This is a genomic window from Streptomyces sp. NPDC057616 (genome assembly GCF_042800575.1).
GTDB lineage: Bacteria > Actinomycetota > Actinomycetes > Streptomycetales > Streptomycetaceae > Streptomyces.
On the sequence record NZ_JBHVGU010000009.1, the window covers coordinates 1 to 109,177 of the forward strand.

A 109,177-nucleotide genomic window follows, 5' to 3' on the forward strand; every position below is an offset into this window, starting at 1 on the left:
ACCTGACTGGGCCGCACCTGAAGGCTCACCCCGTGCAGGGCACGGATGTTGCCGTAGGACTTGCCCGCGTTGCGCAGCTCGACGATCACGCCGTCGTTCTCCGGCTCGGTGTCCGCGATGATCGCGCCGTGGGTTTCGGTGTTCTTGTCACTCATCGGGTCACCTCCGGGTCATGGTGCGCTGGACCCACAGATTGATCAGGACGGCGCCCAGGAGCATGACGCCGAGGAAGGCCTTGAACCAGTCGGGGTTCCAGCCGGCGTAGACGATGCCCTGCTGGACCATGCCGAACATGAAGGCGCCGAAGACGGGGCCGATCGCGGTGCCGTAGCCGCCGGTCAGGAGGCAGCCGCCGATGACCGCGCCGGAGATGTAGATCAGCTCGATGCCGACGCCCTCGCCGGACTGCACGGTGTTGAAGGAGAACAGCTGGTGCATGCCGACGAACCAGGCGCCGAAGCCGACCAGCATGAACAGCGAGATCTTGGTGAAGGCCACCGGGACACCGACCGCGCGGGCGCTGTCCTTGTTGCCGCCGACCGCGAAGGTCCAGTTGCCGTACTTGGTGCGCGTGAGCACCCAGGTGGCGATGACCGCGAACAGCAGCCACCAGAACACGGTGATCTTCACCTGGACGCCGCCGATGTCGAACGACGACGCGAAGACCTTACGGGCCTGGTCGAAGCCGTCCATGTTGCTGATGTCGTCGGTGGCGACATTGCCGGTGACCAGCTTGGTCACCGCGAGGTTGACGCCCTGGAGGATCAGGAAGGTGCCCAGGGTGACCAGGAAGCTGGGCAGGCCGGTCTTGACGACCATCCAGCCGTTGAAGAAGCCGATCGCGAGGGAGACCGCGAGGGCGGCGATCACACCGACCCACACGTTCATGGTGAGTTGGTAGGCGAGCATGCTCGCGGTCAGCGCCGAGGTGATCACCCCGACACCGGCGGACAGGTCGAACTCGCCGCCGATCATCAGCAGCGCCACCGGGATGGTCACGATGCCGAGGGTGGAGGACTGGTACAGGATGTTCGCCATCGCGCTGGCTTCCCGTACCGGGGGCGCCGCGATCAGGAAGAAGACGTAGACCGCGATGGCGCCGAGGAAGACGCCCACCTCGGGGCGGGCCAACGTCCTGACGAGCAGGGATCGTTGGCCCGTGCGGCCGTCGGCCTGCTGGGGGCCGGAGGCCGGCGGTGTGGTCACCGCCGGCTCAGCGTGTTGGGTCATACTCGTCACCGGGTGCCCTTCGCGGCGAACTGGGAGACGGCCGCGACATTGGACTTGTCGACGAACGCGGGACCGGTGAGCACCGGCGCCTCACCGCCGCCCATGTAGTTGCCGTTGTTCTTGTAGAGCCACAGCGAGTCGATCGCGAGGTAGCCCTGCAGGTAGGGCTGCTGGTCCACCGCGAACTGGATGGTGCCCTTGCTGATGGCGCTGGTGAGGTCCTTGTTGAGGTCGAAGGTCGCGACCTTCGCCTTGCTGCCCGCGTCCGACACCGACTGCACGGCCGTCAACGCGAACGGCGCGCCGAGGGTGGCGACGTAGTCGATGGAGGAGTCCTGCTTGAGCTTGGCGGTGATCGTCGACTTCACGGACGGCATGTCGGTGCCGTTGACGTTGAGCACCTCGCTCTTGCCGGAGAAGGTCTTCTTCAGGCCGTCGCAGCGCTGTGTGAGGCCGACGTTGCCCTGCTCCTGGACGACACAGACGACGTGCTTGGCGCCGACCTCGTTGAGCTTCTTGCCGAACGCCTCGCCGGCGACGCTCTCGTCCTGGCCGAAGAACGACATCAGGCCGAGCTTCTTCCAGTCGCTGACGCCGGAGTTGAGGCCCACGACGGGTATGTTCGCCGACTTCGCCTTGGCGACGACGCCCTTGAGGGCGTCGGGCTTGGCGAGGGTGACGGCGATGCCGTCGACCTTCTGGTCGATCGCGTTCTGCACCAGGTTGGACTGGTTGCCCGCGTTCGGGTCGGCCGAGTAGATCAGCTTGATGTTGTCCTTGGCCGCAGCGGCCTCGGCGCCCTTGCGGACGATGTCCCAGAAGGTGTCGCCGGGCGACTGGTGCGTGACCAGCGCGACGGTCATCCGGGGCGTGGTGGCCTTGCCCGCCGAGGCGTTGCCCCCGCCCTCCTCGGACTTCTTGCCCCCGGAGCTGCTGGAGCAGCCGGCGAGGGTCAGGGCTGCAGCCGCGGCCACCGCGACGACGGGGACGAGTCTGCGGGAGCGGGAATGAGAAACGCGGTCCATCTTTCCTGGCACCTCACTGTGCGTTGCGGGGGAAAGGAGAAGGGGATCACGAAGATCCGAACCCGGGATCTTGGCATGCCCGGGACGTGTGCCGCAAACGCGGCGGTCGGCCTGGGACGGGATCAAACCGCTGGCCGCGCCCGCTGTCAATACTTTGTTAAGACATCATTTCACCGTCAGGTCCGAATGTAAGTACAAACTATTGACAGCGCCACCCTTCGCGGCCTACACCTGGGATGCCGCAGGCCCCTGCGGAACCCGCATCCCACTCCGGCTCGAGGAGCGTGGCGCATGACCCGGTCAGCAGCACAGCCCTTCGACCTGATCACGATGGGCCGTATCGGAGTAGATCTCTATCCCCTTCAGTCGGGCGTGCCGCTGGCCCAGGTCGACACCTTCGGCAAGTTCCTGGGCGGTTCGGCCGCGAACGTGGCGGTCGCCGCGGCCCGGCTCGGCCGGTCCACGGCGGTGATCACCCGCACCGGCGACGACCCTTTCGGCACCTACCTGCACCAGGCGCTGAAGGAGTTCGGCGTCGACGACCGCTGGGTCGCGCCCGTCGCCGCCCGTCCGACGCCGGTGGCCTTCTGCGAGATCTTCCCGCCGGACGACTTCCCTCTGTACTTCTACCGGCAGCCTAAGGCGCCTGACCTGGAGATACACACCGAGGAACTGGACTTCTTCGCCATTCGGGCGACCCGGGTGTTCTGGATCACCGGCACCGGCCTGAGCGAGGAGCCCAGCCGCTCGGCCACGTTCGCCGCCCTCAAGGCGCGCGGCCGGGCGGGCACCACGGTCTTCGACCTCGACTGGCGCCCCGTGTTCTGGCGGGATCCGCGCCAGGCCCGCCCGTACTACGAGGAGGCGCTGCGGCACGCCACGGTCGCCGTCGGCAACCTCGACGAGTGCGAGGTGGCCACCGGCTTCCGCGAGCCGCGGGCGTGCGCCGAGGCGCTGCTGGCGGCGGGCGTGGAGCTGGCGGTGGTCAAGCAGGGCCCCAAGGGGGTGCTCGCGATGCACCGCGACGGCACCGTCGCCGAGGTCCCGCCGGTGCCGGTGGAGGTGGCCAACGGCCTCGGCGCGGGCGACGCCTTCGGCGGCGCGCTCGTCCACGGGCTGCTGTCCGGGTGGCGGCCGGCCGACACCGTGCGGCACGCCAACGCGGCCGGCGCCCTGGTCGCCTCCCGGCTCGCCTGTTCCTCCGCCATGCCCACCGAGGCCGAGGTCGAAGACCTCCTCGCGCGGGCCGCCGCCCGAAACGGAGCCCCCTGTTGACCCTCAGCATCCCCGACCTCGTATCGGTCAGGGCCCGGCATCCCGAGGCCGTCGCCGAAGCGGCCGCCCGGCGTACCCGCCGCCCACTCATGGGCGGTTCCGGCCGGCTGATGATCGTGGCCGCCGACCATCCGGCGCGTGGCGCGCTCGGCGTCGGCGACCGCCGGCTCGCCATGGCCGGCCGCGCCGACCTGCTGGAGCGGCTGTGCCGCGCGCTCTCCCGGCCGGGCGTGGACGGGGTGCTGGCCACCGCCGACATCCTGGAGGACCTGCTCCTGCTCGGCGCGCTGGAGGACAAGGTCGTCATGGGCTCGCTGAACCGCGGCGGGCTGCAGGGCGCGCGCTTCGAGCTCGACGACCGCTTCACCGGCCACCGCCCGCGGGACATCGAGCGCATGCGCTTCGACGCGGGCAAGCTGCTGCTGCGCATCGACCACGCCGACCCGGGCTCGCTGACCACCCTGGAGTCGGCCGCCCGCGCGGTCGACGAGATGGCGGCCCGCCGCCTCCCCCTGTTCATCGAGCCGTTCATCTCCCGCCGGATCGCTGGGAAGGTCACCAACGACCTGTCCGCCGAGGCGGTCACCAGGTCCGTCGCCATCGCCTCGGGCCTGGGCGGCACCTCGGCCTGCACCTGGCTGAAGCTGCCCGTCACCGACGACCCGGACGACATGCGTGAGGTCCTGGAGACCTCCACCCTTCCGGCCGTACTGCTCGGCGGCGACGTGGGGGATTCGGCAACGGACCGGGCCGGCGCGTACGAGCGGTGGCGCAAGGCCCTCGCGCTGCCGACCGTGCAGGGCCTGGTCGTGGGCCGCTCGCTGCTCTACCCGGCCGAGGGCACTGTGGAGACCGCGGTGGACACGGCCGTCGGCCTGTTGTGACCTGGCGTTGTGACACGGAGGAACGCAATGACGTATCACCTTCCCGCAGGCAAGGCCCTCGGCGGCCCCTACGTCGTGGACGTCTCGCCCGAGAAGGCCGGCTGGGGGTACTCCAGCCTGCGCGTGCTGGAACTGCCGCCGGGCGGCACGCACGGCTTCGACACCGGCGACAGCGAGTGGATCGTGCTGCCGCTGAGCGGCGGCTGCACGGTCGCGGCCGCCGACGACTTCGGCCATGACACCTTCGAACTCATCGGCCGCGCCGACGTGTTCAGCGGCGTCACCGACTTCGCCTACGTGCCCAGGGACGCCCGTACGACGATCACGTCCGCCGAAGGCGGGCGGTTCGCGTTCACCGGGGCCCGCTGCACCCGGCGGCTGCCCGCCCGCTACGGCCCGGCCTCGTCCGTGCCGGTGGAGCTGCGCGGCACCGGCAACTCCTCCCGGCAGGTCAACAACTTCGGCGCGGCCGGCGTCTTCGAGTGCGACAAGCTCATCGCGGTCGAGGTCATCACCCCGGGCGGCAACTGGTCGTCCTTCCCGCCGCACAAGCACGACGAGCACCGGCCCGGCGAGGAGTCCGTCCTCGAAGAGGTCTACTACTTCGAGTTCGCCGGCCACGACGGCACCCCCGGCCTCGGCTACCAGCGCGTCTCCCCCTCGGGGCACGGCCGCAACACCGACGTCCTGGCCGAGGTGCGCGGCGGCGACGTCGTGCTGATCCCCGACGGCTGGCACGGCCCGTCGATGGCGGTGCCCGGCCACCACATGTACTACCTCAACGTCATGGCGGGCCCCGAGCCCGAGCGCGCCTGGCTGATCTGCGACCACCCGGACCACGCCTGGGTGCGCGGCACCTGGCCCGAGCAGCCCGTCGACCCCCGTCTCCCCCTCTACACGGCACCGGAGCAGTCCTGATGAGCACCCCCACCCGCCGCCTGACCGTCGCCCAGGCCCTGGTGCGGTTCCTGTCCGTCCAGTACACCGAGCGCGACGGCGTACGCCACCGGCTGATCGCCGGCACCTGGGGCATCTTCGGCCACGGCAACGTCGCCGGGATCGGTCAGGCCCTGCTGGAGGCCGGCGAGCAGGCGATGCCCTTCCACCAGGGCCGCAACGAGCAGGCCATGGTGCACGCGGCCGTCGGCCACGCCCGCCAGCTCGACCGGCTCTCCGCGCAGGCGGTCACCACCTCCATCGGCCCCGGCGCCACCAACCTGGTCACCGGCGCCGCCCTCGCCACCATCAACCGCATCCCGGTGCTGCTGCTGCCCGGCGACTACTTCGCCACCCGCGCGGCCGACCCGCTGCTGCAGCAGCTGGAGCACCCCACCGAGGCGGACGTCTCGGTCAACGACACGCTGCGGCCGGTCTCCCGCTACTTCGACCGCGTCACCCGTCCCGAGGCCCTGATCCCGACGGCCCTCAACGCCATGCGGGTCCTCGCCGACCCGGCCGAGACCGGCGCGGTCACCCTGGCCCTCCCCCAGGACGTGCAGGCCGAGGCGTACGACTGGCCGGAGGAGTTCTTCGCCGAGCGCGTGTGGCACGTACGGCGTCCCGCGCCCGACCCGGTCGAGCTGGCCGAGGCGCTGTGGGCGATCCGGGCCGCCGAGCGCCCGCTGATCGTCGCGGGCGGCGGCGTCCACCACAGCCAGGCCGAGGAGGCGCTGAAGGCCCTCGTGGACTCCACCGGCATCCCGGTCGCCTCCACCCAGGCGGGCAAGGGCGCGCTGCGCCACGACCACCCCGCCGACCTGGGCGGCATCGGGCACACCGGCACCGCGGTCAGCGACGACATCGCCCGCACCGCCGACCTCGTGATCGGCGTCGGTACCCGCTACACCGACTTCACCACCGCCTCCCACACCCTCTTCCAGAACCCGGACGTGCGGTTCGTCAACCTCAACATCGCCGCGTTCGACGCCCACAAGCTGGCGGCGCGCACCCTCGTGTGCGACGCACGGGCGGGTCTGCAGGCCCTGCTCGAAGGGCTGGCCGACCACCACGTGGGCGTCGAGTACGAGGCCGAGTACCGCGCGGGCAAGGCGCGTTGGGAGCAGGTCGTGGAGGCGGTCTACACCGCCGCCGACGACAGCGGCGTGCCGACCCAGACGCAGGTGCTCGGCGCGCTGGACGCGGTCGTCGGCGACGACGACGTGGTGATCAACGCGGCCGGCTCGCTCCCCGGCGACCTGCACAAGCTGTGGCGGGCGCGCGGCAGGCGCCAGTACCACCTGGAGTACGGCTACTCCTGCATGGGCTACGAGATCCCGGCCTCGATCGGTGTCCAGCAGGCGGCGCCCGGCACCCCGGTGTGGGCGCTGGTCGGCGACGGCACCTACCTGATGATGCCGACGGAGATCGTCACGGCCGTCCAGGAGGGCCTGCCGGTCAACCTCGTCCTCCTGCAGAACCACGGCTACGCCTCCATCGGCGGTCTGTCCGAGACGGTCGGCGGCGAGCGCTTCGGCACCGCCTACCGCTACCGCGCCGCCGACGGCACCTTCTCCGGCGCCCCGCTCCCCGTCGACCTCGCGGCCAACGCCGGCAGCCTCGGCATGGACGTCCTGCGCGCCAAGACGGTCCGCGAACTGCGTGAGGCGCTCGCCACCGCCCGCGCCTCCGACCGGCCCACCTGCGTCTACGTCGAGACCGACACCGCCGGCCCGGCCGCTCCCGGTGCCGAGGCCTGGTGGGACGTGCCGGTCGCCGAGACCGCATCCCGCGAGGCCGCCGTCCAGGCCCGAGAGGCGTACGACCGGCAGGTCGCCGACCGGCGCCGCCACCTCTGAACTCCCCGTATGTGAAAGGCACGTGCACCGTGAAGACCATCACCCACTGGATCGGCGGCAAGCCCGTCGAGTCCGCCTCCGGCCGCTACGGCGCCGTCTACGACCCGGCCACCGGCGCGCAGGAGAAGCAGGTCGCGTTCGCGAGCGTCGACGAGGTGGACGCCGCCGTCGCCGCCGCGAAGGCCGCGTTCGAGAGCTGGGGCGCCTCGTCACTCGCCCGGCGCACCGCGATCCTGTTCAAGTACCGCGAACTGCTGGACGCGCACCGCGACGAGATCGCCGCGCTGATCACCGCCGAGCACGGCAAGGTCCACTCCGACGCGCTCGGCGAGGTCGCGCGCGGCATGGAGATCGTCGAACTGGCCTGCGGGATCAGCGTGCAGCTGAAGGGCGAGCTGTCCACACAGGTCTCCACCCGCGTCGACGTGGCCTCGATCCGCCAGCCGCTGGGCGTGGTCGCGGGCATCACGCCGTTCAACTTCCCGGCCATGGTGCCGATGTGGATGTTCCCGATCGCCATCGCGTGCGGCAACACCTTCGTGCTCAAGCCGAGCGAGAAGGACCCCTCGGCCTCCTTCCGGCTGGCCGAACTGGCAGCCGAGGCGGGCCTGCCCGACGGCGTGCTGAACATCGTGCAGGGCGACAAGGTCGCCGTGGACCGCATCGTGGAGCACCCGGACATCGAGGCGGTCTCCTTCGTCGGCTCGACGCCGATCGCCAAGTACATCCAGCTCAAGGCGGTCGAGCACGGCAAGCGCGTGCAGGCGCTGGGCGGTGCCAAGAACCACATGCTGGTCCTGCCCGACGCCGACCTCGACTTCGCCGCCGACCAGGCGATCAACGCCGCGTACGGCTCGGCGGGCGAGCGCTGCATGGCGGTGTCGGTCGTCGTCGCGGTCGGCGACACCGGCGACGAGCTGGTCGCCAGGATCGCCGAGCGGGCGAAGAACCTGCGCATCGGCCCGGGTGACGACCCCTCCTCCGAGATGGGCCCGCTGATCACCCGCGAGCACCGGGACAAGGTCGCCTCGTACGTGTCCTCGGCGGCCGAGCAGGGCGCCGAGGTCGTCGTGGACGGCACGGGGTACACGGTCGAGGGCCACGAGGACGGCTTCTTCCTCGGCGTCTCGCTCCTGGACCGGGTGCCGCTGACGGCGGACGCCTACCGCGACGAGATCTTCGGCCCGGTGCTGGCCGTGGTGCGTGCCGAGTCGTACGACGAGGCCATCAAGCTGATCAACGACTCCCGCTGGGGCAACGGCACCGCGATCTTCACCCGGGACGGCGGCGCCGCCCGCCGCTTCCAGCTGGAGGTGAAGGCGGGCATGGTCGGCGTGAACGTGCCGATCCCGGTGCCGGTCGGCTACCACTCCTTCGGCGGCTGGAAGGACTCCCTCTTCGGCGATCTGCACGTCTACGGCAACGACGGCGTCGCGTTCTACACCCAGGGCAAGGTGATCACCACGCGCTGGCCGGACCCGGCCGACGCGGGCATCAACCTCGGGTTCCCGAGCCACTCCTGACGCAGCATCAATTCATCAGAGGGAGGGACGCCATGGCGAGGACCGGCGCCACCGCACGTGCCGCGACGGCCGCACTCGACTCGCTGGACTTCGCCCTGGACCGGGGCAGTCCGGTGCCGTTGTACTACCAGCTCGCGCAGCAGCTGGAGGCGGCGATCGAACACGGGGTCCTCGCCCCGGGAAACCTCCTGGGCAACGAGATCGACCTGTCGACCCGGCTCGGCCTGTCCCGGCCGACCGTCCGCCAGGCGATCCAGTCCCTGGTCGACAAGGGCCTGCTGGTGCGCCGCCGCGGCGTCGGCACGCAGGTGGTGCACAGCCAGGTCAAGCGCCCCCTCGAACTCAGCAGCCTCTACGACGACCTGGAGGCGGCGGGGCAGGGCCCGACCACGCAGGTCGTGCGCAACGAGTGCGTCGCCGCGTCCCCCGACGTGGCGGCCGCGCTCGGCATCGCGGAGGGCAGCGAGGTCATCGTCCTGGAACGGCTGCGCCTGACGCACGGCCAGCCGGTGGCCCTGCTGCACAACTACCTGCCCGCGGCCCTGCTCGACCTGGACACCGCCCGCCTCGAGGCGACGGGCCTGTATCGGATGATGCGCGGCGCCGGCATCACCCTGCACAGCGCCCGCCAGACCGTCGGCGCCCGCTCGGCCACCGCCGACGAGGCGGGCCGTCTCGACGAGAAGGAGGGCGCCGCCCTGCTCACCATGCAGCGCACGGCGTACGACGACACGGGCCGCCCGGTCGAGTACGGGACGCACATCTACCGGGCGTCGCGCTACGCGTTCGACTTCCAGCTGCTGGTCAGCCGGTGATGCGGCTGCCGGACATGCCGTTGCACGACCCGTTCGTGCTCGCCGACGCCGGGACGCGTACCTACCACCTGTACACCTCCAACGACCCCTCCGTGTCGGGCGTGGAGGGCACGGGCACGATGGTCTACCGCAGCCGGGACCTGTACGACTGGCTGGCCCCTGTCGTGGTCTTCCGGACGGCCGACCAGCCGGAGCTCTGGGCGAGCGACGGCGGCTGGGCCCCCGAGGTGCACCAACTGGGCGGCAGGTACTACCTGTTCACCACGCTGCACAACGAGGACAGGCCGCTGCCGGTGCCGGCGGCCGGCCGGTACGGCACGCCGTTCCCGCTGCGCAACCACATGCGCGGCACCATCACCGCCGTGTCCGGCTCACCGCTGGGCCCCTTCACCGTCGTCGACCCCTCGCGCCCCACCCCGCCCGCGCACCTGATGACGCTCGACGGCACGCTGTACGTCGACCTGTCCGGACAGCCCTGGCTGGTGTACGCGCACGAGTGGCTGCAGACGATCGACGGCACCATGGAGGCGGTCCGGCTCGCCCCGGACCTGACCGGGACGCTCGGCGACCCGGTCCTCCTCTTCAAGGCCTCGGACGCCGGCTGGCTCGGCGAGCAGATCCCGGCCGGCGTGCCGCACCAGCTCGCGCCGTACGTCACCGACGGCCCCCAGCTGCACCGGGCCCCGGACGGGGCGCTGCTGATGCTGTGGTCGACGTACGAGAAGAACGTCGCGGGTGCGGACGGCACGATCGGCGGCGGCTACGTGCAGACCTACGCCGTCTCCACGTCCGGTGATCTGCAAGGGCCTTGGGAGCAGCGGCGGCCGCTGGTCCGCGAGGACAGCGGGCACGGCATGCTGTTCCGCACGTTCGACGGCCGGCTGATGATGATCCTGCACCGCCCCTTCGAGCACGCGCGCGGAAAGCTGTACGAGATGCGGCTCGACGGGCACGAACTGCGGGTGCTGCGGCGGCGCGAGGACCTCGACGGCGGCGGTTGACGGGCGGCCTGCGGGGTCAGCCCGCCGTCGTCCAGGGCCGCAGCTTCTCCGGGTTGCGCACCGCCCAGATGCGGCTGATGCGGCCGCCCGCGAGACCGAACGCCATGACCACCGCGATCGTGCCGCCCTGCTGGGCCACCAGGCCGGGCTGCCCGTTCACCGTCCGCTCCTGGAACGTCAAGTCCGGTGCACGGTCGCGGAGTTCGACCAGGTAGCGGGCGATGGGGCCGCTGCCGTGCACCGGGTGCGGCTCGGCGCTGACCAGGCCGCCGCCGTCGCCGACCGCCGTGGCGTCGGGGTCGAGGACGCCGACGAGGGCGTCGATGTCCTTGGCCTCCCAGGCCTCCTTGAAGGCCCGGACGACCTCCGAGGACGCCGCGGCCGGGGCCGCGGACGGCTGCGCCTCGCTGATCCGGCGCCGGGCCGAGGTGGCCAGCTGGCGGCAGGCCGCGGGACTCCGGCCGACGATCTCGGCGACGTCGGCGAAGGGATAGCGGAAGACGTCGTGCAGGATGAACGCGACACGCTGGGCGGGGGTCATCGACTCGAGCACGACGAGGAAGGCCATGCTGAGCGACTCGCCGAGGGTGACCCGGTCGGCCGGGTCCGCGCCGGTGCCGCCCGACCATCCGGTGATCCACTCCGTACGGCCGGGCAGCGGCTCCGGGATCCACTCGCCGACGTAGCTCTCCCGCCGGACCCGGGCCGAGCGCAGCAGGTCGAGGCAGATGCGGCCGGCGACCTTGGTCAGCCAGGCGCCGGGCGACACGACGGCCTGCCGTTCCCGCTGGGTCATGGCGTACCAGCGGGCGTAGGTCTCCTGCACCACGTCCTCGGCGTCCGCCAGCGAGCCGAGCAGCCGGTAGGCGAGATTGATCAGCTGCCGGCGCTCGCTCATCACCGCGGTCAGGCTCGGGTCGGGCGGGCCTTCTCCTGGCCCGGACTGGCTGGTCATGGTGCGACGGCTCCCTCGGTCGGATCGGTCCTCACAGGTTCGACGACGCGGCGTCCCGGAGTGTGAGCCGCATTCTCCCGGTCACATTCCGGGGCGCTGTTCCGTCGTACCGGGCATGACGACCACGATTCCCGCCGGCACCGAGCTGACCGGCGACTACGTACTCGACACCACCCGCACGCGGCTCGCCTTCGTCGGCCGCTCCCTGCTGCTCGTGAAGGTGCGCGGCCACTTCGACGACTTCGAGGGCAGTGCGCACCTGGACGGCGACGACCCGTCGCGCTCCGGCGCGCGGCTCACGATCCGGGCACGCAGCATCCAGACCCACCACCAAAAGCGCGACGACCATCTGCGCAGCGGCGACTTCCTCGCGGCGGACGACCACCCGGTGATCACCTTCGCGTCGACGGGCGTGCAGCGCGTCTCCGATGCCGACTTCGCGGTCACCGGCGACCTGACCGTCCGCGACGTGACCAGGCCCGTCACCGTGCGGCTGCGGCTGACCGGCGCCGAGAGCGATCGGCCGGGCGGCTACCGCGTCGGCTTCACGGGCCGGGCGACGATCGACCGCACGGAGTGGGGGATCACCTGGGGCAGGGGCATGGTCGGCAGGAAGGTGACGCTGGAGTTCGAGGTCGCGGCGAGGCGGCCGTAGCCGGTCGCGGGCTCAGTGCAGGTCCGCGCCGGCGGGATGTCCGCCCAGCGGGCGGTCGGTGACCGGCCGTCCCTCGGCGACGCCGTCGGCCGTGGGGCCCTCGTCCTCGGGCCCTGCGTCCTCCGGTCCCTCGGCGAGGAAGCCCCCCGACTGGTGCTGCCACAGCTTGGCGTACGCGCCCTCGGCCGCGAGCAGCTCCTGGTGGCTGCCCTGTTCCACGATCCGGCCGCGGTCCAGGACCACGAGCCGGTCCATGGTGGCGACCGTGCTCAGCCGGTGTGCCACCACCAGCGCCGTACGTCCCTCCATGAGCCGCCACAGCGCCGCCTGCACGAGGATCTCGCTCTCCGAGTCGAGGGCGCTGGTCGCCTCGTCGAGCAGCAGGACAGGTGCGTCGCGCAGGATCGCCCGGGCCAGCGCGACCCGCTGGCGCTGGCCGCCGGAGAGCTTGATGCCGCGCTCGCCGACCATCGTGCCGAAGCCGTCCGGCAGGGCGTCGGCGAACTCCGTGACATGCGCCGCCTCGGCCGCGCGGCGGATCTCGGCGTCGGTGGCGTCGGGCCGGGCGAAGGCGATGTTGTCGCGCAGGGTGCGGTGGAACATCGCCGGGTCCTGCGGCACGTAGGCGATCATGCCGCGCAGGTCGGCCTGGCGCAGGGTGCTGATGTCCTGGCCGCCGACCAGGATCCGGCCGCCCTGCACGTCGGTCATCCGCAGCAGCAGCCGGGTCAGGGTGGTCTTGCCGCCGCCGGACCGGCCGACGAGGCCGATCTTCGTCCCGCTGGGCACGGCCAGCTCCAGGTCCCGGAAGAGCGGGTCCCCTCCCCCGTGGGCGAAGGTGACGCGCTCGAAGCGGACGTCGGCGGGCCCCGGCAGCAGCGGCTTGGGCTCGGCCGGGTCGACCACGGTCGGCCTGACCAGCAGCAGCTCGGTGAACTGCGCGGCCTCCGTCATCGAGCTCTCCAGGCGGCGGTAGATCTGGTTGAAGTCGAACATGATCTTCGTCGCGTTGGTGTAGTACGTGAAGGCGACGACGACGGCCTCCACGCCGTGTCCGTGCCCGCCTCCGCTGAGCGCGACCGCCAGCAGCAGGCCCAGCACGTTGGTCAGGACGGACATCGGTGCGACCAGCGTGTCGATGCGCAGGTTGCCGTAGTCCCACGACTTCAGCATGAGCCGGCGCGAGTGGGCGACGCGGCGCCGGTGCTCCGCGGCCTCCATGGGCTCGGCGGCGAACGCGCGCACCGTGTCCATGTTCATCAGGCTGTCGGCGACATGCCCAGACACCCGGGCGATGGCCTCCTCGCGCTGGTCGACGAGCGCCTGGCGGCGTCGGATGAGCGGCGCGACGCACACCGCCGTCAGCGCGATCATCGCCAACAGGCCTACGACGAGCAGGGGTTCGTACCGCCACAGCACCACCGACCCGAACGCCAGCGGCACGACGCTGCCCAGCACGTTGAAGGTCAGCGTGTCGGCGAAGTCCTCGAAGCGCGAGGCGAAGCTCAGCACGCGCTTGGTCAGCGCCCCGGCGAAGTTGTCGTGGAAGAACGCGGCGTCCTTGGCGAACAGCTCGTCCATCCCGATCACGTACAGATGCTCGACACCGAGGGCGTCCAGGCGGTTCAGGCAGTGCAGGCCGACGCGCCAGAGCACCTCCGCCAGCAGCAGGATGCCGGCGAAGCAGAGGACGTAGGGCAGGGCGGACCGGACGCCGCTGCCGCCGTCCGCGGCGATACGGCTGACGAGCTTGGCCACGACCAGCGGCGCGACGTAGTTGATGCCGATGTTGCCGACCGCCGGCAGGAGCATGGCGGGCACCGTCAGCAGCCGCAGCCGGGCCAACTCCCGTCCGTAGTAACGAAGCGCCAGGCGCACGGAGCCCCTGCGCGGTGGAACCTCAGGCGATTCAGGTAATCCCATCCCGATCCCGTCCGGTCGTGGCAATACGGGCGGACAAGCAAGGGAGTCTCCCGCGCCGGCGGGTGCGGAGTCCAAGCGTTTTCCCGTGCCGACGGTGAGCGCGGACGCGGCCCGTCGCTGCGATACTGACCACCGTGTCGTCCCTGGAAGGCACCCTCCTGCGGCAGGTCGCCGCCGATCCGCAGGGGCTGCCCGAGCAGCTGGCCCTGTTCGCCGTGCGGCACCTGGGCGAGACGGCCCGGCGCACGGTGGCCGCGCTGCCCGAGGGCGTGGCACCGCGAGAGGCGCGCGCGCAGGTGATCCGGCGCGGCCACCGGGCGGCCACGACCGAGGGGGCCTTCGTCGGCGGTCCGTTCCTGCTGCTCATCCCCGCCGCCTTCTGCGCCGCGCTGCTGCGCCAGTCCCGTATCGTCCTGGAGCTGGCCGCCCTGGACGGCCGCGATCCGACGGACCGGGAACGCGCCTGCGAACTCCTCGTGCTGCAGGGCGTCCACGAGGACGAGACCGCCGCGCGGGCGGCCCTGGACGCGTACCGCCCGCGCCCGGCCGGACGCCGGCCCCGTCCGGCCTCCCTGTGGGACCTGACCCTGCGCATGGCCCGCCTGCTGGGCCTGATCACCCCGAACGGTTCCGCCGCCCGGACCCGGTGGACGGTGCAGGCGGCCCGCTGGCTGCTGGTGGGCGTGGTCTTCCTGACGGGCCTGGTGGCCCCGCTGGTGTGGCTGCCGTACATGGCCGCCTCCTACGACCGCGCCACGACCCGCCTCACCGACCGCGCCGCGCGCTACTACTTCGCCGATGTCCCCGTCCCCACCCGCCGGCGCCTGGAGCCGGCCACGCTGGCGAGCGCGGGGCGCGCCCTGCTGTCGCTGCTCGTCCCGATCGCCATGGTCGTCGCCGTCCTCGCCACCGACCTGCGCATCGCCGGCAGCAACTGGCCGGTGCTCGGGATCGCGCTGACCGTGACGTCGCTGGTGGTGGGCGCCGTGTGGCTGTGGCGGCGGACGGTCCGGCGGCGCCGGGAGCGGCCCTAGCGGCCGGGAGGCGGACCGTCCCGCAGGTACGCGAAAGGCCGCTCTCTCGGTGAGAGAACGGCCTCCGACCTGCGCGAACGCTGGTCGGGACGACAGGATTTGAACCTGCGACCCCTTGACCCCCAGTCAAGTGCGCTACCAAGCTGCGCCACGTCCCGGTGCGCTTCGCGTGGTGAACCACGTGATCGCGCGGACAGTACTTTACCCCACGTCGGGGCCCGCTTCCGAAGCGGGCCGCGGGGGCGCGGGACAATCGGTGCCATGGACAGCAGCGCATCCTCAGCAGACGCGGGACGGCCGGTGGCCGCGCGCGACCGGGACGGTGAGGGGCGGGCGCGCAACGCGCGGCCCCGGGACGGTCTCGGGCGGCCGCTGCCGTACGGCGCGCAGGGGGTGGAGCGGCAGCCGGAGGGCGTCGTGCGGACCCCGGAACGGACCGTCGCCGAGGCGCAGGAGCTGCTGGACGCGGGGAAGCCCTTCCATGCGCACGAGGTGTTCGAGGACGCCTGGAAGTCGGGCCCTCAGGAGGAACGGACCCTGTGGCGGGGCCTGGCGCAGATCGCCGTGGGGCTGACGCATTCCGCCAGGGGGAACCTCACGGGCGGCGTCCGGCTGCTGCGGCGCGGCGCCGGGGCCGTCGACGAGTGGGCCGCCGCATCGGGGCGGCGGCGGCCGCACGGGATGGATCTGGCGGGGATCGCCGGCTGGGCGCGGGAGCTGGCCGCCGAGGTGGAGGCGGACGGCCGGACCGTGGACGCCGGGGCCCGGGCACCCCGGCTGCGCGGGCGGACCCCTTAGGTCAGCGCCGTCGGTGGCGTACGGCAGACTCGGGGTGTGCGAAAGATTCATGTCATCGGTATCGGCTCCGGCGACCCCGACCAGCTGACGTTGCAGGCGGTCAGGGCGCTGCGGAGCACGGACGTGTTCTTCCTGCTCGACAAGGGCGAGGTGAAGGACGACCTCACCCGGCTCCGCCGGGACATGCTCGACGCACACATACCGGACCCGGCGTCGTACCGCCTGGTCGAGGCGCGCGATCCGGAGCGGGATCGCACGGCCGGGGGCGCGGCCTACTCCCCCGCCGTCGGGGACTGGCGCAGCGCCCGTGCGGACATCTACCAGCGGCTGATCACCGAGGAGCTGGGCGAGGACGAGAGCGGCGCCTTCCTGGTGTGGGGGGATCCCGCCCTCTACGACAGCACGCTCGGGATCCTCGAGGAGGTGCGGGAGCGCGGCGGCGTCGACTTCGCCTACGACGTCGTGCCCGGCATCAGCAGCGTCTCGGCGCTGGTCGCGCGGCACCGTACGGGGCTCAACCGCGTGGCCCGGCCGGTGCAGATCACCACCGGGCGGCGGCTGTCCGAGGGCTTCCCGGAGGGGGTCGACGACGTCGTGGTGATGCTGGACGCGCACCAGTCGTTCCGGCGGTATGCGGGTGAGGACATCGACATCTACTGGGGTGCGTACATCGGCACCCCGGACGAGATCCTCGTCTCCGGGCCGATCGCCGAGGCCGGGCCGGAGATCGAGCGGGTGCGGGCCGAGGCGCGGGAGCGCAAGGGCTGGATCATGGACACGTATCTGCTGCGGCGGCACCCCGGGACGTGAGCGGGTGCGGGTCCGGCAACTCCCCTCTCCTCAAGGTGAGTTGATACCCAGCCGGTCCAGGACCCTCGCCACGTCCGGCACCGCGTCCGCGCCCTCCGGCAGCTGTGGCCGGCGCACCACGACGACCGGCAGGCCGAGGTGGCGTGCGGCCGTGAGCTTGGCGGCCGTCGCCGCTCCCCCGCTGTCCTTCGTGACCAGGACGTCGATCAGGTACTCGCGCAGCAGCGTGGTCTCGTCGGCGACCGTGAACGGACCGCGGGCGAGCAGGACTTCGGTGTGCTGGGGCATCGGCGGCTCGGGGGGCTCGACCGACCGTACGACGAAGTGCAGGTCCGTCAGGTGCGCGAAGGCGGCGAGGCCGAGGCGGCCGGTGGTCAGGAACGCGCGGGAGCCGAAGCGGGGCAGCAGGTCCGCCGCCGCGGGGAGCGACGGGACCATGTGCCAGTGGTCCTCGGGGCCGGGCAGCCAGCCCGGGCGGCGCAGCACGACCGCGGTCACACCGCTCGCCGCCGCGGCCCGGGCGGCGTTGAGCGTGATGCCCTCGGCGAAGGGGTGCGTGGCATCGACCAGGGCGTCCACGTGCTGCTCACGCAGCCAGTCGGCCAGGCCCTCCGCACCGCCGAAGCCTCCGACGCGCACGTCCCCGGCCAGCGCGCCGGGCCGGTTCACGCGCCCCGCAAGGGAGGTGGTGACCCGCACACCGGGACACGCCGCCAGCACGGCGGCCAGCTCACGGGCCTCGGTGGTGCCGCCGAGGATCAGCACGTGGGGGGACATGGGGAGAGCGTACGAGGCCGGGACGGGGAGGAACCCGCGAGGGCCCACCGGGGACCGCGCCGGCCGCCGTCCGACATCGGCCGCTCGGCCCCCGCCTCCGAACACTATGAACAGAACGATCAGAGCGTGGTTCCCGGCCCTTGCCCTCCCTAGCATCGCCGCCGACGGCGCGACGCGGCGCCGACGAGGACGAGGAGCAGCGTCTTGGAGACGACGAGAACGCGCGCACCGATCCGCGCGGCGAGCCGGCGCCGGCGTACCGGAGTGCTCGCCTGTCTGGCCGCCGTGGGGGCCGCGCTGTCCGGCGCGCCGGCCGCGCAGGCGGGTACGGCACCGCCGGCGGCCGTGGCGTGTCCGGCCGAACTCGGCGCGAAGGCCACCTGCTACACCGGCCAGGACGGCAACGGCGCGGCGTACGCGATCGCCGTCCCGAGGAACTGGAACGGCTCTCTGGTCGTGCACGCCCACGGCGGCCCCGACCTCGGCGCCGGCTCGGACCCGCAGCGCAGCGTCGACGACCTGGCCCGCTGGTCGGTGATGGTCGACCAGGGCTACGCGTGGGCCGGCTCCTCCTACCGCCGCGGCGGCTACGGCACACGGATGGCCGCGGAGGACACCGAGAACGTACGGCGGCTGTTCGTGGCGCAGTTCGGCACGCCGAAGCGGACGTACGTCCACGGACAGTCCTGGGGCGGGGACGTGGCCGCCAAGGTCGTGGAGACGTACGGACGCAGGAACGGCCCCTACGACGGGGCGCTGCTCACCAGCGGTGTGCTGGGCGGCGGGTCCCGGGGCTACGACTACCGGGTCGACCTGCGCGTCGTCTACCAGTACTACTGCCACAACCACCCCCGCCCGACGGAGCCGCAGTACCCGCTCTGGCAGGGGCTGCGCGCCGACTCGACGATGACGACGGCCGGGCTGCGCTCCCGGCTCCAGGAGTGCACCGGCTACGCCTCGCCCGCCGAGGAGCGCACCGCGCTGCAGCAGCGCAACCTCGACGACATCCTGGCCGTCACCCGCATCCCCGAGCGCACGCTGGAGTCGCATCTGCGGTTCGCGACCTTCACCTTCCGGGACATCGTGCGCGACCGCCTGGGCGGCCGCAACCCGTTCTCCGACAAGGGTGTGTGGTACTCCGGTTCGCACGACGACAAGGCCCTCAACGCCGGTGTCGAGCGGTTCTCCGCCCACCCGACCGCCGTACGCGACCTGTCCTACGACAGTGATCTCACCGGCAAGGTGTCGATCCCCGTGCTCACGCTGCACGCGATCGACGATCCGACGGCGTTCGTGGAGCACGAGGCGGCCTATCGGGCCACGCTGCAGGGCGCGCACCGGGACCAGTACCTCGTGCAGTCCTTCACCGACGAGCACGAGCACAGCGAGCTGAGCAACGCGGAGTACGCCAACTCGATCACCGCGCTCGACAGCTGGGTGCGCACCGGCCGGAAGCCGACGCCCCGCTCGCTCGCGGACTCGTGCGGCGCCTTCGACCGGACGTACGGGACGGGCTGCTTCTACGAGCCCGGCTTCCACCCCTCCGCGTACGCCACGCGCGTGCGGCCGCGGCCGGGCGGGCTGCGCTGGCCCGCGATGACGGCGGCCCAGGAGAAGGCGTGGAGCGGGATCGACGGGGTCGGCATCGCGCCCTGACCGACCGGACACGCCGAAGGGCGGCCCCCCCCTCACGGGAGGCCGCCCTTGCGCGGTTCGTCAGCCCTGGCGGGCCTTGAAGCGCGGGTCCTTCTTGTTGATCACGTAGACCACGCCGCGGCGGCGGACCACCTGGGCCCCGGGCTTGGACTTCAGTGAGCGCAGTGAGTTGCGCACCTTCATGGTTCTGCTCTCCTAGTGACGCGTCGCGGTGCGGCCGTAGCGGCGCTCGAAGCGCTCCACCCGGCCCGCGGTGTCCAGGACCCGCGACTTCCCGGTGTAGAAGGGGTGGCTCGCCGACGAGATCTCGACGTCGATGAGCGGGTAGGTGTTCCCGTCCTCCCACTCGATCGTCCTGGCCGAGTCGGCGGTCGAACGGGTCAGGAACGCGGTGTCCGCGGCGCGGTCGCGGAAGACCACGAGCCGGGAGTCGGGATGGATGCGGGGCTTCATGGGGTTACCTCCTCGGTGCCCTGTGCGTCGAGCTGCGCAGGTGGGTTCAGCGCTCCTCGCGGAACGCGACGTGCTCGCCGGCCACCGGGTCGTACTTGCGCAGAACCAGTCGGTCGGGGTGGTTGCGGCGGTTCTTGCGGGTCACGTAGGTGACGCCGGTTCCGGCCGTCGACTTCAACGTGACGACGGGGCGCGCCGTGCTGCGTGCCATGAGGTCCTCCCTTCGCCCACGCCCTGGATCCTTGATCCGAGCATGTCAATCACAGTGTCTGTAACGCACTCACCCCCCGCCGCATTCCCGCCCCCGCGACGCCCTCCCGCGGGGCTCAGCGCAGCAGGAGCTGGAGGCCACCGACGATCGTCGCCGCGATGACGAGCTGCTCGAAAAGGCGCTGGTTGATGCGATTCACGGCCCACTTGCCGAGGAGCGCGCCGGGGACGACGAAGACGGCGAGGGCGGCGTCGAGCAGCAGCGAGGAGCCGTCGATGAGGCCGAGTCCGGCACTGAAGGGGACCTTGGACACGTTCACGATGAGGAAGAAGAACGCCGACGTGCCCAGGAAGCCGAGCTTCCGGAATCCCGCCGACAGCAGGTACATCGACATCACGGGGCCGCCCGCGTTGGCGACCATCGTGGTGAAGCCGCCGAGGACGCCGTAGGAGCGGGCCTTGGCGCGGCCGGAGCGCGTGGCCACCGCGTCCGGCTCCTCCTCGGCCTCCGCGGTGCGGCGCCGCCAGATCGTCACGCCCGCCATCAGCAGCAGGATCGCGCCGATCGAGGTGCGGACGATCGCGTCGTCGGCCCACACCAGGAACAGCGTCCCGAAGACCACGCCCGCCGCGACGGCCGGGAACAGCCGCCACAGGGTCGGCCAGTGCGCGTGCCGGCGGTAGGTGAGGACGGCCAGGACGTCGCCGACGATCAGGATCGGCAGAAGCACGCCCGTGGAGGCGCGGGCGGGCAGGACCGCCGCGAAGATGGCGAGGCTGACCGTGTTGGCCCCGCTCACGGCGGTCTTGGAGAAGCCGACCAGGAGTGCGGCGAAGGCGAGGGCGGCGAACTCCCAGCCGGATATGTGCCAGAGCGTCATCGTGTCCATGCGGTGACCGATGGTATGTGCAGACATACGGTCCTGTAAGTGCCGTCTCGCCTGATGGCCCTTCCACGCCCGGCGGATCCGGATCATGCTGAGGGCCGCGCACCACAGCGGCATCACCGTTCGCCGACGCAGCTGGAGGAGAGAGATGGCCGACGCCCGCGAGCACGTCCTGACCGGCACCCGGGGCACGATCACCGTCCGCGAATGGCCGCGGGAACGGCCGCGGTACGTCGCCCTCGTCGCGCACGGGTACGGCGAGCACGTAGGCCGGTACGCGGAGTTGGCCGGGGTGCTGCACGAGCACGGCGCGGCCGTCCTCGGGCCCGACCACATGGGCCACGGCAGGTCGGCGGGCGAGCGGGTGGTGATCGAGGACTTCGAGGACGTGGTCACCGACGTCCACGCCGTGGCCGAGCTGGCCCGCGCCGCGTACCCGGGCGTGCCGCTCGTCCTGATCGGGCACTCCATGGGAGGCCTGATCGCCGCCCGCTACGCCCAGCGCCACGGCGACGAGCTCGCCGCCCTCGTGCTGTCCGGGCCGGTGATCGGCGCGTGGGAGCTGCCGGGGCGGCTGCTGGCGCTCGACGAGATCCCCGACACGCCCATCAGCCCGGCCGCGCTCTCCCGGGACCCCGCGGTCGGGGCTGCGTACGCCGCCGATCCGCTGGTCTGGCACGGCCCGATGAAGCGGCCGACGCTCCAGGCGTTCGAGCGGACGCTGGGCACCGTCGCGCGGGGCGGTGGCATCGGCCGGCTCCCGCTGCTGTGGGTGCACGGCGACGACGACCGGCTGGTCCCCCTCGCCGGCAGCCGCGTCGGCGTGGAGGGGCTGCGCGGCGACCATCTCACCGAGCGGGTCTACGCCGGAGCCCGGCACGAGGTCTTCCACGAGACCGACAAGGCGGAGGTCTTCGCGGACCTCGTCCGGTTCCTGGACGGCGTGCTCACCGGCTGAGACGCCGCCGAGGCCCGCGTGGAGCCCCCGCGCGGTGTTTGCACCCCCTGGACCTGGGCACTCGCGGCTCATGGAGTGGTTGCGCAGCGCGACCTGCGCGGGCGGCGGACCCGCGGGAGCGGGTGTGGGGGATCCGCGCGGAGGCACGCGCCGCACCGCTCCCCAGCGGCAGGCACTACGCCAGAAGGAGCAGCACCCTATGACTGTGGTGAAGAGCACGCTTCCGGAACCGGCCCGCAAGGTCGCCGGCGAGGCTCTGCAGGACACTCTCGTGGATCTTCTCGGGCTCTCACTGATCGGGAAGCAGGCGCACTGGAACATCGTGGGCCCGCGCTTCCGCTCGATCCACCTCCAGCTCGACGAGGTGGTGGACACGGCGCGCACCTACGCCGACACGGTGGCCGAGCGCGCCGCCGCGCTGGGCGTGCCGCCGGACGGGCGGCCCGAGACGGTCGCGACGGGCTACACGCTGCCCGGCCCCAAGGTGGGCTGGCTGCGCGACACGGAGGTCGTCCAGGTGGTCGTGGACGCGCTGGAGGCGGCGATCGGGCGGCTGCGCGAGCGCATCGCCGCGACCGACGAGCCGGACCCGGTCACCCAGGACCTGCTGATCTCCCTCACCGCCGAGCTGGAGAAGCAGCGGTGGATGTTCGACGCCGAGAACTGGCCGCGCGAGGACTGACCCAGGGCGCCCGCGGACCGGAGTACACACCGACGGAAAGAGGTGCTCGATGACCGACGCCCTCGAACTCGACGCGCTGTGGGAGGAGTTCCACCGCGTGGTGAACATGACCTCGCAGGAGCTGGCCGCCTGGCTGCGGGTGGCCGACGCCGGGGAGACCACCGAGCCGCTGCCCGACCGGGCGGGACCGCCGACCGGTCAGCACGTCCTCGCCATCCTGCAGAAGCGCCGCACCGATCTCACCGACGACGACCTCCACGTCATGTACGAGGTGGTCGACACGGTGACCGAGCAGGCCGACCTCGAGAACGAGCCCGATGCCGAGGACTCGGACCGCAGGCACCGGCTGATGACGATCGGCCACGACCCGCTGAAGCCGTGACCGACCGGACGAGCGTGGTGCGCGCGCTCGTCGGGGCGCACGGGCGGACGTACGCCGAAGAGGCCGGCATCCGGCTCAAGGACACGCCCCAGCCGCTGTACCAGGTGCTCGTCCTCGCTCTGCTGTTCAGCGCCCGCATCCGCGGCTCCATCGCCGTGGACTCGGCCCGTGAGCTGTACGGCGCGGGTCTGCGCGACCCGCGCCGTATGGCCGCGGCCGACTGGCAGGAGCGCGTGGACGCGCTGGGCCGCGGCGGCTACCGGCGCTACGACGAGCGCACCGCCACCCAACTCGGCGACGGCGCGGAGCTGGTGAGCGAGCGGTGGGGCGGCGACCTGCGCCGGATGCGCGCGGAGGCGGACGGCGACACCGGCGCCCTGCTGGCCCTGCTCCAGGAAGTGCCGGGCATCGGCCCGGCCGGCGCCGGCATCTTCGTACGCGAGGCCCAGCGGGTGTGGCCGGAGTTCGCGCCCTACCTGGACGCCAAGGCCCTCGACGGCGCGCAGCGGCTGGGCCTGCCGACGGACCCCGACCGGATCGTGCAGCTCGCGGGCGACACCGAACCGGCCGTGCTCGCGGCCGCGTTGGTGCGGGCCGCACTCGACAAGGACGTGGCGGAGGACAGCCTGCGGCGCGCCTCGTGAGCGTGGGCGGGCTCGGGTGTCAGGTATGACCGCCGTCCCGGAGGAACTCCGCCGGCGTGCTCAGGTCCCGCCCGCCGACGCCCTTCCGACGCCGCCTCGCCCTGCGTGCCGGGGCCCCTCGCGCCGGTCGCTTCGGCCTTCGCCCGCGTGCGGTTGTACGCCCTCACGGGTAAGCCCGCGCCGTGCCGCCATGGTGCCGCCATGGCCGCGCCCATCCGGCCCGTGCCGATCACCGGCACGCGGCCCGCCGTCGCCGGCCCCGGTGCCGCTCACCCCAGCAGCCACCCCCCGTCCACGCTCAACTCCACCGCGTTGACGGACCTGTTGCGCAGCAGGAAGTCCACGGCATCCACGACGTCCGCCATGGTGGCGAGGCGTCCGGTCGGGGTCCGCGCCCGCAGTCCGGCCAGCACCTCCTCCGGCTTGTCCCGCCAGTACGGGCTGTCGCCGACGACGCCCGGGTGGACGGCGTTGACGCGCACCGGGGCGAGTTCGACCGCGAGGGTGTTCACCAGGCCCCGTACGCCCGCGTTGACGGTCGCGACCGTCGTGGCGCCGGGGTAGGGGCGCTCCTTGGCCTGGCCGCCGAACAGGACGATCGCGCTGTCGTCGTGCATCTGGGGCCGCAGGCGGTGGACGACCTCGGTGTAGCCGACGAGCTTGAGGGTCACCAGCCGCAGGGCGGCGGTGATGTCGTACTCCGTGGCCCGGTTCTCGTCCCGGGAGATGCCCGCGAGGACGAGGTGGTCGACGCGTCCGACGTCCGAGAGCGCCCCGGCGAGCTCGCGCGGCCGGGACAGGTCCAGGGCGAGGCCGCGGGCGCCGATCTCCTTGGCGACGGCGTCGGCGCGGTCGGCGTCGCGGCCGGTGAGGACGACCTCGTCGCCCCGTTCCGCGCGCACGCGTGCCAGCTCGCGGCCGATGCCCGACGTGCCGCCGACGACCACCAGGCTGCTCATGACTCCAGTGCCTCCCTCAGGTACTCCCAGTCCCGGGTGAACCGGTACGAGTGACGCGACGGCGGCTGCGGCGCCTGCGTCTCCAGCCAGCGCAGCGGCCCCTGACCGGCGTTGGCGAAGCCGTGCACGCAACCGCCGCCCGCCCAGGCGCAGTCGCCGGGCCCGAGCCGGTACCGTTCGCCGTCGAAGACCGCGTCGGCCTCCCCTTCGAGGAAGTAGTACGTCTCCTCGAAGGGGTGGTCGTGCGTGCCCGCGACGCCGTCGGGCGCGTACTGGACCATGAACATCGTCGAGGCGACCGCGCCGAGGTCGCCGTCGACCATCATCTTGACCGTGATGCCGCTGTACACGAGCAGCGCGGTGCGCATGCTCGCGGAGACGGCCAGCAGGTCCTGGGACTGCTTGCCCGGGTCCATCTGGGCGGGTTCGAAGTGGCCGAAGGAGCGGGTGCGCGGGTCGCGGACGTCGGGACGCACGGGGTGGTGCCCGGGCAGGTCGCGCACCGCCTGGGTGTCGTGCCCGTAGCGGGCCCGTGGCACGGGCGCGAGCATGTCCGCCCAGCGCGCGGCGGTGTCGCCGGCGCCGCGCCAGGCGTGCGGGACGCCCGTCGGGAGGATGCCGTAGTCGCCCTGCTCGAGGAGGTGGGAGCCCTCCGGCACGTCGAGGATCACCGTGCCGTCGAGGACGTGGAAGCTCTCCTCGTACGAGTGCACGTGCGCCGGCACCCGGCCGTCCGGCAGCAGTTCGCACACGCCGAAGCCGGTGTGCACGCTGCCGTCGTCCTCCCCGACCAACTCCCTTCGTCGGTAGCCCAGTTGGTCGTAGGACGGCTCGGGCACCCGCGCGGCCCGTCGCACCAGATGCCGGGTCATGCCGTCGCCTTCGCCTCCTTCGCCGCCAGCAGGCGGTCGCGGGACTCCTCGACGAGCCGGCGGGCCCGCGCGACGTCGGCCAGCAGCTTGCCGTCGCGCTTGCAGATCTCGCCGTCGACGATGACCGTCTCGACGTTGGAGACGTCCGCGCACAGCGTGACCGCGGCGGCCGCGTCGTGCACCGGCGCCATGTTCAGCGCGGTGGCGTCGAGGGCGACGACGTCGGCGCGCTTGCCGGGGGTCAGGGAACCGGTGCGGTGCTCCAGTCCCGCGACATGCGCGCCGTTGACCGTCGCCGTCTCCAGCATCCGACGTGCCGTCAGCATCGTTGCGGGGACGGGCACATCGGCCTGCCAGCACTCGGCGTTGACCCGGGCCCGCTCGGCGCCGAAGGCCGCGCGGATCTGGGTGAACATGTCGCCGGGCACGGTGGTGACGACGTCGATGCTCAAGCTGGGCCGCAGACCGTGCTCGACGGCCTTCATCACGGGTGGCCAGCCGTGCCCCATCTGGGTCTCCACCTGCGGTGCGATCGAGACCGTACCGCCGCTGTCGGCGACCATCCGCCACTCGTCCTCACTGAGGTAGCAGCAGTGGATGTAGGTGGTGTCGGAGCCGAGGAGCCCCATCTCGTGCAGCTGCTTGACCATGCCGAAGCGGCCGGCGAGCCGTCCCATGGCCACGTGCACGGTGATGGGGATGCCCAGTTCGCGGGCGAGCGCCCACTCGGAGGTGACCACGTCGTTCAGGCAGAAGCCGGGGCCGCGGGTGGCCAGCGCCATGGTCAGCAGGCCGTCGTCGGAGCCGAAGTACTTGGCGCGGATCCGGCGTACGTCGTCCCCGGGGATCGCGATCTTGCTCTCGAACCAGTAGTCGGCGAGGGAGGTGTTGGCGCTGCCGTAGGCGTACTGGGCGCGGATGCCGCTGTCGCCGAGCGCCTGGATCGCCGCGTCCGGGTGGTCGGGGGTGTTGTTGATGTGGGACCAGTCGACGAGCGTGGTGATGCCGGCGTTGAGGCATTCCAGGGCGCCGGCGAGGTTGGCCGCGTAGACGTCCTCGGGCGTGTACAGCGGCGCGAAGGTGTCGAGGATGTCGACGAAGTAGTCGTCGAGGGTGGCGTCGGGGGCCACGCCGCGGATCGAGGCCTCCCAGGTGTGGCGGTGGGTGTCGACGAAGCCGGGCAGCACGATGCGCCCGGTCATGTCGAGGACCTCGGCGTCCGCGCTGATCTCCGGCTGCACCGCCACGATCCGGCCGTCCTCGATCAGGACGTCACCCTTCGGGAGGTCCCCGACGGAGGCGTCCATGGAGATCACGTGCCCGGCGCGAAGGAGTTTCCGATCGGTCATCGCGCTTCCTCCTCAAGGGTGTTCAGTACGCGGCGAGGCTCCGGACGGCCGCCACGACCTTGTCTACGGTGGGGATGACCCGCTCCTCGAGCGCGTCGGCGAACGGCAGCGGGACGCACTCCCCCGCCACCCGGCGCACGGGCGCGTCCAGCAGGGAGAACCCCTCGTCGGCGACGACCGAGACGAGGGTGGCGCCCCAGCCGCCCTGGTAGGGGTTCTCCTCGACGGTCACGAGCCGCGAGGTCCTGGCGAGGGAGGCGAGGACGGTGGCGGTGTCCAGCGGCACGAGGCTGCGCAGGTCCACGACCTCCGCGCCGATGCCCTCCTCGGCGAGCAGCGCCGCGGCCCCGAGCGCCACCGGCACCATGGAGGCGAGGGCCACCAGCGTCACGTCGGCGCCCTCGCGGACGACGGCCGCGCGGCCCAGCTCGACCACGTGGCCCGGGGGCGGCGGGGCGCCCTTGCTCGCCAGCAGCCCCTTGTGCTCGAAGAAGACGACGGGGTCGTCGCTGCGAACGGCCGCCGCCATCATGCCGATGACGTCGGCGGGCGTGGCCGGGGCGGCGATCTTCAGTCCCGGTACGGTCAGCGCCCAGTTCTCGGTGGCCTGCGAGTGCTGGGCACCGAAGCCGAGGCCGCCGCCGTTGGCGGTGCGCACGACGAGCGGCACGGTGACCTGACCACCCGTCATGTACCGCACCTTGGGGATCTCGTTGGCGAGGTAGTCCCAGCAGCAGGCGAGGAAGTCGGAGAACATGATCTCGGCGACCGGCCGCATCCCGGTCATCGCGGCGCCCATCGCCGCGCCCACGATGGCCTGTTCGGAGATGGGCGTGTCCCACACCCGCTCGGGGCCGAACTCCTTGAGCAGGCCGACGGTCGTCTTGAACACCCCGCCCGCCTCGCCGATGTCCTCCCCCAGGCACACGACGGTGGCGTCGCGCCGCATCTCCCGCGCGATGCCCTCGGCGACCGCCTCCCGGTAGGTGATGACGTCACGGTCCGTCGTCACGTCCGCCATGCCGCACCTCCGTCCGCCCACACGTCGGTCAGCGCCTCGTCCGGGTCGGGCGGCGGCGCGTTCTTCGCCGCCTCGACGGCCCGCTGTACGAGGTCGCGGGCGCGCCCGTCGGCCGCGGTGAGCGTCTCCTCGGGCACGCCCAGCTCGGCGAGCCGTCCGCGGGCGACGTCCAGCGGGTCGTGCTTGAGCCAGCGTTCGACCTCCTCGGCCGGGCGGTAGGTGGCCGGGTCGGCGCGGCTGTGCCCGAAGTGGCGGTAGGTCTCGGCCTCCAGCAGCGCGGGCCCGTCGCCCGCCCGGGCCCGCGCGGCCAGGCCGGCCACGGCCTCCCGTACGGCGACGACGTCGTTGCCGTCGACGACCTCGCCCGGGATGCCGTACGAGCCGGCGCGGTCCGCGGCGGGCCGGGCGACGGCCGTGACGTCGGCGATGGGCGTGTACTCCATGTACAGGTTGTTCTCGCAGACGAACAGCACGGGCAGCTTCCATACGGCGGCCAGGTTGAGCGCCTCGTGGAAGGCGCCGATGTTGGTCGCGCCGTCGCCGAAGAAGGCGACCGCGAGCTGCCCGGTGCCGCGCAGCCGGGCCGACCAGGCGGCGCCGACCGCCATCGGGAGGTGGGCGCCGACGATGGCGTAGGAGCCGAGCATGTTCGCCGACGCCTTGGTCAGGTGCATGGATCCGCCCTTGGCCCGGCACAACCCGGTGGCGCGGCTCATGAGTTCGGCGAGGCACTCCTCGGGGGTGGCGCCGCGGGCCATGGCGTGGTGGTGGCCGCGGTAGGTGGCGAAGACGTAGTCGTCGGGGCGCAGCGCGGCGCTCGCACCGACGGCGATCGCCTCGTGACCCGCGGCGAGATGGGTGGTGCCCTTGACCAGGCCGGACAGGAACAGGTCGTGCGCGGCCTTCTCCGTACGGCGGATGACGGCCATCTGCTCGTACAGGGCGAGGAGTTCGTCGCGGGCGACCATCAACCGCTCCCGTTCCGGCGGGTGTTGAGGTGGGACTGGGACTCGCGGCGGGTGTCGAGCTCGCCGCCGACGGTCCAGTACTTGCGGCCCGCGACCAGCAGTTCCTCGGCCGGGAACTTGGTGATGACCTCGCAGCCGTCGGCGGTGACGACCACTTCCTCCTCGATCCGGGCGGCGGACCAGCCGTCGGAGGCCGGCCAGTACGTCTCCAGGGCGAACACCATGCCCTCTTCGAGGACTTCGGGGTGGTCGAGGGAGACCAGGCGGCTGAAGATGGGCTTCTCCCAGATCGACAGGCCGACGCCGTGGCCGTACTGCAGGGCGAAGGCGGCGGTCTCGTCGGCGAAGCCGAACTCCTCGGCGCGCGGCCAGACCTGGACGATGTCGGCGGTGGTGGCGCCGGGGCGGACGAGGGCGATGGCCTCGTCCATGTACGCGCGGCAGCGGACGTAGGCGTCGCGCTGGGCGCGGGAGGCGCTGCCGACGGCGAACGTGCGGTAGTAGCAGGTGCGGTAGCCGAGATGACTGTGCAGGATGTCGAAGAAGGCGGGGTCGCCGGGGCGGATCAGGCGGTCGCTGTAGACGTGCGGATGGGGTGAACAGCGTTCGCCGGAGATGGCGTTGACGCCTTCGACGTACTCGCTGCCGAGGTCGTAGAGGACCTTGCTGACGAGGCCGACGCACTCGTTCTCGCGCACTCCGGGGCGCAGGTACCCGTACAGCTCCTCGTACGCCGCGTCGACCATCGCGCATGCCTGGGTGAGCAGGGAGATCTCGTCGCGGGTCTTGGTGCGGCGGGCCTCCAGGAAGACCTGCTGGCCGTCGACGACGTCGATGCCTTCGGCGCGCAGCGCGGTGAGAATCGGCATCTCGGCGACGTCGATGCCGAGGGGTTCGCCCGCGAGGCCGTGTTCGCGCAGCTCGGCGGCGATCTTGCGGGCCACGTCCTCGGCGATGCCGGCGTCCGGGTGGAAGGCTCCGCGCAGCGTGGAGATGCCCGCACGGGCGCCGGTGGGCGGGCCCTCCTTGCCGTCGCTGTAGTCCAGCCACGGGTTGTAGAGCTGGTGGTGGCGGGCGGCGGAGCCGAAGTCCCAGACGACGGGTTCGCCGCCGCGCACCAGCAGGGCGAAGCGGATCAGCTTGTCCATCGCCCAGGTGCCGATGTGCGTGGCGGTCATGTAGCGGATGTTGGCGAAGTCGAAGCTCAGCACGGCGCCGAGCGACGAGCCGTTCAGCTTCTCGTTCAGCCGGGACAGGCGCTCCTTGCGCAGCCGGTCCAGGTCGATGCGCTCTTCCCAGTCGACGGCGTTGGGGCCGTATGTGCGGATCGCCATGGCGACCACCCCCACTTCGGAGTGAACGACCATGTGGCACGGGTGTCAAGTGTCACTGAACACGAACCAGACGCCGACGGCCGGTTCCGCACCGTCGTTGCGGTAGCGGTGGGGGGTCGGCGACTCGAAGCACACCGCGTCGCCGGGGCGCAGGGTGTACTCCTCGAACCCGAGGGTGAGGACCAGCTCGCCCGAGGTGAGGCAGCCGTACTCGGTGCCCGCGTGCCGCATCAGGCCGCCGGAACCGGAGGAGGCGCCACCCGGCCGGTAGGTCACCTGGAGGAAGTCGACGTCCGTGCCGGGGACGTGTCCGAGCCGCTCCCACACCACTCCCGAGTCCAGCTCCAGCACCTCCCGCTCCCGCGGCGTGACGACCGGGCCGATGCGGCGGCCCGGGTCGGCGGCGAAGGCGGCGAGCGCGCGCAGGACGGGTGCCTGCGCCGCCACGGGGGACGCGGCGGCGACCGGGGAGACGGCGGCGGCCTCGCCGGCGTCGAAGAGCGACTCGACGGAGATCCCGAGGACCGTGGTGATGGCGTAGAGCGTGCTCACCGACGGCTGGCTCTTGCCGGTCTCGATCTGGGAGACCAGGCTCGCGGAGACGCCGACGTCCCGGGCGAGCGCGCGCAGGCTCACTCCCTTCGCCTGGCGCGCCTGGCGGATGCGCGCGCCGACCGGCGGCACGGCGGTGGGAGACACGGCGGCTCCTCTCCGGCCCCTCCGGCCTCTCCGGTCCTCGCAGGCCCTCTCCGGCGTCTCCGGTGCGGGATGTGCAGCACCATTGAACAGCCGGGACCGACCGGGACGCCAGAGCCGCAGGTGGGGCCCGTCGAGCGTCAGGCCTCGAGGCCGAGCACCCGCGCGATGGTGCGCAGCACGCCGTTGTCGTTGTTGGAGGGGGCCAGGTGGCGGGCCCGGGCGACGACGTCCGGGTGGGCGTTGGCCATGGCGAAGGACCACTCGGCGGCGTCCAGCATCTCCAGGTCGTTGAGGTAGTCGCCGAAGACCATGGTCTGCGCGGGCGTGATGCCGAGCTCGTCCTGGAGCCGGCGCAGCGCGGCGCCCTTGTTGGCGGTGCGGTTCATGACGTCGACCCAGTGCTCGCCGGAGACGACGACCTGGTGGGTGGCGGCGAAGGGCGCCAGCGCGGGGGCGGTGGTGTGCTCGGCGGAGCCGAAGTCGAAGAGGGCGATCTTGATGACGTCGTCGTCGACGGCGGTGGCGTCCTCGACGACGCGGTGCTCGACGTAGTACTTGCGCACCTCGGCCAGGAACGCCTCGTCGCCGCGCTCGACGTAGGCCGAGCGCTTGCCGCAGACGACGGCGCCCACGTCCACGCCGCCGGCCGCCAGCCGCCGCACCGCCTGCACCACACCGGCCGGGACGCCCGGCTCCAGCGGGTCCGAGCTCAGCTCCGCGCCGTCGCGCACCACGTAGGTGCCGTTCTCCGCGATGAACACCATGCCCGCGGCCACCTCGGCGAACTCCCGTGCCAGCGTGGCGTACTGGCGTCCGCTCGCCGGGCTGAACAGCACGCCGCGGCGGCGCAGCTCGGCCAGCGTCCCCCACAGCCCCGGCGGGATCCGCTTGGCGTCGTCCAGGAGCGTGCCGTCCATGTCGGTGACGATCAGGCGGATGCCGGCGCAGCCGACGGACGGGACGGTGGCAGACGGGTCGGTGTCGGTGAGGAGGGGCGAGGGGGCGGAGGACATGACCTGCTTCCGGATACGGGCGCGACGGGGCGCCGGACGGCCTACGGCGGTCCCGTCACCCTACGCGAACTGCGTGAACGGTCAGTTTCCGGAGCGGATCAGGCCCGTCAGGTAGCGCCACAGCGAGGAGCGCCGCCGGGCGGACGGCCCCGGCACGGCGGCCGTGCCGGATGCGTCCGCGCCCTCTCCTGCCTCCGCCGCCGCGTCTTCCGCCCACTCTCCCGCCGTGTCGACCGCGTCCCCCTCGGGTTGCGGCATGACCGGCAGGTCCGGCCCGGTCAGCTCGTAGCGCACCGGCAGCGAGCGCAGCCCCCGCATGAAGGGCGAGGAGCGCCAGGGCAGCTGGTCGACCGGCAGGGCGAGCTCGATGTGCCCGAACCGTTCGAACAGGCGGCTCACGCCCACCGCGGCGATGGTCGAGGCCAGCTCGCGGGCCGGGCACTGGCGGGGGCCCGCTCCCCAGGACAGGTGGGCCCGGCTGCTGATGCTGGAATCCGGCGCCATCCGGTCGGCGAAGAGGGGGTCGGCGTGCGCGGCGGCCGCGGAGACCCACACCGGGTCGCCGGCGCGGACGGTGTAGTTGCCGAGCCGGGTGTCCTCGGCGGCGAACCGCGGGACGAAGTTGACCAGCGGCGGCTTGCGCATGACCACGCGGTTCATGGTCTCGCGGACCATGCCGGCGGACAGGGCCGTGCGGACGCCGGCCGCGCTCTCCCCGGAGATCACCTCGACGACGGTGTTGGAGATGAGGATGCCGACGTGGTCGGAGACCATGCCGAGCAGCATGAACAGCTCCCTGGCCAGGGCGTCCACCGACAGGTCGGGGTGCGCGGCCACCAGGTGGGAGGGGAAGTCCTCGCCGGGCTGCCCGATCTTGCCGGCGGCCAGCTCGGAGAGCGTCACCAGCAGGCGCTCCAGGGCGGGCTCGGCGTCGGGTCCCGCGTCCAGCACGCGCCACATGTCCATCAGCGCGTCGTCGCCCTGCGAGCCGGGGAAGCCGAGCAGGTGGCTGGCGGCCATCAGGGGCAGCGGGCGGGAGAACTGCGCCGACAGGTCGGCCAGGCCGGTGCGGCCGCCCTGCCCGAGCAGGGTGATCAGCTCGTCGGCGTATCCGGTGACGGCTGCCTTGAGGCGTTTGGCCTGCGGGTTGCGCGGGTCCTGGAACGGCCGCAGCGCCATGTCCCAGGCACCGCGCAGGGTGCGGTAGGCCGGGCCGCCCTGGATCAGCACGTGGTTGACCTCGAGGGAGGGGCCGAGCGGCCAGTCGGCGGGCACCCGGCCCTCCGAGCGGGCCCGCCAGTTCTCCAGCCCCTTGGGCCAGGCGGCGTCGTTCTGGAGCACGTCGAAGGACTCGCGGTAGCCGAGCACGAGCCAGGCGGGCACGCCCAGCAGGTCGACCGGGGCGACGGGTCCGTGGTGCTTGCGCAGCCGCTCGTAGACGAGCTCGGGGCGGGTCTCGTAGTCCCGGGTCAGCAGGGGCTGCGGGGCGAGGTCCTCCAGGCGGGTCCCGTCCGGCTCCGCGGGCCCTTCGCCGTCCTCGACCAGGTGGAACTCCATGGCTGCGGCGCCCCCTTCGACCCTGCGCGTGGCGGCCCGCGGACGGCGGATGCGTGCGGACCCGGGACGGACCGTACCTCAGACGTCACACGTGTCACACGGCGGGGTACTGGCGGGTAGCAAGCGGCGCTCCCGGCGCCCCGCGCGCCCGCCGTGCGATGCCGCCCGGCGTCACTCCCGTTCGCCGCCGCCGGCCATCATCCGCTCCAGGCGGTCGAAGCGGTCGTGCAGGGCGTGCACGGTCTCCTCGCTCAACTCCCGTGCGTGCTGCCCGAGATGGTGGCGCCGCCGCTGTTCCCGCCCGACGAACCAGGTGGCGAGGGCGGCCGTCACCATGCCGTACGTGGTGATCCCGACGACCATCACGACCGTCGCGACGACGCGGCCGCCGAAGGTCACGGGGAAGTAGTCGCCGTAGCCGACCGTCGTCGCCGTCTCGACGGCCCACCACAGCGCCTGCGGATATGTCGTCAAGTTGGCGCGCGGGGCGCCCTGTTCGGCGACGACGACGGCCCACGCGCCGAGCAGCATCACCACGCCCAGGACGGCCGTCGCCGCGCCCGCAGCCTTCACGTGCAGCGAGCGGCCCTCGCGGCCGCGCAGCAACTCGACCGCCCTGGCGAGGAATCCGGGCAGCATGGCACTCCTTGGGTCACTCCGGCATGGCGCCAGTGTCACCGCGGGCGGACGCGCGGGCATGCCGGGGGCGGCGTTCGGGTTGCCGGGGGGCGAACTCCCCCGAACGGACCGGTGCACTGGTGGGCCGCCGCCGCCGATGGTGCGCTGAGGAGAGCCCCTGCTGTCGCGGTTTCTCTGGAGGCATCCGCCATGTCCCGACGTCCGTCCCTCCCCCATGGCCCGAAGGGCATGGCAGGTGCCCCCGCCGTCCGCGCGCTCGCCTCCGCGCTGGCCACGACCGCGCTGCTGGCCATCGCGGCCTGCTCCGGCGGCGGCGACGGCTCCGGCTCCGGGGCCTCCGACATCGCCGCCTCCCCCCTCGCCGAGGCGTCCAAGGCGTCCCAGGCGCCCTCGGCCCACGCGGCCACCGCCTCGGCCCCGCCCCGCCTGACCGCCGCCGGCGCGCAGGCCGCGCTGATCAACGAGGGCGACATCGAGGACGGCTGGAACCAGGTCAAGGACGCCACCGCCACCAAGTGGGGCGACACCCTCCTGATCGGCAAGGTCGACGTCGCCGGCTTCCTCACCGCCAAGGCCGACGCCGCCGACTGCCAGAAGCTCCTCGACTCCCTCTACGACGACGACCTGCTGGGCAAGCCGTCCGGCGCGTCCGCGCTGCGCGGCTTCGAGCAGGGTGACTCGCGCCTGCTCTACCAGGTCGCCGCCTACGACTCCGCCAAGCTGAGCTCGGCGCAGGCCTGGCTGAAGACGCTGCCGGTCAAGTGCGACCAGTTCACCGCGACGGACGACAAGGGCGGCAAGCGCACGGTCCAGGTCACCACGGGCACCGTGCCCGCCGTGGGCGACTCCCGGCAGGACCTGCGCGTGGTGGTGCAGGGCACCACGAACGGAGAGCCCGCCACCCTCACCCTGGACGTCGCCGTCGTCCGGGTCGGCGACGACGCGATCACCATCACGGCGGGCGGCCTCGACGGCGCCCAGCAGCAGTCCGCCGGGCAGGCGGCGACCAAGGGCACGCAGCGCCTGAAGGACGTGCTGTCGGGGAAGACGCCGGCTGCCGGTCCGGCCGGCTCCCGCTGACCGCACCGTTTCGGCCACGACGGCCGGTTCCGCACACCGATCAGCCGATTCCCCGGCGTTCACGGGACACCGTGATCATCGGGCGGCACAATGGCCACGACGGCCGCAGGCGTGCGAGAAGGAGCTGAGTCGTGACGGACAGCCACACCCCCTCGGGCGGGTCGCCGGTGCTCAACACCGGTGTGGCGCACAACGCGCGCGTGTGGAACTACTGGATCGGCGGCAAGGACAACTACGAGGTCGACCAGCAGGTCGGCGAACACGTCGCGGGGATGTTCCCCGTCATCCGCGACATCGCCCGCGCCGACCGCTGGTTCCTGGGCCGGGCGGTGCGCTTCCTCGCCGAGGAGCGCGGGGTGCGGCAGTTCCTGGACATCGGCACGGGCCTGCCCACCGGCGAGAACACCCACCAGATCGCCCAGCGCGTCACTCCCGGGGCACGGATCGTCTACGTCGACAACGACCCCATCGTGCTCACCCACGCCCGCGCCCTGCTCAACGGCACCGCCGAGGGCGTCACCGACTACATCGACGCGGACGTGCGCGACCCGGCCGCGATCCTGCAACAGGCCGCCGGGACGCTCGACTTCGGCGAGCCGGTCGCGGTGATGATGCTGGGCATCCTCAACTTCGTGATGGACACCGGCGAGGCCCGCGACATCGTCCGCCGGGTCATGGCCGAGATGCCCTCCGGCAGCTTCCTGGTCCTCACCCACCCGACCTTCGACGAGGACCTCGGCGGGGCGGGCCAGATCCCGGCGATGGCCTTCTGGAACGAGAACGCCACCCCGCCGATCACCGCGCGCAGCGGCGCCGACATCGCCGCCTTCTTCGAGGGACTGGAGCTGCTCGAACCGGGTCTGGTGTCGTGCTCGCGCTGGCGTGCCGAGCCCGAAACGCCCCCCGTGGTACCGCAGTTCGGCGCGGTGGCCGTGAAACCCTGACGACGTGCCGCACCCGAAGGACGTACCCGTGGAGGACGTATGACCACCCTTGCCGATCCCGTCCCCGGCGGGCGCCCCGGCGACGTGGAACGGGCCACCGCGCTCGGCGGCGAGCTGTCGGGCCGCGGCGTGCACGGCATCGTGCTCTCCTACGTCGACACCTCGGGCGTGGGCCGGATCAAGACGATCCCGACGGCCCGGCTCGCCTCCGCGGCGGCCTGGGGCGTCGGGATGTCGCCGGTGTTCGACACCTTCCTGGCGAACGACTCGATCGTCTCCACCGACGTCCTGGGCTCCCCGGACGGCGACCTGCGCCTCTATCCCGACCTCGACCAGCTGACCGTCCTGGCCGGGCAGCCCGGCTGGGCCTGGGCGCCCGTCGACCGCATCACCCAGGAGGGCGAGCCGCACCCCGGCTGCAGCCGCACGGCGCTGCGCCGGATCGTCTCGCAGGCCGCCGAGCGGCACGGCCTGACCTTCCGCGCCGCCGTCGAGGTGGAGTGGTCGATCGGCCAAGGGCCCGCGGAGGGCGGGGAGTTCGTGCCCGCCACCACCGGGCCCGCGTACAGCGCCACCCGGCAGATCGAGGCCGGCGACTACACCGCCGACCTGCTGGCCGCGTTCGCCGCGCAGGGTGTGGACGTCGAGCAGCTCCATCCCGAGTACGCGGCCGGGCAGTTCGAGATCTCGGTCGGTGCCCTGGACCCGGTGGCGGCGGCCGACCGCAGCGTGCTGGTGCGGCAGACGATCCGGGCCGTGGCCCGGCGCCACGGACTCGTGGTCTCCTTCTCCCCGGCCGTCTTCGCCGAGGGCGTCGGCAACGGCGGCCACGTCCACCTCTCCGCCTGGCGCGGCGGTCTCAACCTGCACTCGGGCGGCAAGGGCCGCTACGGCATGACGGCCGACGCCGAGTCCTTCGCGGCCGGTGTGCTCGGCCACCTCCCGGCCCTCACCGCCGTCACCGCGCCCAGCCCGGCGAGCCACCTGCGGCTCAAACCCTCCCAGTGGGCGGGGGTGTTCACCTGCTGGGGCCGGGAGACCCGCGAGGCCGCGGTACGTGTCGTCACGGGCACCGCGGGCCTGCGCGACCAGGCCGCCAACCTGGAGGTCAAGCCGGTCGACCTGGCCGCCAACCCCTACCTCGCCCTGACCTGCCTGATCGCGGCGGGACTGGACGGCCTGACCTCCTCCGCTCCCCTGCCCGAGGAGATCACCGGCGATCCGGCCCGCCTCGACACCGCGGACGCGGCGGCGCGCGGCGTCCGGCGCCTGCCCACCTCCCTGGCCGACGCCGTCGCGGAGTTCCGCAAGGACGAGCGGCTGCGGACCGCGCTCGGACCGGTCCTCGCGGACGCCGTGATCGCCGTACGGCAGGGGGAGATCGCCGCGGTCGACGGCCTGGACGACGAGCGGGTGGCGGCGGCGTACCGCTGGAAGTACTGACGTGGGCGCGGTCCGGGAGGCACTCGACGCGCTGCCGCTGGTGGACCACCACTGCCACGGCCTCGTCACCCGCGACCTGCCCCGGGGCGACTTCGAGGAACTGCTGACCGAGGGCAGCGCCTGGCCCGGGACCTCCACCTTCGACAGCCCCGTCGGCGTGGCGGTCCGCCGCCACTGCGCGCCGCTGCTGGACCTGCCCCGGCACGCGCCGCCCGACGAGTACCTCGCACGCCGCGCCGAGCTGGGCGCGGCCGAGGTGCACCGCCGCTTCCTCGCCGCCGCGCGGACGGACGTGTTCTGCGTGGACACGGGATACGCGCCGCACACGCTGACCACTCCGGCGGAGCTCGCCGCCACGGCCGGCGGGACGGCGTACGAGATCGTGCGGCTGGAGAACGTCGCCGAGGCGGTGGCCGCGCGCGGGGTCGAGGCCGGCGACTACGGCGACGCCTTCCGGCAGGCCGCGCACGAGGCCGTGGGCCGGCCGGGCGTGGTGGGCGTGAAGTCCGTGGCCGCCTACCGCACCGGCTTCGACCTCGATCCGGCCCGCCCGTCCCGGACCGAGGTGACGCAGGCGGCCCGGCGCTGGCTGGCGCGCGGTGGCCGGCTGGACGATCCCGTCCTCGTACGGCATGTGCTGTGGACCGCGGTCGACCTCGGCCTGCCGCTGCAACTGCACACCGGGTTCGGCGACAACGACATCCGCATGCACCGGGTCGACCCCACCCACCTCACCGACTGGCTGCATCTGACCGGCGGCGCGGTCCCGGTGCTGCTGCTGCACTGCTGGCCGTACCAGCGCCAAGCCGCCTATCTGACCGCGGTGTTCGAGCACGTGTACCTGGACGTCGGCCTCACCCTGCATCACGTGGGCCCGGCGCGTGCCCGGGCCGTGCTGGCGGAGGCGCTGGAGATCACGCCGTTCCACAAGCTGCTGTACAGCTCCGACGCCTATGGTGTGGCGGAGTTCTACCGTCTCGGCGCGCTCGCCTTCCGCCACGGTCTGGCCGCTCTGCTGCAGGACCGGGTGGACGCCGACGAGCTGAGCCTGCCCGACGCTCTGCGGATCGCCGAGTGGGCAGGCGCACACAACGCCTCTCGGGTCTACCGCTTTCCCGGCCCCTCCTGAAAGTATGATCAAGCAATGTCTGACATGACCGAAACCACGCCGGGCTGGCTGAGCGCCGACGACCTCGAATCGGCGCGTGCCCGTATGCCGATCCTGTACGTCGAGGCCGTGCCCGTGCGCGTGGACGACAGCGGCGAAGTCACCAGTGTCGGCGTGCTGCTGCGCATCGGGCCGGACGGCACGGTCAGCCGGACCCTGGTCTCCGGGCGGGTCCTGCACCACGAGCGGGTCCGTGACGCGCTGCTGCGCCACCTGGAGAAGGACCTCGGCCCGGTGGCGCTGCCCCGGGTCCCGGCGTCCCTGCAGCCCTTCACGGTCGCGGAGTACTTCCCGACGCAGGGCATCACGCCGTTCCACGACCCGCGCCAGCACGCGGTGTCCCTGGCCTACGTCGTCCCGGTCTCCGGCGACTGCCGGCCGCGTCAGGACGCCCTGGACCTGGTCTGGTTCAGCCCGCAGGAGGCCGTCTCGGAGGCGGTGCAGAGCGAGATGCCCGGCGGGCACGGGGTGCTGCTCAAGCAGGCGCTGGCCCACGTGGGCTGCTCGGTTTGAGCGTCGCGCTGAACGGCGTGACCGGGCGCTCCTGGCGTTCGCCGTCCACGATGATGTCTACGGCCTCGTTGAAGAAGGCGAGCAGGCCGCGGATCGGGCCCACGGCGGGCAGCGGTTCCGGGTAGCTCCAGACCAGGTTGGGCGGCACGTCGGCGTCGCCGCGCCAGGACCAGTACTCGGCGGTGCCCTTGTAGGGGCAGCCGGTGTGGTGCTCGGTGGGTGTGAACAGGTCGAGGCGGACGTCCTGGCGCGGGATGTAGTAGCGCGTCGGCAGCGCGGTCTCGAACAGGAGCACCGGGCGGCGGGTGTCCGCGACGAGCGTGCCGTCGATCTCGACCTGGACGTGCCGGCTGCTGGGCATGGAGTCGACGCGTTTGTGCGGGTCACGGGGGTGGATGAAGATCTCTTCCTCCTCCTCGTACCAGTGGTCGAGGCCCCGGCCGGGACGCCGGAACCACTCGAAGGCGATGTGGTCGGCCAGGTCGGCGGAGGGGAAGGTCCAGGCGGCGTTCGCCACCCGCTCGTCGCCCACCTCCAGGTCGTAGAAGATCTGTGAGCCGGTGTGGGTGCCGGTGTGCGGGTTCTTGGCGGGGCGCAGGAGGTCCTCGCGTACGTCGGCGCGGGGGAAGGCGTACTGGGGGACGGGCAGCTCGGGCTCCCAGACGAGGACGGGGTGGCGGCTGTCGACGACGGTGACATCGCCCTTGACGCCGCGCACCCAGCGCTCGCTGGGCTCCCAGTGCAGGCCTTCCGGGGTGGTGCGCAGGGATCGCTCGGTCGGGAGTGGGCTCATGCCTCCAGTCACGCACAGCGGGCGGAGACCTGCCAGGGGTGGTGTGCGCCATGATGGGCCCATGGACCTTGAGCCGTACCGGGGCGAGCTCGTGGCGTACTGCTATCGGATGCTGGGCTCGTTCCACGAGGCCGAGGATCTGGTGCAGGAGACGATGCTGCGGGCGTGGAAGGCCCGTGATCGCTACGACGCCTCGCGCGCGTCGGTGCGCACCTGGGTGTACCGGATCGCGACCAACGTGTGCCTGGCAGCGCTGGAGGGGCGGGCGCGGCGGCCGCTGCCGTCCGGGCTGGGCGCGCCGAGCGAGGACCCGGGCGCCCCGCTCACGCCGGCCCTCGACATCCCCTGGCTGCAGCCCTTCCCGGATGCGCGCTACGACGTCGAGGCGCGGGCCGATCTGCGGCTGGCGCTGGTGGCGGCGCTGCAGGTGCTGCCCGCCCGGCAGCGGGCGGTGCTGGTGCTGCGGGAGGTGCTGGAGTTCAGTGCCGCGGAGGTCGCCGAGCAGCTGGGGACGACGGTCGCGGCCGTCAACAGTTCGTTGCAGCGGGCCCGGGCGGCCGTCGCCGGTGTGGGCGGTCCCGGCGAGGTGGCCGAGCCGGACGACGCCGGGGCGCGGGAGGTCGTGCAACGGTACGCGCGTGCCTTCGAGGCGGCCGACGTGCCCGCGCTGGTGCGGCTGCTGACCGACGCGGCCGTGCTGGAGATGCCGCCGGTGCCGCTGTGGTACCGCGGGCGCCGCGACTACGGCCTGTTCATGGACCGCGTGTTCGCGATGCGCGGGACGGACTGGCGCAGCCTGCCGCTCACCGCGGGCGGGCAGCCGGCGCTGGCCGCGTACGCGGCCACGCCGGAGGGCGGGTACCGGGTGCACACGCTGCAGGTCTTCACCGTGGCCGGCGGGCTGATCGCGAGCAACGTGGTGTTCGCCGATCCGCGGGTGTTCGCGGCCTTCGGCCTGCCCGGAGAAATTTCCTCGAAGGAGTTCGAGAGCGGGCGATGAGTCCGGGCGGTGGCGCCGGTACATACCGGTGAGCACCGATCGAGACCTCCGAGAGGACATCGCCATGAGCGTCACCGTCATCGCCTTCACCACGCTGGACGGCATCGTCTCCGACCCGGACGGCCGGGGCGGCACACCCGGCGGCGGCTGGATGTTCCGGCACGGCCCCGAGGCGGTCGGCGGGGACAAGTTCCGGCTCGGGGCCGCCCTGGACGAGGGAGTCATGCTGCTGGGCCGCACCACCTGGGAGCAGTTCGCCCAGCTGTGGCCGGGCCGCGACGACGCGTTCGCCGCGCGCATGAACGCCGCGGCGAAGCTCGTCGCCACCCGCACCCGCACCGACGTCTCCGCCTGGGCGAACTCGCAGGTCATGGACGGTGGCCTGGTCGACGCGGTCAAGCGGGAGCGGCGCGAGGTGATCGTCGCGGGCAGCCTGAGCGTCGTCCACGCGCTGATGGCGGAGGACCTGGTCGACGAGTACCGCCTGATCACCTTCCCCACCGTCGTGGGCACCGGCGACCGCCTGTTCCCCGAGGCGGACGCACCCCTGCACCTGGAGTGCGTCTCGGCCGAACAGCTCGGCCAGGCGGTCTTCGCGTGCTACCGGAGGACCGCGCGGTGACCGCCCGGTTCCTGGTCCTCCACGAGACCCCGGCCGAGCCCGCGGCGTTCGACCGGCACTACCGCGAGGTCCACCTCCCGCTCGCCCGCCGGCTTCCCGGCCTGCGCCGGTACACGCTGAGCGAGCGGCCCGCCGACGTGCGCGGCGGCGAACCCTGCTATCTGGTCGCCGAGTTGGACTGGGACACGATGCGGGAGCTGCGTGCCGCGTTCGCCTCTCCGGAGGGCCGCGCCTGCGCGGAGGACTCGGTGCGTCTGCAGGCGCTCACAGCCGTGCGCAGCATGGTCTTCGACGTGGCCGAGCCCTGAACGTGGCCGTTCCGGGTGCCGGATCAGCGGGCCTCGTCCAGGCGGGCACGCTGGTCCGGGGTCAGGTCCAGGTCCGCCGCCGCCAGGTTCTCGTTCAGTTGGGCCACCGACGAGGCGCCGACCAGCGGGATGATGGGGAGTTCGCCGCCCAACTGCCAGGCCAGGACGACCTGGTTGGGTGTCGCTCCCGTCTCGCGGGCCACGTCGTGCAGGGCGGCGAGGCGGGGCGGGGTGCCCGGGTGGTCGAAGTCGGACGGGAGCCGGTCCGGGTGGGTGTAAGCGCCCTTGAGGAGGGGCGAGTAGGCGACCAGGGTGAGGCCGGGCTCGGCGCGCAGGTAGGTGAGGAGGTCGGGGCCGACGTGGCCGAGGCTGCCGTCGGGGAACATGTCGTCGGCCACGTCGGTCCGCGGGCGCAGGTAGCTGTGGGCGTACTGGAGGACCTCGTAGCCGGGCCGCCCGCCCGCGGCGGCGAGGGCGCGGGCCCGCTCCACCCGCCAGGCGGACTGGTTGCTCACGCCGAGCAGGCCCACCGTGCCCTCACCGACGAGTTCCGCGAAGCCCTCGACCGTCTCGCGCTGCGGGACCGTGGGGTCGTCGATGTGGGCGTAGAGCAGGTCCAGCTTGTCCACGCCGAGGCGTTGCCGGCTGCGCTCGGCGGACTCGCGGATCACCTTCGCGGACAGGCCCTCCGGATTGTCGATGTAGCTGGTTCCGGGGGCCAGCGGGCGGGCGCCGAGCTTGGTCGCGATGACGATCTCGTCGCCGATGCCGCGGCTGCGCCGCCAGCGGCCGAGGAGTTCCTCGCTCTGGCCGCCCTGGCCGCCGTCCTCCCAGAAGGCGTAGTTGTCGGAGGTGTCGATGAAGGTGCCGCCGGCCTCGACGTAGCGGTCGAGGACGGCGAAGGACGTCTCCTCGTCCGTGCGTGAGCCCATGAGCATGGCCCCGAGGGCGATCACGCTCACCTCACGGCGGTGGGCCGGGTCGCTTCCGATCGTGCGGTACTTCATGGGGGTCCTCCCGTCCGTGTCCGGGCTTCCGGGCACGGACGGGAGTCTTCAGCTTGGAGCGCTCTTGAAGTCAAGAGGGCGGTCCTATTTGGCGAAGGGGCCCTCCAGCGCCGCCCACTGCAGCAGCATGATGGTCTTGGCGTCGTTGATCTCGCCGGTGCGGATCATCTCCAGGGCGCGCCGGAAGGGCAGTTCGACGATCTCGATGTCTTCGCCCTCCTCGTCGAGCCCACCGCCCTCGTGGGTGCGGGTGGACGGCCCGTACGCGGCGGCGTAGAAGCTGACGCGTTCGGTGACCGAGCCGGGGCTCATGTAGACGTCGAAGACGTGCCGGACGTCGCCGATGGTGTGCCCGGTCTCCTCCACCACCTCGCGCCGGACGGCGAGTTCGGGGTGCTCGTCCTCGTCGTCGAGGAGCCCGCCGGGGGTCTCGATCAGCATGCCGTCGGGGTGCCCGTTGACGTACACGGGGAAGCGGAACTGCCGTGTGAGCAGGACCGTTTCGCGTGCGGTGTCGTACAGCAGCATGGTGGCGCCGTTGCCGCGGTCGTGCGTCTCGCGCTGCTGGCTGCTCCAGGTGCCGTCGGCGTTCCGGAAGTCGAAGGTGGTGGCGCGCTCGACGTACCAGTGGCTGGAGAGCAGCTTCACCTCCCGCACCCTCACGCGCGGGTTTCCGGTCAGGTCCAGGCCGGTCCGGTCCAGGCCGGTGCGGCCGCGGCGGTCGGGGGTGTCGATGCCGGCGGTCATCGGGCGCCGCCGTTCCGGCTCAGGCTCGTGCAGGAGTTGTTCATGGTCCGCTTCTACCATGTGCGCCGTTCAGGTCAGGGACAGGACGTGGGAGTGCCAGGGCGGCAGGTCGACGTAGAGGCCGGGCGTGAGCAGGCCGCCGCCGTCGCGGTCGTACGTCTGGCCCGTCAGCAGGTCGGTCAGCCGGCCGGCGCGGCCGGCCAGCTCGGGCCAGGGCAGCGGGACCTGCCCCTGGGCCTGGCCGGCGGAGTGGTTGACGATCACGACGTGGCGGGTGTCGGCGCCGGTCCAGCTCCAGGCGAGCAGGTTCCGGTGGCTGTCGTTGTCCGGCCATCCGGCGGTGTCCAGCAGCCGCCACTCGCCGTCGCGTACGGCGGCCGCGGCCGGAAGCAAACTGCCGTAGTACGAACGCAGTTGCTCGTCGGGCGGCTCCTGCGGGCCGCGGGAGAGGAACACCGGCAGACGCACGGTGCGGCCCTCGAACTGGCCCTCGTGCCAGAGCGTCGCGCCGGGCAGGGTGGCAATGGTGACGGCGGCGGCGAGCTCCCGGCCGCCCGGGAGGGTGGCGGCGGCGCGCGGTTCGTCGTGATTCTCCAGGAAGCGGACCAGGCCGCGCTGGTAGGCGAGGCCGGCCTGGAGGTGCGCGCGGACCGATCCGGCGTCCTCGTGCACGAGGCGGTCGTAGAGCCGCTTGTCGTAGCAGTGGTCGAAGCCCTGGTGCTGCAGGGCCCATTCGAGGTCCCAGTACGCCTCGGCGACGAAGAGGAGATCGGGGTGGCGGGCCCGTACCCGGTCGATGACGTACGGCCAGAAGTCCTCGGTCGGGTGGTCCCCGGCCCGGTCGCCCCAGGTCTTGGCGAACACGTCGTTCATCATCAGCATCGCCATGTCACAGCGCACACCGTCCGCCTGGTCGCCGATGGACACCAGCGTGTCCACCGTCGCGTCCCGCAACTCTCCGCTGAAGGCGTTCAGTTGGACGACGTCGGGCCAGGGGGCGAAGTACGGGTCGCGACCACGGGCGTAGATCTGCCCGGAGACCTCGATGAAGGCGCCGGGCGCGGCGGCCAGGTCGTCCGCAGTGCCGTGGATCAGGCAGCCGGGGCGCCCGGTGAGCCAGGGGTGGTCGGGGGCGACGTGGTTGGGGACGTAGTCGAGGATCAACCGCAGCCCGCGCGCGGCGAGTTGGGAGCGGGCCTCGGCCAGGGCTGCGCGGCCGCCGAGGGTGTCGTTGACGACGTAGTCGCGTACGCAGTACGGCGATCCGGCGATGTCCGCCTCGGTGAGGTCGGGCAACGCGTCGCGGAAGGAGGCCCGCAGGGACTCGTCGCGCAGGGCGATGGCGAGACCGGCCGGGCTGCGCCGCCAGACCCCCATCAGCCAGACGGTGTCGACGCCGGTCCGTGCCACCTCGTCCCAGGCCTCGGCGGGTACGTCGCCCAGGGTGACGCGACGACCGTACCGGCGGCTCAACTCTCCCAGCCACACCAGGGTGTTGATCTCGTGGATCACGGTCATGACAGAGGCTCCTCGTCACTCGCGCCCATGAACCGTTCGTCCGCGGGGCGCAGGGCCTCCCGGCCGCCGCGCTCCACGTCCTCGGCGCTGATCGTGTGGAACAGGATCGCGGTGGCCGCCACCAGTCCGGTCCAGCCGGTCTGGTGGGAGGCGCCGAGGCCCGCGCCGTTGTCGCCGTGGAAGTACTCGTAGAAGAGGATCAGGTCCTTCCAGTACGGGTCCTTGGCGAACTTGGGCAGGGCGCCGTGCACCGGGCGGTGGCCGTCCTCGCCGACCAGGAAGGTCGAGGTGAGCCGGTCGGAGATCTCCCGGGCGACCTCGTAGAGATTCAGCTGCCGGCCGGAGCCGGTCGGGCACTCCACGGTGAAGGCGGGGCCGTGGTAGCCGTGCAGGTTGAGCAGGGCGCGGATGAGGAGGAGGTTCATCGGGAACCACACCGGGCCGCGCCAGTTGGAGTTGCCGCCGAACATCCCGGAGTCGGACTCCGCGGGCAGGTAACCGACGCCGTACTCCTGCCCGTTCACCTCGAAGTGGTACGGGTGCTCCGCGTGGTACCGCGAGAGGGACCGGATGCCGTGCGGGCCGAGGAACTCCCCCTCGTCGAGCATCCGGGCCAGCACCCGGCGCAGCCGGTCCTCGCCGAACAGGGCGAACAGGAAACGGCCCCTGTGCTCGGGGTCCGCGGGGACGCGCTGCGCGACGACGGCCTCGACGGCCGGGTGCCGCCTGATGAACTCCTGCGCTCCCGCGACCAGTTGCGGGAAGTTCGTGGCCGCCGCGCTGCCGATCACGCTGGTCGCGGCGAGCGGCAGCAGGCCGACCAGGGAGCGCACCTTCAGCCGGGTGGCGCTGCCGTCGGGCCGGCGCAGGACGTCGTAGAAGAAGCCGTCCTCCTCGTCCCACAGGGTGGCGTTGTCCTTGCCGATGCGGTTCATGGCGACGGCGATCCAGGCGAAGTGCTCGAAGAGCATCTGCGCCTGCTCGACGTAGACCGGGTTGTCCACGGCGAGTTCGAGGGCGATGTCGAAGAGGTTCTGGCAGTACAGCGCCATCCACGCGGTGCCGTCGGCCTGGTCGAGGTGGCCGCCGGTGGGCAGGGGTGCGCTGCGGTCGAACACGCCGATGTTGTCGAGGCCGAGGAAGCCGCCCTGGAAGACGTTGTTGCCGTCGACGTCCTTGCGGTTGAGCCACCAGGTGAAGTTCTTCGTCAGCTTCTGGAAGGCGTTCTCCAGGAAGGCGCGGTCCGCGTGGCCGGTGCGGTGCTTCTCGAGTTCGTAGACGAACAGGACCGCCCAGGCGTGCACGGGCGGGTTGACATCGCCGAAGTTCCATTCGTAGGCGGGGATCTGCCCGTTCGGATGGAGGTACAGGCGGCGCAGCAGCAGTTCCAGCTGCGACTTGGCGAAGCCGATGTCGATCATCGACAGGGCGAGGGTGTGGAAGGCGAGGTCCCAGGCCGCGAACCACGGGTACTCCCAGGTGTCCGGCATCGACATGATCTCGTCGTTGATCATGTGGTACCAGGCGCTGTTGCGGACGCCGGGGTCGGCGGCGAGCGGGTCGACGTCGTGCTCGGCCAGCCAGCGTTCGACGTCGAGGTAGTAGTACTGCTTGCTCCACAGCATCCCGGCGAGCGCCTGCCGCACGAGCCGCCGCTCGTCCTCGCCCATGCCGTCGGGGACGACGTCCTCGTAGAAGGCGTCGGCCTCGGTGCGGCGCGCGTCGAAGACCGCAGCGAACTCGCCCCAGGAATCGGCGAGTTCGGTGTCGGTCAGCCGCAGCCGCACGGTGGCGCTCCGGCCGGCGGGGATGACGAGGGTGTGGTGCACGGCGGCCTTGGTGCCGGTCTGCGCCGGGTTGACGGCCGCCTCCTCGCCCCGCACGACGTAGCGGTCGATGCCGTCCTTGACGTACGGCGTGGTGTTGGCGCTGCCGAAGATGCGCTCGTCGTTCGTCTCGTTCCCGGTGAACAGGACGGGGGTGTCGGCCTCGAAGTACAGCCAGCGGGGGCCGAGTTCGTCGTGGTCGGCGCGGACGGCGTGACCGGTGCGGCGCAGGTTCGGCACGGCGGCGCCGCCGGCCCAGGACCAGGTGTGCCGGAACCAGAGCGTCGGCAGCAGATGGAGGGTCGCCTCGTCGGGTCCGCGGTTGTGTGCGGTGATCTCGATCAGCAGATCCTCGGGGCCGGCCTTGGCGTACTCGACGAAGACGTCGAAGTAGCGGTCCTCGTCGAAGACGCCGGTGTCGAGCAGCTCGTACTCGAAGTCGCCGCGGCCACGGGCCCTGTTGGTTGCGACGAGGTCTCCGTAGGGGAACTCGCCCTGCGGGTACTTGTACAGGTACTTCATGTACGAGTGGGTGGGCGTGTTGTCGAGGTGGAAGTAGTACTCCTTGACATCTTCGCCGTGGTTGCCCTCCTGGTTGGTCAGACCGAACATCCGCTCCTTGAGGATGGGGTCGCGGCCGTTCCACAGGGCGAGCGCGAAGCACAGCCGCTGTTTGTCGTCGCTGACGCCGGCGATGCCGTCCTCGCCCCAGCGGTAGGCGCGGGAGCGGGCCTGGTCATGGGTGAAGTACGCCCATGCGTCGCCGTCGGAGCTGTAGTCCTCCCGCACGGTGCCCCACTGCCGCTCGCTCAGATAGCAGCCCCAGCGCCGCCAGGCCGCGCGCCCCGCGTCGGCCTCGGCGAGCCGCTGCCGCTCGGCCCCCGTCGCGCCACCCATCACCATGGCCCGCCTCCCTCACCAATCCGGCATTGCCCCCAGACTCGGACGTGCCGGACCTGGTCGCAATGGGTGGGGGGCGGAGCGGGGACTTCCTCATAGGGTCACGCCTCGGACGCCCCCGGTCCCAGCCGGTCCCAGCTCGCGGCCGATCGCCTCCCGCAGCGCGTCGTGCCGCGCGCTCAGCCTGAATCCCTCGTCGCTCCACCGGTTCGGCGGACACAGCCACACCGGCTTGCCCACCAGCCCTCCGAGCTGGTCCATGCCGGCCAGGAATGACAAGCGCCTCGCCTTGGGCAGGTCGGACAGCCGCCGGGCCTCCGGCGCGTCCGTGAGGGGACATGGGGTGAGCGTACCCACGGATGATCAAGCCTCCCCGCCCACCGGTGACGGCACGAAAATCGAAGGCGGTGATCACGGTGCGCTGATAAACAGCGCACGTGGCAAAGACTCTTGAGTTTCCCGTCCTCCTGCGGCTCATCGACGAACGGTCGGTCGCGTTCCGTGCCGCGGTCTCCTCCGCGCCCGGTCTCGACGCGCCGGTGCCCACCTGTCCGGGCTGGACGCTCTTCGATCTGGCGCAGCATCTGGGCGGGGTGCACCGCCGGTGGTCCGCCGTCGTCGCCGCGGGGCCGGCCGCCACCCGCCCGGCCGGAACCGGTCCGGACGCGGCCCCGGCCGCGCCCCGCGAGCGCGAGGCGCTGCTGGCCTGGTCGGCCGAGTCGACGCAACAGCTGCTGAACACGCTGCGGGAGGCCGGCCCCGACCGCGGCTGCTGGACGTGGTGGGGTGCGTCGGACTCGCCGCAGACGTCGGGCGCCGTCGCCCGGCACCAGGTCCAGGAGGCCGCGGTGCACACCTACGACGCCCAGCTCACCGCGGGTGCCCCGCAGCCGCTGCCCGACGAGGTGGCGCTGGACGGCGTCGACGAGTTCCTGTCCACGTGCTGCGTGACGACGAGCACCTGGCCACACGAGGCCGCCGTCGTGGACTACCACGCCACCGAAGGTCGCTCGTGGCGCCTCGCGCTCTCCGCGGACGGCGCACGGATCCTGGCACTCGACGCGACGCCCGCCACCGCCTCCGCCGAGGGCGCGGCCAGTGACCTGGTCCTCACCCTGTACGGCCGCATCCCGGTGGAGTCCCTGAAGCTCGACGGCGACCCCCACGTCTTCGGCCGGCTCCAGGCCTGGGAACCGGAGGACTAGGACGCGCCGGCCGACGGGCGGACGCCCGGCGGGAGTCGACCGTCAGGCGCCCGGCACAGGGAAGAGCATGCAGGTGCTGGTGGCGTGTGCGAGGAGGCGGTCGGCGGGGTCGAGGAGCTGCGCCTCGGCGAGTGCGGTGCGCCGGCCGCTGCTGAGGACACGGCCGACGGCGCGCACCTTGCCCGAGTCGGCGGTGATCGGGCGCAGGAACTTCACGGTGAGGTCGACCGAGGTGTAGCCGATGCCCTGCGGCAGGGTCGACTGCACCGCGCAGCCGGCCGCCGAGTCGAGCATCGTCGCGTAGATCCCGCCGTGGACGCTGCCGATGGGGTTGTAGTGCTCCTCGCCGGGCTCCAGCGAGAACACCGCGTGACCGTGGTCGACCTCTTCGAGCGACATGCCCAGCGTCGCGGCGATCGGCGGGGAGGGCAGTCGCCCGGCGAGCATCTCGCGCAGGAAGTGCAGCCCGGAGTCCTGCCCGACGACGGCCGCGGAGATGGCGGGGTCGTCCCAGTCGTACGTACGAGAGCGTTCCATGCGGCGGCGCTTCCTCCTCGGCCCCGAGTTTCCCCGCGGCGCTCTGACTTTGTTTCCCGAAGCTAGCTCTCCGCTCAGCTGACTGTCAATGACGAAGTCAGGGCTCTACGATGGCCGTATGAAGTGGCTCGAGACGAGCACCGAGAACTGTACGGTCCAGCGCACCCTCGACCTGGTCGGCGAGAAGTGGACGCTGCTCCTGCTGCGCGACGCCTTCAACGGAGTGCGCCGCTTCGACGACTTCCGCCGCCATGTGGGGCTCTCCGAGGCGGTCCTGGCCGACCGGCTGCGCAAGCTGGTCGCGGCCGGGATCCTGACCGCCGTCCCCTACCAGGAGCGCGGCAGCCGCACCCGCAACGAGTACCGCCTCACCCCCAAGGGCCGCGACCTGTGGCCGGTCCTGGTGGCGCTGCGGCAGTGGGGCGAGATGTACGTCGGCGATCCCGAGGGCCCGGTCCTGGACATCCGCCACCGCGACTGCGGCGCTGCGGTGCGGGTCGTGGTCGAGTGCCCCGACGAGCACACCGCGCTCTCCCCGTCCGAGGTCACGGTCCGTCCGGGACCGGCCGCACGGCCGCGCGTCTGACAGCCCCCGGGCCGGCCGCCTCCCGCGTTACGCCTCCCCCCGCGCTACCCGGCCCCCGCGTCACGCCGCCTCCCGCGCTACCCAGCCCCCGCGCTACGCCGGCTGCCCGGCCGGCGGGCGGGTGTGTGCGGAGCGGCGCCGGCGCAGCAGCAGCCGTCGTGCGGGGCCCTCCACCGTCTCGTAGAGGAGCCAGGACAGTCCGAGGGAGACGGCGAAGGCGACGGCGGTGACGGCGAGCCCGTGCGTCAGGCCGAAGCGGGGCTTCACGCCGATCACGTTGGTCCCGGCACGCAGCACCAGCAGATGCACCATGTAGAAGGCGAAGGAGAGCTCGCCGAGCCGGACCAGCCGCCGGCCCCGCCACAGGGAGGGCAGGCCGCGCAGGTCCGCGACGGCCGCCGCCGGGATGAGCAGGGCGAAGCCGACGACGGTGCAGGTGGTGGCCCGGTAGTCGCTGGTGACCTGCGGGACCAGGAAGTACCCGATGACCGCCAGCGCGAGGGAGGCCTCCAGGCCGGGGCCGCGCCACCGGTCGAGCAGCACCAGGCGGGCGACGGCGACGCCCAGGACGAACTCGGGCAGCCGTGCGAGCGGCAGGGAGTCGATCGGCTGGCTCAGCCAGTGCTGTGCGTTCACCCAGGCCACGGCCAGGACCGCGAGCACCGACAGGCCGGCCACGGCGGTCGCGCCCCGGGCGCCGACGCGGCGCAGCCCGAGCGCCAGCAGCGGGAAGAGGGCGTAGAAGAAGGCCTCGCAGGCCAGCGACCAGCTGACCGGGTCCAGGGTCTGCCACCACGGGCGCCACCAGGAATGCACCAGCAGCACGTTGGCCAGCCCCTGGCGCAACGACGGCATCGACTGGTGCTCCAGCGTGAGCGCCATGACCAGCGCGATCGCGGCGGTCACCAGGTGCACCGGCAGGATACGGGCGATGCGCCGCCGCCAGAAGGCCCGGGCGCGGTCGCCCGGCCGGGCGGACCAGGTCAGGACGAACCCGGAGAGCACGAAGAAGAACGACACGCCCGTGGCGCCGGCCCCGAACGCCCAGGTGACGACGCGGCCTGCGGTGCCGTCGAAGTAGCGGAAGTTGTTCACGTGCAGGCCGAAGACCAGCAGCGCGGCGACCCAGCGCAGCCCGGTGAGCGAGGGCAGCGCGGGCGGTGGAGCGGGCTTGGAGCCCTTGGCGGAGGCGGTCGTCGAGGTGGCGGCGGGCGTCCTGGTCGCCCTGGTCGCCGTCGTCATCGAATCACCTGCCGGGGGCTGTGCGCGCGGGGCATGAAAAGGGGCATGAAGGGGAACGTTGCCCGTTCAGCCCCTTTCATTCAGTCCCGTACCCGACGTCACACCAATGCCAGGAACATCGGGTGTGACACCGCTCAGTACCGGCCGTGCCCCTTGCCCAGGCGTTCGAGGACAGCACGCGCCATCGCTTCCTCACCCTTGGCGTTCGGATGCGCGGGAGCGGCGGGCGAGGCCGGCTGGAGCGGTTCGATCCAGCGCACGTCCGGCGCCTTGCACATGTCGTGGCCGCGGGTGGGCCCGTAGGTGTCGACGTACTCGGCACGGTTGGCCCCGGCCACCAGCCGCAGCATCAGGTTCAGCCGCTTCCCGGTGTCGCGCAGGTAGGGGAAGTCCCCGGTCGCGAACGGCACCGACGGGTAGCAGCCGCTGCCGTCGTCGGGCAGCAGGTCCGGGTAGCCGACGACGAGCACCCGGGCGTGCGGCGCCCTCGCGTGCACGGCCCGCAGCACCGCGTCCACCTTCGGCGCGGCCTTCAGGATGTTGACCGAGAGCTGGTCGTAGCCGGACGAGGAGTAGTACTGGCGGCAGGGGTCCCCGGCCGGGTTCGTGGGCGCCAGCTTGGCGCAGGTGCCGATGATGGAGCCGAAGCCGATGTCGTTGCCGCCGATCTGCACCGTCACGAGGTCGGTGTGCCGGTTCAGGGCGTCCAGCTGCGGGCCGTTGGTGCCCTGCGGCTTCCACATCTCCTCGGTCGTGGCGCCGCTGCAGCTCACGTCCTTGAACGTACCGATGCCGCGTGCCGCCGCGACGAGCGAAGGGTAGTTGTGGTCCGAGCGGGCGCAGTTCGCGTCCACCTGCGTCGGAATGGCGGGGCCCGCGGTGTACGAGTCCCCGAGCGCCGCGTAGCTGGTGCCGCGGCCGTGGCCGCCGCCGTGCGCGGCGGCCGCCGACGTCGACATCGCCACCAGGGCGCAGCTGCCGAGCGCCACCCCCACCGCGATCCCCTGCCGCCGCCTCGCCGCTCTGTGCGAACGCGATCCGTCCGTCATGCGATCCTCCCCCAGATCCGCCCCCGAAGACGTGGACGTCGCGCGGAACCGGCACGCGGGGTGCGGGCGTCACACGCGACGGAGTCTGTATACCGCTCGGTATGTGTCCGCGGATAGAGGCGGGAGGCAGTCGGTACGGCACGGTCGGAGCCGGCCGTGCGACGGGATCGGAGTCGGCCGTACGACGGGTTCGGAGCCAGCCGTGCGACGTGCGCGCAGTCTGCCGTACGACGTGCGCGGAGGCGGCGCGTCACAGGCGCGCAACCTTGGACGCCACGCCCGTTGGGTCCCCGACCCAGGTGGGTCTATCGTCTGAATCATGGGTCAGGAAAGAGGAGAGCGGGCGTGATGCCGCAGGACGAGGCCGTCATCGGCTGCACCGGGCAGGTGCTCATCGGAACACGCGGATCCGCGGGCCCCGGCGAGGTCCTGGTGCGGGTCCGTGGTGGCTCCGAGACCTTCCTCGCCTGGTCCGAAGAACCACTGCCTACGGGGGCGACGGTACTCGTGATCGAGTCGCGTGGATGTCGAGAGGTCGGCGTCATCGAGTGGGCGGATCCATTGGACGCGCTCGGCGGTGACACCGCCGGCGCCGACTGAGGAGTAGACAAGAAATGTTCGGATACCGCGTTCCCGCTCCCGACGAGGCGATGCTGATCTCGGGGGGCCGGCGGGGACTGGGGGGCGCGCCGTTCCGGGTCGTGACCGGGCACGGCAAGTTCGTGGTGCCGTTCTTCCGCAAGACCCGCTTCCTGACCCTCTCGATGAACGAGGCCGAGGTCACCGAGACCTGCGTGACCCGGCAGGGCATCGCCCTGAGCGTGCGCGCCGTCATCGCCTTCAAGGTCGGCAACGACACCGAGAGCATCATCAACGCGGGCCAGCGGTTCCTGTCCGACCAGGAACAGATGTCGGTGCTGACCGGGCGCATCTTCGCGGGCCACCTGCGCGCCATCATCGGCTCGATGACGGTCGAGGAGATCGTCACCGAGCGGCAGAAGCTGGCCGCCGAGGTGCTGGACACCTCCAAGACGGAGATGGCCAAGATCGGCCTGATCGTCGACTCGCTGCAGATCCAGTCCATCGACGACGGCGACGCCGGGTACATCGACGCGATGTCCGCACCCCACCGGGCGGCCATCCAGCGCCAGGCGCAGATCGCGCAGGCGCAGGCCACCCAGACGGCGGCGGAGGCGCAGCAGGAGGCGGACCGCAAGCAGGCCGAGTACGCCCGGCAGACCGCCGTCGTCAAGGCGGAGTACTCGGCCCAGGTGGACCGCGCCCAGGCGCAGGCCGGCCAGGCCGGACCGCTCGCGCAGGCCCACGCCCAGCAGGAGGTGCTCGCCGCGCAGACGGAACTGGCGCAGCGGCAGGCGAAGTTGCGCCAGCAGCAGCTGGTCGCCGAGGTCGTGAAGCCGGCCGAGGCGGAGGCCGAGCGCGTCCGCATCCTCGCCGCCGCCGAGGCGCAGCGCATGAAGATCCAGGCCGAGGCGGCCGCCTCCTACGACCGCGTCGCGCTCGACCGGATGCTGATCGACCAGCTTCCGCAGATCGTCAAGGAGGCGGCGGGCGGCCTGGCCGGCGCCAACGTCAACGTCCTCAACGGCGCCGACGGCCTGGGCGAGATCGCCGCCGGCCTGGTCTCCCAGGGCCTGACGATCCTCGACTCGGTCCGCCAGAACCTCAGCGGCCAGGAGGCCACGGACAACCCCCGTCCCGGGGACGGCGGGAACGGCGGCAACGGCGGCGGTCTGCTGCAGCTGCGCTCGGGCAGGGAGAAGAAGTCCGACGACGGTCCGGTGGACGTGGACTAGCAACCGACCCTGTCCGGCGGGCAGCCGGAGCTGTCGAGGCCCTGGACGCCTTCGGGTGTCCGGGGCCTCGCCGTTGTGCGGGCGCGGCGCCGGAGCTGGAGGCGGAGCCGTGCCGGCGTGCACGACGAACAGGGCCCGTCCGCGCTGTACGCGGACGGGCCCTGTGTTCGAGCGCCGGGCAGGCCTTGCACCTGCATTTCCCCGCAGGAAGCGGGGCGTCTTTCCTTGGACCACCAACGCAGTACCGGCCATCCGCAGTTGCGGCGACCAGCTCGTGATCAATCATACCGTACACATGACCGCCACGAAGACACATGCCTGCCATGAAGCTGTCACACGGGATGCGGAATGCGCCTCCGGCCGGCGCCCGTTCTGACTGACAGGACAGCGAAGGAGAGCGCATGACCACCGAGGCGACCACGACCGACCTGCACGCCTTCACCGAGAACTGGCTGGAGTGGTACCGCGCCCAGGAGGCCCGGCTCGCCGGCCCGCACGGCTTCCTGGCCATCACCGGTCTGCACTGGCTCGACGAGACGCCGCAGCGCTTCCCCGACGCGCCCGGCAGCTGGCGCACCGGGCCGGACGGAGTGGTCGTCGCCCTCGACGACGGCGAGGAACTCGTCGTGGACGGAACGCCGGTGCGCGGCGAGCACCGCTTCGGCGTGCTGCCCGAGCGCGGGGGTGTCGACGCGGTGTGGGGGGACGCCGTCGTCGAGGTGGCCAGGCGGGGCGGCAACGACATCGTGCGCCCGCGGCACCCAGACGCACCGCTGCGCACGGCCTTCACCGGCACCCCCGCCTACGCCCCCGACCCGCGCTGGGCCGTCACCGGCCGCTACGTCCCCTTCGACGAACCCCGGCCGACCACGGTGGGCGCCGCGGTCGAGGGCCTGGAGCACGTCTACGACGCCCCGGGCCGGATCGAGTTCGAACTGGACGGGCAGCGGCTGTCGTTGACCGCGTTCCCCGGACACGGGCCGGGCCGCCTGATGGTGCTGTTCACCGACGCGACGTCCGGGGTCACCACCTACGCGGCCAACCGGTCCCTGTCCCTGGAGGCGCCCGCCGCGGACGGCACGCTCGTCCTGGACTTCAACCGTGCCGCGAACCTCCCGTGCGCCTACACGGACCTGGCCACCTGCCCGCTGCCCCCGGCCGAGAACCGTCTGCCGGTGGCGGTCGAGGCGGGGCTGAAGATTCCCCGGGAGCGGGGCGGCTCCTGAGGTCAGCCTTCCTGCTTCCCCAGCGCGTACAGGTGCGGGAGATTCACCACGATCGCCTCCTGGGTGCTGCGGGCGATGACGACGACCGCCTCCTCGGCGGGGTCGGGGTTCTCCTCACGGTGCGGGACGAACGGCGGGACGAAGATGTAGTCGCCGGGGCCGGTGCGCAGCCGCACCTCTTCCGTCCGGGCGCCCGTGTCGTCCAGGAAGACGAACTCGGGATGGCCGCTGACGACGTAGATGGCCGTCTCGGACTCGCCGTGGTGGTGGTCGGAGGAGGAGGTGGCGGGGGCGACGTGCGTCTGGCCCATCCAGAGCTTTTCCGAGCCGACCGTCTTCCCGCTGATCGCGGCGAACCGGCGCATGCCTCCGGTCTGGGCGGTGTCACCGTCGAGCGCACCGGCGCGGACGTGGTGAAGCCGCGTGCGCAGAGGAGCCGCCGGCTCTCCGGCCGCGTCCGCGAGATGGGGGTGGAAACCTTCACCGGGGGTGGTCAGCGGGTCGCTCATGGTTCGGACGCTAGAACCGCCACGAAATGGATGTCAAGGCGGGTCCGTCGCGGCTCACCTGCGGGAATGTCCCTCTGCTGGGCGTGACCACGTCCGCCGCGCCCGTCCGAGCCGCCGCTCACCCGCGTGCCCCGGACGGGTCTGGATAGTTGCCTTGTCAACTCGCGCGGCGACGGGCCAAGTTGGAGCCAGGCGGTCGTCACCGGACCAGTCGGCGGGTCCCGGCGGCGGCCGCCTGCGCCGCCGTGCGGTCAGGCCCGTACCGTCAGGCCGGGGGATCGGGCCGGTCGGTGCGCTGGGAGCGGACCCGCTGGGCGACGTCGCGCAGCTTGACGTTGTGGTTCTGGGAGATCTGGCGGAGCACGCCGAACGCGTCGTCCTCGCTCAGGCCGTGGCGCTCCATGAGGATGCCCATGGCCTCGCCGATGGCGTGCCGGGTCTCCATGCCGTGCTGGAGCTGGTCGATGGTGCGCGCGTCGGCCAAGGCGACGGCGGCGTGGGAGGCCAGCAGCCAGCCGGCGGTCTCTATCTCCTCGCCGAAGGCACCGCGGCGGCTCGAGTAGAGGTTCAGCGCGCCGAAGTCGTCGTTGTCGGTGTAAAGCAGCACCCCGGTCATGCTGCCGACGCCCAGCTCGCGGGCCGCCGCCGCGAAGCGCTCCCAGGTCGGGTGCGGGTGGGTCATGTCCTCGATGCGGTAGACGCGCGCGCCGTCCTTCTGCCGGGCCAGATCGAAGCAGGGCCCCTCCCCCAGCTCGCCCTGCAGGCGGTCGGAGTCGGTGACCATGCTCCCGCAGGCGGCGAGGGTGACGGCCCGCCCCTTGCGCACCGCCAGGATGCCGGCCGCGTCGCAGCCCTCCACGATGTCCACGGCCGCGGTGGCGATCTCGTCGAGCGTAGCCTGGACCGAGTCCTGCTCCAGCAGCTTCCGCGCGAGCACCGCCATCTGCTCGGCGTATTCACGCCACTCCACCGTCACCACCTGCCTCGAACACCCGTGTGCCGCCACCGTAGCCGAGACGGCCCCGACTCGGCGGACCCGGTGCGCGCGGGATCGGGCGGTCCTGGTGCGTACGGGTGCCGGGCGGGCCTGGTGCGTGCGGGGTCGGGCGGACCTGGTGCCCGCGGGATCGGGCGGTCCTGGTGCGTGCGGGTGCCGGGCGGTGGGGGCGGCCACGGGGGGGGACGGGCGGCGTCGCTATCCGGCCGACCCACGCCTGCCCGCCCGCACCGCGCCCGCCCGCACCGCACCCGGCCGTGCCGCCCCCTCCCGTACGGCGCCCGCCCGCACCGCGCCCGCGCTCGCCGCGACCACCATCGCCACGGCGGCGCACTCGGGCAGCGACATGCCCTGGTCGAGCACGAGGAGGCCCGCCGTCGCGGCGAAGGCCGGCGCGAGGCTCGTCAGCACGGCGAAGGTCGCCGCGGGCAGGCGCCGTAGTGCGAGGAGTTCGAGGGCGTAGGGGACGGCGGAGCTGAGCACGGCGATGGCGAGGCCGAGGCCGAGGACCGCCGGCTGCAGGAGCCGGCCGCCCGAGGCCGCGACGCCCAGGGGCAGGCTGACCAGGGCGGCGACGGTCATCGCGATGGCGAGGCCGTCCAGGCGGGGGAAGCGTGCGCCCGCGCGGGCGTTGAGCACGATGTACGCCGCCCACATCGCCCCGGCGCCGAGCGCGAAGGCCACGCCCGCGGGGTTGAGCCGGTCGAAGCCGCCCCGGCCCAGCAGGAAGACGCCGGCCAGGGCCAGGCCGGCCCACAGCAGGCCGGAGGCGCGGCGCGAGACGACGACGGACAGCAGGAGCGGGCCGAGCACCTCGAGGGTGACCGCCGCGCCCAGCGGGATCCGGTCGATGGACTGGTAGAAGAGGATGTTCATGCCGCCGAGGGCCAGCCCGAATCCGCAGGCCACCCGCCAGTCGGCCGCCGAGTGGCCGCGCAGCCGCGGCCGGGCGACGGCCAGCAGCAGGACCGCGGCGAACGCCACCCGCAGTCCTACGGTGCCGAGCGCCCCGGCCTGTGGGAACAGCAGCGCGGCGCAGGCCGAGCCGAACTGGACGGACACCGTCCCGCCCAGCACCAGGCCGACGCCGCCGAGCGTGCCGCGGCCCGCCGCGTGCCGGACGAGTGCGGGCGGGGTGGACGTGCCGGACGCGGGAGCCTGCGGGCCGGGCGCCGAGGCCGAGGGAGGACGGGCCGAGGAGGTCATGCCCTCACGCTAGGAAACCCGTTCCGCCGCGTGAAATGCCGATTCCGCTGCGGTTATGCTTGCGAGGCATGACCATCGAGCTGCGGCATCTGCGCTCCTTCCTCGTCATCGCCGAGGAGGGCAACATCACGCGCGCCGCCGCCCGTCTGCACGTGGGCCAGCCCGCGCTCTCTCGCACCCTGCGCCAGCTCGAGGACCACCTGGGCACGCGGCTCGTCGACCGCTCCACGCACCACCTGGAGCTGACGGCCGAGGGCCGCACCTTCCGCGACAAGGCCGCTGCCGCGCTGGCCGCCGTGGACACCGCCCTGGACCCGCGCGGCGTCCGCAGCTGGCCGCTGCGTCTGGGCCACCCCTGGGCGGCGCTCGGCGACCACACGATCCCGCTGCTGCGCCGCTGGGACGAGAGGTACCCGGACGTCCCGCTGCAGCTGCTGCGCATCGACGACCGCACCGCGGGCCTCACCCAGGGCAAGGTGGACGCCGCCCTGCTGCGCGGTCCGGTCACCGCGTCCGGGCTGCGCACGCACCTGCTGACGACGGAGGAGCGGGTCGTGGTCGTCCCGGCGGACAGCCCCCTGGCGGCGCTGCCCCGGATCACCCTGGCCGACCTCGCGCCGCATCCCATCGCCCTCAACACGGTCTCCGGTACGACGACGACGGACCTGTGGCCGCCGTCCGCCCGGCCCGCCGCGACCATCGAGGTGACCAACACCGACGAGTGGCTCCTCGCCATCGCCGCGGGCCGCGCCGTGGGCGTCTCCACGACCGCCACCCCGAGCCATCACACCCACCCCTCGCTCAGCTACCGGCCCCTCCTGGACGCACCCCCCGTCCCCGTCGTCCTGGCCTGGCGCGAAGGGCCCGGGCACCCCGCCCTGCCCGACCTGCTCGCCCTCGCCCACGAGGTCGTCACCGGCGCACCAACCTGAGCGGCCGCTCCAACGCCGCCACGCACACACAGCCGAAGGCCACCACCAGCGCCACGGTGCGTACGGCGTGGGCTATCTGCCAGCGGTCTCGGACGCGCGCCCAGTCCCCCGGCGGAGCCTGCGCGCTCCAGTCCATCTGCTCCATGTTGATGGGCCCGTTGACCACGAGGGAGACCGCGAGGGCCACCAGGAGCAGGCCGAGTGCCCAGGCCAGCCGCGGCAGTTCGGGGCTGCGCTCCGTACGGGCCCGCAGGACCAGGATCACGACGGCGACGAGCGTCGGCACCAGCAGGATGCCGATGAACCAGGTGAAGGGGGCGTACTCGGCCTGCCGGACGCGGACGTACTCCGGGCCGGTCAGATCGCGCAGCGCCAGCTCCAGGAAGAGCACGGTGAGCGCGACCCCGGCGAGCAGGCCGCTGCCCAGCAGACTCGTGTACCGAACGACCCTGACCAGAGCGGGATTCGCCATCTGCACACTCCCTCGCGGCACTACCCCAGGGTGAGGAGCTCCTCGTGGAAACCGCCGAACTCCCGCCCGCGGTCGACCAGATGAATCTCCAGGATCCAGTGGCACCGGCGCCCGGCCCGGTCCGTACGGCGCAGCGGGGTGCCGTTGGCCGGGGTGATGTACGACTCCGTGTCGGCGCCGTCGATCGTCTCGTGCGGGAACTCTCCCACCAGATGGCCGGCGTGCCAGCCGCCCAGCTCCCAGCCGCGGCCGGCCGCCAGCCGCTCCACCTCGGCGTGGAGCTCCTTCCCGGTGATGTCGGGGTGCTCCTCGAAGTGCCGCTTCCCGGCGGCGAAGACCTCCGGCAGGTCGTCGCGCAGCCGCCGCTTGTCCGGGTCGCCGCCCAGGACGAAGGTCCGCCCGAAGTCGGCCTCGTACTCCTCGAAGATCGGCCCGAAGTCGGCGAACACGATGTCGTCCGCGCCGATCACACGGTCCGGCGGGTTCTCCCGGTACGGCTTGAGCGTGTTGGGACCCGAGCGCACGATCCGCTTGTGCCAGTGCCGGGTGGTGCCGAACAGCTCGTTGGCCAGGTCCCGTACGCGGTCGCTGACCGCCCGCTCCCCCTGACCGGGCGCCACGAGCGCGCGCTCCTCGATCTCCGCGAACAGCCGCGCGGCCTTGGCCTGCGCATCCAGCAGTCGCGCCGCGCGCGTGAGCTCGTCGTCCGCCATGCGACCGACGGTAGATCGGCCGATCACGCTGCGGCAACCATGTTCCCGCCCGTGGACGGCCCCCGGTCGCGTGTCGATCGGCCGAGCTCCGCGTTGCGCCCCCCGGACCCTCGTACTTGACTTGGCCGAGGGAACGAGAGCCAAGGAGGCATCATGGCGCGCTACCCCAGGCGGTGGACGGCGTGTGCGTTGCTGGCCGTGGTCGCGGGCGCCGGGCTGACCGGCTGCTCCGACAACGGCGACGGCGCCACCTCGTCCGCGAGCAAGGCTGCGTCGGCCGCGTCCTCCCTCGCCTCGCGCGGCGCGGACGCGCTCGCCTCGGCGACCGCGTCGGCCGGCAAGAAGCTGGACGAGGTGAAGGACGGCATCGACGCCAAGGACGAGGTGCTACTGGGCCGGCCGACGACGGACAACGGGCGCGCGAGTGTGCAGGTGACCGCCAAGAACTCGGCCTCGTCCACCAAGTCCTTCGGCGTGCAGGTCAACTTCACGGACGGCGGCGGCAATCTGCTCGACACGGTCGTCGTCACGGTGTCCGACGTGCCGGCGGGCAAGTCCGCCCAGGCGACGGCCCGCAGCAACCGTTCGCTGTCCGGTCAGGTGAAGGCCGAGGTGGCGCGGGCGCTGCGCTACTGACGCTCAGCGCGCCGCCCTCGCGAACTCCCGCAGGAACAGGGCCTCCACGTGCGCCATGTGCCAGGTACTCGATCTCGCCCGGGTCCAGCGCTCCCTCCCCGGTGCGGTTCTGCGTCTCTTCGTAGAGCACATGCTGCCAAGTGCCGCTGCAGTGAGAGCTGCTGACCCGGGTGGAGTTGCCCTGCCGAGGAAGGCGAGCGGCTTGGACCGGCCCTCGCCGACCGCACCACGGCCGGGTCGTTCGGGTGACACCGCATGGCCGGTCCCGAGATGCCGACCGCCGCGCGCCCGTGCAGGCTGGGAGTCCTGGCCCTGAGTGAGGAGGCGGGCGTGGAGCAGCGTGCGGCCGTGGATCTCGACGACCTCACGGCGTTCCCGACCCGGCCGGGACCGTGCCTTCGTTCGCCGCCTGATCCTGGCGGCGGCCGCCACGCTGATCGCCCGCCGCCCCGGCCGTCCGCCCCGGCTGATCCTGCTCCTGCCCGGCTTCCTCACCCTCACCGTCGGCTCGTTGGGCATGGGCGGGCTGACCACGCTGGCCGGCGGCTACGTCATCGAGGGCTTCGCCGACCTGATGAAGCTGGTCACGATCGTCACCGCCATCGCGCTCGGCCTCGTGGCCGGCGCGGCGCTCACCCAGAACCTCGGCACCGGCGGCCCGGCCCTCGTACCGGCCACGACTCCGCCCGACGAACCCGTACACGAGGCGACACCATGACCCACGCCCCCGAAGCCTTCACCGCACAGGATTACGCGGCCCGTATGCACCGCGCCGCCCGTGCCGCCGCCGACGCCGACCTCACCGGGGTGCTCGTCACGCCCGGCCCCGACCTGGTGTGGCTGTGCGGCTACCAGCCCACAGCGATCACCGAGCGCCTCACGCTCCTGGTGCTCACCCAGTACGCCGAACCGCAGCTGCTGGTACCGGCCCTGGAGCGGCCCGACGCGGAGGCCGCCCCCGGCGCGGGCGCCGTGCACCTCTCCGACTGGCACGACGGGCAGGACCCCTACGCCGCCGCGAGCCGGCTGCTGACCGACGACGGCCGCTACGGGATCTCCGACTCCGCCTGGGCCCTGCACCTCCTCGGCCTGCTGGACACCCTCCCGCACTCGTCCTACCGCGCCCTGACGACCGCGCTGCCGATGCTGCGCGGCGTGAAGGACGAGCATGAGGTGGGCCGGCTCGCGACCGCGGGCGCGGCGGCCGACGCGGCGTACGAGGAGATCCTCGGCGTGCGGTTCGCGGGCCGCCGGGAGACCGACGTGGCCGCCGACCTCGCCCGTCTGCTGCGCGAACACGGCCACAGCCAGGTCGACTTCACCGTGGTCGGCTCCGGCCCGAACGGCGCGAACCCGCACCACGAGGCCGGGGAGCGGGTCATCGAGGACGGCGACATGGTCGTCCTGGACTTCGGCGGCCTCAAGGAGGGCTACGGCTCCGACACCACGCGCACCGTGCATGTCGGCGAGCCCTCCCCCGAGGAGCGCAAGGTGCACGACGTCGTGCGCGAGGCCCAGCAGGCCGCCTTCGAGGCCGTACGCCCGGGGGTACCGTGTCAGGAGGTCGACCGCATCGCACGCAGGGTGATCACCGACGCCGGATACGGCCAGTACTTCATCCACCGCACCGGCCACGGCATCGGCGTCACCACTCATGAACCGCCGTACATGGTCGAAGGCGAGGAACAGCCGCTCGTGCCCGGCATGTGCTTCTCGATCGAACCCGGCATCTATCTGTCCGGTCGCTTCGGCGTGCGCATCGAGGACATCGTCACGTGCACCGAGGACGGCGGCCGGCGCCTGAACAACACGCCTCACGAGATGGCCGTCGTCGCCTGAAGCCCCTCCATCCGCAGACGGCTCTCCCGGTGGCGGCCGTCATCGGCCGCCCGACAACCCCCGAAACGACATGGCCGCCGTCGCCCGGCGGCGGGCGCGGAGCCCAAGGAGTCCTCATGACCGAGACGATGCCCGACTTCGCCGACCGCACCGACTTCGAGGACGCCGACCGCGGCCTGGTGGCGCCGCCCGCCGCCGGCACCATCACCGCGGACGACGGCCGGGTGGTGTGGAGCTTCGACGACACCGCCTTCCTGGACGGCGACCGCCCCGACACCGTCCACGCCGGCCTGTGGCGCCAGTCCCAGCTCTGCGCCCGCGCGGGCCTGTACGAGGTCACCGACGGCATCTACCAGATCCGCGGCTACGACCTCTCGAACATGACGCTGATCGAGGGCGAGCGCGGTGTCGTCGTCGTCGACCCGCTGGTCTCGGCGGAGTGCGCACGCGCCGGCCTCGAGCTGTACCGCTCACAGCGCGGGGACCGCCCCGTCACGGCCGTGATCTTCACGCACTCCCACATCGACCATTTCGGCGGCGTGCACGGTGTGCTCGACCGCGAGGCCGACGTCCCGGTCCTGGCGCCCCAGGGCTTCATGGAGAACTCCGTCGCCGAGAACGTCTACGCCGGTACGGCCATGCTGCGCCGCGGCATGTACCACACCGGCGCCAACCTCGACCGCGGCCCGAACGGCCTGGTCGGCACCGGACTCGGCTTCACGGCCTCCACCGGCACGCCCGGGCTGATCCGCGAGACCCTGACCGTGCGGCACACCGGGCAGGAGGAGGCGCTGGACGGCGTCCTGTTCCGCTTCCAGATGACCCCGAACACCGAGGCGCCCTCGGAGATGAACTTCCTGCTCCCCGAGCGCCGGGCCCTGTGCATGGCCGAGAACGCCTCCCACAACCTGCACAACATCCTGACCCTGCGCGGCGCCGTCGTCCGCGACGCCCGCATCTGGTCCCGCTACCTCCACGAGGCGCTGGAGCTGTTCGCCCACGAGTCCGACGTCCTCTTCGCCTCCCACCACTGGCCGACCTGGGGCCGCGACCGCATCCGCACGTTCCTGTCCGAACAGCGCGATCTCTACGGCTACTTGCACGACCAGACACTGCGCCTGGCGAACCAGGGCCACACCGGCACCGAGATCGCCGAACTCCTGGAACTGCCACCGGCCCTGGCCCGCGCCTGGCACGCACGCGGCTACTACGGGTCCGTCAGCCACAACGTCAAGGCCGTCTACCAGCGCTACATGGGCTGGTACGACGGCAACCCGGCTTCCCTGTGGGAGCATCCGCCGGTCGAGACGGCGAAGCGCTACGTCGACTGCATCGGCGGAATCGACGCCGTACTGGAGAAGGGTCGCGGCTACCTGGAGGCGGGCGACCTCCGCTTCGCCGCGCAGCTCCTCAAGCACGCCGTCTTCGCCGCCCCCGACAACACCGACGCCAAGGAGTTGCTGGCGCAGACCTTCGAACGGCTCGCGCACGGCGCCGAGTGCGCCACCTGGCGCAACAACTACCTCACCGGGGCACAGGAGTTGCGCCATGGCGTCAAGCGCACCGCCCTCGGCGCGGGCAGCATGGCCGGCGCGCTCTCCGTCGAGCAGGTCTTCGACTCCCTCGCCATCCGCGTCAACGGCCCCCGCGCCTGGGACGAAAGCCTCACCCTGCACTGGCACTTCACCGACCTCGGCGAGATGTACCGCATGACCCTGCACAACGGCGTCCTCATCCACTCCCGCACCGGTTCGCCGGCCGACGGGGCGGACCTGGGCCTCAGCCTCACCAAGGCGGACCTGCTGGGCATGCTGGCGGGCAAGGGCCTGGAGACCATCCGGCACACGGGCGACCCGACGGCACTGAAGACACTGCTGTCGGTCCTCGACGAACCGGACCCGGACTTCGCGATCGTCACGCCGTGAGGCCGGGCCTCCGGTCGACAGGGGAGAAGCGATAGCCGGTGAAGTCGGCGACAGGGACGTAACCGATGCGCCGGTACAGGGCGTTGCTGGTGGGGTTGTCGGGGTTGGTGAACAGGACGACGTCGGTGGCGCCGGCGTCCAGCGCGGCGCGGCTCACCTCGACGGTGACGGCGCCCGCGTAACCGCGGCCGCGGAGGTGGGCCGGGGTGTAGACGGGGTCCACCCGGATCATCCCGCCGACCATCGACGTGGAACCGGCCATGGAGACGGGGGTGCCGTCCGGGGTCTCCCAGAAGGTGAAGTGCTTGTCGGCGAAGCGCGACACCGCCCAGGCGTCGGCGTCCATGGAGGGGGCCTCACCGACCTCGGCGGCGAACTCGCCGCAGAACTGGACGAGTTGCGCATGGTCCGGCACACCCACGGCTCTTCCCTGCCCCTGCGGGCGTGGCTCGGGTGGGGTCAGCGTGCCGAGCCGGTGCAGACGCCCCCACCAGTGGGCCTCCGCCGTCACGCCCGCCGCGTGGCGCTGCCATGCCTCGGCGAACGCGGCGGCGGTGTCGTGGTCCGCGGTGACGCCGGAGACGGGGTGGCCGAGTCCGGCCAGACGAGCGGCGAGGGTGTCGGTGTGCTCGGGCAGGAGGGGGGTGAGGGCCAGTCGCAAGGTCGGCGGGCGGTAACAAACGGCACGAACTTCACCGGCCGTCTCCAAGTGACCGTAGAAGGAGGAGGGTCCGGGGCCGAGTGCGTCCGGCCCTTGCGTGCGGAGCTTCTCGAGCGTGGTGAGCGGGGTGTTGTGCAGGGTGGGCCGCGAGCGCAGGAAGTCTCCGGTGCGGGCGAGGAACGCATCGATGTCGTCGGTGAAGTGCCAGGCGTCCGAGCGCATGGTGCATGATCCCCCGAGGTGCCCGGCGGTGCATAGGATCACCGGCATGGCACTGCGACCGGTCATGGTGAACATCAAGGCTGTCGACGCTGCGGCGGTCGGCCGGTTCTGGGCGCAGGCGCTCGGCTGGAGTGCCTACAGCGCCGGCGCGACCACCTATGTCGGACCCGGCGGCGGCCTGGTCTGGCCGGACCCGGTGTTCCTCGGCATCGATGTCGTCCCGGTCCCCGAACCCAAGCCGAAGACGAAGAACCGCGTACACCTCGACCTCGCCACCACATCCGCGACCCACCAGGCAGACCTGATCGCACACCTCAGGACGCTCGGCGCGACGCCGGCCGACGTGGGCCAGGGCGACGTGCCGTGGACGGTCCTCGCCGACCCGGACGCCAACGAGTTCTGCGTGCTGGAGCCCCGGGAGATCTACCGCGACACCGGGCCGATTGCGGCGGTGGTCGTCGACTGCGCGGATCCACGGGCCATGGCCCGCTTCTGGGGCGAGGCACTGGACTGGCCCGTGCACGAAGTGGCCGACGACCACGCATCACTGCGCTCGGCCAGGGCCACGGGCCCCTACCTCGAATTCCTCCGCACCCCGGACGGGAAGACGGCCCCGGACCGCATCCACCTGGACCTCCTGCCCTACCCCGAGGACGACAAAGAATCGGAGGTCACCCGCCTGCGAACCCTCGGCGCCAGGGACCTGGACATCGGCCAGGGAAACACTGCCTGGACCTGCCTGACGGACCCGGAGGACCACGAGTTCTGCGTACTGGCGCTGCCGTAAACCGCCCCGAACCAATTGCTGCACCTCGCCGGTCCGGCACGGTCGGCGAGGACGCGTCTCGCGGAACGTACGTTTCGCACGCCACTCTGTCGCCGTCCCTGTCTCGGGCTGACCTTCGTGGGCTTCTACTGCGGTCGCATCAGGTGCAGGTCCTCGCCCCATGCGTCCAGTACCGCGCCGTGTCCGGACCGTCGGGTCGCTGTCTCGACCTGGGCGAAGAGGCGACGTTGTGCGGGTACGTCCCCCGTGGCCGCGATGTGGTCCGCGGTGGCAAGGGGCAGTCCGGTGTCCCAGTTGGGCAGCGGGAATCGGGCGAGCTCCCATTCCAGGTACTTGTTGCGTGCCCGTCGCGGTCGTTCTTGATCGAGCGGTAGAGGGAGTTGGCGTAGGCGTCGAGCCATTCGCCCGCCTCCCGGAACGCTTCATCGGCGGTGAGCCGTGCCTTGTCGGCCACGATCCCGGCGATGAGTCCGTCGAGCCGGTCGAGCACGATCCGGGCGCGAGCGAGGGCATATCGCTCGAAACCGGGCATTCCGGCGGCACGGAACTCGTCAAGGGTGAGGACGACGAGGTCCAGTTGTGGAGTGCGGTGTCCTGTGAACCGGGTGAGGTCCGTCTCCGCACCGTCCGCGAGGACGACGTACAGGTCGTGGTCGGAGTGCTCGGTGGTCATGCCCTCGTGGGCCCGGGACCTCGCTCGATCTCCGGTGCCGTGTGACCGACGCCACCCGAGATCCCCTGTCGCGCAGACCCTAGGCCGCCCTGCGGCGTCCGCCGTGCCTGCCCGGGGTGGGCTCCTGGGCGTCCTCGTCGAGGAAGGCCTCGTCGTCCCCGAAATCGGGGGCCTGGAAGGGGTTCGTCGCCGGAGGGGGCGATGCCGCGGTGGCGCCGCGGGGTTGCCCTTCCAGGGCAGAGAACAGCGACGTAGGTTCGATGAGAGGTCTCCCTTTGGTTACAGATCCCGGACGGGACCTGGCGTGCCATGACCGGGCACAGCGGTTCTACAGCTTGGTCATCTTGGCGTACGGGCTCAGAATCCGCATGCGCGTCGAGCCGAAATCCACGAGCACCGCCACTCCGTCCTCGATGCCGATCACTCGCCCGAGGCCGTAGACGTCGTGCGTGACCTGGTCACCCACGGCGAAATGCTTGGGTACCGGGGCCACCGGAGCCTTGAACGGGCTGGTGGGCAGATGGCGCTTAGGTCCTGCAGGCTTTGTCATCGACCACAGTATGGGCCCATGACGTGGGAGAGTGGTAGCTGATCCTGCACTCCCTTCAGCGGGAGCCGAGCCTGCGGCCGGCGGGCAGACAGGCGGTGTAGGGCGGTTCGGCGTCAAAGAAGTCCGAACCGGCCGTACCCTTCATGGTGTCTACAGCGTCACATAGCGGGCGCCAAACACTGGAGGCTTTACCTCGTGCTGATCGCTCAGCGTCCGTCCTTGACCGAAGAGGTCGTGGACGAGTTCCGCTCCCGGTTCGTGATCGAGCCGCTGGAGCCGGGCTTCGGCTACACCCTCGGCAACTCGCTCCGCCGCACGCTCCTCTCCTCGATTCCGGGTGCGGCGGTCACGTCCATCCGTATCGACGGTGTCCTGCACGAGTTCACCACCGTGCCGGGCGTCAAGGAGGACGTCACCGACCTGATCCTGAACATCAAGCAGCTGGTCGTCTCCTCGGAGCACGACGAGCCGGTCGTGATGTACCTGCGCAAGCAGGGTCCGGGTCTGGTCACCGCCGCCGACATCGCGCCCCCGGCCGGTGTCGAGGTGCACAACCCCGATCTGGTCCTGGCCACGCTCAACGGCAAGGGCAAGCTGGAGATGGAACTGACGGTCGAGCGCGGCCGCGGTTACGTCTCCGCCGTGCAGAACAAGCAGGTGGGCCAGGAGATCGGCCGGATCCCGGTCGACTCCATCTACAGCCCCGTGCTGAAGGTCACGTACAAGGTCGAGGCGACCCGTGTCGAGCAGCGCACCGACTTCGACAAGCTGATCGTCGACGTCGAGACCAAGCAGGCCATGCGCCCGCGCGACTCGATGGCGTCGGCCGGTAAGACCCTGGTCGAGCTGTTCGGTCTCGCCCGCGAGCTGAACATCGACGCCGAGGGCATCGACATGGGCCCGTCCCCCACGGACGCCGCCCTGGCCGCCGACATGGCCCTGCCGATCGAGGAGCTCGAGCTCACCGTTCGGTCGTACAACTGCCTCAAGCGCGAGGGCGTCCACTCGGTGGGCGAGCTCCTGGCGCGTTCCGAGGCCGACCTGCTCGACATCCGCAACTTCGGTGCGAAGTCGATCGACGAGGTCAAGGCGAAGCTGGCCGGCCTGGGCCTGGCGCTCAAGGACAGCCCGCCCGGATTCGACCCGACCGCCGCCGTGGACGCCTTCGACGCGGACGACAACGCGAGCACGGGCTTCATGGAGACCGAGCAGTACTGAGCACCGCCTGACAGGCCGGCTCTCATCGGCGCCCAGCAGCGGCGCCGGACGCGAAAGGCCCCCTCGGGAATCTTCCCGAGGGGGCCTTTCGATGTACGCCCCACCAAATCTGCTCGCCGAAGCCTGTCCCGCTGGCCTAGAAAATCGAACACATGATTGAATTTGGTCATGCGAACGTTTCCCGACGACCTCGCGCGGGCTCAGCAGGAGTGGAGTGCCACGTACCGCCGGCTCGCCCGGCGGCCTGGCTGCACCGAGCTGCGCCGGCGTCTGTACCAGCTGTCGACCCAGACGTTCTTCCACCCCTGTTGGCAGCAGCGGCGACCCTCCCCCGCGGCCTGGTGGGAACTCCGTGACCTGGGACGACGGTCGGACGGGCCCGTGCGCGAGCGGCTCCGTCGATGACAGGCCGGCATGCGCAGCCGTACGCCCCGGATGATCCTGAGGACATGTCCGGACCGATACGCGTGATCGTCCACCCGCCGTCTCCCACCGGCGGCCGGCGCGTCCGCGTGGACGGCGAGATCCTGGGTCTCGCGCACAACGTGGCCGACGTGGCGGAGTTCCTCCGCCGGGCCGGTCTGGAGATCGACCCGGCGGACGTGGCGGGCGTGCCGTGGATCGACTGGCGTGGCGTGGGGCCCGAGCGATGGGGGCCGGACGCCATCGGCTGACCTGCTTGGTCTGCGGGTCTATCCGCTCGGTCTGCGGGTCTGTCCGCTCGGTCTGCGGGTCTGTCCGTCGTCCGCACACGGCAGGCTCACGGTGACGAGGGCGCCGCCCGGCGGGTCGTTGGTCAGGTCTACGCGACCGCCGTGGGCCCTCGCGATCGTGCTGACGATCGGGAGGCCGAGGCCCGCGGCACCCGCGACGGGCGCTGGTGGCCGTTCGCGTACGGCCGGTGGGAAGCCGCGGCCTTGGTCGTGGACGCTGATCTGGACCATGCCGTCCGCACGGCGGGCGCCGAGCGTGATCCGGCCCGGGCCGTGGGGGCCGGCGTGGCGCAGGGCGTTGTCGAGGAGGTTGTGGAGGACCTGGCGCAGGCGCATCGGATCGAGGTCCGCGGCGAGGGCGGGGACGTCGGCCGCTTCCACGGTGATCGTGGCGCCCGCGGCGGTCGCCCGGGCGCGGAAGGCCTCGGCCGCGGTCGCGAGGAGTTGCGGCAGGCACACGGGCTCGCGGCGCAGCGGGAGGCGGCCCTGTCGGGTGCGGGCCAGCACGAGGAGGTCCTCGGCCAGCCCGACGAGCCGGTCGGTCTCGGCGGCGGCGGAGCGGACGGCGGCTTCGAGTTCGGTTCGGTCGCGCGGGCGGGCCGTAGCCAGTTCGAGGTGGGCCCGCAGCAGTGCCAGCGGGGTGCGCAGCTCGTGGCCGGCGGTGTCCACGAAGCGGTGCTCGCGTTCCAGCGCTTCCTGGAGGCGCGCGAGCATGGCGTTGAGGGTGTCGGTGAGCCGGGACAGCTCGTCCTGGGTCGGCGGGACGGTCAGCCGCCGCCCGGGCTCGGCCTCGGAGATCACGGCGGCCTCCCGGCGGATGCGTTCGACGGGCCGCAGGGCGGCGCCCGCGAGGAGCCAGCCGGCGTAGGACGACGCCATCAGGGCGAGTGGACCTCCTACGAGCAGCAGGACCAGCAGCCGGTGCAACGCCTCCGCGCGGTCACCGAGCGGTGCGCCCACGACGAGGACGGCCTGCCGGGGGACGGTGCCCGGCAACCGGACGGGCACGGCGAGCAGCCGGGCCGGGTCGTCGACACCCGTCACCCGGCGGCTGAGGAAGACCGGCCGGACGACGGTGCGTGTGATGTCCGGCGGCAGCATGGGCGCGGCGGCGACGGCAGCGGTGGTCTCGACGACGTCCCCGCGTGGCAGAAGGATCTGGCCGAACGACTCGTCGGGGTCGATGAGTCCGCGGCCCGCGTCCAGCGGCGCTCGTTCACGCTGGGCCGACGAGCTGACGGCGGCCGCGGCCCGCGAGCGCAGGTCGAGGTCGACGGCGCGGGTCAGCTCCGTCCCCATGCGGGCGTAGAGGAAAGCGCCCAGTGCGCTCAGCACCACGGCCATCGCCAGGAGGAAGGCGAGGGTCAGCCGCAGCCGGACGGGCAGCCTAGCGAGCGCGGTCACCATGGTCGTCCCGCAGCCGGTAGCCGGCGCCGCGGGCGGTGCACAGCGAGCGGCGGCCGAAGGGGCGGTCGATCTTCTGCCTGAGGTAGCCCACGTAGACCTCCACGACGTTCGAGTCCGCGTCGAAGGTGAAGTCCCAGACGTGTTCGATGAGTTCGGCCTTGGAGAGCACTTCGCCCGGCCGCCGCATCAGGCATTCCAGCAGCGCGAACTCCTTGGCCGTCAAGGTGATCGGGGTGGTGCCCCGGGCGACCGAGCGGGCCGCCGGGTCGAGGCTGAGATCGCCGACGGTGAGCACGGCGGGCCGTTCGCGGGCGCCCCGGCGCATCAGCGCACGCAGCCGGGACAGCAACTCGGCGAACGCGAACGGCTTGACGAGGTAGTCGTCCGCGCCCAGGTCGAGACCGCGCACCCGGTCCTCGACGGCGTCCCGCGCGGTCAGCAGCAGCACCGGCGCCCATCGGCCGGCGGCCCGGATCTCGCGCAGCAGGCCGAATCCGTCGATCCCCGGCAGCATCACATCCAGGACGATCGCGTCGTAGTCGGTCTCCCCGACGTACCAGAGGCCGTCCTCTCCGGTGGCGGCCACGTCGACGGCGAAGCCGTTCTCCTCCAGGCAACGCCGCAGCAGCTGCGCCATCGCCCCTTCGTCCTCGACCACGAGAATCCGCATGGCGCCTCCTCGCGCAGGCTCCGCTGCGCCCAGCGTAGTGCGCGGCCGATAAGGAGACGCTGAGTCGGTCGGGGCGGGGGCACGGGCGGTGCGGCCGGGCGTTTCAGGGTCCCCTTAGGCGGGCGCGAGGAGGCTGAAAGCCCATCGCCCGACCAGGGAGTTCGCATGATCCGCACCGGTGTGGGCCGCACCGCCACGAGCATCATGATCCGTACGGGCCCGGCGCGCAGGGCCCTGGTTCTCACCGTCGCCGCCGGCTGCCTGGCCGCGGTCACGACGGCCGCCTGCTCGTCGCCGTCAGGCCCGAGCCGTCACCCCGCGCCGTCCGCGACGACCAGTCCGCCGCCCCGCGGCTTCTCGGCGACCGTCGACAACCCGTGGTTCCCCCTGCCGCCGGGCAGGACGCTGGTCTACAGCGGCGTCAAGGACGGCGCGAAGTCCACGGAGTACCTCACGGCCACCCGCGAGATCCAGAAGATCACCGGTGTCCCCTGCCGCGTCGTCGCGGACCGCCTCTACGTCGGCGGCACGCTCCGTGAGTCGACCCGCGACTACTACAGCCAGGACGCCGCCGGCACCGTCTGGTACTTTGGCGAGGACACCGCCGAGCTGGACGAGCACGGCAACATGCTGTCCACCGAGGGCACTTGGCACGCCGGGCGGGACGGCGCACGCCCCGGCGTCTTCCTGCCCGCCCGTCCCGTGCCCGGCGCCACCGGGCAGCAGGAGTTCTACCCCGGTCAGGCCGAGGACCGCTTCCAGGTCCTGGACCTGAGCTCCCGAGTCTCCGTCCCCTACAAGTCCTTCGAGGGGGCGTTGCGCACGAAGGAATGGACGCCGCTGGAGCCGGGTGTCGTGGACAACAAGTACTACGTCAGGGGCATCGGCACCGTGCGCGAAGTCACCGTCAAGGGCGGCCCGTTCGAGGAGAACGTGCTCACCGCGATACGTAACGGGGGCGGGTGAGAGCCCGGTGCCCCGCCGACGCCGCTGGACGCACCTCCACTCCCCCGGCCGGCTCGGCCGACCGACACCCGCCGCGCGTCAACTGCGCACCGCGGCCAGGCACTCGTCGTACAGATCCATGATGTCGCCCTCGCCGTCGCGGTCGACCCACGCCATCGAGGCGGCATCCAGGCACGCGAACGCCGTCGCGATCACCGCGCGGGCCCTGGGATCCCCGCCGCCGGCAGGAGCGTCCATGCGCGCCTCGATCAGCGGCAGCAGGTCCTCCTGGAACCGCAGCCGCTTCTCCAGCCAACCGGCACGCAGCGAGGCGGTGTTGTGCAGGAGGCGGAACCGCTCCAGGGCCTGTTCGCGGCTGTCGTGCAGGGCCAGTACGGCGGCGACTCCCGCGCGCAGGACCTCCCAGACGCCGGCGTCGGCGGGCTGCTCGCCGACGGTGGCCGCCAGGACCTGCCCGAACCGCTCCTGGCCGCCGCCGAGCAGGTCCTCCTTGGCGCCGAAGTAGCGGAAGAGGGTGCGCTGGGAGACGCCGGCCTCGCGGGCGATCTGGGCGATGGTCGTCTCGTCGTAGCCCTGCTCGGTGAACAGGCGCAGGGCCGTCTCGAGGATCTCCTGGGAGGCCAGCTGCCGGGTCCGGTCCCACAGCGTGGCCGGTGCGCCCGTCGCCGCCTTGGCTTCCTGCCGCTTCATCCCCCCAGGTTAGCCCAGCACTGCCAAGGTGACGCTCGCACGCAGGTTGGCAGTCACTGCCAGACGGTCGTACGCTGTCAAAAAGACGAAAGGAACGCACCATGACGGCACCCGCAGCCTTGATCACCGGTGGAACCAGCGGCATCGGCAAGGCGACCGCCGAACTGCTCCGCTCCCGCGGCTACCGCGTCATGGTCACCGGAGTGACCCACCACGCCGACGCCGGACTTCCCGAGGACGTCGTGACCGTCCGGGCCGACGCGCGGTCCCTGGCGGACATCGACCACGCGATCGACCGGGCGCGCCGGCACCTCGGCTCCCTCGACCTGCTCTTCCTCAACGCGGGTGTCTCCCGACCGGGCCCGATCGAGTCGACCGACGAAGACGCCTTCGACGCCTTGTTCGACATCAACGTCAAGGGCACCTTCTTCACGCTGCAAAAGGCGCTCCCCCTCCTCAGCAAAGGGGCCTCCGTCGTGTTCACCATCGGCGCCGGCGAAGGAGTCGGAGCCGCCATGACCGCCGCCAAGGGTGCTCTGCTGCCCCTCATGCGATCCCTCGCGCTGGAACTCGCCCCTCGCGGCATCCGCGTCAACGCCGTCAGCCCGGGGCTGATCGACACGCCCGTCTACGCCAGGATGGGTGTCTCCCCGGACATGCTCGACGCCTGGGGCCGGGACGTCCCGCTCGGCCGCGTCGGTGCTCCCGCCGACATCGCCGAGGCCGTGGCGTTCCTCGCGTCGGATGCCGCCGGCTACATCACCGGCGACGATCTCGTCGTCTCCGGGGGCATCGGCGTGCACGCCCGCGCCTGACAGGCGGTGCCCCACCGGGCTCTCACCGGGAACGGTCATCGCACTAGACTCACCGGGTCCTCAGGGCCGACCGACCGCAGGAGGCGCCGTACCCGTGGGGAAGGCCCGCACACTCGCGCAGGTGTACCGGCGGTTCGGTGAGGTCGACGGAGCCGGCGCGTCGCCGTTGTACGCGCGCGTCGCCGTCGCCCTGAGTGAGTCCGAAGTGGCCTTGCGGGCCATCGAGTTGGCGCCGGTTCGTAAGCGGCAGCCCGCCGTGGTCCTCGCCGCACTGCACGACCTGGCCCTCGCCGGACGCGCCCCGGCGCTCGCCGCGGCCTATGCGGCCGGGGACCTGGATGGCGCCGCCGACGCGGCGGTCGACACGCTGGTGCGCAGGGCCGACGAGGTCGTGGCCGTCGCCGTACGACGCAAGCCGCGGGCCGACGAGACCGGGCGGTGCGCCGTGCTGTATCCGGCCGTCGCCGAGGCGGCGCACCGGGTGGGCGCCGATGCGATCGGGCTGGTCGACGTGGGCTGTTCGGCCGGGCTCAATCTCAACGTCGATCGGGTGGGCGTCGCCTACGGCAACGGGCAGGTGCTCGGCGACGCCTCGTCCCCGGTGCGGTTCTCGGCCTCGGTGGTGGGAGAACGGCCCCTGCCCGCAAGGGCGTTGCCCGAGGTCGTCGCCCGTGTCGGCGTCGACGGCGATCCGGTCGACGTGACCGACCCGGACGAGGCCCGCTGGCTGCGCGCCTGCCTGCCCCCGGATCAGCCGGAGCGGGCCGCGCAGTTGGCGGCGGAGTTGGCGCTGGCGGCGACGGCTCCTCCGGCGCTGCTGACGGGGGACGCGGTCGAGATGCTGCCCGAGGCGCTGGCCCGGGTGCCCGAGGGTGCGCTGCCGGTGGTCACCACGACATGGGCCCTGTCCCGGCTCCCGCTGGAGAGCCGGCTGCGCTTCCTGCAGTGCCTCGACGAGGCGGCGACCGACCGGGCGGTGGCGTGGGTGTCGGTGGAGGGGGTGGGCGTCGCGCCGGCGGTGCCGACGATGGGCGACCGGCGCGCTTCCGGGCACAGCATCCTCGGCGTGGCGGTGTTCCGGCACTCGGCTCTGCAGGCCGAGGCCGTCGGCCGCTGCTGGTCGCGGGGGCGGCTGCTGGCGTGGCTGGCCGACTCCTAGCGGCGCGCGTTCTCGCATCCTGGCGGTGCTTCGGCGGACTGCGGGCGGTGCTTCGGCAGATCCCTGGCCGTGCTTCGGCTGGCGGCTGGCGGCGCGCTGACGCACCCCGGCAGGCGCGTCAAGATCGCATCAATTCCCCACGTCAACCGTGGTGCACAGCCCCGTCCCGGCGTCACACTGCGCTGTCGGTGCTCGGGGAGGGGCCAGGGATGTCAGCGGGGATGTTCACCGTCGCGTCGCAGCAGCTGTCGGCGCCGGACTCGGCCCTGTTCGACATCGTGTGGGGGCTCGGCGCCACCGTGGCCGGCTGGGTGGCGCTGATCAACCCCCGCGGCATCCTCGAATGGATCGAACTGCGGCGGGGCGTGGGCGGCAAGGTGTGGCGCAGTCGCCTGGTCGGCGGAGTGTTCGCCGTGCTGGGACCGGGCTCGCTCATCAAGGGGATCGCACATCTGGTGGGCTCGAAACCGTCCGAGCGTTCCACCATGTTCCGGCAGACCTACACGCTCTCCCCCGTCCTCGCCGCCGTCGTCATCGTGGTCATGGTCCTCGTCGGGGTGCACACCTGGCGCACCAACTCCTTTCTCCAGGGGGCCTGGACGGCGGGCGGACTGCCGCGCGCCTGCGCCGTCCTGGCAACCCTGGCGGCCCTGTCGGTCACCACCTTGACCGTCTTCGGCTACGTGGCGGCAGGACTGCTGTGCTGGGTGCCGGCCGGCGCGGCGGCGGCCGGTCTCTTCCTCACCCGGAGCCGTTGTCAGGCGTCGTGAGCCCGTTCCAGAACCCGCAGTGGTGCCGGGTCCGTGTCGTGCCGGTCGCGACGATGTGGTCCGGCGCCAGGGACTGCACCGTCCGCCGGGACCAGTGCGGTGACGACGGGCCGTTGGGGTCGGCCGTGCGGGCGAAGGCGGTCCAGTAGTCGATCATCGTGTCCGCCAGGCGGTGCTGTGCCGCCGTCAGGTCGCGGGGGCGGCCGCCGAGGTCGAAGAGGTAGGGCAGTTCGCTCGCGTGCGGGGCGCCGAGCGGGAACGGCGGTGTGCCGGACGTGAGGGGCGGCGCGTGCTCGTCGGCGAACTCGTAACGCCAGACGGGCACTTGGGCCGAGAGCAGGTGGTCCGTCCGGGCGGTCGGGCAGGCGAAGTTCGCGTCGCCGATGACCGCCCCGAAGACCGGGCCGCCGTCGGTGCGGTGCACCGGGTACTCGCGGACGATGGCCTTCGCCTCCCCCGGGGAGGGGAAGAAGGTGGCCGCGACGTCGAGCCAGGTGCCGGGCGTGACGGGGTTGCCGGCCTGGATGATCCCGGCGGCCCAGCCGTTGCCCTCGTCGTGGTTGCTGCCGAGGAGGACGGGGACGTGGTGGAAGCGGCCGGAGGTGATCGCCGCCCCGGGGTCCCTGGGCAGCAACGGGGTTGCGTAGGCGGGCTGTTGGTCGCCTTCCTGGGCTGCGAGGAGACGGGTGACGGGCGCGCGCCGCAGACAGGCCATCACGTCGCGGGCCGAGCCGCAGCCGGCCTTCGCCGCGAGGTCCGTGCCCGTGGCGCGCGCCGTGGACAGCGGGACGGCGGACGGGGCGAAGGGCCGGTCGGCGCGGCCGGTGCACGGGCCGCTCTCGATGATCGCCCGGTCGAAGAGGCCGGCCGAGGCGGGTGAGGCGAGTTGGGCGCAGACGCTGTACCCGCCCGCCGACTCACCGGCCAGGGTCACCTGGTGCGCGTCGCCGCCGAAGGCGCCGATCTCGGCGCGCACCCAGCGCAGCGCAGCCTGCTGGTCGGCCAGGCCGAAGGTGCCGGAGCCGGGCAGCCCCGTGTGCGCGAGGAACCCCAGTGCTCCGAGGCGGTAGTTGACGGTGACGACCACGACGCCACCCCGGGTGGCCATGCGGTGGGCGTCGTAGGAGCTGCCCGCCCCCGTGGTGAAGCCGCCGCCGTGCAGCCACACGACGACCGGCCGGGGGTGCGCGGGCCGTGCGCCGTCGGGTGTCGTGACGTTCAGGTGGAGGCAGTCCTCGTCGGTGCTGCCGCCGGGGACCTCGCCGGCCGGCTGCGGGCAGGCGCTCGCTGGGCGGGTCGCCTCCCGCACACCGGACCAGCCGGCCGCGGGGCGGGGCGGTGCCCAGCGCAGCCTGCCGACCGGGGGCGCCGCGTAGGGGATGCCCTCGAAGGTGCGGTAGCCGTCGTGGGCAGCGCCCCGCACGAGGCCGTGGTGGGTACGGACGGTCGTCGGCGCGGCGGCCTGGGTGGGCCGGGCGGCGGGCTGCGTCGGTGGTGCCGCGGACCAGGCCGTCGCGAGGACGGCGGTCAGGGCGCAGCCCAGAATGGTCAGGACGCGGTGCATGGTCATCGTCTCCCCGTTCCGGTTCGGTCAGCCGCCGCCCATGCCGCCCTGCGCGGCGATCATGGTCGTCGGCAGGTCGCGTACCGCCTTCTCCAGGCCGGGCGCGAGGACGGCGAGGGTCGCCGTGCAGGCGTCGATGCGGTCCCGGTAGGTCTTCTGGTCCTGCCGGGAGACGACCGGCCGGACGGCGCCCGCCGCGGCCAGCGCGAGCAGCGCGGCGTCGGCCGTGGGCAGGTCCCGCACAGGGGCGTCGCCGCGCAGCGCCGCGGACACGCGCGCGTGCAGGGCGGTGGTCAGGGCGCGGTCCGTGATCGTCACGCGCCGGGTGCCGAAGGGAGTGCGCGGTTCCTTGACGGTCAGGACTCCCCCCGCGGCGAGCCGGTCCTCCACCTCCGTCAGGGTCCGCTTGCGGTGGGTGCGCACGAGGTGCTTCCAGCCGTGGCCGCCTGCCGCGTCGTGCAGCATGCCGTCCAGGGCGGGATGGCCGGCCGGTCCGGTGCCGGAGACGGTGACCGTGCCGTCGTGCTCCCTGAGGCGGCCGCGCAGGGCGAGGTCGATCAGAGCGGCGGCCCGGAGCAGCAGCCGGGTGCGGGGGCGGTCGTAGGGGCCTTCGGCGGTGTCGTCGTAGGCGAGCAGATACATGAGGCTGGGCAGGTCGTCGATCACACCTCGACGCTACGGGCGGGTGGCCCGGCCGCGGATCGGCCAGGGGAGCGGTCCGGGAGTGGGAGCGTGGGAGGATCGCGGGCCGGCCTCCTACCTGAGGAGGAGCCTGGGGGCTGTACGCCGCTTGCCAGCCCGTGAGCCGCGGCCGGTTCGTCCTGCCGACGGGCCCGTCACCGAATCCGGGCGGCAGGCCAGGGCGGGCCGTGAGGATCGGCACGCGTGATCCTCAGTGGGCATCCTCGGCCCGGTGGTGCGGGGGGTGGTTGCGCACGGTGCGCCAACGGGAGCGGGTCTGTTCGACGATGCTCTCCCACTGGCGCCGAACCTCGTCCTGGGACGGACGCCGGCCCTGGCGGATCCGGGTGAGCTCGTCCCGTACCTCGCGCCCCAGCGCCGCCGAGGCGACGACGACGAGCATGGCCCCGAACAGTGTCGTGGCCATCCCGAAGACCGCACCGGCGGCGCCGTAGCGCGAGGCGTAGGAATTGAACAGGCGCGGCAGATATACCGCCGCGACCACCGAATACGCCGCCGTCAGGGCGGCTGCGGAGAGCGCGAAGGGAAGCAGGACCTGCCAGGCGAGCCGCTTCGCGGACAGAATCCAGCCGCTCCAGATCAGGAAGGCGGCGGACACCGGCACCTCGCACACCGCGGCCGCCACGCCCAGGCGCCCCCCGCCCAGGACGACGTAGATCCAACCGATCACCGCCGAGTACACGGTGAGCGTGCCGATCCACCACAGGCCGCCTCGGGTGTTGCGCACACCCATCGGCTTCAGTTCCCAGGCCTGCTCGAACAGGCGCTGCATGGCGCGGGAGAAGCTCAGCACCGAAATCGCGAGGAACAGCATCCCGAAGACACCGACGCCGGCGCTCGCCGACCCTGCGGAGAACACCGTCCTGACCGCCTCGGCCCCGCCACCGGTGAGACCGTACCGGTTGATGATCCGGTCCGCGGTCTCCTCGCCGAACAGGGCGCCGCCCAGGACCGCGAGCGGAATCAGCGCGGTCAGCGCACCCGAGGCCAGAGCCATCGCGCGGTCGAAACCCGCGATCTTCTGGAACCGGCTGATGACGCGCAGCACAAAGGCAGGACGCAGCCAGAATGTCAGCGTTCTGATGAGGCGTTCGCGACTGGTTCCAGGCGTCCGGTCCTCCGTTGGTTCAGGATCAATTATGGCGAAACGAGCCTAAGCGAGGGCCGTCTGTCCAGCGAGACTCGACACAGAAACGGGCAGAAACCGACCGGAACCCCGCACCCGGGCGCCCACGGCCGCGTCCGTCCTGCGTCCTCCGCCGTCGGCCCCTCAGGGGCGGCGCGGCTCCACGAGGCCGTGGTCGTAGGCGGCGACGACGGCCTGGACGCGGTCGCGCAGGCCCAGTTTGCGCAGCACCGCGGTGACATGGTTCTTGACGGTGGCCTCCGACAGGCCCAGCCGTTCGGCGATCTCCGCGTTCGACAGGGCCTGGCCGATCAGGGTGAGCACCTCGCGCTCGCGGCCGGAGAGGTCCTGGAGGGAGGGCGGCGGCGCCGGGTCGGGCGTGGTGCGCAGGAACCGGTCGAGGACGCGGCTGAGGACGGTGGGTGCCAGGAGCGCGTCGCCGCGCGCGGTGAGGCGGATCGCGTCGACGAGTTCGATGGGACGGATGTCCTTGAGCAGGAAGCCGCTGGCCCCGGCCCGCAGGGCGTCGACGACGTGCGCGTCCACGTCCCAGGTGGTCAGCACGAGCACCCGGGACGGGCCGCCGTGGGCCACGATCTGGCGGGTCGCCTCGATGCCGTCCACGACGGGCATGCGTACGTCCATCAGCACCACGTCCGGCGCCAGGTCCCGGGTCAGCCGGACCGCCTCCCGGCCGTCGGACGCCTCGCCGACCACCTCGAGGTCGTCCCGCGCGTCGATGATCATGCGGAATCCGGTGCGGACGAGGGCCTGGTCGTCGGCCACCACCACGCGCAGCGTCATGACACGTCCTCCACGGGCAGTCGGGCAGCCACCTCGAATCCGCCTCCGGGTCGTGGCCCGGCGCGCAGGCTGCCGCCCACGAGCCGGGCGCGCTCCTTCATTCCCACCAGCCCGCGCCCCGCGCCCACCAGACCCGAACCGCCCTGCCGCGTACGGCCGTTGTCGACCACGCTGACCTTCACGCACTCTCCTTCCGCCGTCACGCGCACGCTCACCTCGTCGGCTCCAGCCGCGTGGCGCAGGGTGTTGGTGAAGGCCTCCTGGACGATCCGGTACGCCGCCAGGTCCACCGCGGCCGGCAGGGTATCGGTGGCGCCGTCGCGGTGGACGTGCACGGTGATGCCGGTCGCGCGCACGGTGTCGGCCAGCTCGTCCAGGCGCGCGAGCGAGGGCCGCAGCCGCTCTCCCGGCTCGTCCTGGCCCGCCTCGGGTCTGAACGCCCTGAGCAGCAGGCGCAGTTCGCCGAGTGCCGAGCGGGCGCCCGTCTCGATGGCCCGCAGCGCCTCACGGGCCTGTTCGGGGCGTTCGGTGAACACGTCGTCGGCGGCGCCCGCCTGAATGACCATCACCGACAGCGTGTGCGCCACGACGTCGTGCACCTCGCGCGCGATCCGCGCCCGCTCCTCCACGACGGCCCGGCGTGCCTCCGCCCGCGTCCGTTCCCGCTGCGCCCGGCGCCACTGGCCCGCGGTCCACGCCAGGACCACCGTCAGCAGATAGACCGCCAGTCCCCCGGGACCGCCCGCCGCGAACGCAAGCGGCGCCGGCAGGCACATCGCCGCCAGCGCCCACACCGACATCCGCCGGGGCCTGGTGGCGGACAGCACGCACAGGGTGACCTGCGCTGCGAGCAGGGCTCCCGTCAGGGACACCTCGGGCAGCAGCGCCCATACCCCAAGGCCGGTCAGGGCGTTGACGGCCAGGACGGCGACGGGCAGGCGCGCCTGCCACCTCGACGCAGCGACCTGTACGAGGACCAGGGCCAGGGCCACCGGCAGCCGCCACCCGTGCTCGGCACCGGCGACGACCACCGCCGTACCCAGCACACCCAGCACCAGACCGGCCGACCCCCACCACAACGCCCGCTCCGCCCGGGGCGGCAACTCCCCCCGCGCCTCCCCGGCGAACACGTCGTCCGGCTCCCTGCTGCTGCGCTCCACGCTCCGACCCTATCCAGCGGCGGCTGCGGGACCGTTCACCGACGGAAGGCGTCATGACGTGCGCGCATCGTCCGCACGTGCCCCCGCCTCACGCCCACACCGCCTTCACCACGGCGTGGCCCGCCGACGCCGCCCGGCCGTAGAAATCGCGGAGGTCTTCGTGGTGGTGGGAGAACTCCTGCCGGGCGTGCTCCCAGGTGTCGAGCTTGGCGCCTGCCTCGCCCCACAGGTCGTCGAAGGAGACGGCCGCGAGGAAGGCGGCGGCCTCTGCCACGCCGGACGGTTCCAGAATCATCAGGGGCGGGTCGGACAGGTCGTCGTCGGCGCCGTGTGCCACGGGGCGGCCGCCGTAGATCGGCAGCGTCCAGGGCTCGTCGGCGTCCGCTCGGAGCACGCCGGCCGCGGCGTAGAGGTCGTTGACGGAGTGGAAGACCTTGTCGATCGAGTCGGCGATGCCGGCCGCGTACTCGTCGGGGTGGTTCTCCCACGCGGCGAGCATGAATGCCGCGAGCCAGGTGTGGTCGTCGCGGATCTCCGATTCCGCGACGGCCCGCAGTTGCAGATGGATGCTCACCGCGACAAGTCCCCCGATACGGCGGCCCGCAGGTCGGGCCGAACGCAGGGAAACGTACTCGACGGCACTGACAGCGGGTCCGCTCGTCACGGCGCCGCATGCGTACGGGCGTGCGATACGTTGCCCGGCATGAATGGACTCGGACCTGTCGCCTGGCCACCCGACCCGGTCAGGACCGAACGGCTCGTGCTGCGCCAGTCGGAGGCCCGGGACCGTTCGGCGCTGATCGAGCTGTTCGCCTCGCCGGAGGTGGGCACGTACGTCGGTGGCGCCCGGCCGCGCGACGAACTGGAGCGCACGATGCCCGAGGTGCCCGGTCGGCGTCCCGGCTTCTTCGTGGTCGAGCTCGACGGAGCACTGATCGGGATGGTCACGCTCGACCGGCACGACGCGGAACGCTCCGGCCACGTCCGCCCGGAGGCGGACGAGGCCGAACTCGGCTACATGTTCCTGCCGCGCGCCTGGGGACGCGGCTACGCCGCCGAGGCGTGCGCGGCGGTCCTCGACTGGGTCGCCGCCGCGCTCCCCGGCGAGCCGGTGGTGCTCACCACCCAGACCGCCAACGACCGCTCGATGCGGCTCGCCGCGAAACTGGGCTTCACCGAGGTGCGGCGGTACGAGGACTACGGCGCCGAGCAGTGGTACGGCGTACGCACGTCGGCGGCACCGGCCGGCTGAGCCAGGTCCCCCCTCAAGCGCCGTTGTGGCCGAACTGTTCGGTGACACGGGCCTCGGCGTCGAGGCTCTGGGCGAGGGCCTCCTGGGCTGGGCGGTGTCGAGACGGGCGTCGAGGCGGGCGTCGAGCCGGGCACCGAGACGGGCACCGAGACGGAGATCCAGCGAGGTGTGATCCCCGGGGGGTGATGGCAGTCACTTGTGGTCGCGACCTGCCTGGTTAGGGCCGCTCCCCTCCCCGCCGGTCCGCCCCGCCCGGCCTCCGACGGCGACAACGCACGCCAGTACCGCCACGCCCGCGCCGATGTACAGCAGCGCCGGGTAGTCCAGGGCGCGCACCGCCTGCCCGCCGACCGCGCCGGCCAGCGAGAGGCCCACGAACAGTGCGCTGTTGTTCCAGGACAGCACGGCGGTCGCCCGTTCGGGGAAGAGGTCGACGAGGTGACGTTGCTGGGCGGGAAAGAAGGCGTACGCGGCGAACGCGAACAGGCCCAGCGCGCAGGCCAGCGCCCAGGTCGTGGAGAACACCAGCCCTACGACAGCCTCCAGCACCGCCGTCAGCATCAGCGCCACCCCGGTGACGCGCGTGGCCTCGATCCGGTCCGCGAACCGGCCGCCCACCTGTCCGCCCACGACGGCCCCGACGCCGTAGACGACCAGCAGCCACGTCACCGTGGTGGACCTGCCGTCGGCGTGCAGCGCGACGGCCAGGAACGTGTACAGGCTGTACACGGCGAAGGCCCAGAGCGTCGTCACGGCGACGGCGGCGACCGCGACACCGGGCCGCCCGACCCGGTGCGGCGCCGTCGCCGGCGAGGCGACCGCCGGCACCGGACGCGCGCGCCAGACGAACGCGTGCGGGAAGGCCAGCAGCAGCGTGCCCGCGGCCAGGATGACGAAGGCCGCCTGCCACCCCACGTACCGCCCGAGCAGCGACCCCGCCGGCGCCCCCACCCACAGCGCGGTCAGCAGCCCGGACCCCACGACGGCCAGCACCTGGGCCCGGGCCTGGGGCCGCGCACGCGTGCTGACCAGGGCGTACACGGTCGGCCCCGTCGCCGCGGCCGCGATACCGGCGACCACGCGAGCCACCAGCAGCAGACCGAACCCGGGCGCGAGCGCGGTCGCGACATTGGCCGCGGAGAACAGCACCAGGGCCACCACGAGAACCGTCGCCCGGTCCCACCGGTCGGAGATCCACCCGGCGAAGGGCGAAGCCACGACGTACGCGACGGAGAAGGCCGTGATCAGCAGCCCGGTACTGGACGCCGACACATCGAACGACGCGGCGATGTGCGGGAGCAGCGGCGCCACGACGAAGAGATCGGTCCCGACCATGAACTGCGTCAGCCAGGCGAGCACGACCGGCCCGGCGGACAGACCGGGCACCGTGTCCGCGACCGGTTCGGCGCGGGACGAGTACATACTTCGACGCTAGATCGTCGGCCGGGAGGCGGCCATCGGGCAGACGAGCGTACGAGCGCAAGGGGCGGGCGCCGGGGAGTGCGTGCCGCAGCCACCCTCCACCGCTACACGTCAGCCGCCGGCGTCGCGTCCACCTTGGTCAGCTGGGTGCCGATGGAGTAGACGGCGGGTTTGCCCTTCGGGGAGATGACACCGAGCTCCGTCTGCACGTAGTGGCGTACGACCTTGTACATCTGCGCGTTCGGACTGCGCTTGACGAACGGTTTGTCCGAGTCGCCGAGATGGATGTACGACTGCAGGTCCTTGGCGAGGAAGGTCTCGTCGACGGCGCTGTCGGAGAGCACGAGCGCGCCGCCGTCGGCGACCTTGGCCGCGAAGACGTCCCCGGTGTGGGGCGCGGTCTTCTTGAAGTCGACCCACGCGTGCCCGTCCATGTTGTCGAGCCGCTCGGTGTACCAGGACCTGCCGGTACGTCGGGCCGCGGTGTCGGTGAGCGCGGTCCTGCTGCCGCCCGTCTCCCACAGATCGGTGACCAGGTCCGGCAGCTGCGAGGGCGCGGTCCCCCCGATCTTGGTGTCGGGGTCGGCGACGGTCATCAACCCCGCCTTGTCGAGGGCGATGTGCGGCACCTTGGACACATCGGCTCCGTAGAAGTCGCGGGCGACGACCATCCGCCAGCCGTCGCCGGACCGTTTGAAGACGAGGAACCTGATGTCCTTCGGCCACGGCTTGCCCGGCTTGCCGTGGGTGAGGGGCGCGCCCTGAGTCCGCACCAGGAACCAGTCGGCGCGCGAGGACGCGGGCGGGATGTAGAAGGTGCGGTCGATGTAGACGAACGGAGCGAGCGTGTCTGCGACATCGCTCTTCTTGAGGCCCGGGACCTGCGTGTAGTACGCCTGGTCCATCGCAAGGACGGCACCGCCTTCCGCCTTCGCCATGAGAGAGGCCGAACTCTTCGCGTTGGCGCGGTTGTTGGCGTCCTGATAGGCAGTCACCACCTTGTTCGCCTCGACGGTGGTGAGCAACGGCTTCTCCGCCGGCACCGCGTCCGCGCGCTGGGAGCCGCCGTCGGCGGTGGAACATCCGGTCAAAGAAGCCGCGACCGAAGCAACGGCCGCGGCGAACACGCCAATACGCGTGGCACGAGCCGTGTGAGCAGAGCGGGCCGAGTGAGCCATGGCAAGTCATCCCCGTATCTTGAGTACTTTCGGCGAACGCCGCGCAGAGCGCGCACGGCGCGCACGCGATGATCGCCGGGCCACGCTATCGACCCTTGCCCCAGCGGAAACCCCTGCCCCACCACGAAGCGGACCACCACCCTCCACACCGGGTCAACATGCGCTCGACAGCGCCCAGTTCAGGGTGACGGACGCGCGTGAGCGTCAGTGGTCGAATCGGGATGCGCCGGCTTGCGCGGCAGTTGCATACTCGGCGCATGACGAAGCCCTCCGGTCGGTTCCGGGATCCGCGCAGCACGACGTACGACTACGTCGGCTCGATCGTCGTGCGGTGCTCCGGGTGCGCGAAGGCCGCTCATGTCGTTCCAGCACCCGAAGACCCCCATGCCGAGGGACACCCTCTGTTCAGGCCGCGCCGTCTGGTCTGCCGTGGCTGCGGGCTGTCACAGGTGTGGAGTGGCCGTAGCGTCACGTTCTCCCGTGGCACATGCCACCCCGCGACGGACCCGTACTTCGGCAGGCCGCTGTGGCTCCAAGTAGAGACCCGGCATGGGTGGTTGTGGGCCTACAACCTCGAACACCTCGGCCTGATCCGCCGTTTCGTCCAAGCGTCCCTGCGAGAACGAGCGCCCTGGTACGACACGGGACAGAAGATGACCTTGGTGGCCCGCCTTCCGGTATGGATCAAGCGAGCCAAGAACCGAGACGAGGTCCTGCGTGCCGTCAGTCGGATCCAGGCCTCACTGATCGCCGCCTGAGCGTGTACCGCGCGCCCTCACCTCCACTCGCCCATCCGGCAGGGCCGGCGCGCAGGGCCGATGAGTTTGCCGACCTTCCGCGGTCTTCCGTGTGACAGTCCTGACGGTCATGACTGTCATGGACGAGAGCGGCGGGAGGCGGGCATGAGCGCTCCGATTCGGCTGTACATGTCGATGTCGCTGGACGGCTACATCGCCGGTCCGGACGATCGACCGGGCCAGGAGCTCGGACGCGACGGTGGACGCCTGTTCAACTGGCTCGACGACCGGGAATCCGACAGCCCGAGCGGACAGGTCTACCGCGAGGCGTCGTCGACCGGCGCGGTCATCTCCGGCCGCCGGACCTTCGAGCTCGCCGGTCGCTGGCAGGGCGACCATCACGACGGCGTACCGATCTTCGTCCTCACCCACCAGGTGGACGACGGGGACGTGCCACCGGGCCACGCCCGATTCGTCACCGACGTCGAGGACTGTGCCCGTCAGGCCCGCGCCGCCGCCGGGGACCGGCCGATCCTGGTCCATGGCGCGGGCGCGGCGCAGGCGCTTCTGCGAGCCGGGCAGATGGACGAGATGGAGATCCACCTGGTTCAGGTCCTCCTCGGCGGCGGTCGACGGCTCTTCGACCACCTCGGTGGCGAACACATCGAACTCGACCTCGTCCGACGGCTCGAGGACCGCGACGTCACACACCTTCGCTACCGCGTACGCCGTCTCGAGGAGACCGCATGAAGACGCTCTTCGTCTCCTACCGCGTCACCGACCTGGACCGCTCGCTCGTTTTCTACACCGCCCTCGGCTACGCCGAGTTGGGCAGGGTTGACACGGGCGACGGAAGTCACCTCGTGATTCTCGGCTTCCCCGGCGAACCGGCGGCCTCGCTCGAACTGGTCCACCGTCCCGCCGGCGGACCCGTCGACGTGGGCAGCGGTTTCGATCACCTCGCGATCCAGGTGGACACACTCACCTCCACCCTGGAGCAACTGACCGACGCCGGGCTAAACCCGGGCCCCGTCGAGTACCCGGGCGGTCCTCAGGGCCCGAAGACGTCATGGCTCACCGACCCGGACGGCTACCGGATCGAGCTGGTGGAGTGGCCCTCCGGACATGCCGAGGGCATCACGGCGGCAGACTTCTCCTGAGGCGGTCGCGGAAAGCGCGGTGCCGGAACTCCTCCTCGCGAGTCAAAGTGAGTGCATTGTGCACTTTCTCACGGGAGCGAGACGCCCGGGAGCCGGTAACGTGCTGACCGGCCGGCAGGACGACGGCCAAGGAACCGCTCAGGAGAAACGGCCCGTGTCCCTCTCGACCTCCCCCTCGCCCGCCCCCGAGGGCAGCTACTTCGAGGCCATAGACGAGACCCGCTACAAGCCGACGGCCCACGCCGGCGGCGCCTGGGACCCGGACGAGCAGCACTTCAGCCCGCTGGGCGGCCTGATCGTCCACGCCCTCGACCGCCATCGCGCCGCGGGCCCCGGCAACGGTCTGGTGCTCTCCCGGATCAGCTACGACATCCTCGGCCGTCTCGCCCTCGACGAGTGCGAGATCGAGGTGGAGACCGTCCGCCCGGGCCGCACCATCGAGCTCCTCGAAGCGGTCGTACGCATCGCAGGCCGTCCGGTCGTCCGGGCCCGCGCCTGGTACCTCGCCGCCCTGGACACCGCCGCCGTCGCGGGCGGTCCCGACGACCGTCTCGCCCCGCCGGAGTCCCTCACCCGCTGGCGCATGTCCGACGCCTGGCCGGGCGGTTACATCGCCTCCGTGGACGTCCGCCCGGTCGGCAAGCCGCAGCCGGGCCGGACGACCGCCTGGATCTCCACGCCCCTGGAGCTGGTCGCCGGCGCCGAGGTCAGCCCGCTCGCGTCCTACCTCGCCCTGGTCGACACCGCCAACGGCATCGCCGTGCGCCAGTCGCCCACCGAGTGGATGTTTCCCAACGTCGACCTGACCGTCCACCTGCACCGCCGGCCACGCGGCCCCTGGACGGGCCTGGACACGACGGTCACCTTCGGCCCCACCGGCCAGGGCCTGACCAGCACGATCCTCCACGACGTCCACGGCCCGGTCGGCCAGGCCCAGCAGATCCTCACGGTCCGGCCCCAACCGGGCGTCTGACGAGACTCCCCACCCACAGAACTCCATCAGTGACCCCTGCACCTCCCGGCCGCCACCCTGGATCGGCAGAAGCAGAGGCAGCCCCAGAGGCAGAGCGGCGCGCCCCCGCCGCACCGTGCCCGCCCCTTTCGGGCAAGGGACAAGCGGAATACCGGCCTTCACGCTGCCCCCATCACACCCCCGCACCCGTTACCAGAGCGTAATCAACGAGCCACTTGCCAGTCCTCCAACGCGTCCCACAGAGTGATGTATGCGCTTACAGACAGCGCATACATCAGCCTCGCTCAAGGAGGAGCACCCCATGCACCGCGCCGCCAGAACCGCCTCGCTCGCCCTCGTGGCGGCGTCCGCGCTCACCCTGACCGCATGTGGTGGCTCGGGCGCGGACGTGGGTGCGGATGCGAAGCAGACGCTGACCGTCTGGGCCATGGGAACGGAAGGGGAGAAGCTCGGCGACGTCGCCAAGACGTACGAGAGGGCGCACCCCAACGTCACCGTCAAGGTGACCCCGGTCGGCTGGGACGTGGCGCACCAGAAGCTCGTCGCCGCGGCCGCCGCGGGCAAACTCCCCGACGTGATGCAGATGGGCTCGAGCTACCTGGGCGAGTTCGCCGACATGGGTGCTCTGGAGCCGGTCGACACCAAGACCTTCGAGCAGGGCGACTTCTTCTCGTCCGCCTGGGACCAGGGCGTCTACGACGGCAAGTCGTACGGCGTTCCCTGGTACATCGACACCCGCGTCCTGTACTACCGCACCGACCTGGCGAAGAAGGCCGGCCTCAAGGGCGCTCCCGCCACCATGGCGGACCTGCAGAAGGCGGCCAGGGCCTATCAGGACAAGGCCGGTACCAAGTGGGCCCTGTCCATCCAGCCGAGCGGGCTGGACGCCGTGCAGAGCTTCTACCCCTTCCTGTACTCGGCCGGCGGCGCGATCCTCGACGGCAAGGGCAAGCCGGTCGTCAACAGCCCCGCCGCCGTCAAGGCCCTGGAGAATTACGGCAGTTACTACAGCAAGGGTCTGAGCGACAAGACCTTCCGGCCGGGCTACGACGTCACCAAGGACTTCAACACCGGCGCCGTGCCCATGTTCTTCAGCGGTCCGTGGATCGTGGGCCTGCTCAACGACAACTACCCGGACCTGAAGGGCAAGTGGGCGGTGGCCCCGGTCCCGGCGGACGAGACGTCGGCATCGTACGCGGGCGGATCCAGCCTCGCGGTCTCCGCCGACAGTTCGCACAAGGCCGCGGCCAAGGACTTCATCTCGTACCTCACCGGTGCCAAGGGACAGGCCGACTGGTACGCGGCGACGAAGGACCTGCCGGCCAACACCCGTGCGTGGCAGAGCGGTGAGCTCGCCGGCGACGCGGACATGAAGGTGTTCCGGCAGCAGATGCAGACCGCCAAGGCCCTGCCCGCCCAGCCCAAGCTGACCGAGATCACCTCCAAGGTCGACGACGCGATCGGGGCGGTCTCCCAGGGCAAGTCCTCCGCGAAGGCGGCCCTGGACAAGGCACAGTCCGCGATCGAGAACCTGGTGGGTTAGTCGGCATGTCTGTTGTGACCGGATCGGCGGCGGACGACGCCGCCGTGACGAAGACCCGGCGGGCCGGCGGCGCGCAGCCGCCGCCCGCGGGCGCACGGCGCGGCCGGGGTCGTCCGCTGGGCCGGCGCAATCTGCACGGCTGGCTGTTCTCCACGCCGTTCCTGGCGCTGTTCGGTGTCTTCATGCTGTTCCCGATCGTGGCGACGCTCTGGATGAGCTTCACCGACTTCGGCGTACGGAACGTCCGGCGGCCCCTGGAGGCGCAGTTCGTCGGCCTGGACAACTACACGAAGCTGTTCGCCGACGACACCTTCCGGACGGCCCTGTTCAACACCGCCTACTTCGTCGTCGTCGGCGTCCCCCTGACCATCGTGCTCGGCCTGCTGGTCGCCCTGCTGCTGAACAACGGCGTCGACCGGGCCCGTACGTTCTTCCGGGTGGGCTTCTACGCCCCGGTCGTCACCTCCATCGTCGCGGTCGCCGTCGTCTGGCGCTTCGTGCTCGACCCGTCCGACGGCCTGGTCGCCGGTGTCGCCGCGGAACTGGGCGCGAGGACACCGGACTTCCTCGGCTCCCAGACCTGGGCGATGCCCTCGCTGATCCTGCTGGCCGTCTGGCGGAACCTGGGCACCGTGATGGTGCTGTTCATCGCGGGCCTGCAGGCGATTCCCACCGAGGTGCGGGAGGCCGCGCGGCTGGACGGCGCCGGCGCCTGGCACGAACTGCGGCGCATCACCGTCCCGTTGCTGCGCCCGACCCTGCTCTACGCGACCGTCATCACCACCATCGGCTACCTCAACGTCTTCGAGGAGCCCTTCGTGATGACCCAGGGCGGGCCCGACAACGCCACCCTGACGGTGTCGCTGGACATGTACCGGGAGGGCTTCAACTTCTTCCACATGGGCTATGCGAGCGCCATGGCGTACGTCCTGTTCGTGGTGATCATGGGCATCACGGTGCTCCAGCTCCGACTGCTGAAGGACAACACCCGATGAGCGCCCCGACCGTCCCCGGCCGCACCGCCCCCTCCCCGGCCGCCTCAGCCCCGCACGTCCGGCGCCGCGAGGGCCGCGTCCGCCGGCCCGTGCTGTACCTGGTCGCCTCACTGGGCCTGCTGCTGATGGCGACGCCGTTCCTGTGGATGGCGCTGTCCTCCTTCAAGACCCGGCAGGACCTGACGGCCAGTCCCCCGGTGTGGATCCCGACGCGTTGGACGCTGGGCAACTTCCATGCGCTGCTGGCCCAGTTGGACATGCCGCGCTACTTCGTGAACTCACTGGTCGTGGCCGTCCTGGTGACCGTCTGCAACCTGCTGTTCTGCTCGATGCTCGGCTACGCGCTGGCGAAGCTCGACTTCACGGGCCGTACCAAGGTCTTCGCCGTGGTGCTCGCCGCGCTGATGGTGCCGGGCAACCTGCTGATCCTTCCGCTGTACGTGCTGATGAGCGGCATGAATCTCATCGACTCCTACGCCGGGCTCGTCCTGCCCTTCGCCGCGAGCGCCTTCGGGGTGTTCCTGATGCGGCAGTTCATGCAGTCGGTTCCCGACGAGCTGCTGGAAGCGGCCCGGATCGACGGCGCCGGCGAGTGGTACATCTTCTGGCGCATCGTGCTGCCGCTGGTCAAGCCGGCCCTGGCCACCCTGGCGATCTTCACGTTCCTCGGCTCGTGGAACAACTTCGTCTGGCCGCTGGTCGCCACCAACGACCCCGGCAAGTACACGCTGCCGGTGGCCCTCGCGACCTTCGCCAACGACCCCAACCGCACCGTCGCCGGCGGCAACGGCATGCTCATGGCCGGCTCGCTGCTGGTGGTGCTGCCCGTCCTGGCCGTCTTCGCCGTCCTGCAGCGCCACTTCACCCAGGGCATCGCGACCGCCGGCCTCAAATAGCCCGTACGACGGACCGATCCCGACCGTGATCCTGATCCCGAACACACAGACAGAAACGGACGATGACGCACACCTCCCTCCGCTTCCCCGACGGCTTCCTCTGGGGCGCCTCCACCGCCGCCCACCAGATCGAGGGCAACAACGTCAACAGCGACTGGTGGCGCAAGGAGCACGACCCGGAGGCGGGCATCGGCGAACCGAGTCTGGACGCCTGCGACAGCTACCACCGCTGGGAGCAGGACATGGACCTGCTCGCCCAACTCGGCTTCACCGACTACCGGTTCAGCGTCGAGTGGGCCCGCATCGAACCGGCCCCCGGCGCCTTCTCCCGGGCCGAGACCGCGCACTACCGCCGTATGGTCGAAGGCGCCCTGGCCCGGGGGCTGCGCCCGATGGTGACCCTGCACCACTTCACTGTGCCGCAGTGGTTCGAGGACCTCGGCGGCTGGACGGCCGATGGTGCCGTGGAGCTGTTCACCCGCTACGTCGAGCAGTGCGCGCCGATCATCGCCGACGGCGTCCGCCACGTCTGCACGATCAACGAGCCCAACATGATCGCCGTGATGGCGGGCCTGGCCAAGCGGGGCGAGCAGGGCTTCCCGCCCGCCGGGCTGCCCTTCCCGGACGAGGAGACCACCCGCGCGGTGATCGCCGCCCACCACGCCGCGGTGAAGGCGGTCCGGGCCCTCGACGCCGGCATCCAGGTCGGCTGGACCGTCGCCAACCAGGTCTACCAGGCGCTGCCGGGCGCCGAGGACGTCACCGCCGCCTACCGGCATCCCCGCGAGGACGTCTTCATCGAGGCGGCACGCGGCGACGACTTCATCGGCGTCCAGTCCTACACCCGCACCCGGATCGGCGCCGGCGGTCCCATCCCCGCGCCCGAGGACGCGGAGCGCACCCTCACGCAGTGGGAGTACTACCCGGCCGCCGTGGGCCACGCCCTGCGCCACACCGCTGAGATCGCCGGCCCGGACATGCCGCTGATCGTCACCGAGAACGGCATCGCCACCGGCGACGACTCCCGCCGTATCGACTACTACACCGGCGCGCTCACCGCGGTCGCCTCCGCCCTGGAGGACGGCCTCAACGTCCAGGGCTACCTGGCCTGGAGCGCCCTGGACAACTACGAGTGGGGCTCCTTCGCTCCCACGTTCGGCCTCATCGCCGTCGACCCGGTCACCTTCGAGCGCACCCCCAGGCCGTCCGCCGCGTGGCTCGGCGGCCTCGGCCGCACCCGCGAACTACCGCACGCCGCCGCCTGATCGGGCCGCAGTCCCCTACTCGGGAGCCGGTGGACCCCTGACACCCACCGGCTCCCGCCCCCTCGCCCCACCGCCTCACCACCCTCCCTGCCGCCCCACCACTCGCGTCACCGCCTCACCACTCGTGCGGCCGATCGCCCATCGCCCGTCACGTATCGCCATCGTCCGTCGCTCACCGAGGAGTTGATCCCGTATGAACCGTCGCCGGTTCCTCACGGCCGCCACCGCATCGGCAGCGGCCGTCTGCGCCAGCGGACCCTCCGCCGTCGCCGTCCCCGGCACCGCGCCCCGTGCCGGCACCGCCACCGCGCCGCTGCGCACCTGGTTCGAGTCGACGTACCGCTCGATCACGGCGATGACCACGGACTTCGGCCTGACCGCCGACAAGATCGACGTCAGCGGCACCGGCACGCCCGTCCCCTCGCCGCAGACCTCGCCGACCAACATCGGCTGCGGCATGTGGTCCACGGTCGCCGCGGCCGGCCTCGGCGTCATCTCCCCCTCGCTCATGCACGACCGCCTCGCCCGCACGGTGGCGGCCGTGGAGCGGCTGGAGCGCGCGCACGGATTCTGGTTCAACTGGTACGACGCGCACGACGGTTCGGTCCTGACGACGTGGCCGGAGAGCGGGGACCCGGTCCGGCCGTTCCTGTCCACCGTCGACAACTCCTGGCTGATCACGGGCCTCAGGATCGCGGCCGACGCCGACCCCGCGCTGCGCCCGCGCATCGCCCGGCTCCTCGCCGACGCCGACTGGTCGTACTTCTACACGCCCTACGACGCCGCCGACCCGGTCGCCGGCCCCGGCCAACTCCTCGGCGGGTACTGGCCCGACAGGCCCGGCAAGGGCGAACCCACGGGCTTCCACTACGGCGCCCTGAACACCGAGCCGCGCATGGCCAGTTACCACGGCATGGCCGACGGCTCCCTGCCCACCGACCACTACTGGCACCTCTTCCGCACCCTGCTCCCCGGCATGGGGCAGGAGCAGGAGCCCGAGGGCGGCTACGTCACGGTGGACGGCGTCCGCGTCTGGCAGGGCCACTACACCTACCGCGGCCGCAAGCTCGTCCCCACCTGGGGCGGGTCGATGTTCGAGGCGCTGATGGTGCCCCTGTTCGTGCCCGAGACGGAGTGGTCACCGCGCTCGTGGGGCACCACGCACCGGCGCTATGTGCGCAGCCAGATCGAACACGGCCTGGTCGAGGAGAAGTACGGGTACTGGGGCTTCTCGCCCGCCAGCATCCCTGCGGGCGGCTATCGCGAATACGGCGTCGACGCCATCGGCATGCAGGAGGACGGCTACAACAGCCTGGGCGTGGTCACTCCCCACGCCTCCTTCCTGGCCCTGCCCCAGGCGCCCGACGAGGCCGTCGCCAACCTCCAGGAGCTCGCCCGCGACTTCGGCGCCTACGACGAGGACCACGGCTTCCGGGACTCCGTCGACGTCACGACGGGCCGCGTCAGCGATGTCGTCCTGGCGCTGGACCAGGGCATGATCACCGCGGCCCTGGCCCAGCATCTGCACCCGGGTCTGCTCCAACGCCCCTTCCGCACCGGCGGGTTCCGCTCCCGGGTACGGCCGGTGCTGGGCAAGGAGTGCTTCAGCATCTGAGCAGGCGGCAGCGCCGCGTCCCTTGCCCGCCCGATCGCCGGGACCTAAAATGAATGCGCTTACAGTCGTATGCCCGTGCATTTCTGTCCCTGCCGTCCCCACCGCCCCTTCCGGAGTCCCTTCACGTGAGCACTACCCCCACGGTGTACGACGTCGCCGATCGGTCCGGGGTCTCCATCGCCACCGTGTCCCGGGTGTACCGCAACCCTGACTCCGTCCGGGCCGAGACGCGTGAGCGCGTCCTGACGGCCGCCCGCGAACTCGGCTACGTGCCCAGCGGCAACGCCCGTGGACTGGCCAGCCGCTCCACCGGCGTCCTCGGGCTCTGCTTCCCGGACTACTCCGACCCCGACGCGGAGGCGACCCAGGCGGAGGACGAGGACGCGGCGACGCTCTACTCCGACCAGATCATCCGCGGCATGGAGCGGGCCGCGCGCCGTCACGGCTACGCGCTGCTGATCGCCGCCTCCCTGAAGGGTGGCCCGGAGAGCCTGGTGGCCAAGGTCGCCGGGCGCGTCGACGGCTTCGCCGTGCTCGCCCGGACCGTGCCCACGCAGGAGCTGGAGGTCATCTCCCGCCGTCAGCCCGTGGTGATGCTGGCCGGGCCGCGCGAGAACGACCAGCTCGACCATCTGGACCACATCGAGGTCGCCAACTACGACGGCCAGCACGAGCTGACCCGCCACCTCGTCGAGGACCACGGCCTGCGCCGCCTCGCCTACATCGGCACCGCGGAGGAGTCGCCCGACGTCGAGGCCCGCTTCCGCGGCCACGTCGCCGCGTGCCGGGCCCGTGGAGTGGACGTCGCCGACGAACCCGATCTGCGGGTGGCGCTGATGACACAGGCGGAGGGCGAACGCGCCGTGGACGCTCTGCTGGCCCGCGGGGGCGAGCGCCGCCCCGAGGCCCTGGTCTTCGCCAACGACCAGCTGGCCGTCGGTGCCCTGCACGCCCTGCAGCAGAGGGGCCTCCGCGTGCCGGAGGACGTGGTGGTGACGGGCTTCGACGGCATCCCGCTCAGCCGCCTGGTACGCCCGGCCCTGACGACCGTGCGCCAGCCGATGCTGCGTATGGGAGAGGAAGCGGTCGAGCTCCTGGTGAGGCGCCTGACCGGCGCACGCGATGCGGAGCCGGTCTCGCTGATGCTTCCCGTGACCGTGGTACGCCGAGCGAGCTGCGGGTGCGGCAAGGAGGAGGCGGGGAAGAGGACGGAGGCTAAACCCTCCGCGGGTAGTTGAGGCGGCCGTATCGAAGGCTCACGTACGGCTGAAACGGCTGGAACAGGGCCCTGTTGCCGGAGGCCCGGAGGCCCCCGCCGGACCGACGCTAACGCGCTGGCGCCGCGGCGAGCAGGTCCTCCGACAGCGTCCACAGGCGGCGGCCGTTGTCGGGGTCGACGGCGTAGCGGGCGACCCCGTGCAGGGTGCCGGAGCGGCGGTCGACGACCTCGGTCTCGTTGCAGTCGACGAAGTACCGTCCCCCGACGCCCTCGACGAGCGGCGACGCGGCCAAGAGGACGGAGGTGGCGGCGCCCTGCTCGACCGTCTTGACCAGTTCGGCCGGGACCCGTCCGCTGCCGCGGCCGCCGGTGTGCCGCTGGAGGTTGGTGTAAATGGCGCCGGGCATCAGGGCGTTGGCGGTGATGTTGTCCTGCGCCCAGCGGCGGGTCGCCTCCACCGCGAACAGGACGTTGGCGGTCTTCGACTGGCCGTAGGCGAGCCAGGGGTCGTAGGGGCGGAAGGCGAAGTTCACGTCGTCCCACACGATCGGTGACCGCTGGTGGCCGGTGGAGCTGACGACGACGATGCGGGCGGAGCCGTCGGCGGCCAGTGCGTCGTGCAGGCCCGTGGCGAGGGCGAAGTGGCCCAGGTGGTTGGTGGCGAACTGCCACTCCCAGCCCTGCGCGGTGTACTGCTCGGGGCAGGCCATGACGCCGGCGTTGTTGACCAGGATGTGCAGCGGGCCCTGCCAGGCGGCGGTGAACGCCCCGATCGACGCGGGATCGGCAAGGTCGAGGTGCGCGACGTACACCTGCTCGTTCCCTGTCGCGTCGGCGATCTCCTTCGCGACGCGCTCCCCCGCCGCCGTGTCCCGGACGGCCAGCGTCACGGCCGCACCGGTCGCGGCCAGCACACGGGCCGTCTCCGCACCGAGCCCGGAGGAAGCGCCGGTGACGACCGCGCGCCGGCCGGTGAGGTCGATGCCTGCCGCGACCTCGGCGGCCGTGCTGGAGAAGCCGAAGGGTGTGGTGATGATGCTCATGGAGGGGACTCTCCTGGTTTCTGTCGTGGTCGGGGGTCCGGCGAGGCCGATGTCGGCGTTCGGCGGGTCGGATGTCAGGGCGTGGCGGGGTCGGATGCCGGGACGTGGCAGGGCCGTCTGCCGGGACGTGGCGGGGCCGTCTGTCGAGGTGGGTACGGGGCCGTTCGTCACGGTGTGAGCAGGCGGTCCTGCTCGACCGGGGGTGTGCCGCCCTCCCAGTCCAGGGGACGGCCGAAGCGGACCAACTCGCCGTAGAGGGCGGGGTCGACGTGCTCGGCGAAGATCAGGTCCAGTACGGCCTCGGCGGCCCGGGCAGGCGACTGGGCCTGGCTGAAGTCGCTGAACCAGGGGCGGGAGGTGGCGGTGTCGACCATGCCCGGGCAGACGGAGGCGATGAGGATGCCGGCGGCGAGGTCGTGTTCGCGGCGTTCGGCGGCCGGCGCGAGGACGGCGTTGACCTGAGCCACCTTCGAGGGGACGTTCAGCCAGACGGCCAACCGGCCTCCTGGGCAGTGCCGTTGTGGATGGCGCTGCGCCACGACTCGACGGCGCACTCGACCTGGTCGAGGCTCGCGCCGTCGAACAGGTGCCGCAGGCGGGGCTCGAGGCTGGCCGAGCGTGCCCGGACTGCTGGCCACGACGAGGAGCCGGCCGCCCGGGCGCAGGATGGGAGCGAAAGCGCGCGGGACCGCGTGGGTGGCGGAGTTGGAGACGTCGATGAACTCGTCGGCGCGAGGCCTGCGACTCCTCGGGCAGCAGACGGGCGACGGCGCTGGACACGACGAAGTCGACTCCGCCGTAACGGACTTGGAGGTCCTCGGCGAGGCGGGCGATGGCTTCGGTATCCGTGACGTCCAGGACCCGGCCCTCGACGTGGGCGCGGCCGGGCCCCTGGTCGGCGCCGGTGACGAGGGCGATGCGGGGAGCGTTCATGCAGGCAACGCTAGAAACGCCGCCAGCATGAGTCCAACGAGACTTCGACACCACGGGTATGCGCAATCGTCATGGTACGTCCCACGCGCCCACCGCTCGCCCGGCCAGCCGGTTCACTCCGTGTTCTGGTCGTCCTGCGGGACGTGCAAGGAGGGGGCGTAGGAGATCCCGACGATCAGGCCGTCCGCCGTGAGGAGCCTGGTCACCGTCTGCCCCCCACGGCTCGGTGCGGGCCGCGTGCACCAGGTCGAAGCCCGCGCGCTGAAGCTCGGCACCGGCGGCCGCGACGGCTTCCGGGCTGGCCACCTCGAACTCGATCGACGCCTGCGGGACCACCAGGTCGGCGGGCCACTGAGCGGTGCCGAAGCATGCTTCGGCGGCCTGCGAGAGCGGCCAGAGACCGAAGTGCTTGCTGCCGGCGACGCTGCCGCTGGAGTAGTAGCCGTTGCCCTCCCCCTCCAGGGGCAGCCCGAGAGCGTCGATGAACAACTCGCGACTCGAGGGAGGATCGGCGACGACAACCGCCACGCTCGTGATGAAGAGAACGTCCGTCCCGGATGCCCCTTCCTGCTGCGCCGCCGCGCCTGAACCGCGGGGCCCGGACCCTTCTCAACGTATCCGCGGAAGCCCTTCCGGGCACTTCCGGCACCGTGCGTTGTCGCGGGTGGGCACCAGGGTGCCGTCCACGATCAGCACGGTGTCCTCCGCGAACCGCGTGGGGGTCCGGAGGCCGGGCATCGGCCCGAGGTGATCGACGATCCGGTCCGCCGCCGACTTGAACACTGTCAAGAGCGGCGCCAGTTGCCCCATGGTCTGTTCGTGCGCCAGTAGGCCGCCGCCAGCAGTGTCCGGGGCTATCCAGGACGGCTCCGACGCCGTGATCGCACCCGCCACGCCGGATCATCGCCGCGGGCCGGCGTGCCCGGTCAGCAAGCCCCTCGCCTCAGCGGAACTCGTGGACCACCTCGAGCTCGCCGACGATGTGGGCTTCGCGGTTTCCGCGTCCTGGCCAGTTCCGTGGCCAGCGGTTTCGGGACAGCCCTCAGGACGCTTCGCCACCGGTCATACGTGAACGGTTCGTGAGCTGTTTGCCCGTCGGGCGCATCGGCACGATGGTCCAGGAAAGAGGACGTCGGGCAGTTGACACCGGACCTTATTGGCCGCCGAGCAGGCCCCGTCGCGGGCCTTGTCACGGCGGAAAGACACAGGGGGAAAGCACTATGCGCACCCGTACCTTGCGAAGCGGAGTTCTTGCCGTGCTGGCGACGGCCGGCCTGCTCGCCGGCACGTCCCAGGCGGTGGCGGCGCAGCCGGATTCCGCTCCGAAGGCCGCAGCGGCCCAGGCCGCCGCGCCGGTCTACATGACCACGGTGGTGGACCAGTGGACGCACTACACACCCGACTGGCAGACCTCGTCGCACGCGGGCACGCTGTACGCGGGCAGGAACTACTTCTACTGCTTCACGTACAGCGTCACCTACACGGGCAACGGCCGTACGAGTTCGGTCTGGCTCCGCACGGACGACGACACCGGACACCGCAACGTGTGGGTGAGCGACGTCAACCTCGACACGTACGACTACATCTACGACGTCAACCTGCTGCCCCACTGTTAGCGCACGAGACATCCGTGCGCGGACCGAGGGACCCGGTCGGGGCGCAGTGCCCGGGCCGGGTCCGTCACCGCGTGGGTGGAAAGAGGGAGCTGCGCGGCGACGACGTCCGGCACCGAGGCGACGAGACGGCTCACGTCGTGCTGGTGGACCTCCGGCAGCGGGGCCTCGCGGATGGGGAAGTCCCGGTGCCCGGACCTGGTCAGCGGTCGGCGCCCTGCACGAGGCCACCGCGTGGCAGGGCGCCGTCGGCCCCGTGGTCGCAGGTCATAAACCCGGCGACGTCGACGATCACCCCCGGGATACTGGTCGCCCATGGATGAGGTCGAAGTCGTCGTCGCCCATTCCGAGCGGGCGACCCTGCGCGTCGGTGACGTGTTCCTGAAGGTCGATGCCGATCAGGCGCGCATCGACGTCGAGGTCGAGGCGATGGCCCTGGCGCCGGTGCCGACTCCGGAGATCCTGTGGCGCAAGCCGCCCGTCCTCGCACTCGCCGCGCTCCCCGGGAAGGCGCTCGGCATCCTCGGCGAACCGTCGACCGCGTCGCCGGCGGCGTGGGCCGCGGCAGGTGCCGCCATCCGCACATTGCACGACGCGCCGTTGCCATCCAGGCGCGGCCAAGCGGGCCGTAGCGCCGACGAGTTGGCGGCGGATCTCGACAGCGAGTGCGAGTGGCTCGTCACGAACGGCGTCCTGCCCGCCGACCTGGTCACCCGCAATCGCCAGGTCGCCGAAGCGGCACTCCGGCCGTGGACTCCGGTGTTCACGCACGGCGACCTGCAGATCACCCACGTGTTCGTCGACGGCGACGAGGTCACCGGCATCATCGACTGGTCCGAGGCGGGGCAGGGCGACGCCCTGTTCGATCTCGCCATCCTGACGCTCGGACACGAGGAGCGCCTCGGCGACGTCCTCTCCGGCTACGGAACCGACGTCGACCTCGACGTGATCCGCGCCTGGTGGTCGCTGCGCAGCCTGCTGGTGATTCGCTGGCTGAGCCGGCACGGCTTCGACCCGTTCGCACCGGGCTGCGAGGTCGACGTGCTCAAGTCCCGGACGCCGACCGACTCCTCGATGCCCACCTCGATGCCGGCCGACTCCTCGCCCTCGGCCGGCATCGACAAGAACTGACGTACCGTCACTGCCGAGCGCCCGTACAAACCGTGTCACCCGAAGGCGTCACGCCGACTCCCGCACCACCAACTCCGTAGGCAACATCAACTGCTGCCGCTCCGCCCCCGGTTGAGTGATCTCGCCGAGGATACGGACCATCGCCCGGCCCAGTTCCTCCACCGGCTGGCGCACCGTCGTCAGGGGCGGGTGGGCGTAGCGGGCCAGGGAGTCCTCGAAGCCGATGACGGCGACGTCGTCGGGCACCTGCCGTTTGCGGTGGCGGAGTTCTTCCAGGGCGCCGAGGGCCATGAGGTCGGAGGCGGCGAAGACGGCGTCCAGGTCGGGGACGCGTTCAAGAAGCGAACGCATGGCGCTGCGTCCGCTCTCCCAGCTGAAGTCACCCGTCTCGACCAGGACTTGGCCGGCCTGCACCCCGGCTTCGTGGTGGGCGGTGCGCCAGCCCTCGAGGCGGCTGCGGCCGACGTCCATGTCGAGGGGGCCGGCGATCGTGGCGATCTTGGTGCGCCCGGCGGCGAGCAGGTGCCGGACGGCCTGCGCGGCGCCGCCGGCGTTGTCGGCGTGGACGTAGCTCAGCCGTTCTCCGACGTCGCGGCGGCCGGCCAGCACGGTGGGCAGCCCCATGTCCTCCAGCATCGCGGGCAGCGGGTCGTCGGCGTGGACGGAGACCAGCAGGACGCCGTCCACGCGGCGTGCCGCCACCGACTCGGTGAGCTGCTCGCGCTCGGCCTGGTCGCGCACGAGCATCAGCTGGAGTTGCGTGCGGTTGTCGGCGAGGGCCTCGCTGACACCCCGGATGAGCGCGGCGAAGAAGGGTTCCGAGCCCAGGCGGCTCGCGGACTCCGGGATGACCAGGGCCACCGCGTTGGTGCGGCTGGTGACGAGACCGCGGGCGACGGTGTTGGGGACGTAGTTGAGTTCCTTGATCGCCGCCAGGACCCTGGCCCGCGCGTCGGCGCTGACCAGTTCCGAGCCGTTGACGACCCGGGACACCGTCGTCCTGCCCACGCCCGCACGGGCGGCGACCGTCTTGATCGTCGGACGGCGATTCCCAGCCATGCACTCCCCTCCCGGCAGTAGCGGCGGTGTCCGCCGCCCTGGTGACCAGCACCGATTCTTGCAGAAGCCGCTGCCGGCCGGGCCGCGCGCCGGGCAGGAAAAAGGGACGCAAGGCCGGGCCAATCACCTCTGCTTGGTTTCAAGTCATTGACAGATCGGCTCGTTGCCGTGAGTCTGCCATGCATCGGTGGGAACGTGCCCACCTTTCTTTTGGGCATTGATGGGCACGTTCCCACTCCCCACCAGAGCCGCATGAGTCGCCGCGAAACGTGTCATTTCGGCGCGCCCGCGTCGCCGCCTAGGAGGAGATCCATGAGCAGTCCCGTTTCGTTCGGCAGAAAGAGGCTGGCGTCAGCGCTCGCGGCCGTCGGTGCGCTGGCACTCGTCGCCGGCTGCGGCAGCGGCGACGGCTCGGCCACGGGCGGCGGCAAGAAGGACGGCAAGACCGTCATCACCATGGGCATGTTCGGAGTGATGGGCTTCAAGGAGTCCGGCCTGCTCGAGAAGTACGAGCAGGAGCACCCCGACGTCCAGATCAAGGCCGAGATAGCCGGCGACGAGCAGACGTACTACACCGCGCTGCAGACCCATCTCGCCGCGGGCAACGGTCTCAAGGACATCCAGGGCATCGAGATCGGCCGCGCCAAGGAGATCACCGAGACGCAGGCCGCCAACTTCGCCGACTTCTCCAAGACACCGGGCACCGACCACTTCCTGCCCTGGAAGCAGTCCCAGATCACCACCAAGGACGGCAGGGTGCTGGGCCTCGGCACCGACGCGGGCCCGATGGCCGTCTGCTACCGCAAGGACTACTTCGCCAAGGCCGGCCTGCCCACCGACCGCGAGCAGGTCGGCAAGCTGTGGGCGGGCGACTGGAAGAAGTACGTCGAGGTCGGCCGCACCTTCAAGAAGGACTTCAAGGGCGGCCACGTCTCGTACATGGACTCCTCCAGCGGCCTGTTCAACGCCATGGTCTACGGCTACCCGCAGCAGTACTACAACGAGAACGGCGACCTGATCTACGACAAGAACCCGGTCGTCAAGCAGGCCTGGAACCTGGCCGCGGACGCCGCCGACGCCGGGCTGAGCGCCAAGCTGCGCCAGTTCCAGCCCGGTTGGGACCCGGGACTGGCCAACGGCACCTTCGCCACCGCGGTCTGCCCGGCCTGGATGCTGAGCCACATCAGCGAGAAGGCCGGTCCCGCGAACAAGGGCAAGTGGGACGTCGCCCGGGCCCCCAAGGGCGCCAACTGGGGCGGCTCCTTCCTCGGCGTGACGGAGAAGAGCCCGGTGAAGGCGGAGGCGCAGAAGCTCGTCGCCTGGCTGACCGCGCCGGAGCAACAGGCGTACATCTTCAAGAAGTTGGGCAACTTCCCGTCCTCCCGCCAGGCGCTGGAGCGGGCCGACGTCAAGAACGTCACCTCCCCGTACTTCAGCGGCGCTCCGATCGGCCAGATCTTCGGTGCCGCGGCGCAGGAGATCCCCGACAAGCAGGTCCTCGGCCGCAAGGACGGCACGATCAAGGACACCTTCACGCAGGGCCTCGCCCTGGTCGAGCAGGGCCAGTCGCGGGACAAGGCATGGAACACCACCGCTGAGCGCATCGACAAGGCGGTCGGCTGACCCTCGGGCTTTTCGACACCCCGGGCGCGCCCGCACCCTGCCGGGCGCGCCCGGGGCCCGGCTCAGACACCCGCTCTCAGGAAGGAACTCCGGTGGCCACCTCCACCACCAACGCCCTGGCCGGCGAGGAGCGTTCAGATCCGCCCGCGAAGTCCCCGGACGGGAAGGCCGACCGGCGGCGCAGTGCGCTGCTGCACCGGCTGGACCTCAAGGGCGCACCGTACGCGTTCGTCGCGCCGTTCTTCGTGGTCTTCGCCGCGTTCAGCTTCTACCCGCTGGTCTACACGGCCTGGATCTCCCTGCACCACGTGGAACTGGCCACCCTCAACTCCATGGAGTGGGTGGCGTTCGACAACTACGTCAACCTGTTGAAGGACTCCCGGTTCTGGAACGCGCTGCAGAACACCATCACCATCGGCGTCATCTCCACCGTGCCGCAGCTGCTGATGGCACTCGGCATGGCGCACCTGCTCAACTACCGCATGCGCGCCTCGCTGTTCTTCCGTGTCGCGTCGCTGGTGCCGTACGCCACCTCGGTCGGTGCGGCGGCCCTCGTGTTCACCATGCTCTTCGAGCGCGACTTCGGGATGATCAACTGGGTGCTCAGCTGGTTCGGCATCCACCCGCTGGACTGGGAGGCCGACAAGTGGCCCGCCCAGGTGGCCATTTCGACCATGGTGATCTGGCGCTGGACCGGCTACAACGCGCTGCTGTACCTGGCGGCCATGCAGGCCATTCCGGCCGAGCGCTACGAGGCGGCCTCCATCGACGGCGCCTCGCGGTGGAAGCAGTTCACCCATGTGACCGTGCCCGGGATCCGCTCCACCATCGTCTTCACCATCGTGCTCTCCACCATCGGCGCCACCCAGCTCTTCGGTGAGCCGCTGATCTTCGGCCAGGGGCCCAACGGGGTCACCGGCGGCGCCGACAACCAGTACCAGACGCTGGGTCTGCTGCTGTACGAGGAGGGCTGGAAGAACTACCAGATGGGCCGCGCGGCGACCGTCGCCTGGGCGATGTTCCTGCTGCTCATCCTCGTCTTCGTGGCGCAGCGCCTGATCAGCCGGCTGCGCTCCCGCACGCCCTGACCAGGAGCCGTCATGACCGTCAACTCCCTTCCGGTCCGCACGGACACCCCGGCCCGGACCCCCGCCCCGAAAGTCCCCCACGGCGGCCGTCGGATGCTGCTGCGCGTGCGCGCCGGCCGCCAGCACCACGCGGGCCCGCTCGCGTACGTCCTGCTCGCCGTCATGGCGATCGTGTCGATCTTCCCGCTGTACTGGACGATGGTGGCGGCCTCCACGGACAACACCCGTGTCAGCCAGACGCCTCCGCCGTTCCTGCCCGGCCCCAACCTGTTCCACAACCTCGCCCGCGCGTGGGACGAGGCGGCCATGGGCAAGGCCATGATCAACAGCCTGATCGTGGCCGGGGTCATCGCCCTGTCCACGGTGCTGTTCGCGACACTGGCGGGCTTCGCCTTCGCCAAACTGCGCTTCAAGGGACGCAACATCCTGCTCACGCTGGTGATCGGCACCATGATGGTGCCGCCCCAACTCGGCGTCGTACCACTGTTCATGATGATGTCCGAGCTCGGCTGGTCGCAGCAGCTGCCCGCCGTCATCTTCCCCACGCTGGTGAGCGCGGTCGGGGTGTTCTTCATGCGGCAGTACCTCGCCGAGGCCCTGCCGGACGAGCTCGTCGAGGCCGCCCGCGTGGACGGGGCGCACTCGCTGCGCATCTTCTGGAGCATCGTCCTCCCGGTCGCTCGGCCCGCGATGGCCGTCCTGTTCATGATCACGTTCGTGCACGCGTGGAACGACTTCTTCTGGCCGTTCGTCGTGCTCGACATGACCAACCCGACCGTCCCGGTCGCCCTCACCCAGCTCAGCGCGGGCTACGTCCGCGACCAGTCACTGATCATGGCGGGCGCGCTGCTCGGCACCCTGCCGCTGCTGGCGATGTTCATCGTCTTCGGCCGCCAGATCGTCAGCGGGATCATGGCCGGCGCGGTGAAGGGCTGATCGTCTCCTGGGGCCGGTGGCCGAAGCCACTGGGCCGACCCTGAGGCCATTACCCCCGCCGTCGGGCCAGCCCTGATGCCGGTGGCACAGCCAGCGGGTCAGCCCTGAGGCTGGTCGCCCAGCCACCGGGCCCGACCCTGATGCCGGTGGCACAGCCAGCGGGTCAGCCCTGAGGCTGGTCGCCCAGTCACCGGGCCCGGCCCCCACCCACCCGTATCCCTTCGCACTCCGCGACACACCCACCCCCTTGAGAGGAACCACGTGGTCACCGCAGCACGACATGGCGGACCTGCCCCGGACGCGGCACGCATCTTCCCCGACGGCTTCCTGTGGGGCTCCGCGACCGCCTCGTACCAGATCGAGGGCGCAACCGCCGAAGATGGCCGCACCCCCTCCATCTGGGACACCTACGCCCGCACCCCCGGCCGCGTCCGCAACGGCGACACCGGCGACATCGCCACGGACCATTACCACCGCTGGCGCGAGGACGTCGCGCTGATGGCCGAACTCGGCCTCGGCGCCTACCGGTTCTCCCTCGCCTGGCCCCGCGTCCAGCCCACCGGGCGCGGCCCGGCCGTGCAGAAGGGCCTGGACTTCTACCGCCGTCTCGTCGACGAGCTGCTGGCCAAGGGCATCACCCCGGTGGCCACGCTCTACCACTGGGACCTGCCCCAGGAGTTGGAGGACGCGGGAGGCTGGCCGGAGCGCGTCACGGCCGAACGCTTCGCCGAGTACGCGGCCATCGCGGCGGACGCCCTCGGCGACCGCGTGAAGACCTGGACCACGCTCAACGAGCCCTGGTGCAGCGCCTTTCTCGGCTACGGCTCCGGTGTCCACGCCCCCGGCCGCACCGACCCGGTCGCCGCCCTGCGCGCCGCCCACCACCTCAACCTGGGGCACGGACTGGCCGTTCAGGCCCTGCGCGCAGCGCTGCCCAGCAACGCCCAGTGCTCGGTGACCCTCAACTTCCACGAGGTCCGCCCGCTCACCGGCAGCGACGCCGACACCGACGCCGCCCGCCGGATCGACGCCCTCGCCAACCGCGTCTTCACCGGCCCGATGCTGCAGGGGGCGTACCCGGAGGACCTGCTCAAGGACACGGCGGCGCTGACCGACTGGTCCTTCGTGCACGAGGGCGACCTGGAGCAGATCCACCAGCCGCTGGACTTCCTCGGCATCAACTACTACACGCCGACGCTCGTTTCGGAGGCCGACGGCAGCGGCACGCACAACGCGGACGGCCACGGCAGGAGCACCCACAGCCCCTGGCCCGGCGCGGACCTGGTCGCCTTCCACCAGCCTCCCGGCGACACCACCGCCATGGGCTGGGCCGTGGACCCCTCGGGTCTCTACGACCTCCTCAGCCGCCTGTCGACCGCTTTCCCGGACCTGCCACTGGTCATCACGGAGAACGGGGCGGCCTTCGACGACTACGCCAACCCCTCCGGCCAGGTCGACGACCCCGATCGGATCGCCTACGTACGCGGCCACCTGGCCGCCGTGCACCAGGCCATCAAGGACGGCGCGGACGTCCGCGGCTACTTCCTGTGGTCGCTGCTGGACAACTTCGAGTGGGGCTACGGCTACAGCAAGCGCTTCGGCGCCGTCTACGTCGACTACCCGACCGGCACCCGCATCCCCAAGGCCAGCGCCCGCTGGTACGCCCAGATCGCCCGGACCGGCATCCTGCCCGGCGCCTGACCGGACCCGGCGGCGGCGCCACCCTGCCCGCCCCGCACGGTGCCGCCACCGCGGAGCCTGTCCTCATGTCCTCATGTCCTCCGGAATCAAGGGACATGAGGACGGGCTCAGTTCGCCTGCTCGGCAGGGGGCATCACCGGTCGGTCACGAGGACGGCCTTCCCGGTGATCTCCCGGCGTTCGAGCGCCGTATGGACCTCGGCGGCCCGCATCAGCGGGTACACGGAGCCGATCCGCGGGGTGATCTCCCCGCGCGCGGCCATGTCGAGCAGCCGCCCCAGTCGCTCTCGATACCCCTTCCGATCCCCCTTGATCTCGGACGGCACCATGCTGAGCGCGGTGCGCCGACCGGGCCGTAGATTCATCAGCTTCACCCGCATCGCACCCCGTACGGTGTCGGCGACCATGTGTCCCGGCCGGCCCGCGAACGCGTAGCTGACCAGCACTCCCCCAGGCGCCAGGACCCGGTACGCCTTGCGCAGCCCGGGCCCGCCGATGTGGTCGAACACCGCGTCCACGCCGGCTGGTTCGAGCTTGCGCAGGACGGTTTCGAAGTCCTGGCGGCGATAGTCGATGAAGGTCACTCCGTGGCGGGCGAGCAGTTCCTCGCCGCCCGGAGCCGAGGCCGTGCCGTACATACGCAGTCCGCGCAGGCCACCGAGACGGCTGAGCGCCTGTCCGACGCCTCCGCTCGCCCCCTGGATGAGCACCGCGTCCCCGGCCTCGACCCGGCCGTGGGTCTCCAGGACGCTCAGTGCGGTCAGGTGGTCGAGCGGCACGGTGGCGGCGAGACGGGGGTCGAGGCCTTCAGGCAGCGGGACGAGCTGCCACAGGGGCAGGGAGACGTACTCGCTGTATGCGCCCATCTTCGTCAGGGCGACCGCTACCCGCGCACCCGGTGCGAGCCAGGCCGGCGGGCTGTCGTCGGTGTTGAAGTCGACGATCTCGCCGACGAGTTCGTAGCCCGGCGTGAACGGCACCTTGCGCTGCAACAGGTAGTCGCCCGACCGCGCCATCAGATCGGTGAAGCCCACTCCCGCGGCCAGCACCCTGATGCGGGCATGGCCGGGCGGCGGCTCCCCGAGGGTGGCCTCGACGGTCTTCATCGCCTCGGCGCCGCCGAACCGTTCCACGACGATCTTCCGGTACGTGATCTCGTTCATGATCCTCACCCTTTTATGTGTCGTGTCATTAAGTTACACGACACTTATTAATCCGGCCAGACCGGGAAGCAGGGCGGGGAGGCAAGGGGGAGAGAATAGGTGTCGTGTAACGTAGTTCTCTCGTCCGCCGACACCAGGGAGCGCAACGCGATGGACCCGGCCGAAGAAGTCCGCTTCCTCATCCTGGCCGCCCAGCGTGAAGGAAACCGCCAACTCGCCCAGGAACTGCGCCCGTTGGGCGTCACCCCCGCGCAGGGGGAAGTGCTGCGGCTCCTCGCCGAGCGTCAGCCGCTGAGCATGTCCGGGCTCGGCACCCTGCTGGTGTGCGAGAGCGGCGCCAACCCCAGCCGGCTGGTGGATCGCCTGGTCACGGCGGGACTGGTACGCCGCGAGGAGAGCAGCCGGGACCGGCGCCACGTGGAGCTCTCCCTCACCCCCGCGGGGCAGGAGACGGCACGCGCGGTGGCCGCGGTGGAGGCAGAACTCCACGCCCGGATCGGCGCCGCGGCGACCGGCCAGGACCTCGACGCCGTGCTCACCTTCCTGCGCACGCTGGTGGCGGGCCAGAGCGCCGGCGAAGCGGTGGCCCTGCGGGCGGGCCGGGCCACGAAGCCGGCTCGCGCGCACTAGGGCCCGTCCGGCGAGGGAATCACACGTGCCGGCCCTCCCGGAGCGATCGACCAACACGGGCCGGTCGGCCAACTCGGGTCGATCGGCCAACTCGGGTCGATCGGCCAACTCGGGTCGATCGGCCAACTCGGGTCGATCGGCCAACTCGGGCCGGTCGGCCAACTCGGGTCGATCGGCCAACTCGGGTCGATCGGCTAACTCGGGTCGATCGACACCTCGATCTGGGCGAGTTGAGCAGCCAGGATCTCCTCGAACGCGGCGCGACGGTCGGCCCCGAGGGGGCGGACCTCACGGGCGAAGTGCGCCAGGGTGGGGAAGCGGTCAGGGTCGGCGCCCAGTACCGCGACGCGGAAGTGCTCCATGCCCTGCTCGTACTCCTGGGCGGTGATGGTGCTGACGCCGGCCTCGGAGGCGATCAAGGCGGCAATGAGGACGGCGAGCCGGTGGTAGCGCACCGGGATCTCCTCGTCGGGCAGCCCCGACGCGCGCAAGGCCCGCAGCACCTCTTCCATGACCAGCCGGGAACCGGCACCTCCTGACGCGTAGCGCCCCCAGACCGCGGCGAGCTGGGGCTGCTGCCCGAAGGCCTCCCGCACGCGCAGGGCGAGGGCAGTGATGCGCTGCTTCCAGTCGCCGTCGGGGCGGTAGCCGTCCATCGCGGCCGCGAGAATCCGGTCGGCGACCGCACGCAGCAGCTCGGTCTTGCTGCGGAAGTGCCGGTAGAGGCTGGAGGAGTCGGTCCCGAGGGCCGCGGCGAGCTTGCGCACGCTGAACGACTCGGCGTCGCTCGTGCGCAGCAACTCCGC

At 71.8% G+C, this 109,177-nt stretch carries 109 protein-coding genes, 1 tRNA gene and 6 pseudogenes (1 of these 116 cut by a window edge); 61 read left to right on the top strand and 55 right to left on the bottom strand.

All coding sequences use genetic code 11. The annotated features are described in order from the left end of the window. From ACFU97_RS12815 to ACFU97_RS12825, 3 genes and pseudogenes are all read right to left on the bottom strand, one after another. Positions 1–155: pseudogene (locus ACFU97_RS12815) on the bottom strand (sugar ABC transporter ATP-binding protein); the annotation flags it as partial. 4 nt (positions 156–159) lie between these two features. Beyond that, positions 160–1,230 carry an ABC transporter permease gene (locus ACFU97_RS12820; RefSeq protein ID WP_384254726.1) on the bottom strand — a complete coding sequence of 357 codons (1,071 nt, stop codon included), beginning with the start codon at positions 1,228–1,230 and terminating at the stop codon, positions 160–162. 5 nt (positions 1,231–1,235) lie between these two features. Continuing rightward, positions 1,236–2,255 (bottom strand): sugar ABC transporter substrate-binding protein, encoded by a 1,020-nt coding sequence (locus ACFU97_RS12825; RefSeq protein ID WP_384254729.1) that lies wholly within the window; start codon positions 2,253–2,255, stop codon positions 1,236–1,238. A gap of 291 nt (positions 2,256–2,546) precedes the next feature. Here ACFU97_RS12825 and iolC point away from each other — a divergent pair, with 291 nt between their 5' ends. From iolC to ACFU97_RS12860, 7 genes are read left to right on the top strand one after another with little or no spacing between them, the layout of a single operon-like run. Next, on the top strand, positions 2,547–3,530 hold the full coding sequence (gene iolC, locus ACFU97_RS12830; RefSeq protein WP_384254731.1) for a 5-dehydro-2-deoxygluconokinase: 984 nt from the start codon (positions 2,547–2,549) through the stop codon (positions 3,528–3,530). After that, positions 3,527–4,414, top strand: coding sequence for a deoxyribose-phosphate aldolase (locus ACFU97_RS12835; protein ID WP_384254733.1), 888 nt, complete (start codon positions 3,527–3,529; stop codon positions 4,412–4,414). Before iolC ends, ACFU97_RS12835 begins: the two co-directional genes overlap by 4 nt. Before the next feature lie 27 nt (positions 4,415–4,441). Continuing rightward, complete coding sequence (gene iolB / locus ACFU97_RS12840; RefSeq protein ID WP_384254736.1) at positions 4,442–5,332, top strand: 5-deoxy-glucuronate isomerase; 891 nt, start codon at positions 4,442–4,444, stop codon at positions 5,330–5,332. Continuing rightward, a complete protein-coding gene (iolD, locus tag ACFU97_RS12845; protein ID WP_384254738.1) occupies positions 5,332–7,209 on the top strand; it encodes a 3D-(3,5/4)-trihydroxycyclohexane-1,2-dione acylhydrolase (decyclizing) in 1,878 nt (625 codons plus the stop codon). The genes iolB and iolD overlap by 1 nt, the downstream gene beginning before the upstream one ends. Before the next feature lie 29 nt (positions 7,210–7,238). Next, positions 7,239–8,732 (top strand): CoA-acylating methylmalonate-semialdehyde dehydrogenase, encoded by a 1,494-nt coding sequence (locus tag ACFU97_RS12850; RefSeq protein ID WP_384254740.1) that lies wholly within the window; start codon positions 7,239–7,241, stop codon positions 8,730–8,732. 32 nt (positions 8,733–8,764) lie between these two features. Beyond that, entirely contained in the window at positions 8,765–9,547 is a 783-nt protein-coding gene (locus ACFU97_RS12855; RefSeq protein ID WP_384254743.1) for a GntR family transcriptional regulator, read from the top strand. Beyond that, positions 9,547–10,548, top strand: a complete 1,002-nt coding sequence (locus ACFU97_RS12860) for a glycoside hydrolase family 43 protein (protein WP_384254745.1) — start codon at positions 9,547–9,549, stop codon at positions 10,546–10,548. The genes ACFU97_RS12855 and ACFU97_RS12860 overlap by 1 nt, the downstream gene beginning before the upstream one ends. 16 nt (positions 10,549–10,564) lie before the next feature. Here ACFU97_RS12860 and sigJ read toward each other — a convergent pair whose 3' ends face one another. After that, positions 10,565–11,503, bottom strand: coding sequence for an RNA polymerase sigma factor SigJ (gene sigJ, locus ACFU97_RS12865; protein WP_384254747.1), 939 nt, complete (start codon positions 11,501–11,503; stop codon positions 10,565–10,567). A gap of 115 nt (positions 11,504–11,618) precedes the next feature. On the opposite strand from sigJ, the gene ACFU97_RS12870 reads away from it, so the two are divergent. Next, positions 11,619–12,158, top strand: coding sequence for a YceI family protein (locus tag ACFU97_RS12870; protein WP_384254750.1), 540 nt, complete (start codon positions 11,619–11,621; stop codon positions 12,156–12,158). Positions 12,159–12,170: 12 nt separating this feature from the next. On the opposite strand, the gene ACFU97_RS12875 is transcribed toward ACFU97_RS12870, so the two are convergent. After that, positions 12,171–14,081, bottom strand: a complete 1,911-nt coding sequence (locus tag ACFU97_RS12875; RefSeq protein ID WP_384254752.1) for an ABC transporter ATP-binding protein — start codon at positions 14,079–14,081, stop codon at positions 12,171–12,173. Positions 14,082–14,215: 134 nt separating this feature from the next. Between ACFU97_RS12875 and ACFU97_RS12880 the strand changes: the two genes are divergently transcribed. Next, complete coding sequence (locus tag ACFU97_RS12880) at positions 14,216–15,115, top strand: hypothetical protein (protein ID WP_384254754.1); 900 nt, start codon at positions 14,216–14,218, stop codon at positions 15,113–15,115. Between the two features lie 81 nt (positions 15,116–15,196). Here the strand turns inward: ACFU97_RS12880 and ACFU97_RS12885 are convergent. Continuing rightward, positions 15,197–15,273, bottom strand: a tRNA-Pro gene (locus tag ACFU97_RS12885). Between the two features lie 103 nt (positions 15,274–15,376). On the opposite strand from ACFU97_RS12885, the gene ACFU97_RS12890 reads away from it, so the two are divergent. Both ACFU97_RS12890 and cobF read left to right on the top strand, forming a co-directional pair. Next, complete coding sequence (locus ACFU97_RS12890) at positions 15,377–15,913, top strand: DUF309 domain-containing protein (RefSeq protein WP_384254756.1); 537 nt, start codon at positions 15,377–15,379, stop codon at positions 15,911–15,913. Positions 15,914–15,949: 36 nt separating this feature from the next. Further along, on the top strand, positions 15,950–16,723 hold the full coding sequence (gene cobF / locus ACFU97_RS12895; RefSeq protein ID WP_384254758.1) for a precorrin-6A synthase (deacetylating): 774 nt from the start codon (positions 15,950–15,952) through the stop codon (positions 16,721–16,723). A gap of 30 nt (positions 16,724–16,753) precedes the next feature. Here cobF and ACFU97_RS12900 read toward each other — a convergent pair whose 3' ends face one another. Then, on the bottom strand, positions 16,754–17,500 hold the full coding sequence (locus ACFU97_RS12900; protein ID WP_384254760.1) for a cobalt-precorrin-6A reductase: 747 nt from the start codon (positions 17,498–17,500) through the stop codon (positions 16,754–16,756). Between the two features lie 204 nt (positions 17,501–17,704). Between ACFU97_RS12900 and ACFU97_RS12905 the strand changes: the two genes are divergently transcribed. Further along, entirely contained in the window at positions 17,705–19,156 is a 1,452-nt protein-coding gene (locus ACFU97_RS12905; RefSeq protein WP_384254763.1) for a hypothetical protein, read from the top strand. A 60-nt stretch (positions 19,157–19,216) separates the two neighbouring features. Here the strand turns inward: ACFU97_RS12905 and ykgO are convergent, their stop codons facing one another. The 4 genes from ykgO to ACFU97_RS12925 all read right to left on the bottom strand — a co-directional run bounded on the left by ykgO (position 19,217) and on the right by ACFU97_RS12925 (position 20,709). Then, entirely contained in the window at positions 19,217–19,339 is a 123-nt protein-coding gene (gene ykgO, locus ACFU97_RS12910) for a type B 50S ribosomal protein L36 (RefSeq protein ID WP_384254765.1), read from the bottom strand. 12 nt (positions 19,340–19,351) lie between these two features. Continuing rightward, on the bottom strand, positions 19,352–19,609 hold the full coding sequence (locus tag ACFU97_RS12915; protein ID WP_384254767.1) for a type B 50S ribosomal protein L31: 258 nt from the start codon (positions 19,607–19,609) through the stop codon (positions 19,352–19,354). Between the two features lie 46 nt (positions 19,610–19,655). After that, complete coding sequence (gene rpmG, locus ACFU97_RS12920; protein WP_384254769.1) at positions 19,656–19,820, bottom strand: 50S ribosomal protein L33; 165 nt, start codon at positions 19,818–19,820, stop codon at positions 19,656–19,658. A gap of 115 nt (positions 19,821–19,935) precedes the next feature. Beyond that, positions 19,936–20,709, bottom strand: coding sequence for a sulfite exporter TauE/SafE family protein (locus tag ACFU97_RS12925; RefSeq protein WP_384254771.1), 774 nt, complete (start codon positions 20,707–20,709; stop codon positions 19,936–19,938). A 145-nt stretch (positions 20,710–20,854) separates the two neighbouring features. On the opposite strand from ACFU97_RS12925, the gene ACFU97_RS12930 reads away from it, so the two are divergent. The 4 genes from ACFU97_RS12930 to ACFU97_RS12945 all read left to right on the top strand — a co-directional run bounded on the left by ACFU97_RS12930 (position 20,855) and on the right by ACFU97_RS12945 (position 23,372). Next, positions 20,855–21,664 (top strand): alpha/beta hydrolase, encoded by an 810-nt coding sequence (locus ACFU97_RS12930; protein ID WP_384254774.1) that lies wholly within the window; start codon positions 20,855–20,857, stop codon positions 21,662–21,664. Between the two features lie 199 nt (positions 21,665–21,863). Continuing rightward, on the top strand, positions 21,864–22,346 hold the full coding sequence (locus tag ACFU97_RS12935) for a Dps family protein (RefSeq protein ID WP_384254776.1): 483 nt from the start codon (positions 21,864–21,866) through the stop codon (positions 22,344–22,346). A gap of 49 nt (positions 22,347–22,395) precedes the next feature. Then, on the top strand, positions 22,396–22,728 hold the full coding sequence (locus ACFU97_RS12940; protein WP_384254778.1) for a DUF3140 domain-containing protein: 333 nt from the start codon (positions 22,396–22,398) through the stop codon (positions 22,726–22,728). Further along, the gene (locus ACFU97_RS12945; RefSeq protein WP_384254781.1) at positions 22,725–23,372 is read left to right on the top strand and encodes an endonuclease; all 648 of its coding nucleotides are present in this window, start codon (positions 22,725–22,727) and stop codon (positions 23,370–23,372) included. Before ACFU97_RS12940 ends, ACFU97_RS12945 begins: the two co-directional genes overlap by 4 nt. Before the next feature lie 125 nt (positions 23,373–23,497). On the opposite strand, the pseudogene ACFU97_RS12950 reads toward ACFU97_RS12945, so the two are convergent. From ACFU97_RS12950 to ACFU97_RS13000, 11 genes and pseudogenes are all read right to left on the bottom strand, one after another. Next, positions 23,498–23,611, bottom strand: a pseudogene (locus ACFU97_RS12950) (NAD(P)-binding domain-containing protein); the annotation flags it as partial. 30 nt (positions 23,612–23,641) lie between these two features. Further along, positions 23,642–24,331: an SDR family NAD(P)-dependent oxidoreductase gene (locus ACFU97_RS12955; RefSeq protein ID WP_384254783.1), complete on the bottom strand. Its 690-nt coding sequence runs from the start codon at positions 24,329–24,331 to the stop codon at positions 23,642–23,644. After that, positions 24,328–25,203: a cupin domain-containing protein gene (locus ACFU97_RS12960; protein WP_384254786.1), complete on the bottom strand. Its 876-nt coding sequence runs from the start codon at positions 25,201–25,203 to the stop codon at positions 24,328–24,330. The genes ACFU97_RS12955 and ACFU97_RS12960 overlap by 4 nt, the downstream gene beginning before the upstream one ends. Next, entirely contained in the window at positions 25,200–26,552 is a 1,353-nt protein-coding gene (locus ACFU97_RS12965) for an amidohydrolase family protein (RefSeq protein WP_384254788.1), read from the bottom strand. The genes ACFU97_RS12960 and ACFU97_RS12965 overlap by 4 nt, the downstream gene beginning before the upstream one ends. A gap of 22 nt (positions 26,553–26,574) precedes the next feature. Further along, positions 26,575–27,573, bottom strand: a complete 999-nt coding sequence (locus tag ACFU97_RS12970) for an alpha-ketoacid dehydrogenase subunit beta (protein WP_384254790.1) — start codon at positions 27,571–27,573, stop codon at positions 26,575–26,577. Further along, complete coding sequence (locus ACFU97_RS12975) at positions 27,561–28,541, bottom strand: thiamine pyrophosphate-dependent dehydrogenase E1 component subunit alpha (RefSeq protein WP_384254793.1); 981 nt, start codon at positions 28,539–28,541, stop codon at positions 27,561–27,563. Before ACFU97_RS12975 ends, ACFU97_RS12970 begins: the two co-directional genes overlap by 13 nt. Next, positions 28,541–29,875, bottom strand: coding sequence for a M24 family metallopeptidase (locus ACFU97_RS12980; protein WP_384254795.1), 1,335 nt, complete (start codon positions 29,873–29,875; stop codon positions 28,541–28,543). Before ACFU97_RS12980 ends, ACFU97_RS12975 begins: the two co-directional genes overlap by 1 nt. Positions 29,876–29,920: 45 nt before the next feature. Further along, a complete protein-coding gene (locus ACFU97_RS12985; RefSeq protein ID WP_384254797.1) occupies positions 29,921–30,574 on the bottom strand; it encodes a helix-turn-helix domain-containing protein in 654 nt (217 codons plus the stop codon). Positions 30,575–30,711: 137 nt separating this feature from the next. Continuing rightward, positions 30,712–31,587 carry a Cof-type HAD-IIB family hydrolase gene (locus ACFU97_RS12990; protein ID WP_384254800.1) on the bottom strand — a complete coding sequence of 292 codons (876 nt, stop codon included), beginning with the start codon at positions 31,585–31,587 and terminating at the stop codon, positions 30,712–30,714. An 81-nt stretch (positions 31,588–31,668) separates the two neighbouring features. Beyond that, complete coding sequence (locus ACFU97_RS12995) at positions 31,669–33,144, bottom strand: cytochrome P450 (RefSeq protein WP_384254802.1); 1,476 nt, start codon at positions 33,142–33,144, stop codon at positions 31,669–31,671. A gap of 171 nt (positions 33,145–33,315) precedes the next feature. Beyond that, on the bottom strand, positions 33,316–33,783 hold the full coding sequence (locus ACFU97_RS13000) for a potassium channel family protein (protein WP_384254805.1): 468 nt from the start codon (positions 33,781–33,783) through the stop codon (positions 33,316–33,318). Positions 33,784–34,011: 228 nt separating this feature from the next. Here ACFU97_RS13000 and ACFU97_RS13005 point away from each other — a divergent pair, with 228 nt between their 5' ends. The 5 genes from ACFU97_RS13005 to ACFU97_RS13025 all read left to right on the top strand — a co-directional run bounded on the left by ACFU97_RS13005 (position 34,012) and on the right by ACFU97_RS13025 (position 38,931). Continuing rightward, positions 34,012–34,863 carry a hypothetical protein gene (locus ACFU97_RS13005; protein ID WP_384254807.1) on the top strand — a complete coding sequence of 284 codons (852 nt, stop codon included), beginning with the start codon at positions 34,012–34,014 and terminating at the stop codon, positions 34,861–34,863. Between the two features lie 131 nt (positions 34,864–34,994). Continuing rightward, positions 34,995–35,807: an SAM-dependent methyltransferase gene (locus tag ACFU97_RS13010; RefSeq protein WP_384254809.1), complete on the top strand. Its 813-nt coding sequence runs from the start codon at positions 34,995–34,997 to the stop codon at positions 35,805–35,807. Positions 35,808–35,846: 39 nt separating this feature from the next. Beyond that, a complete protein-coding gene (locus ACFU97_RS13015) occupies positions 35,847–37,250 on the top strand; it encodes a glutamine synthetase family protein (protein WP_384254812.1) in 1,404 nt (467 codons plus the stop codon). A 1-nt stretch (position 37,251) separates the two neighbouring features. Continuing rightward, the gene (locus ACFU97_RS13020; RefSeq protein WP_384254814.1) at positions 37,252–38,379 is read left to right on the top strand and encodes an amidohydrolase family protein; all 1,128 of its coding nucleotides are present in this window, start codon (positions 37,252–37,254) and stop codon (positions 38,377–38,379) included. 15 nt (positions 38,380–38,394) lie between these two features. Then, the gene (locus ACFU97_RS13025) at positions 38,395–38,931 is read left to right on the top strand and encodes an NUDIX hydrolase family protein (RefSeq protein WP_384254817.1); all 537 of its coding nucleotides are present in this window, start codon (positions 38,395–38,397) and stop codon (positions 38,929–38,931) included. Here the strand turns inward: ACFU97_RS13025 and ACFU97_RS13030 are convergent. Next, complete coding sequence (locus ACFU97_RS13030) at positions 38,894–39,724, bottom strand: DUF427 domain-containing protein (RefSeq protein WP_384254819.1); 831 nt, start codon at positions 39,722–39,724, stop codon at positions 38,894–38,896. The two genes, ACFU97_RS13025 and ACFU97_RS13030, sit on opposite strands and share 38 nt — an antisense overlap. Between ACFU97_RS13030 and ACFU97_RS13035 the strand changes: the two genes are divergently transcribed. The 3 genes from ACFU97_RS13035 to ACFU97_RS13045 all read left to right on the top strand — a co-directional run bounded on the left by ACFU97_RS13035 (position 39,723) and on the right by ACFU97_RS13045 (position 41,654). Further along, entirely contained in the window at positions 39,723–40,724 is a 1,002-nt protein-coding gene (locus ACFU97_RS13035) for a sigma-70 family RNA polymerase sigma factor (protein WP_384254822.1), read from the top strand. The genes ACFU97_RS13030 and ACFU97_RS13035 overlap by 2 nt on opposite strands. 64 nt (positions 40,725–40,788) lie before the next feature. Further along, a complete protein-coding gene (locus tag ACFU97_RS13040; RefSeq protein WP_384254824.1) occupies positions 40,789–41,346 on the top strand; it encodes a dihydrofolate reductase family protein in 558 nt (185 codons plus the stop codon). Further along, positions 41,343–41,654: an EthD family reductase gene (locus ACFU97_RS13045; RefSeq protein WP_384254827.1), complete on the top strand. Its 312-nt coding sequence runs from the start codon at positions 41,343–41,345 to the stop codon at positions 41,652–41,654. The genes ACFU97_RS13040 and ACFU97_RS13045 overlap by 4 nt, the downstream gene beginning before the upstream one ends. A gap of 23 nt (positions 41,655–41,677) precedes the next feature. On the opposite strand, the gene ACFU97_RS13050 is transcribed toward ACFU97_RS13045, so the two are convergent. From ACFU97_RS13050 to ACFU97_RS13065, 4 genes are all read right to left on the bottom strand, one after another. Continuing rightward, on the bottom strand, positions 41,678–42,661 hold the full coding sequence (locus ACFU97_RS13050; protein ID WP_384254829.1) for an aldo/keto reductase: 984 nt from the start codon (positions 42,659–42,661) through the stop codon (positions 41,678–41,680). An 84-nt stretch (positions 42,662–42,745) separates the two neighbouring features. After that, complete coding sequence (locus ACFU97_RS13055) at positions 42,746–43,408, bottom strand: NUDIX domain-containing protein (protein WP_384254831.1); 663 nt, start codon at positions 43,406–43,408, stop codon at positions 42,746–42,748. Positions 43,409–43,477: 69 nt separating this feature from the next. Next, on the bottom strand, positions 43,478–44,926 hold the full coding sequence (locus ACFU97_RS13060; RefSeq protein ID WP_384254834.1) for an alpha-amylase family glycosyl hydrolase: 1,449 nt from the start codon (positions 44,924–44,926) through the stop codon (positions 43,478–43,480). Continuing rightward, a complete protein-coding gene (locus tag ACFU97_RS13065) occupies positions 44,923–47,655 on the bottom strand; it encodes a glucosidase (protein ID WP_384254836.1) in 2,733 nt (910 codons plus the stop codon). Before ACFU97_RS13065 ends, ACFU97_RS13060 begins: the two co-directional genes overlap by 4 nt. 434 nt (positions 47,656–48,089) lie before the next feature. Here ACFU97_RS13065 and ACFU97_RS13070 point away from each other — a divergent pair, with 434 nt between their 5' ends. Continuing rightward, positions 48,090–48,857, top strand: a complete 768-nt coding sequence (locus tag ACFU97_RS13070) for a maleylpyruvate isomerase family mycothiol-dependent enzyme (protein ID WP_384254838.1) — start codon at positions 48,090–48,092, stop codon at positions 48,855–48,857. Between the two features lie 42 nt (positions 48,858–48,899). Here ACFU97_RS13070 and ACFU97_RS13075 read toward each other — a convergent pair whose 3' ends face one another. Further along, positions 48,900–49,394: a PaaI family thioesterase gene (locus ACFU97_RS13075; protein WP_384254841.1), complete on the bottom strand. Its 495-nt coding sequence runs from the start codon at positions 49,392–49,394 to the stop codon at positions 48,900–48,902. Positions 49,395–49,512: 118 nt separating this feature from the next. Between ACFU97_RS13075 and ACFU97_RS13080 the strand changes: the two genes are divergently transcribed. Then, complete coding sequence (locus ACFU97_RS13080; RefSeq protein ID WP_384254843.1) at positions 49,513–49,980, top strand: winged helix-turn-helix transcriptional regulator; 468 nt, start codon at positions 49,513–49,515, stop codon at positions 49,978–49,980. Between the two features lie 93 nt (positions 49,981–50,073). Here ACFU97_RS13080 and ACFU97_RS13085 read toward each other — a convergent pair whose 3' ends face one another. Beyond that, a complete protein-coding gene (locus ACFU97_RS13085) occupies positions 50,074–51,222 on the bottom strand; it encodes an acyltransferase family protein (protein ID WP_384254846.1) in 1,149 nt (382 codons plus the stop codon). 134 nt (positions 51,223–51,356) lie between these two features. Further along, positions 51,357–52,271 carry an SGNH/GDSL hydrolase family protein gene (locus tag ACFU97_RS13090; protein WP_384254848.1) on the bottom strand — a complete coding sequence of 305 codons (915 nt, stop codon included), beginning with the start codon at positions 52,269–52,271 and terminating at the stop codon, positions 51,357–51,359. 348 nt (positions 52,272–52,619) lie between these two features. Between ACFU97_RS13090 and ACFU97_RS13095 the strand changes: the two genes are divergently transcribed. From ACFU97_RS13095 to ACFU97_RS13105, 3 genes are all read left to right on the top strand, one after another. Further along, entirely contained in the window at positions 52,620–52,871 is a 252-nt protein-coding gene (locus ACFU97_RS13095; RefSeq protein ID WP_384254850.1) for a hypothetical protein, read from the top strand. Between the two features lie 14 nt (positions 52,872–52,885). Beyond that, positions 52,886–54,085, top strand: coding sequence for a flotillin family protein (locus tag ACFU97_RS13100; RefSeq protein WP_384254853.1), 1,200 nt, complete (start codon positions 52,886–52,888; stop codon positions 54,083–54,085). A gap of 401 nt (positions 54,086–54,486) precedes the next feature. Next, entirely contained in the window at positions 54,487–55,311 is an 825-nt protein-coding gene (locus tag ACFU97_RS13105) for a DUF1684 domain-containing protein (protein WP_384254855.1), read from the top strand. Between the two features lie 2 nt (positions 55,312–55,313). Here the strand turns inward: ACFU97_RS13105 and ACFU97_RS13110 are convergent, their stop codons facing one another. The 3 genes from ACFU97_RS13110 to ACFU97_RS13120 all read right to left on the bottom strand — a co-directional run bounded on the left by ACFU97_RS13110 (position 55,314) and on the right by ACFU97_RS13120 (position 58,023). Then, on the bottom strand, positions 55,314–55,820 hold the full coding sequence (locus ACFU97_RS13110; protein WP_384254858.1) for a cupin domain-containing protein: 507 nt from the start codon (positions 55,818–55,820) through the stop codon (positions 55,314–55,316). Positions 55,821–56,085: 265 nt separating this feature from the next. After that, positions 56,086–56,763, bottom strand: coding sequence for a GAF and ANTAR domain-containing protein (locus ACFU97_RS13115; protein ID WP_384255339.1), 678 nt, complete (start codon positions 56,761–56,763; stop codon positions 56,086–56,088). 252 nt (positions 56,764–57,015) lie between these two features. Further along, entirely contained in the window at positions 57,016–58,023 is a 1,008-nt protein-coding gene (locus tag ACFU97_RS13120) for a DMT family transporter (RefSeq protein WP_384254860.1), read from the bottom strand. A 68-nt stretch (positions 58,024–58,091) separates the two neighbouring features. Between ACFU97_RS13120 and ACFU97_RS13125 the strand changes: the two genes are divergently transcribed. Continuing rightward, positions 58,092–58,955 carry a LysR family transcriptional regulator gene (locus ACFU97_RS13125; RefSeq protein WP_384254862.1) on the top strand — a complete coding sequence of 288 codons (864 nt, stop codon included), beginning with the start codon at positions 58,092–58,094 and terminating at the stop codon, positions 58,953–58,955. Here ACFU97_RS13125 and ACFU97_RS13130 read toward each other — a convergent pair. Both ACFU97_RS13130 and ACFU97_RS13135 read right to left on the bottom strand, forming a co-directional pair. Beyond that, positions 58,936–59,427 (bottom strand): anthrone oxygenase family protein, encoded by a 492-nt coding sequence (locus ACFU97_RS13130; protein WP_384254865.1) that lies wholly within the window; start codon positions 59,425–59,427, stop codon positions 58,936–58,938. The genes ACFU97_RS13125 and ACFU97_RS13130 overlap by 20 nt on opposite strands. Positions 59,428–59,447: 20 nt before the next feature. Next, on the bottom strand, positions 59,448–60,140 hold the full coding sequence (locus tag ACFU97_RS13135; RefSeq protein ID WP_384254867.1) for a M24 family metallopeptidase: 693 nt from the start codon (positions 60,138–60,140) through the stop codon (positions 59,448–59,450). 153 nt (positions 60,141–60,293) lie between these two features. Between ACFU97_RS13135 and ACFU97_RS13140 the strand changes: the two genes are divergently transcribed. The 4 genes from ACFU97_RS13140 (at position 60,294) to ACFU97_RS13155 (ending at position 64,540) form a co-directional block, all read left to right on the top strand. Continuing rightward, positions 60,294–60,776 carry a hypothetical protein gene (locus ACFU97_RS13140; protein WP_384254869.1) on the top strand — a complete coding sequence of 161 codons (483 nt, stop codon included), beginning with the start codon at positions 60,294–60,296 and terminating at the stop codon, positions 60,774–60,776. A gap of 340 nt (positions 60,777–61,116) precedes the next feature. After that, positions 61,117–61,494 (top strand): hypothetical protein, encoded by a 378-nt coding sequence (locus tag ACFU97_RS13145; RefSeq protein ID WP_384254871.1) that lies wholly within the window; start codon positions 61,117–61,119, stop codon positions 61,492–61,494. Then, positions 61,491–62,615: a M24 family metallopeptidase gene (locus ACFU97_RS13150; protein WP_384254874.1), complete on the top strand. Its 1,125-nt coding sequence runs from the start codon at positions 61,491–61,493 to the stop codon at positions 62,613–62,615. Before ACFU97_RS13145 ends, ACFU97_RS13150 begins: the two co-directional genes overlap by 4 nt. A gap of 116 nt (positions 62,616–62,731) precedes the next feature. Further along, the gene (locus ACFU97_RS13155) at positions 62,732–64,540 is read left to right on the top strand and encodes an alkyl/aryl-sulfatase (RefSeq protein WP_384254877.1); all 1,809 of its coding nucleotides are present in this window, start codon (positions 62,732–62,734) and stop codon (positions 64,538–64,540) included. On the opposite strand, the gene ACFU97_RS13160 is transcribed toward ACFU97_RS13155, so the two are convergent. Beyond that, positions 64,530–65,423, bottom strand: a complete 894-nt coding sequence (locus ACFU97_RS13160) for a GNAT family N-acetyltransferase (RefSeq protein WP_384254880.1) — start codon at positions 65,421–65,423, stop codon at positions 64,530–64,532. The two genes, ACFU97_RS13155 and ACFU97_RS13160, sit on opposite strands and share 11 nt — an antisense overlap. Positions 65,424–65,469: 46 nt before the next feature. Between ACFU97_RS13160 and ACFU97_RS13165 the strand changes: the two genes are divergently transcribed. After that, complete coding sequence (locus ACFU97_RS13165) at positions 65,470–66,210, top strand: VOC family protein (RefSeq protein ID WP_384254883.1); 741 nt, start codon at positions 65,470–65,472, stop codon at positions 66,208–66,210. 125 nt (positions 66,211–66,335) lie between these two features. Here the strand turns inward: ACFU97_RS13165 and ACFU97_RS13170 are convergent. Beyond that, positions 66,336–66,901: pseudogene (locus ACFU97_RS13170) on the bottom strand (hypothetical protein); the annotation flags it as partial. 310 nt (positions 66,902–67,211) lie between these two features. Beyond that, positions 67,212–67,433 carry a hypothetical protein gene (locus tag ACFU97_RS13175; protein ID WP_384254886.1) on the bottom strand — a complete coding sequence of 74 codons (222 nt, stop codon included), beginning with the start codon at positions 67,431–67,433 and terminating at the stop codon, positions 67,212–67,214. Positions 67,434–67,628: 195 nt separating this feature from the next. Between ACFU97_RS13175 and ACFU97_RS13180 the strand changes: the two genes are divergently transcribed. The 3 genes from ACFU97_RS13180 (at position 67,629) to ACFU97_RS13190 (ending at position 69,325) form a co-directional block, all read left to right on the top strand. Continuing rightward, positions 67,629–68,651 (top strand): DNA-directed RNA polymerase subunit alpha, encoded by a 1,023-nt coding sequence (locus ACFU97_RS13180; protein WP_384254889.1) that lies wholly within the window; start codon positions 67,629–67,631, stop codon positions 68,649–68,651. Positions 68,652–68,819: 168 nt separating this feature from the next. Then, on the top strand, positions 68,820–69,056 hold the full coding sequence (locus ACFU97_RS13185; RefSeq protein WP_384254892.1) for a hypothetical protein: 237 nt from the start codon (positions 68,820–68,822) through the stop codon (positions 69,054–69,056). A 44-nt stretch (positions 69,057–69,100) separates the two neighbouring features. Continuing rightward, positions 69,101–69,325, top strand: a complete 225-nt coding sequence (locus ACFU97_RS13190; RefSeq protein WP_384254894.1) for a hypothetical protein — start codon at positions 69,101–69,103, stop codon at positions 69,323–69,325. A gap of 18 nt (positions 69,326–69,343) precedes the next feature. On the opposite strand, the gene ACFU97_RS13195 is transcribed toward ACFU97_RS13190, so the two are convergent. After that, positions 69,344–70,768, bottom strand: a complete 1,425-nt coding sequence (locus ACFU97_RS13195; RefSeq protein ID WP_384254897.1) for an ATP-binding protein — start codon at positions 70,766–70,768, stop codon at positions 69,344–69,346. After that, on the bottom strand, positions 70,752–71,441 hold the full coding sequence (locus ACFU97_RS13200) for a response regulator transcription factor (RefSeq protein WP_384254900.1): 690 nt from the start codon (positions 71,439–71,441) through the stop codon (positions 70,752–70,754). Before ACFU97_RS13200 ends, ACFU97_RS13195 begins: the two co-directional genes overlap by 17 nt. A 165-nt stretch (positions 71,442–71,606) precedes the next feature. On the opposite strand from ACFU97_RS13200, the gene ACFU97_RS13205 reads away from it, so the two are divergent. Beyond that, entirely contained in the window at positions 71,607–72,407 is an 801-nt protein-coding gene (locus ACFU97_RS13205) for a hypothetical protein (RefSeq protein WP_384254903.1), read from the top strand. A gap of 78 nt (positions 72,408–72,485) precedes the next feature. On the opposite strand, the gene ACFU97_RS13210 is transcribed toward ACFU97_RS13205, so the two are convergent. Then, the gene (locus ACFU97_RS13210; protein WP_384254906.1) at positions 72,486–73,097 is read right to left on the bottom strand and encodes a TetR/AcrR family transcriptional regulator; all 612 of its coding nucleotides are present in this window, start codon (positions 73,095–73,097) and stop codon (positions 72,486–72,488) included. 101 nt (positions 73,098–73,198) lie between these two features. On the opposite strand from ACFU97_RS13210, the gene ACFU97_RS13215 reads away from it, so the two are divergent. The 3 genes from ACFU97_RS13215 (at position 73,199) to ACFU97_RS13225 (ending at position 75,841) form a co-directional block, all read left to right on the top strand. Further along, a complete protein-coding gene (locus tag ACFU97_RS13215; RefSeq protein ID WP_384254909.1) occupies positions 73,199–73,912 on the top strand; it encodes an SDR family oxidoreductase in 714 nt (237 codons plus the stop codon). Positions 73,913–74,006: 94 nt separating this feature from the next. Continuing rightward, positions 74,007–75,071 (top strand): DUF2332 domain-containing protein, encoded by a 1,065-nt coding sequence (locus ACFU97_RS13220; RefSeq protein WP_384254912.1) that lies wholly within the window; start codon positions 74,007–74,009, stop codon positions 75,069–75,071. 221 nt (positions 75,072–75,292) lie between these two features. Beyond that, positions 75,293–75,841 (top strand): hypothetical protein, encoded by a 549-nt coding sequence (locus tag ACFU97_RS13225; protein ID WP_384254915.1) that lies wholly within the window; start codon positions 75,293–75,295, stop codon positions 75,839–75,841. Here ACFU97_RS13225 and ACFU97_RS13230 read toward each other — a convergent pair. The 6 genes from ACFU97_RS13230 to ACFU97_RS13255 form a co-directional block, all read right to left on the bottom strand. Then, entirely contained in the window at positions 75,813–77,411 is a 1,599-nt protein-coding gene (locus tag ACFU97_RS13230; RefSeq protein ID WP_384254917.1) for a carboxylesterase/lipase family protein, read from the bottom strand. The two genes, ACFU97_RS13225 and ACFU97_RS13230, sit on opposite strands and share 29 nt — an antisense overlap. 21 nt (positions 77,412–77,432) lie before the next feature. Next, positions 77,433–78,071, bottom strand: coding sequence for a GPP34 family phosphoprotein (locus tag ACFU97_RS13235; RefSeq protein ID WP_384254920.1), 639 nt, complete (start codon positions 78,069–78,071; stop codon positions 77,433–77,435). Between the two features lie 226 nt (positions 78,072–78,297). After that, the gene (locus tag ACFU97_RS13240; protein WP_384254923.1) at positions 78,298–79,155 is read right to left on the bottom strand and encodes a hypothetical protein; all 858 of its coding nucleotides are present in this window, start codon (positions 79,153–79,155) and stop codon (positions 78,298–78,300) included. Between the two features lie 222 nt (positions 79,156–79,377). Beyond that, the gene (locus tag ACFU97_RS13245; RefSeq protein ID WP_384254925.1) at positions 79,378–80,037 is read right to left on the bottom strand and encodes a response regulator; all 660 of its coding nucleotides are present in this window, start codon (positions 80,035–80,037) and stop codon (positions 79,378–79,380) included. After that, positions 80,034–81,197 carry a sensor histidine kinase gene (locus ACFU97_RS13250; protein WP_384254928.1) on the bottom strand — a complete coding sequence of 388 codons (1,164 nt, stop codon included), beginning with the start codon at positions 81,195–81,197 and terminating at the stop codon, positions 80,034–80,036. The genes ACFU97_RS13245 and ACFU97_RS13250 overlap by 4 nt, the downstream gene beginning before the upstream one ends. Positions 81,198–81,285: 88 nt before the next feature. Then, the gene (locus ACFU97_RS13255) at positions 81,286–81,771 is read right to left on the bottom strand and encodes a DUF1877 family protein (protein WP_384254931.1); all 486 of its coding nucleotides are present in this window, start codon (positions 81,769–81,771) and stop codon (positions 81,286–81,288) included. 129 nt (positions 81,772–81,900) lie between these two features. Between ACFU97_RS13255 and ACFU97_RS13260 the strand changes: the two genes are divergently transcribed. Then, positions 81,901–82,449: a GNAT family N-acetyltransferase gene (locus ACFU97_RS13260; RefSeq protein ID WP_384254934.1), complete on the top strand. Its 549-nt coding sequence runs from the start codon at positions 81,901–81,903 to the stop codon at positions 82,447–82,449. A gap of 192 nt (positions 82,450–82,641) precedes the next feature. On the opposite strand, the gene ACFU97_RS13265 is transcribed toward ACFU97_RS13260, so the two are convergent. Further along, positions 82,642–83,871 carry an MFS transporter gene (locus ACFU97_RS13265; RefSeq protein WP_384254937.1) on the bottom strand — a complete coding sequence of 410 codons (1,230 nt, stop codon included), beginning with the start codon at positions 83,869–83,871 and terminating at the stop codon, positions 82,642–82,644. A 104-nt stretch (positions 83,872–83,975) separates the two neighbouring features. Continuing rightward, positions 83,976–84,962: a hypothetical protein gene (locus ACFU97_RS13270; RefSeq protein WP_384254940.1), complete on the bottom strand. Its 987-nt coding sequence runs from the start codon at positions 84,960–84,962 to the stop codon at positions 83,976–83,978. 344 nt (positions 84,963–85,306) lie between these two features. On the opposite strand from ACFU97_RS13270, the gene ACFU97_RS13275 reads away from it, so the two are divergent. The 10 genes from ACFU97_RS13275 (at position 85,307) to ACFU97_RS13320 (ending at position 95,471) form a co-directional block, all read left to right on the top strand. After that, positions 85,307–85,807 carry a hypothetical protein gene (locus ACFU97_RS13275; RefSeq protein WP_384254943.1) on the top strand — a complete coding sequence of 167 codons (501 nt, stop codon included), beginning with the start codon at positions 85,307–85,309 and terminating at the stop codon, positions 85,805–85,807. A 144-nt stretch (positions 85,808–85,951) separates the two neighbouring features. Continuing rightward, entirely contained in the window at positions 85,952–86,536 is a 585-nt protein-coding gene (locus ACFU97_RS13280) for a dihydrofolate reductase family protein (protein ID WP_384254946.1), read from the top strand. Next, positions 86,533–86,946, top strand: a complete 414-nt coding sequence (locus tag ACFU97_RS13285; protein WP_384254949.1) for a VOC family protein — start codon at positions 86,533–86,535, stop codon at positions 86,944–86,946. Before ACFU97_RS13280 ends, ACFU97_RS13285 begins: the two co-directional genes overlap by 4 nt. 154 nt (positions 86,947–87,100) lie before the next feature. Continuing rightward, positions 87,101–87,919, top strand: coding sequence for a thioesterase family protein (locus ACFU97_RS13290; protein WP_384254952.1), 819 nt, complete (start codon positions 87,101–87,103; stop codon positions 87,917–87,919). 301 nt (positions 87,920–88,220) lie between these two features. Next, entirely contained in the window at positions 88,221–89,462 is a 1,242-nt protein-coding gene (locus ACFU97_RS13295; protein WP_384254955.1) for a sugar ABC transporter substrate-binding protein, read from the top strand. Positions 89,463–89,467: 5 nt separating this feature from the next. Further along, a complete protein-coding gene (locus ACFU97_RS13300; protein ID WP_384254958.1) occupies positions 89,468–90,457 on the top strand; it encodes a carbohydrate ABC transporter permease in 990 nt (329 codons plus the stop codon). Further along, a complete protein-coding gene (locus ACFU97_RS13305; protein WP_384254961.1) occupies positions 90,454–91,353 on the top strand; it encodes a carbohydrate ABC transporter permease in 900 nt (299 codons plus the stop codon). Before ACFU97_RS13300 ends, ACFU97_RS13305 begins: the two co-directional genes overlap by 4 nt. Before the next feature lie 62 nt (positions 91,354–91,415). Then, a complete protein-coding gene (locus ACFU97_RS13310) occupies positions 91,416–92,618 on the top strand; it encodes a glycoside hydrolase family 1 protein (RefSeq protein ID WP_384254963.1) in 1,203 nt (400 codons plus the stop codon). A gap of 193 nt (positions 92,619–92,811) precedes the next feature. Continuing rightward, positions 92,812–94,233: a glucoamylase family protein gene (locus ACFU97_RS13315; protein WP_384254966.1), complete on the top strand. Its 1,422-nt coding sequence runs from the start codon at positions 92,812–92,814 to the stop codon at positions 94,231–94,233. 125 nt (positions 94,234–94,358) lie between these two features. After that, positions 94,359–95,471 (top strand): LacI family DNA-binding transcriptional regulator, encoded by a 1,113-nt coding sequence (locus ACFU97_RS13320; protein WP_384254968.1) that lies wholly within the window; start codon positions 94,359–94,361, stop codon positions 95,469–95,471. Positions 95,472–95,559: 88 nt separating this feature from the next. On the opposite strand, the gene ACFU97_RS13325 is transcribed toward ACFU97_RS13320, so the two are convergent. Continuing rightward, positions 95,560–96,495, bottom strand: a complete 936-nt coding sequence (locus ACFU97_RS13325) for an SDR family NAD(P)-dependent oxidoreductase (RefSeq protein WP_384254970.1) — start codon at positions 96,493–96,495, stop codon at positions 95,560–95,562. 167 nt (positions 96,496–96,662) lie between these two features. Beyond that, positions 96,663–97,428: pseudogene (locus tag ACFU97_RS13330) on the bottom strand (SDR family oxidoreductase). Positions 97,429–97,665: 237 nt separating this feature from the next. On the opposite strand from ACFU97_RS13330, the gene ACFU97_RS13335 reads away from it, so the two are divergent. Further along, a complete protein-coding gene (locus ACFU97_RS13335; RefSeq protein WP_384254973.1) occupies positions 97,666–98,016 on the top strand; it encodes a hypothetical protein in 351 nt (116 codons plus the stop codon). 66 nt (positions 98,017–98,082) lie between these two features. Here the strand turns inward: ACFU97_RS13335 and ACFU97_RS13340 are convergent. After that, positions 98,083–98,322, bottom strand: a pseudogene (locus ACFU97_RS13340) (IS5/IS1182 family transposase); the annotation flags it as partial. 326 nt (positions 98,323–98,648) lie between these two features. Here ACFU97_RS13340 and ACFU97_RS13345 point away from each other — a divergent pair. Together ACFU97_RS13345 and ACFU97_RS13350 are read left to right on the top strand one after the other, a co-directional pair. After that, complete coding sequence (locus ACFU97_RS13345) at positions 98,649–99,044, top strand: hypothetical protein (RefSeq protein ID WP_384254975.1); 396 nt, start codon at positions 98,649–98,651, stop codon at positions 99,042–99,044. Positions 99,045–99,356: 312 nt separating this feature from the next. Further along, a pseudogene (locus ACFU97_RS13350) lies at positions 99,357–100,097 on the top strand (aminoglycoside phosphotransferase family protein); the annotation flags it as partial. 123 nt (positions 100,098–100,220) lie between these two features. Here ACFU97_RS13350 and ACFU97_RS13355 read toward each other — a convergent pair. Then, complete coding sequence (locus ACFU97_RS13355) at positions 100,221–101,231, bottom strand: LacI family DNA-binding transcriptional regulator (protein ID WP_384254977.1); 1,011 nt, start codon at positions 101,229–101,231, stop codon at positions 100,221–100,223. A gap of 312 nt (positions 101,232–101,543) precedes the next feature. Here ACFU97_RS13355 and ACFU97_RS13360 point away from each other — a divergent pair, with 312 nt between their 5' ends. The 4 genes from ACFU97_RS13360 (at position 101,544) to ACFU97_RS13375 (ending at position 106,579) form a co-directional block, all read left to right on the top strand. Then, the gene (locus ACFU97_RS13360) at positions 101,544–102,854 is read left to right on the top strand and encodes an ABC transporter substrate-binding protein (protein ID WP_384254979.1); all 1,311 of its coding nucleotides are present in this window, start codon (positions 101,544–101,546) and stop codon (positions 102,852–102,854) included. Between the two features lie 92 nt (positions 102,855–102,946). Next, entirely contained in the window at positions 102,947–103,942 is a 996-nt protein-coding gene (locus ACFU97_RS13365) for a carbohydrate ABC transporter permease (RefSeq protein ID WP_384254982.1), read from the top strand. Between the two features lie 12 nt (positions 103,943–103,954). Next, the gene (locus ACFU97_RS13370) at positions 103,955–104,878 is read left to right on the top strand and encodes a carbohydrate ABC transporter permease (RefSeq protein ID WP_384254984.1); all 924 of its coding nucleotides are present in this window, start codon (positions 103,955–103,957) and stop codon (positions 104,876–104,878) included. Positions 104,879–105,139: 261 nt separating this feature from the next. Further along, positions 105,140–106,579, top strand: a complete 1,440-nt coding sequence (locus tag ACFU97_RS13375) for a GH1 family beta-glucosidase (protein WP_384254986.1) — start codon at positions 105,140–105,142, stop codon at positions 106,577–106,579. Positions 106,580–106,712: 133 nt separating this feature from the next. Here ACFU97_RS13375 and ACFU97_RS13380 read toward each other — a convergent pair whose 3' ends face one another. Next, positions 106,713–107,741, bottom strand: coding sequence for a zinc-binding dehydrogenase (locus ACFU97_RS13380; protein ID WP_384254989.1), 1,029 nt, complete (start codon positions 107,739–107,741; stop codon positions 106,713–106,715). Positions 107,742–107,891: 150 nt separating this feature from the next. Between ACFU97_RS13380 and ACFU97_RS13385 the strand changes: the two genes are divergently transcribed. Beyond that, positions 107,892–108,371 carry a MarR family winged helix-turn-helix transcriptional regulator gene (locus tag ACFU97_RS13385; protein WP_384254991.1) on the top strand — a complete coding sequence of 160 codons (480 nt, stop codon included), beginning with the start codon at positions 107,892–107,894 and terminating at the stop codon, positions 108,369–108,371. A 194-nt stretch (positions 108,372–108,565) separates the two neighbouring features. Here ACFU97_RS13385 and ACFU97_RS13390 read toward each other — a convergent pair whose 3' ends face one another. After that, positions 108,566–109,177 carry the 3' portion of a TetR/AcrR family transcriptional regulator gene (locus ACFU97_RS13390; protein ID WP_384254993.1) on the bottom strand. The gene runs 48 nt beyond the window's last position, so 612 of the gene's 660 nt are visible here — the last part of the coding sequence; the start codon falls outside the window, past its right edge; the stop codon is at positions 108,566–108,568.

Excerpts from the sequence above, each read along its gene's own strand:
- ACFU97_RS12820 (WP_384254726.1), bottom strand. The coding sequence starts at position 1,230 with ATGACCCAACACGCTGAGCCGGCGGTGACCACACCGCCGGCCTCCGGC.
- ACFU97_RS12825 (WP_384254729.1), bottom strand. The coding sequence starts at position 2,255 with ATGGACCGCGTTTCTCATTCCCGCTCCCGCAGACTCGTCCCCGTCGTC.
- iolC (WP_384254731.1), top strand. The coding sequence starts at position 2,547 with ATGACCCGGTCAGCAGCACAGCCCTTCGACCTGATCACGATGGGCCGT.
- iolB (WP_384254736.1), top strand. The coding sequence starts at position 4,442 with ATGACGTATCACCTTCCCGCAGGCAAGGCCCTCGGCGGCCCCTACGTC.
- iolD (WP_384254738.1), top strand. The coding sequence starts at position 5,332 with ATGAGCACCCCCACCCGCCGCCTGACCGTCGCCCAGGCCCTGGTGCGG.
- ACFU97_RS12855 (WP_384254743.1), top strand. The coding sequence starts at position 8,765 with ATGGCGAGGACCGGCGCCACCGCACGTGCCGCGACGGCCGCACTCGAC.
- ACFU97_RS12860 (WP_384254745.1), top strand. The coding sequence starts at position 9,547 with ATGCGGCTGCCGGACATGCCGTTGCACGACCCGTTCGTGCTCGCCGAC.
- sigJ (WP_384254747.1), bottom strand. The coding sequence starts at position 11,503 with ATGACCAGCCAGTCCGGGCCAGGAGAAGGCCCGCCCGACCCGAGCCTG.
- ACFU97_RS12870 (WP_384254750.1), top strand. The coding sequence starts at position 11,619 with ATGACGACCACGATTCCCGCCGGCACCGAGCTGACCGGCGACTACGTA.
- ACFU97_RS12875 (WP_384254752.1), bottom strand. The coding sequence starts at position 14,081 with ATGGGATTACCTGAATCGCCTGAGGTTCCACCGCGCAGGGGCTCCGTG.
- ACFU97_RS12890 (WP_384254756.1), top strand. The coding sequence starts at position 15,377 with ATGGACAGCAGCGCATCCTCAGCAGACGCGGGACGGCCGGTGGCCGCG.
- ACFU97_RS12900 (WP_384254760.1), bottom strand. The coding sequence starts at position 17,500 with ATGTCCCCCCACGTGCTGATCCTCGGCGGCACCACCGAGGCCCGTGAG.
- ykgO (WP_384254765.1), bottom strand. The coding sequence starts at position 19,339 with ATGAAGGTGCGCAACTCACTGCGCTCACTGAAGTCCAAGCCCGGGGCC.
- ACFU97_RS12915 (WP_384254767.1), bottom strand. The coding sequence starts at position 19,609 with ATGAAGCCCCGCATCCATCCCGACTCCCGGCTCGTGGTCTTCCGCGAC.
- rpmG (WP_384254769.1), bottom strand. The coding sequence starts at position 19,820 with ATGGCACGCAGCACGGCGCGCCCCGTCGTCACGTTGAAGTCGACGGCC.
- ACFU97_RS12925 (WP_384254771.1), bottom strand. The coding sequence starts at position 20,709 with ATGGACACGATGACGCTCTGGCACATATCCGGCTGGGAGTTCGCCGCC.
- ACFU97_RS12930 (WP_384254774.1), top strand. The coding sequence starts at position 20,855 with ATGGCCGACGCCCGCGAGCACGTCCTGACCGGCACCCGGGGCACGATC.
- ACFU97_RS12935 (WP_384254776.1), top strand. The coding sequence starts at position 21,864 with ATGACTGTGGTGAAGAGCACGCTTCCGGAACCGGCCCGCAAGGTCGCC.
- ACFU97_RS12940 (WP_384254778.1), top strand. The coding sequence starts at position 22,396 with ATGACCGACGCCCTCGAACTCGACGCGCTGTGGGAGGAGTTCCACCGC.
- ACFU97_RS12955 (WP_384254783.1), bottom strand. The coding sequence starts at position 24,331 with ATGAGCAGCCTGGTGGTCGTCGGCGGCACGTCGGGCATCGGCCGCGAG.
- ACFU97_RS12960 (WP_384254786.1), bottom strand. The coding sequence starts at position 25,203 with ATGACCCGGCATCTGGTGCGACGGGCCGCGCGGGTGCCCGAGCCGTCC.
- ACFU97_RS12965 (WP_384254788.1), bottom strand. The coding sequence starts at position 26,552 with ATGACCGATCGGAAACTCCTTCGCGCCGGGCACGTGATCTCCATGGAC.
- ACFU97_RS12970 (WP_384254790.1), bottom strand. The coding sequence starts at position 27,573 with ATGGCGGACGTGACGACGGACCGTGACGTCATCACCTACCGGGAGGCG.
- ACFU97_RS12975 (WP_384254793.1), bottom strand. The coding sequence starts at position 28,541 with ATGGTCGCCCGCGACGAACTCCTCGCCCTGTACGAGCAGATGGCCGTC.
- ACFU97_RS12980 (WP_384254795.1), bottom strand. The coding sequence starts at position 29,875 with ATGGCGATCCGCACATACGGCCCCAACGCCGTCGACTGGGAAGAGCGC.
- ACFU97_RS12990 (WP_384254800.1), bottom strand. The coding sequence starts at position 31,587 with ATGTCCTCCGCCCCCTCGCCCCTCCTCACCGACACCGACCCGTCTGCC.
- ACFU97_RS12995 (WP_384254802.1), bottom strand. The coding sequence starts at position 33,144 with ATGGAGTTCCACCTGGTCGAGGACGGCGAAGGGCCCGCGGAGCCGGAC.
- ACFU97_RS13000 (WP_384254805.1), bottom strand. The coding sequence starts at position 33,783 with ATGCTGCCCGGATTCCTCGCCAGGGCGGTCGAGTTGCTGCGCGGCCGC.
- ACFU97_RS13005 (WP_384254807.1), top strand. The coding sequence starts at position 34,012 with ATGGCAGGTGCCCCCGCCGTCCGCGCGCTCGCCTCCGCGCTGGCCACG.
- ACFU97_RS13015 (WP_384254812.1), top strand. The coding sequence starts at position 35,847 with ATGACCACCCTTGCCGATCCCGTCCCCGGCGGGCGCCCCGGCGACGTG.
- ACFU97_RS13025 (WP_384254817.1), top strand. The coding sequence starts at position 38,395 with ATGTCTGACATGACCGAAACCACGCCGGGCTGGCTGAGCGCCGACGAC.
- ACFU97_RS13035 (WP_384254822.1), top strand. The coding sequence starts at position 39,723 with ATGCCTCCAGTCACGCACAGCGGGCGGAGACCTGCCAGGGGTGGTGTG.
- ACFU97_RS13030 (WP_384254819.1), bottom strand. The coding sequence starts at position 39,724 with ATGAGCCCACTCCCGACCGAGCGATCCCTGCGCACCACCCCGGAAGGC.
- ACFU97_RS13040 (WP_384254824.1), top strand. The coding sequence starts at position 40,789 with ATGAGCGTCACCGTCATCGCCTTCACCACGCTGGACGGCATCGTCTCC.
- ACFU97_RS13050 (WP_384254829.1), bottom strand. The coding sequence starts at position 42,661 with ATGAAGTACCGCACGATCGGAAGCGACCCGGCCCACCGCCGTGAGGTG.
- ACFU97_RS13055 (WP_384254831.1), bottom strand. The coding sequence starts at position 43,408 with ATGACCGCCGGCATCGACACCCCCGACCGCCGCGGCCGCACCGGCCTG.
- ACFU97_RS13060 (WP_384254834.1), bottom strand. The coding sequence starts at position 44,926 with ATGACCGTGATCCACGAGATCAACACCCTGGTGTGGCTGGGAGAGTTG.
- ACFU97_RS13065 (WP_384254836.1), bottom strand. The coding sequence starts at position 47,655 with ATGGTGATGGGTGGCGCGACGGGGGCCGAGCGGCAGCGGCTCGCCGAG.
- ACFU97_RS13075 (WP_384254841.1), bottom strand. The coding sequence starts at position 49,394 with ATGGAACGCTCTCGTACGTACGACTGGGACGACCCCGCCATCTCCGCG.
- ACFU97_RS13080 (WP_384254843.1), top strand. The coding sequence starts at position 49,513 with ATGAAGTGGCTCGAGACGAGCACCGAGAACTGTACGGTCCAGCGCACC.
- ACFU97_RS13085 (WP_384254846.1), bottom strand. The coding sequence starts at position 51,222 with ATGACGACGGCGACCAGGGCGACCAGGACGCCCGCCGCCACCTCGACG.
- ACFU97_RS13090 (WP_384254848.1), bottom strand. The coding sequence starts at position 52,271 with ATGACGGACGGATCGCGTTCGCACAGAGCGGCGAGGCGGCGGCAGGGG.
- ACFU97_RS13095 (WP_384254850.1), top strand. The coding sequence starts at position 52,620 with ATGCCGCAGGACGAGGCCGTCATCGGCTGCACCGGGCAGGTGCTCATC.
- ACFU97_RS13100 (WP_384254853.1), top strand. The coding sequence starts at position 52,886 with ATGTTCGGATACCGCGTTCCCGCTCCCGACGAGGCGATGCTGATCTCG.
- ACFU97_RS13105 (WP_384254855.1), top strand. The coding sequence starts at position 54,487 with ATGACCACCGAGGCGACCACGACCGACCTGCACGCCTTCACCGAGAAC.
- ACFU97_RS13110 (WP_384254858.1), bottom strand. The coding sequence starts at position 55,820 with ATGAGCGACCCGCTGACCACCCCCGGTGAAGGTTTCCACCCCCATCTC.
- ACFU97_RS13115 (WP_384255339.1), bottom strand. The coding sequence starts at position 56,763 with ATGGCGGTGCTCGCGCGGAAGCTGCTGGAGCAGGACTCGGTCCAGGCT.
- ACFU97_RS13120 (WP_384254860.1), bottom strand. The coding sequence starts at position 58,023 with ATGACCTCCTCGGCCCGTCCTCCCTCGGCCTCGGCGCCCGGCCCGCAG.
- ACFU97_RS13125 (WP_384254862.1), top strand. The coding sequence starts at position 58,092 with ATGACCATCGAGCTGCGGCATCTGCGCTCCTTCCTCGTCATCGCCGAG.
- ACFU97_RS13130 (WP_384254865.1), bottom strand. The coding sequence starts at position 59,427 with ATGGCGAATCCCGCTCTGGTCAGGGTCGTTCGGTACACGAGTCTGCTG.
- ACFU97_RS13135 (WP_384254867.1), bottom strand. The coding sequence starts at position 60,140 with ATGGCGGACGACGAGCTCACGCGCGCGGCGCGACTGCTGGATGCGCAG.
- ACFU97_RS13140 (WP_384254869.1), top strand. The coding sequence starts at position 60,294 with ATGGCGCGCTACCCCAGGCGGTGGACGGCGTGTGCGTTGCTGGCCGTG.
- ACFU97_RS13150 (WP_384254874.1), top strand. The coding sequence starts at position 61,491 with ATGACCCACGCCCCCGAAGCCTTCACCGCACAGGATTACGCGGCCCGT.
- ACFU97_RS13155 (WP_384254877.1), top strand. The coding sequence starts at position 62,732 with ATGACCGAGACGATGCCCGACTTCGCCGACCGCACCGACTTCGAGGAC.
- ACFU97_RS13160 (WP_384254880.1), bottom strand. The coding sequence starts at position 65,423 with ATGCGCTCGGACGCCTGGCACTTCACCGACGACATCGATGCGTTCCTC.
- ACFU97_RS13165 (WP_384254883.1), top strand. The coding sequence starts at position 65,470 with ATGGCACTGCGACCGGTCATGGTGAACATCAAGGCTGTCGACGCTGCG.
- ACFU97_RS13175 (WP_384254886.1), bottom strand. The coding sequence starts at position 67,433 with ATGACAAAGCCTGCAGGACCTAAGCGCCATCTGCCCACCAGCCCGTTC.
- ACFU97_RS13185 (WP_384254892.1), top strand. The coding sequence starts at position 68,820 with ATGCGAACGTTTCCCGACGACCTCGCGCGGGCTCAGCAGGAGTGGAGT.
- ACFU97_RS13190 (WP_384254894.1), top strand. The coding sequence starts at position 69,101 with ATGTCCGGACCGATACGCGTGATCGTCCACCCGCCGTCTCCCACCGGC.
- ACFU97_RS13200 (WP_384254900.1), bottom strand. The coding sequence starts at position 71,441 with ATGCGGATTCTCGTGGTCGAGGACGAAGGGGCGATGGCGCAGCTGCTG.
- ACFU97_RS13205 (WP_384254903.1), top strand. The coding sequence starts at position 71,607 with ATGATCCGCACCGGTGTGGGCCGCACCGCCACGAGCATCATGATCCGT.
- ACFU97_RS13210 (WP_384254906.1), bottom strand. The coding sequence starts at position 73,097 with ATGAAGCGGCAGGAAGCCAAGGCGGCGACGGGCGCACCGGCCACGCTG.
- ACFU97_RS13215 (WP_384254909.1), top strand. The coding sequence starts at position 73,199 with ATGACGGCACCCGCAGCCTTGATCACCGGTGGAACCAGCGGCATCGGC.
- ACFU97_RS13225 (WP_384254915.1), top strand. The coding sequence starts at position 75,293 with ATGTTCACCGTCGCGTCGCAGCAGCTGTCGGCGCCGGACTCGGCCCTG.
- ACFU97_RS13230 (WP_384254917.1), bottom strand. The coding sequence starts at position 77,411 with ATGACCATGCACCGCGTCCTGACCATTCTGGGCTGCGCCCTGACCGCC.
- ACFU97_RS13245 (WP_384254925.1), bottom strand. The coding sequence starts at position 80,037 with ATGACGCTGCGCGTGGTGGTGGCCGACGACCAGGCCCTCGTCCGCACC.
- ACFU97_RS13260 (WP_384254934.1), top strand. The coding sequence starts at position 81,901 with ATGAATGGACTCGGACCTGTCGCCTGGCCACCCGACCCGGTCAGGACC.
- ACFU97_RS13265 (WP_384254937.1), bottom strand. The coding sequence starts at position 83,871 with ATGTACTCGTCCCGCGCCGAACCGGTCGCGGACACGGTGCCCGGTCTG.
- ACFU97_RS13275 (WP_384254943.1), top strand. The coding sequence starts at position 85,307 with ATGACGAAGCCCTCCGGTCGGTTCCGGGATCCGCGCAGCACGACGTAC.
- ACFU97_RS13280 (WP_384254946.1), top strand. The coding sequence starts at position 85,952 with ATGAGCGCTCCGATTCGGCTGTACATGTCGATGTCGCTGGACGGCTAC.
- ACFU97_RS13285 (WP_384254949.1), top strand. The coding sequence starts at position 86,533 with ATGAAGACGCTCTTCGTCTCCTACCGCGTCACCGACCTGGACCGCTCG.
- ACFU97_RS13295 (WP_384254955.1), top strand. The coding sequence starts at position 88,221 with ATGCACCGCGCCGCCAGAACCGCCTCGCTCGCCCTCGTGGCGGCGTCC.
- ACFU97_RS13300 (WP_384254958.1), top strand. The coding sequence starts at position 89,468 with ATGTCTGTTGTGACCGGATCGGCGGCGGACGACGCCGCCGTGACGAAG.
- ACFU97_RS13305 (WP_384254961.1), top strand. The coding sequence starts at position 90,454 with ATGAGCGCCCCGACCGTCCCCGGCCGCACCGCCCCCTCCCCGGCCGCC.
- ACFU97_RS13310 (WP_384254963.1), top strand. The coding sequence starts at position 91,416 with ATGACGCACACCTCCCTCCGCTTCCCCGACGGCTTCCTCTGGGGCGCC.
- ACFU97_RS13315 (WP_384254966.1), top strand. The coding sequence starts at position 92,812 with ATGAACCGTCGCCGGTTCCTCACGGCCGCCACCGCATCGGCAGCGGCC.
- ACFU97_RS13325 (WP_384254970.1), bottom strand. The coding sequence starts at position 96,495 with ATGAGCATCATCACCACACCCTTCGGCTTCTCCAGCACGGCCGCCGAG.
- ACFU97_RS13345 (WP_384254975.1), top strand. The coding sequence starts at position 98,649 with ATGCGCACCCGTACCTTGCGAAGCGGAGTTCTTGCCGTGCTGGCGACG.
- ACFU97_RS13355 (WP_384254977.1), bottom strand. The coding sequence starts at position 101,231 with ATGGCTGGGAATCGCCGTCCGACGATCAAGACGGTCGCCGCCCGTGCG.
- ACFU97_RS13360 (WP_384254979.1), top strand. The coding sequence starts at position 101,544 with ATGAGCAGTCCCGTTTCGTTCGGCAGAAAGAGGCTGGCGTCAGCGCTC.
- ACFU97_RS13370 (WP_384254984.1), top strand. The coding sequence starts at position 103,955 with ATGACCGTCAACTCCCTTCCGGTCCGCACGGACACCCCGGCCCGGACC.
- ACFU97_RS13380 (WP_384254989.1), bottom strand. The coding sequence starts at position 107,741 with ATGAACGAGATCACGTACCGGAAGATCGTCGTGGAACGGTTCGGCGGC.
- ACFU97_RS13385 (WP_384254991.1), top strand. The coding sequence starts at position 107,892 with ATGGACCCGGCCGAAGAAGTCCGCTTCCTCATCCTGGCCGCCCAGCGT.